The organism is Nostoc sp. ChiQUE02, assembly GCF_034531305.2.
Classification (GTDB): domain Bacteria; phylum Cyanobacteriota; class Cyanobacteriia; order Cyanobacteriales; family Nostocaceae; genus Nostoc.
In genome coordinates this window covers 230,537-345,879 of record NZ_JAVRBN020000002.1, presented here as the reverse complement: position 1 = coordinate 345,879, position 115,343 = coordinate 230,537, and the positions used below count along the sequence as shown (strand labels likewise).

At 42.1% G+C, this 115,343-nt stretch carries 92 protein-coding genes, 3 tRNA genes, 5 pseudogenes and 1 CRISPR repeat array (2 of these 101 running past the window's edge); of the genes and pseudogenes, 53 read left to right on the top strand and 47 right to left on the bottom strand.

Going from position 1 to position 115,343, the window contains the following annotated elements; translation table 11 throughout:
* Positions 1-327 carry the beginning of a triose-phosphate isomerase gene (tpiA, locus tag RM347_RS03690; protein WP_322718154.1) on the bottom strand. The gene continues 405 nt to the left of window position 1, outside the view, so the window shows 327 of its 732 coding nt (coding positions 1-327); the start codon lies at positions 325-327; its stop codon lies beyond the left edge, outside the window.
* A gap of 215 nt (positions 328-542) precedes the next feature.
* Between tpiA and RM347_RS03685 the strand changes: the two genes are divergently transcribed.
* Positions 543-2,024 (top strand): GTP-binding protein, encoded by a 1,482-nt coding sequence (locus tag RM347_RS03685; RefSeq protein ID WP_322718125.1) that lies wholly within the window; start codon positions 543-545, stop codon positions 2,022-2,024.
* 14 nt (positions 2,025-2,038) lie between these two features.
* Here the strand turns inward: RM347_RS03685 and RM347_RS03680 are convergent.
* The 4 genes and pseudogenes from RM347_RS03680 to RM347_RS03665 all read right to left on the bottom strand — a co-directional run.
* Positions 2,039-2,278: pseudogene (locus RM347_RS03680) on the bottom strand (DUF4351 domain-containing protein); the annotation flags it as partial.
* Positions 2,279-2,535: 257 nt separating this feature from the next.
* Positions 2,536-3,123: a hypothetical protein gene (locus RM347_RS03675; protein ID WP_322718124.1), complete on the bottom strand. Its 588-nt coding sequence runs from the start codon at positions 3,121-3,123 to the stop codon at positions 2,536-2,538.
* 39 nt (positions 3,124-3,162) lie between these two features.
* A complete protein-coding gene (locus tag RM347_RS03670; protein ID WP_322718123.1) occupies positions 3,163-3,360 on the bottom strand; it encodes a hypothetical protein in 198 nt (65 codons plus the stop codon).
* A gap of 264 nt (positions 3,361-3,624) precedes the next feature.
* A complete protein-coding gene (locus RM347_RS03665) occupies positions 3,625-5,256 on the bottom strand; it encodes a mechanosensitive ion channel (protein ID WP_322718122.1) in 1,632 nt (543 codons plus the stop codon).
* A gap of 198 nt (positions 5,257-5,454) precedes the next feature.
* On the opposite strand from RM347_RS03665, the gene RM347_RS03660 reads away from it, so the two are divergent.
* Complete coding sequence (locus RM347_RS03660; RefSeq protein WP_322718121.1) at positions 5,455-5,901, top strand: SRPBCC family protein; 447 nt, start codon at positions 5,455-5,457, stop codon at positions 5,899-5,901.
* A gap of 186 nt (positions 5,902-6,087) precedes the next feature.
* Here the strand turns inward: RM347_RS03660 and RM347_RS03655 are convergent, their stop codons facing one another.
* Entirely contained in the window at positions 6,088-6,912 is an 825-nt protein-coding gene (locus RM347_RS03655) for a SirB1 family protein (protein ID WP_322718120.1), read from the bottom strand.
* 680 nt (positions 6,913-7,592) lie between these two features.
* Between RM347_RS03655 and RM347_RS03650 the strand changes: the two are divergent.
* From RM347_RS03650 to RM347_RS03630, 5 genes and pseudogenes are all read left to right on the top strand, one after another.
* Positions 7,593-7,691, top strand: a pseudogene (locus RM347_RS03650) (PEP-CTERM sorting domain-containing protein); the annotation flags it as partial.
* A gap of 356 nt (positions 7,692-8,047) precedes the next feature.
* The gene (gene atpD / locus RM347_RS03645) at positions 8,048-9,496 is read left to right on the top strand and encodes a F0F1 ATP synthase subunit beta (protein ID WP_322718118.1); all 1,449 of its coding nucleotides are present in this window, start codon (positions 8,048-8,050) and stop codon (positions 9,494-9,496) included.
* A 157-nt stretch (positions 9,497-9,653) separates the two neighbouring features.
* Entirely contained in the window at positions 9,654-10,067 is a 414-nt protein-coding gene (gene atpC, locus RM347_RS03640; protein ID WP_322718117.1) for an ATP synthase F1 subunit epsilon, read from the top strand.
* Between the two features lie 152 nt (positions 10,068-10,219).
* Entirely contained in the window at positions 10,220-12,325 is a 2,106-nt protein-coding gene (locus tag RM347_RS03635) for an SPFH domain-containing protein (RefSeq protein WP_322718116.1), read from the top strand.
* A gap of 147 nt (positions 12,326-12,472) precedes the next feature.
* Entirely contained in the window at positions 12,473-14,338 is a 1,866-nt protein-coding gene (locus tag RM347_RS03630) for a serine/threonine-protein kinase (RefSeq protein WP_322718115.1), read from the top strand.
* A gap of 7 nt (positions 14,339-14,345) precedes the next feature.
* On the opposite strand, the gene RM347_RS03625 is transcribed toward RM347_RS03630, so the two are convergent.
* Positions 14,346-14,645, bottom strand: coding sequence for a 30S ribosomal protein PSRP-3 (locus tag RM347_RS03625; RefSeq protein ID WP_012410744.1), 300 nt, complete (start codon positions 14,643-14,645; stop codon positions 14,346-14,348).
* A gap of 136 nt (positions 14,646-14,781) precedes the next feature.
* On the opposite strand from RM347_RS03625, the gene RM347_RS03620 reads away from it, so the two are divergent.
* The 3 genes from RM347_RS03620 to RM347_RS03610 all read left to right on the top strand — a co-directional run bounded on the left by RM347_RS03620 (position 14,782) and on the right by RM347_RS03610 (position 17,570).
* Positions 14,782-15,252 (top strand): DUF29 domain-containing protein, encoded by a 471-nt coding sequence (locus tag RM347_RS03620; RefSeq protein ID WP_322718114.1) that lies wholly within the window; start codon positions 14,782-14,784, stop codon positions 15,250-15,252.
* A 40-nt stretch (positions 15,253-15,292) separates the two neighbouring features.
* Entirely contained in the window at positions 15,293-16,108 is an 816-nt protein-coding gene (locus tag RM347_RS03615; protein WP_322718113.1) for a TIGR01548 family HAD-type hydrolase, read from the top strand.
* A 73-nt stretch (positions 16,109-16,181) separates the two neighbouring features.
* Positions 16,182-17,570, top strand: a complete 1,389-nt coding sequence (locus tag RM347_RS03610; RefSeq protein ID WP_322718112.1) for a cytochrome P450 — start codon at positions 16,182-16,184, stop codon at positions 17,568-17,570.
* A gap of 58 nt (positions 17,571-17,628) precedes the next feature.
* Here the strand turns inward: RM347_RS03610 and RM347_RS03605 are convergent, their stop codons facing one another.
* Positions 17,629-18,432, bottom strand: coding sequence for a tetratricopeptide repeat protein (locus RM347_RS03605; protein WP_322718111.1), 804 nt, complete (start codon positions 18,430-18,432; stop codon positions 17,629-17,631).
* Between the two features lie 138 nt (positions 18,433-18,570).
* Complete coding sequence (gene ruvB, locus RM347_RS03600) at positions 18,571-19,671, bottom strand: Holliday junction branch migration DNA helicase RuvB (RefSeq protein ID WP_322718110.1); 1,101 nt, start codon at positions 19,669-19,671, stop codon at positions 18,571-18,573.
* Positions 19,672-19,839: 168 nt separating this feature from the next.
* On the opposite strand from ruvB, the gene hisF reads away from it, so the two are divergent.
* The 4 genes from hisF to RM347_RS03580 all read left to right on the top strand — a co-directional run bounded on the left by hisF (position 19,840) and on the right by RM347_RS03580 (position 23,389).
* Positions 19,840-20,613: an imidazole glycerol phosphate synthase subunit HisF gene (hisF, locus tag RM347_RS03595; protein ID WP_322718109.1), complete on the top strand. Its 774-nt coding sequence runs from the start codon at positions 19,840-19,842 to the stop codon at positions 20,611-20,613.
* 99 nt (positions 20,614-20,712) lie between these two features.
* A complete protein-coding gene (locus RM347_RS03590; protein WP_100901219.1) occupies positions 20,713-20,907 on the top strand; it encodes a hypothetical protein in 195 nt (64 codons plus the stop codon).
* Between the two features lie 101 nt (positions 20,908-21,008).
* Positions 21,009-21,081, top strand: a tRNA-Ala gene (locus tag RM347_RS03585).
* A 949-nt stretch (positions 21,082-22,030) separates the two neighbouring features.
* A complete protein-coding gene (locus tag RM347_RS03580; protein ID WP_322718108.1) occupies positions 22,031-23,389 on the top strand; it encodes a sensor histidine kinase in 1,359 nt (452 codons plus the stop codon).
* Positions 23,390-23,544: 155 nt separating this feature from the next.
* On the opposite strand, the gene RM347_RS03575 is transcribed toward RM347_RS03580, so the two are convergent.
* From RM347_RS03575 to RM347_RS03565, 3 genes are all read right to left on the bottom strand, one after another.
* Positions 23,545-25,044: a glycosyl hydrolase family 57 gene (locus RM347_RS03575; protein ID WP_322718107.1), complete on the bottom strand. Its 1,500-nt coding sequence runs from the start codon at positions 25,042-25,044 to the stop codon at positions 23,545-23,547.
* Positions 25,045-25,515: 471 nt separating this feature from the next.
* On the bottom strand, positions 25,516-26,388 hold the full coding sequence (locus tag RM347_RS03570; RefSeq protein ID WP_322718106.1) for an SDR family NAD(P)-dependent oxidoreductase: 873 nt from the start codon (positions 26,386-26,388) through the stop codon (positions 25,516-25,518).
* A 966-nt stretch (positions 26,389-27,354) separates the two neighbouring features.
* A complete protein-coding gene (locus tag RM347_RS03565) occupies positions 27,355-29,058 on the bottom strand; it encodes an alpha/beta hydrolase (RefSeq protein ID WP_322718105.1) in 1,704 nt (567 codons plus the stop codon).
* A gap of 506 nt (positions 29,059-29,564) precedes the next feature.
* On the opposite strand from RM347_RS03565, the gene RM347_RS03560 reads away from it, so the two are divergent.
* Entirely contained in the window at positions 29,565-29,759 is a 195-nt protein-coding gene (locus RM347_RS03560) for a hypothetical protein (RefSeq protein WP_322718104.1), read from the top strand.
* 20 nt (positions 29,760-29,779) lie between these two features.
* Here RM347_RS03560 and RM347_RS03555 read toward each other — a convergent pair whose 3' ends face one another.
* The 4 genes from RM347_RS03555 to RM347_RS03540 form a co-directional block, all read right to left on the bottom strand.
* On the bottom strand, positions 29,780-30,694 hold the full coding sequence (locus tag RM347_RS03555; protein ID WP_322718103.1) for an ion channel: 915 nt from the start codon (positions 30,692-30,694) through the stop codon (positions 29,780-29,782).
* Positions 30,695-30,857: 163 nt separating this feature from the next.
* Positions 30,858-31,757 (bottom strand): YsnF/AvaK domain-containing protein, encoded by a 900-nt coding sequence (locus RM347_RS03550; protein WP_322718102.1) that lies wholly within the window; start codon positions 31,755-31,757, stop codon positions 30,858-30,860.
* Between the two features lie 488 nt (positions 31,758-32,245).
* The gene (locus RM347_RS03545) at positions 32,246-33,139 is read right to left on the bottom strand and encodes a DUF2382 domain-containing protein (protein WP_322718101.1); all 894 of its coding nucleotides are present in this window, start codon (positions 33,137-33,139) and stop codon (positions 32,246-32,248) included.
* Between the two features lie 440 nt (positions 33,140-33,579).
* Complete coding sequence (locus tag RM347_RS03540) at positions 33,580-34,422, bottom strand: DUF2382 domain-containing protein (RefSeq protein WP_322718100.1); 843 nt, start codon at positions 34,420-34,422, stop codon at positions 33,580-33,582.
* Positions 34,423-34,896: 474 nt separating this feature from the next.
* Here RM347_RS03540 and RM347_RS03535 point away from each other — a divergent pair, with 474 nt between their 5' ends.
* Together RM347_RS03535 and RM347_RS03530 are read left to right on the top strand one after the other, a co-directional pair.
* Positions 34,897-35,631 carry a DUF1995 family protein gene (locus RM347_RS03535; RefSeq protein ID WP_322718099.1) on the top strand — a complete coding sequence of 245 codons (735 nt, stop codon included), beginning with the start codon at positions 34,897-34,899 and terminating at the stop codon, positions 35,629-35,631.
* A gap of 72 nt (positions 35,632-35,703) precedes the next feature.
* Positions 35,704-36,249 (top strand): histidine phosphatase family protein, encoded by a 546-nt coding sequence (locus RM347_RS03530; RefSeq protein WP_322718098.1) that lies wholly within the window; start codon positions 35,704-35,706, stop codon positions 36,247-36,249.
* Positions 36,250-36,530: 281 nt separating this feature from the next.
* Here the strand turns inward: RM347_RS03530 and RM347_RS03525 are convergent, their stop codons facing one another.
* A complete protein-coding gene (locus RM347_RS03525; protein WP_322718097.1) occupies positions 36,531-39,554 on the bottom strand; it encodes a zinc-dependent metalloprotease in 3,024 nt (1,007 codons plus the stop codon).
* Positions 39,555-40,096: 542 nt separating this feature from the next.
* Between RM347_RS03525 and RM347_RS03520 the strand changes: the two genes are divergently transcribed.
* Positions 40,097-41,836, top strand: a complete 1,740-nt coding sequence (locus RM347_RS03520) for a pentapeptide repeat-containing protein (RefSeq protein ID WP_322718096.1) — start codon at positions 40,097-40,099, stop codon at positions 41,834-41,836.
* Between the two features lie 178 nt (positions 41,837-42,014).
* On the opposite strand, the gene RM347_RS03515 is transcribed toward RM347_RS03520, so the two are convergent.
* Positions 42,015-45,308, bottom strand: a complete 3,294-nt coding sequence (locus RM347_RS03515) for an efflux RND transporter permease subunit (protein ID WP_322718095.1) — start codon at positions 45,306-45,308, stop codon at positions 42,015-42,017.
* Between the two features lie 471 nt (positions 45,309-45,779).
* Positions 45,780-47,432 carry a mechanosensitive ion channel family protein gene (locus RM347_RS03510; RefSeq protein WP_322718094.1) on the bottom strand — a complete coding sequence of 551 codons (1,653 nt, stop codon included), beginning with the start codon at positions 47,430-47,432 and terminating at the stop codon, positions 45,780-45,782.
* 392 nt (positions 47,433-47,824) lie between these two features.
* Between RM347_RS03510 and ahcY the strand changes: the two genes are divergently transcribed.
* On the top strand, positions 47,825-49,102 hold the full coding sequence (ahcY, locus tag RM347_RS03505) for an adenosylhomocysteinase (protein ID WP_322718093.1): 1,278 nt from the start codon (positions 47,825-47,827) through the stop codon (positions 49,100-49,102).
* A 148-nt stretch (positions 49,103-49,250) separates the two neighbouring features.
* The gene (locus tag RM347_RS03500; RefSeq protein WP_322718092.1) at positions 49,251-49,802 is read left to right on the top strand and encodes a hypothetical protein; all 552 of its coding nucleotides are present in this window, start codon (positions 49,251-49,253) and stop codon (positions 49,800-49,802) included.
* A 265-nt stretch (positions 49,803-50,067) separates the two neighbouring features.
* On the opposite strand, the gene RM347_RS03495 is transcribed toward RM347_RS03500, so the two are convergent.
* Together RM347_RS03495 and RM347_RS03490 are read right to left on the bottom strand one after the other, a co-directional pair.
* Positions 50,068-50,490 (bottom strand): HNH endonuclease, encoded by a 423-nt coding sequence (locus RM347_RS03495; RefSeq protein ID WP_322718091.1) that lies wholly within the window; start codon positions 50,488-50,490, stop codon positions 50,068-50,070.
* A gap of 5 nt (positions 50,491-50,495) precedes the next feature.
* Complete coding sequence (locus RM347_RS03490) at positions 50,496-50,813, bottom strand: hypothetical protein (protein ID WP_322718090.1); 318 nt, start codon at positions 50,811-50,813, stop codon at positions 50,496-50,498.
* On the opposite strand from RM347_RS03490, the gene RM347_RS03485 reads away from it, so the two are divergent.
* From RM347_RS03485 to RM347_RS03475, 3 genes are all read left to right on the top strand, one after another.
* Positions 50,802-50,963: an element excision factor XisH family protein gene (locus tag RM347_RS03485; protein ID WP_416211891.1), complete on the top strand. Its 162-nt coding sequence runs from the start codon at positions 50,802-50,804 to the stop codon at positions 50,961-50,963. The genes RM347_RS03490 and RM347_RS03485 overlap by 12 nt on opposite strands.
* A 59-nt stretch (positions 50,964-51,022) precedes the next feature.
* The gene (locus RM347_RS03480) at positions 51,023-51,358 is read left to right on the top strand and encodes a XisI protein (protein ID WP_322718089.1); all 336 of its coding nucleotides are present in this window, start codon (positions 51,023-51,025) and stop codon (positions 51,356-51,358) included.
* Positions 51,359-51,454: 96 nt separating this feature from the next.
* The gene (locus RM347_RS03475; RefSeq protein WP_322718088.1) at positions 51,455-51,694 is read left to right on the top strand and encodes a type II toxin-antitoxin system Phd/YefM family antitoxin; all 240 of its coding nucleotides are present in this window, start codon (positions 51,455-51,457) and stop codon (positions 51,692-51,694) included.
* A 527-nt stretch (positions 51,695-52,221) separates the two neighbouring features.
* Here the strand turns inward: RM347_RS03475 and RM347_RS03470 are convergent.
* The 5 genes from RM347_RS03470 to RM347_RS03450 all read right to left on the bottom strand — a co-directional run bounded on the left by RM347_RS03470 (position 52,222) and on the right by RM347_RS03450 (position 54,163).
* Positions 52,222-52,533, bottom strand: a complete 312-nt coding sequence (locus RM347_RS03470; RefSeq protein WP_322718087.1) for a hypothetical protein — start codon at positions 52,531-52,533, stop codon at positions 52,222-52,224.
* Positions 52,534-52,767: 234 nt separating this feature from the next.
* Positions 52,768-52,841: transfer RNA gene (locus tag RM347_RS03465), tRNA-Pro, on the bottom strand.
* A 50-nt stretch (positions 52,842-52,891) separates the two neighbouring features.
* Positions 52,892-53,257, bottom strand: coding sequence for a DUF1818 family protein (locus RM347_RS03460; RefSeq protein ID WP_322718086.1), 366 nt, complete (start codon positions 53,255-53,257; stop codon positions 52,892-52,894).
* 40 nt (positions 53,258-53,297) lie between these two features.
* Positions 53,298-53,903, bottom strand: a complete 606-nt coding sequence (locus tag RM347_RS03455) for a hypothetical protein (RefSeq protein WP_322718085.1) — start codon at positions 53,901-53,903, stop codon at positions 53,298-53,300.
* 23 nt (positions 53,904-53,926) lie between these two features.
* Complete coding sequence (locus tag RM347_RS03450; protein WP_229550577.1) at positions 53,927-54,163, bottom strand: DNA-directed RNA polymerase subunit omega; 237 nt, start codon at positions 54,161-54,163, stop codon at positions 53,927-53,929.
* A 157-nt stretch (positions 54,164-54,320) separates the two neighbouring features.
* Here RM347_RS03450 and RM347_RS03445 point away from each other — a divergent pair, with 157 nt between their 5' ends.
* Positions 54,321-54,740, top strand: coding sequence for a fasciclin domain-containing protein (locus RM347_RS03445; RefSeq protein WP_322718084.1), 420 nt, complete (start codon positions 54,321-54,323; stop codon positions 54,738-54,740).
* Positions 54,741-54,828: 88 nt separating this feature from the next.
* Here RM347_RS03445 and RM347_RS03440 read toward each other — a convergent pair whose 3' ends face one another.
* The gene (locus RM347_RS03440) at positions 54,829-56,301 is read right to left on the bottom strand and encodes a glycoside hydrolase family 13 protein (protein ID WP_322718083.1); all 1,473 of its coding nucleotides are present in this window, start codon (positions 56,299-56,301) and stop codon (positions 54,829-54,831) included.
* 599 nt (positions 56,302-56,900) lie between these two features.
* Between RM347_RS03440 and RM347_RS03435 the strand changes: the two genes are divergently transcribed.
* Both RM347_RS03435 and RM347_RS03430 read left to right on the top strand, forming a co-directional pair.
* Positions 56,901-58,628, top strand: coding sequence for a S8 family peptidase (locus tag RM347_RS03435; protein WP_322718082.1), 1,728 nt, complete (start codon positions 56,901-56,903; stop codon positions 58,626-58,628).
* A 103-nt stretch (positions 58,629-58,731) separates the two neighbouring features.
* Complete coding sequence (locus RM347_RS03430) at positions 58,732-59,031, top strand: hypothetical protein (protein WP_322718081.1); 300 nt, start codon at positions 58,732-58,734, stop codon at positions 59,029-59,031.
* A gap of 42 nt (positions 59,032-59,073) precedes the next feature.
* On the opposite strand, the gene RM347_RS03425 is transcribed toward RM347_RS03430, so the two are convergent.
* Positions 59,074-59,445: a CU044_2847 family protein gene (locus tag RM347_RS03425; protein WP_322718080.1), complete on the bottom strand. Its 372-nt coding sequence runs from the start codon at positions 59,443-59,445 to the stop codon at positions 59,074-59,076.
* 147 nt (positions 59,446-59,592) lie between these two features.
* On the opposite strand from RM347_RS03425, the gene RM347_RS03420 reads away from it, so the two are divergent.
* From RM347_RS03420 to RM347_RS03400, 5 genes are all read left to right on the top strand, one after another.
* On the top strand, positions 59,593-63,033 hold the full coding sequence (locus tag RM347_RS03420; RefSeq protein WP_322718079.1) for a caspase family protein: 3,441 nt from the start codon (positions 59,593-59,595) through the stop codon (positions 63,031-63,033).
* Positions 63,034-63,284: 251 nt separating this feature from the next.
* Positions 63,285-63,473, top strand: a complete 189-nt coding sequence (locus tag RM347_RS03415) for a hypothetical protein (RefSeq protein ID WP_322718078.1) — start codon at positions 63,285-63,287, stop codon at positions 63,471-63,473.
* A gap of 472 nt (positions 63,474-63,945) precedes the next feature.
* On the top strand, positions 63,946-65,235 hold the full coding sequence (locus RM347_RS03410) for a glucose-1-phosphate adenylyltransferase (protein ID WP_322718077.1): 1,290 nt from the start codon (positions 63,946-63,948) through the stop codon (positions 65,233-65,235).
* Between the two features lie 62 nt (positions 65,236-65,297).
* A complete protein-coding gene (locus RM347_RS03405) occupies positions 65,298-65,828 on the top strand; it encodes an AAA family ATPase (RefSeq protein WP_322718076.1) in 531 nt (176 codons plus the stop codon).
* 120 nt (positions 65,829-65,948) lie between these two features.
* On the top strand, positions 65,949-66,947 hold the full coding sequence (locus RM347_RS03400; RefSeq protein WP_322718075.1) for a DnaJ C-terminal domain-containing protein: 999 nt from the start codon (positions 65,949-65,951) through the stop codon (positions 66,945-66,947).
* A 73-nt stretch (positions 66,948-67,020) separates the two neighbouring features.
* Here RM347_RS03400 and RM347_RS03395 read toward each other — a convergent pair.
* From RM347_RS03395 to RM347_RS03385, 3 genes and pseudogenes are all read right to left on the bottom strand, one after another.
* A pseudogene (locus tag RM347_RS03395) lies at positions 67,021-67,504 on the bottom strand (glutathione S-transferase family protein).
* 106 nt (positions 67,505-67,610) lie between these two features.
* Positions 67,611-68,147 (bottom strand): peroxiredoxin family protein, encoded by a 537-nt coding sequence (locus RM347_RS03390; protein WP_322718074.1) that lies wholly within the window; start codon positions 68,145-68,147, stop codon positions 67,611-67,613.
* Positions 68,148-68,393: 246 nt separating this feature from the next.
* A complete protein-coding gene (locus tag RM347_RS03385; protein ID WP_322718073.1) occupies positions 68,394-69,005 on the bottom strand; it encodes a peroxiredoxin in 612 nt (203 codons plus the stop codon).
* A gap of 131 nt (positions 69,006-69,136) precedes the next feature.
* Here RM347_RS03385 and RM347_RS03380 point away from each other — a divergent pair, with 131 nt between their 5' ends.
* On the top strand, positions 69,137-71,518 hold the full coding sequence (locus tag RM347_RS03380) for an amylo-alpha-1,6-glucosidase (RefSeq protein WP_322718072.1): 2,382 nt from the start codon (positions 69,137-69,139) through the stop codon (positions 71,516-71,518).
* A gap of 52 nt (positions 71,519-71,570) precedes the next feature.
* Here the strand turns inward: RM347_RS03380 and RM347_RS03375 are convergent.
* From RM347_RS03375 to RM347_RS03340, 8 genes are all read right to left on the bottom strand, one after another.
* A tRNA-Met gene (locus RM347_RS03375) sits at positions 71,571-71,644 on the bottom strand.
* Between the two features lie 166 nt (positions 71,645-71,810).
* Positions 71,811-74,111, bottom strand: coding sequence for a peptidoglycan DD-metalloendopeptidase family protein (locus RM347_RS03370; protein ID WP_322718071.1), 2,301 nt, complete (start codon positions 74,109-74,111; stop codon positions 71,811-71,813).
* Positions 74,112-74,902: 791 nt separating this feature from the next.
* Positions 74,903-75,364, bottom strand: a complete 462-nt coding sequence (locus tag RM347_RS03365; protein WP_322718070.1) for a tRNA (cytidine(34)-2'-O)-methyltransferase — start codon at positions 75,362-75,364, stop codon at positions 74,903-74,905.
* Between the two features lie 354 nt (positions 75,365-75,718).
* Positions 75,719-76,858 carry a glutamate--cysteine ligase gene (gshA, locus tag RM347_RS03360; protein WP_322718069.1) on the bottom strand — a complete coding sequence of 380 codons (1,140 nt, stop codon included), beginning with the start codon at positions 76,856-76,858 and terminating at the stop codon, positions 75,719-75,721.
* Between the two features lie 405 nt (positions 76,859-77,263).
* Positions 77,264-79,096, bottom strand: a complete 1,833-nt coding sequence (locus tag RM347_RS03355) for a hypothetical protein (protein ID WP_322718068.1) — start codon at positions 79,094-79,096, stop codon at positions 77,264-77,266.
* Positions 79,074-83,555: a translation initiation factor IF-2 N-terminal domain-containing protein gene (locus RM347_RS03350; RefSeq protein WP_322718067.1), complete on the bottom strand. Its 4,482-nt coding sequence runs from the start codon at positions 83,553-83,555 to the stop codon at positions 79,074-79,076. The genes RM347_RS03355 and RM347_RS03350 overlap by 23 nt, the downstream gene beginning before the upstream one ends.
* Positions 83,556-83,576: 21 nt before the next feature.
* Positions 83,577-83,951, bottom strand: a complete 375-nt coding sequence (locus RM347_RS03345) for a hypothetical protein (protein ID WP_322718066.1) — start codon at positions 83,949-83,951, stop codon at positions 83,577-83,579.
* Positions 83,952-83,981: 30 nt separating this feature from the next.
* On the bottom strand, positions 83,982-84,899 hold the full coding sequence (locus RM347_RS03340; protein WP_322718065.1) for a histone deacetylase family protein: 918 nt from the start codon (positions 84,897-84,899) through the stop codon (positions 83,982-83,984).
* A gap of 105 nt (positions 84,900-85,004) precedes the next feature.
* On the opposite strand from RM347_RS03340, the gene RM347_RS03335 reads away from it, so the two are divergent.
* The gene (locus RM347_RS03335) at positions 85,005-86,030 is read left to right on the top strand and encodes a mechanosensitive ion channel family protein (protein ID WP_322718153.1); all 1,026 of its coding nucleotides are present in this window, start codon (positions 85,005-85,007) and stop codon (positions 86,028-86,030) included.
* Positions 86,031-86,193: 163 nt separating this feature from the next.
* Here RM347_RS03335 and RM347_RS03330 read toward each other — a convergent pair whose 3' ends face one another.
* Entirely contained in the window at positions 86,194-86,973 is a 780-nt protein-coding gene (locus RM347_RS03330) for an MBL fold metallo-hydrolase (RefSeq protein WP_322718064.1), read from the bottom strand.
* A gap of 112 nt (positions 86,974-87,085) precedes the next feature.
* Here RM347_RS03330 and RM347_RS03325 point away from each other — a divergent pair, with 112 nt between their 5' ends.
* The gene (locus tag RM347_RS03325) at positions 87,086-87,523 is read left to right on the top strand and encodes a VOC family protein (RefSeq protein WP_322718063.1); all 438 of its coding nucleotides are present in this window, start codon (positions 87,086-87,088) and stop codon (positions 87,521-87,523) included.
* A gap of 10 nt (positions 87,524-87,533) precedes the next feature.
* Here the strand turns inward: RM347_RS03325 and RM347_RS03320 are convergent, their stop codons facing one another.
* Positions 87,534-89,222 (bottom strand): S-layer homology domain-containing protein, encoded by a 1,689-nt coding sequence (locus tag RM347_RS03320; RefSeq protein WP_322718062.1) that lies wholly within the window; start codon positions 89,220-89,222, stop codon positions 87,534-87,536.
* Positions 89,223-89,417: 195 nt separating this feature from the next.
* On the opposite strand from RM347_RS03320, the gene RM347_RS03315 reads away from it, so the two are divergent.
* Positions 89,418-90,311, top strand: a complete 894-nt coding sequence (locus RM347_RS03315) for an alpha/beta fold hydrolase (RefSeq protein WP_322718061.1) — start codon at positions 89,418-89,420, stop codon at positions 90,309-90,311.
* 147 nt (positions 90,312-90,458) lie between these two features.
* Entirely contained in the window at positions 90,459-91,517 is a 1,059-nt protein-coding gene (locus RM347_RS03310) for a serine/threonine protein kinase (protein ID WP_322718060.1), read from the top strand.
* A gap of 191 nt (positions 91,518-91,708) precedes the next feature.
* On the opposite strand, the gene RM347_RS03305 is transcribed toward RM347_RS03310, so the two are convergent.
* Positions 91,709-92,371, bottom strand: coding sequence for a tetratricopeptide repeat protein (locus RM347_RS03305; protein ID WP_322718059.1), 663 nt, complete (start codon positions 92,369-92,371; stop codon positions 91,709-91,711).
* 331 nt (positions 92,372-92,702) lie between these two features.
* On the opposite strand from RM347_RS03305, the gene uvrA reads away from it, so the two are divergent.
* Positions 92,703-95,591: an excinuclease ABC subunit UvrA gene (uvrA, locus tag RM347_RS03300; protein WP_322718058.1), complete on the top strand. Its 2,889-nt coding sequence runs from the start codon at positions 92,703-92,705 to the stop codon at positions 95,589-95,591.
* Between the two features lie 112 nt (positions 95,592-95,703).
* Here uvrA and RM347_RS03295 read toward each other — a convergent pair whose 3' ends face one another.
* Both RM347_RS03295 and RM347_RS03290 read right to left on the bottom strand, forming a co-directional pair.
* Positions 95,704-95,943: an HNH endonuclease gene (locus tag RM347_RS03295; protein WP_322718057.1), complete on the bottom strand. Its 240-nt coding sequence runs from the start codon at positions 95,941-95,943 to the stop codon at positions 95,704-95,706.
* Between the two features lie 31 nt (positions 95,944-95,974).
* Positions 95,975-96,409 carry a DUF2358 domain-containing protein gene (locus tag RM347_RS03290; protein WP_416211890.1) on the bottom strand — a complete coding sequence of 145 codons (435 nt, stop codon included), beginning with the start codon at positions 96,407-96,409 and terminating at the stop codon, positions 95,975-95,977.
* A gap of 295 nt (positions 96,410-96,704) precedes the next feature.
* Here RM347_RS03290 and RM347_RS03285 point away from each other — a divergent pair.
* From RM347_RS03285 to RM347_RS03260, 6 genes and pseudogenes are all read left to right on the top strand, one after another.
* Positions 96,705-96,935 (top strand): annotated as a pseudogene (locus RM347_RS03285) (ISKra4 family transposase); the annotation flags it as partial.
* Positions 96,936-96,948: 13 nt separating this feature from the next.
* Positions 96,949-97,173 (top strand): hypothetical protein, encoded by a 225-nt coding sequence (locus RM347_RS03280; protein ID WP_322718055.1) that lies wholly within the window; start codon positions 96,949-96,951, stop codon positions 97,171-97,173.
* Between the two features lie 112 nt (positions 97,174-97,285).
* Positions 97,286-97,540 carry a SemiSWEET transporter gene (locus tag RM347_RS03275; protein WP_334774063.1) on the top strand — a complete coding sequence of 85 codons (255 nt, stop codon included), beginning with the start codon at positions 97,286-97,288 and terminating at the stop codon, positions 97,538-97,540.
* A 21-nt stretch (positions 97,541-97,561) separates the two neighbouring features.
* Positions 97,562-99,208 (top strand): B12-binding domain-containing radical SAM protein, encoded by a 1,647-nt coding sequence (locus tag RM347_RS03270; RefSeq protein WP_322718054.1) that lies wholly within the window; start codon positions 97,562-97,564, stop codon positions 99,206-99,208.
* Between the two features lie 11 nt (positions 99,209-99,219).
* On the top strand, positions 99,220-99,408 hold the full coding sequence (locus RM347_RS03265; protein WP_012411100.1) for a CPXCG motif-containing cysteine-rich protein: 189 nt from the start codon (positions 99,220-99,222) through the stop codon (positions 99,406-99,408).
* Positions 99,409-99,427: 19 nt separating this feature from the next.
* Complete coding sequence (locus tag RM347_RS03260) at positions 99,428-99,874, top strand: SRPBCC family protein (protein WP_322718053.1); 447 nt, start codon at positions 99,428-99,430, stop codon at positions 99,872-99,874.
* A gap of 84 nt (positions 99,875-99,958) precedes the next feature.
* Here the strand turns inward: RM347_RS03260 and RM347_RS03255 are convergent, their stop codons facing one another.
* Positions 99,959-100,777, bottom strand: coding sequence for an SDR family NAD(P)-dependent oxidoreductase (locus RM347_RS03255; RefSeq protein WP_322718052.1), 819 nt, complete (start codon positions 100,775-100,777; stop codon positions 99,959-99,961).
* Positions 100,778-101,025: 248 nt separating this feature from the next.
* Between RM347_RS03255 and RM347_RS03250 the strand changes: the two genes are divergently transcribed.
* The 10 genes from RM347_RS03250 (at position 101,026) to cydB (ending at position 113,272) form a co-directional block, all read left to right on the top strand.
* Positions 101,026-101,229, top strand: a complete 204-nt coding sequence (locus RM347_RS03250; RefSeq protein WP_322718051.1) for a high light inducible protein — start codon at positions 101,026-101,028, stop codon at positions 101,227-101,229.
* A gap of 313 nt (positions 101,230-101,542) precedes the next feature.
* Positions 101,543-102,304, top strand: coding sequence for a beta-carotene ketolase CrtW (gene crtW, locus RM347_RS03245; RefSeq protein ID WP_322718050.1), 762 nt, complete (start codon positions 101,543-101,545; stop codon positions 102,302-102,304).
* 87 nt (positions 102,305-102,391) lie between these two features.
* Positions 102,392-103,372 (top strand): 7,8-didemethyl-8-hydroxy-5-deazariboflavin synthase subunit CofG, encoded by a 981-nt coding sequence (cofG, locus tag RM347_RS03240; protein ID WP_322718049.1) that lies wholly within the window; start codon positions 102,392-102,394, stop codon positions 103,370-103,372.
* A gap of 212 nt (positions 103,373-103,584) precedes the next feature.
* On the top strand, positions 103,585-104,913 hold the full coding sequence (locus tag RM347_RS03235) for an AAA family ATPase (RefSeq protein WP_322718048.1): 1,329 nt from the start codon (positions 103,585-103,587) through the stop codon (positions 104,911-104,913).
* A complete protein-coding gene (locus tag RM347_RS03230) occupies positions 104,910-106,037 on the top strand; it encodes a tetratricopeptide repeat protein (RefSeq protein WP_322718047.1) in 1,128 nt (375 codons plus the stop codon). Before RM347_RS03235 ends, RM347_RS03230 begins: the two co-directional genes overlap by 4 nt.
* 9 nt (positions 106,038-106,046) lie before the next feature.
* Positions 106,047-106,370 (top strand): TPR end-of-group domain-containing protein, encoded by a 324-nt coding sequence (locus RM347_RS03225; protein WP_322718151.1) that lies wholly within the window; start codon positions 106,047-106,049, stop codon positions 106,368-106,370.
* A gap of 178 nt (positions 106,371-106,548) precedes the next feature.
* Positions 106,549-108,294, top strand: a complete 1,746-nt coding sequence (gene hflX, locus RM347_RS03220) for a GTPase HflX (RefSeq protein WP_322718150.1) — start codon at positions 106,549-106,551, stop codon at positions 108,292-108,294.
* 744 nt (positions 108,295-109,038) lie between these two features.
* Positions 109,039-110,009: a CRISPR direct-repeat array (repeat unit 37 nt; unit sequence ATTGCAATTAACCAAAATCCCTATTAGGGATTGAAAC).
* A gap of 532 nt (positions 110,010-110,541) precedes the next feature.
* A complete protein-coding gene (locus RM347_RS03215; protein ID WP_322718046.1) occupies positions 110,542-111,987 on the top strand; it encodes a cytochrome ubiquinol oxidase subunit I in 1,446 nt (481 codons plus the stop codon).
* Positions 111,988-112,000: 13 nt separating this feature from the next.
* Positions 112,001-112,234, top strand: coding sequence for a hypothetical protein (locus RM347_RS03210; RefSeq protein WP_428850506.1), 234 nt, complete (start codon positions 112,001-112,003; stop codon positions 112,232-112,234).
* Positions 112,235-112,258: 24 nt separating this feature from the next.
* Positions 112,259-113,272, top strand: coding sequence for a cytochrome d ubiquinol oxidase subunit II (gene cydB / locus RM347_RS03205; RefSeq protein ID WP_322718044.1), 1,014 nt, complete (start codon positions 112,259-112,261; stop codon positions 113,270-113,272).
* Positions 113,273-113,460: 188 nt separating this feature from the next.
* On the opposite strand, the gene dusB is transcribed toward cydB, so the two are convergent.
* Positions 113,461-114,516 (bottom strand): tRNA dihydrouridine synthase DusB, encoded by a 1,056-nt coding sequence (gene dusB / locus RM347_RS03200; RefSeq protein ID WP_322718043.1) that lies wholly within the window; start codon positions 114,514-114,516, stop codon positions 113,461-113,463.
* Between the two features lie 76 nt (positions 114,517-114,592).
* A pseudogene (locus RM347_RS03195) lies at positions 114,593-115,343 on the bottom strand (Rpn family recombination-promoting nuclease/putative transposase) (it continues 71 nt past the right edge of the window).

The following is a 115,343-nucleotide window of genomic DNA, read 5'->3' as shown; positions in this document are numbered from 1 at the left end:
AGTGGCGTCCGTTTCACCAAAGTATTGCCGTCGTTCGCTATGACCGACAATCACAAAGCGCACACCAATTTCTGTCAGCATTGGGCCAGAAATCTCACCCGTATAGGGGCCAAATTCTTCCCAGTGGACATTTTGTGCCCCTAGTTGTATTCGGCTACCATGCAAATACTTTGACAGACTGTTTAAATCAGTGAAGGGAGGACACAATACCACTTCTCGCTCTTCGGGCGTTTCCTCCAGGTAGGGCAGAAATCCTCGTAAAAAGTCTTCGGACTCCGCCTGGGTTTTGAACATTTTCCAGTTACCGGCAATAACGATTTTCCGCACAGGTAATTTAGTCAAGATCCTAACGCGTTATTTTAGATGCATTTTTCAGTTTATGACTTTTTGTTAGCCATTAGTCATTAGTCATTGGTCATTGGTCATTAGTCATTAGAGAAATGCCCAGTCTCCAGTCTCCAATACCCAAACCTCTGTTAAAAATAACTAGGATAAGAGACAGGGCTAATTTAAAAATCCCAAATTTCAAATCTCAAATTGATATGACTTCGACATTGCCCTTGCCTGAACCCGATCAAAGCGATTCCGCTAACACTGACGCAAATTCTCTCAACTGGGAGGAAGAACTCGATAGTGCCATTTTCAGTTTTGAAGACATTCAAACAGAGCTGAATTATAAACAAGCACAAACGGCACTACGAAACTTGGTAGCCAATCTCGACCTCACCCCTCAAGAAAAAACCGGATTGGAGGCGGAAATTGCTGATTTGGAAACCATGCTGGGGAAGTTAGACCGTATGGTGGTGCAGATTGCGGCTTTTGGGATGGTGGGACGTGGGAAGTCTTCGCTACTCAATTCCTTGGTTGGACAAACAGTATTTGAAACTGGACCGCTGCACGGTGTCACTCGTGCTGCACAAAGAGTTAATTGGAGTATTAGTGAGGAAGCGATTGGAGAAACTGAACGTGCTTTGCGAGTCACTCTCCCTGGTGTAGGTCAATCCCAGGTGGAATTAATTGACACTCCTGGGTTAGACGAAGTAGATGGTGCAACCCGTGCCGCATTAGCTGAACAGATTGCCAAACAAGCAGATTTGATTCTGTTTGTGATCTCTGGCGACATGACGAAGCTGGAATACATGGCCCTTTCTCAGTTGCGGGAAGCAGGTAAACCGATCATTTTGGTGTTTAACAAAGTAGACCAGTATCCAGAAGCAGACCGGATGGCAATTTATCATAAAATCCGGGATGAAAGGGTGCGGGAATTACTTACACCTTTAGAAATTGTCATGGCTGCGGCATCGCCATTGGTGAAGACGGCGATTCGTCGCCCTGATGGCACTAGGGGCATACAGTTGCGTACAGGTAATGCTCAAGTCGAGGAACTCAAGCTGAAAATCTTGGAGATTCTGCATCGTGAGGGTAAGGCCTTGGTTGCTCTCAACACCATGCTTTATGCCGATATCGTAAATGAGCAGTTGGTTGAGCGAAAACTGATGATTCGGGAACAGAATGCCAATCAGTTGATTTGGAAGGCTGTGATGACTAAAGCATTAGCGATCGCACTCAATCCCGTAACTGTGGTAGATATTTTGAGTAGTGTGATTATTGATATTGCTCTGATTTTGGGTTTATCTAAACTCTATGGCTTCTCGATGACCGAAGCTGGGGCTGTACAATTACTACAAAAAATCGCCCTGAGTATGGGCGGTATTGGTGCAAGTGAATTATTGGCAAATTTGGGCTTAAGTGGATTAAAAACTTTACTTGGGATCTCTGCAACAGCTACCGCAGGTGCTGCCCTTGGCCCTTATATATCGGTGGCAGTTACGCAAGCGGGAGTAGCTGGTGTTTCTTCTTACGGTATTGGACAAGTTACCAAAGTTTATTTAGCCAACGGGGCGACTTGGGGGCCTGATGGACCGAAAGCAGTGATTAATCGGATTTTGGCAAACCTGGATGAGACTTCAATTCTCAACCGTATTAAAGATGAATTGCTCCATAAGGTAAAACTCAGAAAGTGATGTATAAACTTATTTTAAATGCTTGTATTTTGCTCAAGCCAAGCGACTAAATCAGATACATTATAAAAGTCTAAAAATTCTTCTCCTAATTGTTCCAATTGTTCAGTAGATAAGACTTGAATTTTCTCAAATATTGATGAATTGATTTCTTCAAATCGCCGATTTAACTGACGCTTTAAAAAGCGAAAAGCTTCTTTTTGTTCTCCCTTCTGCAAAATATCCTGATAAATCACTGATTCTTGCATAATATCTTCCCAAAATATGATTCAAAAAGTTAGATTTTTATACTTTTCAACAGTAATTTCGCCTCGATAAAGATCCGAAGCAATTTTATTAAATCAGTTGTGACATTGGCAACAGACGGCGGCATCAGCTAGCCTAGTTTCATCGCAGAATCAACAAGAGCGCTCTCACCAAGTAAGGGATTAGCTTGGTAAAGTCTATGCAGTCCAAGCGAGAAAGTTGCAAATATAATAACAGCAATCATCGTATCAAGTATTAAAGAATAGTCTTATGCTTTGAGGTTTAGCGATTTAATAAAAGATGCCCCATTAGTTTTTAGTTCTTCAGATGATGGGGTTATTATTACAGCCTCAACAGCATAATTATTTTTCATACAAAGCAGACTTCTTTGATAGAATAATTGATTATTGATATTTAACCCTTTTTTCTTAAATTCTTTTTGCAAGTAAGTACTGGGTTTGCCCATTAAAGTAAAGTCTTGGCAGTTATATCCACTTTTATTAACAGAAGACTGAGATACTTGTTTACCCTGAATGAAATTTGTTTTATTAGCAGCTTTAATTAGAAGTTGTAAAACTTTTGGAATTTTCTGCGGGGCTATTTGTTTCGTAAAAGTTGAATGGGTCACTGAATATATAGATTCACTCTTAATAGTTGTCCAATTCCGGTTATTAATTCCTTTTCCTGGAGAAGTAACTTCTTCTAAAATAGTCCCTGGCATTAAGATACTAAAATTTCCTTCTTTAGGTGTTAAAAGTTTTTCTTGGGATGATGCAGGTGTGCAAGCCGATAAAACAAATATCCCGAAACAATTAATTATCCAAAAACGTTTAATAATCTTGATAAGTAAATCCATAAGTGTTATTGTTTAATAATTTTTATTTAGAATGTCAAGCTATTCTCTCAACTCATACGCACTTTGCCATCCCTGTTCTGTAATCTTGTAATTTGTAACGTTTGGCTGACGAATTACATCCAATGCCTTCAACACAGGATCTTGTTTTAAGTTTTCCCATAATAATGGTTTTTCTAACATAAAAGCTGCCAAATCAAATCTGGACTCAAGATTTACTACCAACACGGCACTCTTCACTTCAATAACCCATATCAGTAGGGCTTTTGGGAATTTTGGGAGAATCGATTAAGGTGACTCGGAAAATACAATTAAATTGAGCTTGAAAACTCGGAACTTGAGCTTCAGAACTTGACATTTCGAGTTCTATACTCAAACTCCGAGTTTCTAAGCTCTAACTTTCAACCTTTTAGGCACAATTGTCGATAGATTCTCTACACTGTTATTGATGCTTAGGGCTGCACTTTCCGAAATTTACAGATGAAATTGCGCCTTCATCAACTTTTAGTTTCTACCTTTGAAAGAGTTTAGCCATTCTTGAACTTGCTCTCGTGCAATATCGCGCCCCCCAAGACCAAAGGCTAGGGCAATAGCAACTGCGATCGCACCTAATAAAAGTCCAAAAGCTAAATTCACAATATCACTGGCAACTCCAATCTGTTGTAGAGCCATTGCAGAGACTAAGACAATAATTGCAATCCGCGCCACTTGACCCAAAATCTGTGCTTGGCGATCGCCGGAACTGGTAATGATGTTAAAAGCTAGATTTGCCAGGAATAAACCAATGGCAAATATTACCAATCCAGCCAAAATCCGCCCAAATATGATCACAATACCAGACACTAATGCTGTCAGGGCTGGAATATTCAGGATATTCACCGCCGCCACTGTGGCAAATAGCATGATACCGACTAAGGCAACAATGCCTGCAATTTCCGATGGCGTACGGGTTGGAGTAGGTTCAACTGCTGGTTCTGTTGAAATTACGATTCGTCTGCTGGGTGTTGTCAGACCCAAAATAGTGAAAATGTTATTAAAGCCTAAATTGGTGAGGATACTTGTAACCAAATCCGCTACAAAGCGCCCGACGAAATAGGCAACAATCAAAATTGCTACGGCTGTAAAGATTCCAGGTAGGGCATTGAGTACCTGTTGCAGCATTGCGATCGCAGGTATTGATATCGCATCAATTCGCAAGGCATTGAGCGCTGCGATCGCTACAGGAATCAAAATCAAAACATAGACAATTGTGCCGATAATACTCGATAGAGGTTGCACCCCTGCATTGGAAGATAATCCCAATCGATTACCTAAATGGTCGATACCAGTTGTCGCCAGCAGGTTCGTCACAATCCGCCGTACTACATTAGCGATGAACCAGCCAACTACAGCAATTAAGATTGCCGCTAAAATGTTCGGCAGAATTAGCAGAACTTCTGTAATTAGAGCTTGTACTGGTTGTAGAGCCTGCCTAAGTCCGAGAGTATCTAAAACTGGGGCGAGAAACAGTAAAAATATAAACCAATAGAGAGCATTGCCAATCGTCTCGCTCAGAGACAACTGATTCAGGCTGGGTGCCCTGTCTTCTGGTTCTGGATTCAAACGCTCATCCAGGTTAAATGCCTGTAATGAGCGCACAGTGATAATCTTCACAATGGTCGCCAGAAACCAGGCGGCTCCTAAAAGGATTCCTGCACCAACCAACTTTGGCAAAAAGCCAATAAGTTGATTGAGAAAATTATTCAGGGGTTGAGAGGCTATCTCCAGATCCAATGTCTGTAAAACAGCTACCGCCGTCAACAGGATAACGCTCCAAAACACTAGGCTGGAGAGTAATTTCTCCACTTGGGGAACATCTTGACGACCCGTTACCCCTGCGGCAATGCGGTTATCTATGTTTGTGCGATTGAGGATTCCTCGCGTCACCGCCGCTGCGATCGCCGCAATTAACCAACCTACTAGTAAAATTGCCACTGCCCCTAGTAGACGGGGCGTAAACAAAATCAACTGTTGAACAATACCTTGCACATCAGCAATTCCTTGATTTACTGATGGTTGCACCGGTTGCAGGCTGGGCGATTGTGCCAAAAATTCAACTCCTATCACCTGGGTTATTCCTTGCCAAGTTGTGTTCATGGTTTTCGGGAATTAAGCTTAAGTATTCGCCGCAAACACTGAGTAAGTGTTTTGCCTATCAATTTACCAGTAAAAACATACATATATTGATTGATATCAAGACTAATTTTTGACTTTGTTACTCATTTTTGATTTAATCTACTGCCAGTACTGAATTTTGCGTTACTCTAATTGCAGCAACAGCACCAAAAATGTGGAATGTCCCAAGTTTTGGAACAATCGATTCAAATTAATGCTACAGCTACGGTAGTGGAGCGCTGTATTAGCGATTTAACCCTCATGCACCGTTGGCTTAACCCCGTCCTCCGTTGCGAACCTGTGGGCGACGCTTGGAGCACTGATGTCGGCAGTGAAAGTCGTTTTATCATTCAAATTCCTCTACTGAAACCCACGTTGAATAGCGTAGTTGTGGAACGACAACCGGGTTTGGTAGTCTGGGAATTTCAGGGATTTTTTCAAGGGCGCGATCGCTGGGAATGTCAGCCAACAGAAAAGGGAACGCTTCTATTGAACCGTTTTGAGTTCGATATCCCTAACCCCTTAGTTAGTTGGGGCTTCAACACCTTTGCTGCATCTTGGACAAAAGAAGATATGCAAGCCCAACTGCGCCGCCTTAAACGAGTCGCAGAAGAACAAAAAAATTAGTCATTAGTCATTAGTTAGAAATTATTATTCTCCACCTGCTTCCCCTGCCTCCCCAAGATGAAGTCAAAAGTAAAAAGGCAAAACAGAACTGATGAAGTCTTGAAATTTAATTCTTAATTCTTTTCTTTTTACTTTTTACTTTTACCTTTTGACTTACTAGCCCCTGCTTCCCCTGCTCCCCACTCTCTATCGATCCTTACCCAATTCAGTAAGTAGCCGCCGAATCACAGATGCATCCTCGGCATCAGGAACTTTTGCTAAATATTTTTCTAAGTCGTCTATGGCTTGGGGATAGTAACCGAGTTGATAGTAGATCAAGCCGCGATCGCGCAATTCTAAAGTTAAACCAGGAAACAGCAACAAAATTCGTTCAACTGCTGCTAGCGTTTTTTCTAACTCTTGCTGTTTGAGGTAAATAAATTTTAAATTTGTCAGCATCCGTGCCAAAAATTGCCGATTACTAACTACGGCTAAAAATTCTGGTTGTAGCGTCACAGGTTGCTGATAAAGTTGAGACAGCCGTTCTTTGCAGTCTTGGGCAAATATTATTTCACCACCATTGAAAGCATCGACGAAAATCTCTATATCTGGAATATCCGGACGGATCAGGAAATGTCCTGGCATTCCCACACCCACCATTGGAAAATCAATCCGTCGGGCAACCTCCAGGTAAACCAGCGCTAAGGTAATAGGAATCCCCAATCTGCGATCAATTACATCATTAAAAAAGCTATTGCGCGGGTCGTAATAGTCAATTTTATTACCAGAAAACTTTAAATCTTCGTAGAGATATTGATTAATACTTTGAACTATCCGCAAAGGATATCGTGAATCAGGCAGGCGTTCTTGAAGCTCCCATGCCATTGTATCAAGGGCGTTGAGGTATTCCTCTAAATCTAGGTTGGGATATTCTTCCTGTGCAATGTACAAAGCTGCCTTTGCTAGGTCAATATGCTCGTCAGACTGCTGAATCTCCTGGTAAAAATATTGTCGTGCTGACGAGAAATTCATAAGCTGTTGCTCGCTGGAAGTGTGAGGATGGAGCCGCAGCTACGCCTAACCCAGGCATCGCGGCTTGGCTAAAAGCAGTTTTTTGTATCTATCTTTATCTTATGGATATTCAGAAGTTTTGGAAATCTAGTTTGTAGATAGCTTTATATAGCAATCGGATTTGATTTATAAAAAAATCTAAGTGTGTAGGGTGTGTTACGGAAACCGTAACGCACCATCCGAAGGTTTTGGTGCGTTAGCCTACGGCATAACACACCCTACGTGTATTTCAAAAATAAAATACTAGTCCTATACATTCCCAACTAACTTTTAGCAAATGTGGAATCCAATGGGATAATAATTGGACTTATTATGGTTTCGAGCATAACCCATATACTCCTGAGTCAATTCCGAACCGAATCTATGGGAACTATGACAAGTGGAATGGACCAAGCAGCATTCCATTCTACTTTGCATCACCCGTAATCTTTGATGGTAGTTATTTCGCAAGTGATTCCTCTTTTCCAGTAAGCTTTTCACTCTACAATGGAAGAACACTACAGGCAACATCTGCATCGCTTGCACCTTCTTCTACACCAACTTTTCTGTCTTCGGGTTATACAGGACTGGTTGATGAAGTTCGTGTAAATTGGAACAATGGCTCTACAGTGCTGGATAACGTAACATATCACGCTGCTGCTGTTCCTGAACCAGCTTCTTTGATTGGCTTGCTTGGTTTGGGTGCTTTTGGTGTCACCTCTAAGTTCAAGCGCAAGCAAAAGCAGCAAGTTCACTGCTAATAGAATCCTTAATTTATTAAGCAAAAGCTAGTTATCAAAATCTAGCTTTTTTGCTGTAAGTGCAAAAACATAGGCAATTCAACAGAGTAGCATCTTTCGCTACACCGCATGATAGCTAGGGCGTAGGCGTAGCCCGTCGTAGACATCGCATCTGAAAAATGGGATTAGGGATAAACTGGAGTGTATTCCGTCAATCTGGTCAGGATGGGGACTACAACCCCAGCAGCCAAACTCCTTTTTAAGGAATTACTAAGGGAGTTATGTCCCCGTCCGGTGCTAAAGTGAAAGTTGACATTGCTTATTATTATGTCTTCTACGACCTTATCTGAAATCTAGCTTCACTCATTAGGCGCAGCATGGTCACAACCGCAGAAAAAACAAACATTGGCTACATTACCCAAATCATTGGCCCAGTTGTAGACGTTAAATTTCCCGGCGGGAAATTGCCACAAATCTACAACGCTTTGAAAATCCAAGGCACCAACGAAGCTGGACAGGAAATCAACATCACCGTTGAAGTACAGCAACTGCTGGGCGACAACCAGGTGCGGACTGTTGCGATGAGTTCCACCGAAGGCTTAGTGCGCGGTTTTGAAGTCACCGATACAGGCGCTCCCATCAACGTACCAGTTGGTAAAGCCACTTTGGGTCGGATTTTCAACGTCCTTGGCGAACCTGTGGACAACAGGGGCCCTGTAAATGCTGAGGCAAGTTTACCCATCCACCGCTCTGCTCCCAAATTCACTGACCTGGAAACCAAACCTTCGGTGTTTGAGACCGGGATTAAAGTTGTTGACCTTCTGACTCCCTATCGACGCGGCGGTAAGATTGGTCTGTTCGGCGGTGCTGGTGTTGGTAAGACCGTAATCATGATGGAGTTGATTAACAACATCGCTACCCAGCACGGTGGAGTATCCGTTTTTGCTGGCGTGGGTGAGCGTACCCGTGAAGGCAATGACCTCTACAACGAAATGATTGAATCTGGGGTTATCAACAAAGACAACCTCAACGAATCAAAAATTGCTCTAGTTTACGGTCAAATGAACGAGCCACCCGGAGCGAGAATGCGGGTTGGTCTTTCGGGATTGACAGTCGCAGAGTACTTCCGGGATGTGAACAAGCAGGATGTGCTGCTGTTTATTGATAATATCTTCCGGTTTGTACAAGCAGGTTCGGAAGTGTCCGCGCTACTGGGCCGGATGCCTTCTGCGGTAGGATATCAGCCCACATTGGGAACCGACGTAGGTGAGCTGCAAGAGCGGATTACCTCGACTACCGAGGGTTCAATTACCTCCATTCAGGCAGTATACGTACCTGCGGATGACCTCACCGACCCCGCACCTGCTACCACCTTTGCCCACTTGGACGGAACCACAGTACTGTCTCGCGGTTTGGCAGCTAAGGGAATTTATCCCGCAGTTGACCCCCTTGGTTCAACTTCCACCATGCTTCAGCCCAACATTGTCGGTGACGAACACTACAGTACAGCCCGGGCAGTGCAATCAACTCTGCAACGTTATAAAGAACTCCAAGACATTATCGCCATTCTCGGTCTAGATGAATTGTCTGAAGAAGACCGTCTGATCGTAGCGCGGGCCCGGAAAGTTGAGCGTTTCTTGTCCCAGCCCTTCTTTGTGGCAGAAGTATTCACCGGTTCTCCTGGTAAGTACGTGAAGTTGGAAGACACCATCAAAGGATTCCAAAAGATTCTGTCTGGTGAGTTGGATGATCTGCCAGAACAGGCTTTCTACTTGGTTGGCGATATTAACGAAGCGATCGCCAAAGCTGAAAAAATCAAAGGTTAGTCATTAGTCATTAGTCATTGGTCATTGGTCACTGGTCATTGGTCATTAGTCATTAGTCATTAGCTCAAGTGCTAATGACTAATGGCAATTACAAATGACAAAGGACAAAAGACAAAGGACAAAGGACAACAGACAACAGACAAAGGACAAAGGACAAATGACATTAACCGTTCGTGTAATTTCCCCAGATAAAACAGTATGGGATGCCCCAGCTGAAGAAGTTGTTTTGCCTAGCACTACTGGTCAACTAGGTATCCTAACTGGACACGCACCACTTTTGACCGCCCTGGATACTGGTGTAATGCGAGTCCGCGCCGCTAAAAATCAGAATTGGGAAGCGATCGCTCTTTTGGGTGGCTTTGCCGAAGTCGAAGAAAATGAAGTGACAATTCTGGTTAACGGCGCTGAACGCGGCGACAAAATTAACCTTGAAGAAGCCCGTGCTGCTTACAACCAAGCAGAAGCGCGTCTGAATCAAGTTACAGGAGACGATCGCCAAGCCCAAATCCAGGCAAACCAAGCCTTCAAACGCGCCCGCGCTCGGTTTCAAGCCGCTGGCGGTTTGGTCTAATTTAACTTTCTATTTCAACTTTGTAGGTTGGGCAATTTCCAACCTACAAGATATTTATTAATTTTAAAAAAATTACGCCAAGTTTAAGAAATCGAGGTCAGCCTTGGTGAAGTGTTAACTTAACTAATTAGTTGCCCAAATGGGCACAAATTATGAAAAGCTTTTCATCTTTGCTTGGTACTCGTAAACAAAATAAAGTAGCTCGTTTTGCAGCATCTATCGTAGCAACGTTAGCGCTTACTGGCAGCATTCATTCTGCCAATGCTACTTCTGTAAAAATAACTACTGCAAACGAAATCACTTCGGCATCAGTCCAGCTAAATCAGACTACACCAAATATTGCCCAGTTACAAACTAGCAGGACTCAATATCAAGCTGCTGGAATTGATCCTTTTGTAATGGTTCCCATCCTACTCGTCGGCGGTTTCGTCATATTCGTCCCCCTATTCTTTGGTGGACTTGTAGTTATTGGCGAACGGGAAGTAGGCATTGTAGTGAGGAAATTTACCCTTTCCGGGCGCGGAATCCCAGCCGGAGGACTGATTGCCCTTAACGGCGAAGCCGGTTTACAGGCAGATACTCTGGCTCCTGGTTGGCACTGGGGCTATTGGCCTTGGCAGTATTCTGTAAAGAAAGAGTCAGTAATTGTCGTTCCCCAAGGGGAAATCGCTTTAATTGTGGCGGCTGATGGCGCATCCAATCCACCAGAGCGCATCTTGGGTAAAATCGTCGATTGTGACAATTTCCAAGATGCTCGGAAATTCCTCACCCAGGGTGGCGAAAAAGGGCGGCAAATGGGTTTTCTCACCGCAGGTACGTACCGGATTAACACTGCCCTGTTTAAAGTCATTATGGCATCAAATGCCAGCGCTCATGGCATGGCTCCAGAACAGTTGCGGGTGTACAGTCTGGCATCTGACAAAGTTGGCATCGTCACTACCTTAGATGGTGTACCAATTTCTGCTGGTGAACTCGCAGGTCCCATCATTGACGGACACAACAACTTCCAAAATGGTCAGAAATTTATTAATGGCGGTGGGCGGCGAGGCTTACAAGAGCAAACTTTGCTTTCTGGTTCTTGGAACTTGAATCCTTGGTTTGTCCAGGTTGAGCAAGTGCCCATGACGGAAATTCCCATTGGGTATGTGGGTGTGGTGATTTCTTTCGTGGGCAAGGCACATCAAGATGTCAGCGGCGCAGCCTTCACCCACGGTAACTTGGTCAATCCTGGACATAAAGGTGTGTGGATCGAACCGTTGTATCCTGGCAAGCACCCGATTAATTCCCGGATTATGAAGATGGAACTAGTGCCAACGACCAACATTGTATTAAATTGGTCAGATCGCACCGAACGCCACAGCTATGATGCTCAACTGGCTTCCTTGACAGTGCGATCGCGAGATGGGTTTGCCTTTGATTTGGAAGTAGCACAAATTATCCATGTGGGTGCTTTAGATGCCCCAAAGGTAATTTCTCGCGTTGGTGCAATGCAAAATCTGGTAGATCATGTATTAGAACCGACTATCGGTAATTATTTCCGCAACTCAGCCCAAGACTATACTGTACTAGACTTTCTCACCGCTCGGAGTGAGCGACAAGCTGAGGCTGCTGAGTATATTAAAACAGCATTGCGGGCTTATGACGTGCAAGCGATCGACACCCTGATTGGTGATATTCAGCCACCAGCGTCGTTAATGCAGACACAGACAGACCGGAAAATTGCTGAAGAAGAACGCAAGACTTATGAAGTTCAGCAGATGGCGCAAACCCAACGGCAGCAGCTTGTCCGGGAAACGGCACTGGCTAATATCCAGCAAGAAATGGTGAAATCAGAGCAGAGTGTGCATATTGCTGAACTAAAAGCCCAAGCCCAAATCAAAGAGGCGAACGGTGAAGCTGAGGGGACAAAACTCCGGGCAATTGCTGAGGCTGAAGGTATTCGGGCCACAGGTAACGCCAAAGCTGAAACCTACCGCGCTGGTGTGGAAGCTTTGGGGCCACAAGGTTATACAGCAATGCAACTCATGCAAATTATCGGCGATCGCAATGTCCGCTTGATTCCAGATGTCTTAGTTGGCAGTAACAGCAGCAATAACGGCTTAGTGGATGGGCTACTATCCATGATTTTATGGAATCAAACTGGTAAGGGTGAATTGACACCAACACCTTTGCATCCGCAACCAGTAGTTACTAAAACACAACAAACCGCAGAAAACGGTCTTCCACCTATAGTTGTGAATTTTCCAGCGGATAAGTAACATTAGCAACATCCGGTAGGGGTGCATAGTTGTGCACCCCTACGAGAAAGGCAATTGAAAATGGTTATATTTTACTTTGGGTAGGCAAGATGCCTACCCTGTAATTCTGGCAGGGAAATTTTGCTTTTACAAGAATGTTATCGTTTAATGAAGCAGATTGGTAAAGGGGGATTCTGTAAAACCTTCCTCGCTGTAGATGAAGGTCAGTTTCCGCCAGTTCCTTGTGTCGTTCAAGAATTACCGCCAGAATCTGAAACATCTAAAACTTTTGATCAAAAGGCGCAAAAATTAGAAGATTTAGGAAGGCATCCCCAAATTCCCACTTTATTGGCTTATTTCCAACAGAACGGGCATCTCTATTTAGTGCAGGAGTTTATTGCAGGCACTAATTTAGCTCAGGTGATTGAGGAAGAAGGTGCTTTTGATGAAACTCAGATTTGGCAACTGTTAGAAGATTTGTTGCCAGTGTTTCAGTTTATTAGCGATCGCAACATCATCCACCGTGATATTAAACCTCAAAATATCATCCGTAGATCCCCAATGACCAAGAAGGGGGATTTCGTCATAGTTGATTTTTCCACTGCCAAAATCGTTACAGAAATTGATCGGCTAACATCTGAAACCAGTATCGGCAGTCCAGAATACTCTGCACCAGAACAAGCGAGGGGAAAAGCGGTTTTTGCTAGTGACTTATATAGCTTGGGTGTAACTTGTATTTACTTACTTACCCAGATTCCTCCCTTTGATTTATTTGATATTGCTAACGATTGCTGGGTTTGGCGAGATTATCTTACTAGTGGGATAAACAATCCCTTAGCGCAAATTCTCGACAAGCTGCTGCAAAATTCTGTTAACCGTCGCTTTCAATCAGCTGATGAAGTTATGCAAGCAATGGGTATGGAATGTAAAACTCAAAATTTTAAATTACCAACTCCTCCTTGGCGATGCTTGCATACTCTGAGTGGAGATTCTGGTGTGTTGGCTAGGGTGAATACGATTGCCATCAGTCCTGACGGTTGCACTTTAGCCAGTAGTGGTGATGACAAAAACATCAAATTGTGGGATTTAAATACCAAAAAAGTCTTAGCTAGCTTATCAGGACATTCCCAAGCTGTAAAATCAGTCACCTTCAGTCCAGATGGGAAAATTCTAGCAACTGCTAGCGACGATAAAACTATCAAATTGTGGCAAGTTGAGACATTAGAGGAAATCTGCACCCTCTTGGGACACTCACACACTGTAAAATCAGTTGCTTTCAGTCCAGATGGGCAGATTCTTGCTAGTGGTAGCTGGGATAAAACAATCAAACTCTGGGATGTAAATACTGGCAGAGAAATTTGCACCATAACTGGACACCAATTACAGGTAAATTCAGTGGCATTTAGTCCCCAAGGACAGCTTTTAGCTAGCGCTAGTTATGACAGAACAATTCGCCTGTGGCAGATACCTGCATTAGGAAGAGATAGGGGAGCGGGGAGCAGGCTTGCCGTGAGCGTAGTCGAACGGGAGCAGGGGGATATGAATAGTGCTGAGTTAAAAGACCACTCACAAGGGGCGGAGGACATTCCCCCTTTCCCCCTGCCCCCTGCCCCCTTGCCTCTTGTTCAAAACCGCCCATGCTATAGCTTGTTAAGCACCCTTTCGGGTCATGCATGGGCGGTTTTGACAGTCGCTTTTAGTCCCGATGGGAAAATTTTGGCGACGGGTAGTGATGATAACACTATTAAATTGTGGGAGGTAAACACTGGTCAGCTAATTTGCACACTTGTAGGCCATTCTTGGTCTGTGGTGGCTGTGGCTTTTACTGCCGATGGCAAAACGCTCCTAAGTGCAAGTTGCGATAAAACAGTTAAACTTTGGAGAGTAAGCACAGCAGAAGAGATTGTTACTCTCTCTGGTCATGTAGACTCAGTATCTGCTGTTGCTGTGAGCAAAGTTACACAATTAATTGCAAGTGCCAGCCGGGACAAGACTATCAAACTGTGGCAGCTTGTAGAACAGGACAATAGCTAATGTAATATCAAGCGCTACCTGTGAAGGCAACTTCCGGAAATTTCAACTGAGCTTCTGCCATTGGACGGTTTCTGCCTTCCTCTTGCCAGTAGTTAATCACTTCTGTCGCTTTATTAAGCAACTCGACACGATCTAGGTCAGTAATCCAATGTTTGGACTCTAATTCCTTTTTTAACTCTTCCCAGGCATCATTTCTGGGCCAAAAAAAGTACTTAGTCAAGGGACTTGTGCCTTTGCCTACAATTTGATCGACTGCTAGAGCAACGTTTTCGTCTAACCACAGAATTTTCAAAATAAACTTTGTCAATCACACCTCCGGGAATTTCCGGGCATTACTTAACTAGGATAGCGATCGCTTATTTTAACGCAATACCCTATCAAATGACCAAACAGTGATTGGATTGGGCTAGCATAAGGTGTAGTCGGCGCTAAAAGAGATGCTTATGACTACCCAACTGCCCCAATCTCAAACAACATCTGGTTCAGATTTGTATGAGCAAGACTTTTACCTGTGGATTCAAACCACGGCAGAACTGCTCAAGCAAGGTCGGCTTACAGAACTGGATTTAAAGAATTTGATTGATGAAATTGAAACAATGGGTAGGAGTGAAAAGAAAGCACTAAGAAGCAATTTGGAAGTGGTGCTAATGCACCTCTTGAAGTATAAATATCAAGCCGAGAAGCGCTCTGGTAGTTGGCGAGCAACAATTCGTGAGCATCGCAAATGCCTTAGAGAAGCTGTAGAAGAAAGTCCTAGCCTCAAACCCTATTTATATGAGGTTTTTGGTCTATGTTATGACGATGCTAGACTCTTGGCTGCCGATGAAACTGAATTGCATCTGGCTACCTTCCCCGAACAATCTCCCTTCACGCCAGAGCAAACCCTAAACCCCGATTTTTTACCTGAGTCATGAGCGCATTATGATAATTTAAAACTCTTTTGCTTCCTATCCCATGATTCAACCAACTTCTGCAAAAGCGATCGTTGTTTTCGATATTGATGGCGTTGTGCGCGATGTTGGCGGTTCCTATCGCCGTGCGATCGCAGATACCGTAGAATATTTTACTACCCAAGCATATCGCCCAACCCCACTAGATATTGACCAGTTGAAGTCTGAAGGCGTGTGGAATAACGATTGGGAAGCATCGCAGGAATTAATTTACCGCTACTTTGAAACCCAAAAACAGAGCCGTGAGCAACTGCAACTAGATTACAATGCGATCGTTGCATTTTTTCAATCCCGCTACCGAGGCCCAGATCCAAATAATTTTACTGGGTATATCTGTAATGAACCTTTATTATTACAACCTAGCTATTTAGAGCAACTTACCCAAGCCGGGATTGCTTGGGGATTTTTCAGCGGTGCTACTCGTGGTTCTGCTAACTACATTTTGGAAAAACGCCTGGGTTTGCAATCTCCGGTGTTGATTGCGATGGAGGATGCACCAGGTAAACCTGACCCCACTGGACTTTTCGCCACAGTTCGTGAGTTAGAGAATGGAATCGAACAAAAATTAGCGATCGTGTATGTGGGAGATACGGTAGCAGATATGTATACCGTTGAGAAAGCGCGGGGTCAAGATTCTTCTCGCACTTGGCTTGGTGTAGGCGTTTTACCGCCCCATGTGCAGGAAACAGCAGCGCGTAGTGATGCTTATGGTGAAACACTAATAGCAGCAGGAGCAGCATTAGTTTTGCGTAATGTGCAAGAATTAACCCCAAGGCAGATTCAAGAATTGGTGACTTCATCTGCTGAATCTGTGTTCTAAGATTAATCAAGCTAGGGGTGCATGAATACTAGCTGATAACAATCTTGCTTTAATCATTGGGAGATTAATAAAAATGTCTGCACTTAAACTGCCTAACGGTCCCCAAACTCACCCTTGGGTACAGACGTATCAATGGCTGACTAACCCAGTAAAATATATGGAAGACTGTGCTAAAAGCTATGGTGATATGTTCACTCTCCGAATTGGCCCAGTTTTTACTCCTCAAGTCTTCATTAGTAATCCTCAAGCAATTCAGCAGATTTTTACCACAGATCCAAAACAGTTAGATTCTGGTACAGCAGCAGGTTCAGGAACGCCTTTATTGGGGCCAAATTCTCTACTATCCTTAGAAGGAAAACCTCACCAGCGCCAGCGTAAACTGCTGACACCTCCTCTACATGGGGAAAGAATGCAGGCTTATGGTGATTTAATCTGTGAAATCACCAAGCAAGTAACTAGCGAGTGGCCAGTCGGAGAACGCTTTACAGTCTTGCCATCCATGCAAGAAATCTCCTTTCAGGTGATTTTGAAGGCTGTATTTGGTCTAAAGGACGGACTTCGTTATGAAAAACTCAAAGAAATCCTAATTGCTATCCTGAATCCAAAAAGACCTATTTTGCGGGCAATATTCCTCCTGTTCCCATTATTACGGCAGGATTTAGGACCTCGCAGTCCTTGGGGAAGTTTTCTACGTTTGCGACAGGAAATGGATGATCTGATCTATGCTGAAATTCAAGAGAGGCGATCGCTTGCTGATGAGTCTCGAAGTGATATTCTGTCTTTAATGATGGCGGCTCGTGATGAAGCAGGTGAGCCGATGACAGACTTGGAATTACGTGATGAATTGATGACTTTGTTGATTGCAGGTCATGAAACTACGGCTAGTTCTTTGGCATGGGCGCTGTACTGGATTCATCATCAGCCTGAAGTCCGTGAAAAACTGGTGCAAGAACTAGATAGCCTCGGTGACAACAAAGATGCAAACACCATTTTCCGATTACCTTATTTAAATGCAGTTTGTTCGGAAACAATGCGCCTATATCCAGTGGCGATGTTGGGATTAAATCGATTGGTTAAATCACCTTTAGAAATTGCAGGCTACAAATTTGACCCTGGTACAATATTGGTTCCTTGTATTTATTTGAGCCATCATCGAGAAGATTTATACCCCAATTCCAAGCAGTTTCAGCCAGATCGTTTTCTAGAACGCCAATTTACTCCATCTGAATATTTGCCTTTTGGTGGTGGTAATCGTCGTTGTATTGGCATGGCATTTGCGCTGTTTGAGATGAAACTGGTATTGGCAACTGTACTATCTAGTTGGCAAATGAAACTAGCTGAGACAAAGCCAGTACTGCCGGTTCGGAAAAGCGTCCTGTTAGCACCAGGCGGTGGTGTACCAATGATGGTAACTGGAAAGCGTCAGCAAAATCAGCGAGTTCTTGAGACTAACTTAGTGTAAAAAGTCTCAGAATCAAGTGGGAGCGATTGCTTTGCTTCCCTTTCGATTTACTTGCTAATTACTGGATTTTCAAGAACTTATCCAAAGCTGTAACTAGGCTGGGAGGCCAACGCCGGATATTTTTTACCCAGTCGATATCTTTGTAGCGGCTATCAAGTCCATAAGCTGCTACCCAGTTGCTTTCGGCTTCACCTTGTTCTCCATTTACCCAATATGCAGCTGTGAGGGCTGCACGCACATCAGCAAATTTGGAGTATTTACGGGCGATATTTCGCATTTCGCGGATTGCTTGCTCTTTTTGACCAGTTTCATAAAGAGCCAGGGCATAATTGGCACGGGCGAAGGCAAAATTCGGGGCTATCTCATTAGATTTTTTGTAGTCTGCGATCGCATCTTCCCATTTTCCTAAACCTGTTTTGGCATTACCGCGATTGTTATATGCCATCGCATCATTAGGATCAAGTTCTAAGACATGATTATAATCTGCGATCGCATCGTCCCATTTTCCCATTCCTTCTAACGCCGCCCCCCGATTCAAATATGGATCGGTGACATTTGGCGCTAGTTCTATCGCTTTGTTATAATCTGCCAGCGCCTCTTGTAACTTATTCTGACTCACCCGCGAATTTCCCCGGTTACTCCACGCTCCCGCATTCGTGGGAAATTGCTCAATAATCTTTGTCCAGTAAGTTTCAGCCGTCGCAAAGTCACCTTGATTCGTCGCTGCAAAGGCTTGATTTGCCCACTCATCACCTTGTTTTAACTGTTCTTGAGTAATGGGTGGTTGAGATTGTGCCACGACTGGAGTAGCCCAGCCAAACAGAATTAACAGACTGAGAAAAATACCAATCAACTTAATCATCTAGGTTTACCTAATTTGTCATTTGTCATTTGTCATTTGTCATTTGTCATTTGTCATTGAGCAGAGGAATGGACTTCAAAGACTCATTTACGAGTATCAATGCCCCATGCCCAATGCCCCATGCCCAATTTCCCATAATTACAATAATGACAATTGTTCATTAGGCGGCGTGAATCCCAAATGTTTATATGCAGCCTTAGTCGCCATTCTCCCACGATGAGTCCTAGTTAAATACCCAATTTGCATGAGGTAAGGTTCGTACACCTCTTCAATTGTTTGGGTATCTTCACCCGTCGCTGCTGCCATTGTTTCCAAACCCACTGGCCCACCGTTAAATTGTTCAATGATTACACTCAGCATCTGGCGGTCTGTCCAATCTAAACCGCAAGGATCTACTTGGAATAGTTGCAATGCCTCAGATGCAATGATTTCATTAATCTCGCCAGATATTTTTACCTCCGCATAATCACGTACTCGTTTAAGTAGCCTGTTAGCAATACGTGGCGTTCCGCGTGAACGACGGGCAATTTCAGTGGCACCATCATCTGTAACGGGTGTTTTGAGTAATTGAGCGGTTCGCAGTACAATTTTAGTCAGTTCGTCAACTTCATAAAATCGGAGTTTTTGAATCAAACCGAAGCGATCGCGCAGTGGTGAAGTTAAAGCGCCCACACGAGTTGTAGCCCCTACTAAGGTAAACTTTGACAGCGGCAAACTTCTGATGCGAGCGCTGGAACCCTTACCAATGGTAATATCTAAGCGATAATCTTCCATTGCCGGATAGAGAATTTCCTCCGTCATCCGCGAGAGGCGATGAATTTCATCCACAAATAAAATATCCCCTGGCTTGAGGTTCACCAGTAGCCCGACAATATCTCGTGGACGTTCTAAGGCTGGCGCACTGGTAATTTTGTAATTTACCCCCATTTCCGATGCTAAAATCATTGCCATTGTGGTTTTGCCCAATCCCGGCGGCCCATACAGCAGCAAGTGATCTAACACTTCACCACGAGACTTAGCTGCTTTGATAGCAATATCGAGCACATCCTTTAAATCTTTTTGCCCAATGTAATCGGCAAATCGCTGCGGTCGAATACCTTCTTCCTGCTTATCTTGTTCATCAATAGCAGCTTCAGGTTGCAAAATATTTTCTGTGGATGGTGTCCTCGCCGACTCTCGACGCTGTTTTGGTTCTCCGTTGGGTTCTGGAGGCTGTTTTTTCGAGGAGATTATCGCCATAATTCAGCTATCTACTTTTAAGGGACTGGAGACTGGGGACTGGGGAGCGGGGGGAGAAAGAATAATCAATGCCCCATTCCCCATGCCCGTGAAAATTTTCGTTTGGAAATACCCGCGCCAATTTAAAATTTAAATTCCGGTCAATTACCCAGAAGTACAAAAGTTATTATGTTATCTAAAAGAATCTTACCGTGCTTAGATGTGAAGGCGGGACGGGTTGTAAAAGGAGTTAACTTTGTCAATCTCCAAGATGCAGGCGATCCGGTAGAGCTGGCCAAGGTTTACAACGAAGCCGGTGCAGATGAGTTAGTATTTCTGGATATTACAGCTACTCATGAAGACCGAGCTACAATTTTAGATGTGGTCTACCGCACTGCTGAACAGGTCTTTATTCCATTGACTGTGGGTGGTGGCATTCAATCCTTAGAAAATGTTAAAGCTTTGTTACGAGCGGGCGCAGATAAGGTTAGTATTAATTCTGCGGCAGTGCGGGAACCAGACTTGATTAATCGGGCAAGCGATCGCTTTGGTAATCAGTGCATAGTTGTTGCTATTGATGCCAGACGCAGAAATAACCCGGAGAATCCAGGTTGGGATGTGTATGTGCGGGGTGGCAGGGAAAATACAGGCTTAGATGCTCTACTTTGGGCACAAGAAGTTGAAAAACGGGGGGCCGGAGAACTGCTAGTAACAAGTATGGATGCTGATGGAACCCAAGCCGGGTATGACATTGAGATCACACGGGCAATTGCCAATGCTGTAGAAATTCCAGTTATTGCTTCTGGTGGTGCAGGTAATTGTGAACATATCTACACAGCCCTAACTGAAGGCAAAGCTGAAGCAGCATTACTGGCATCCCTGTTACATTACGGACAATTAAGCGTAGCAGAAATCAAAAATTATTTGCGCGATCGCAACGTGCCAGTAAGAACATTCTCTTGATCCACCATTTATCATTTAATGACATCTATCTTAGGTTAGACACAGTTCCCTAAAAGGGTGTTAATATTATTTTACAAGTATTAACAAATATTAAAAAATATGTTGCTTCCTATTTTACTTTTTGATGTAGCCCTGGTGGCGTGGTCGCTGCACTTAATGGAAAGAGCCTACGAGAGTAAAGAATTTTCTCTCATGTTGGCTGGTACATTGGTTGCTCTGGCTGCTGCTGCCATGTTAGTAGTTTACTTTCTGATGGGGCACTGTATGACCTATTTGTTGCAAGTGTCTTTATGAGTGCTAAGTACTGAGTGCTAGAGGAGATATTTAAAATTTAGTTTCCACAAAAAGCTTGACAAAGCACCAATAATTAAGCCATTATTTATAATGGATTTTAAGGGGTTATAGCGCAGTTGGTAGCGCACCTCAATGGCATTGAGGGGGTCAGCGGTTCGAATCCGCTTAGCTCCATTCTCGTATTCCCTAACTTTTTTCATTCATTGTTGCGACAACAAGCACTAGTTGTCCAAAAAGGTCACTTTATGCTTGTTGTTCTCAAAGGACAACTAATGATTGTCATTGTCGCATAAAAGAGAGGGAAAGGAAGGCAAGGAAAAGCGTAAAAGAAATGATTGCTCGATGACTCGAAGCAAATTTAAGTTAGCATTTGCCTAATTGGCATTGTATGTCTTGCAATACTGTACGGGCTTCTGTGTATCTTAAGTATCCTGGCATACTCATCCGTTCTGAAACGCGGGCTTCAGACGGATATACTCCCTGATTAGGGTGTTGACTTTGATGAAATTTGGTGATTTTCGGTTCATGCTATTTTTGTGAGAGTGAAAAATCTCTCTCCTGTCATTGCGAGCGGAGCGAAGCAATGACTACACAAATTTTGCATGAATTTTTACTCCCTAAAAAGGCATAGAGTCTACAGCCTACTCCCTGATTGTGTAAACTTAGGGCAATTCATCGAACTTCATCGCAAGACTGCTGTACATTTCTCAGAAGAATCGCCTTTCTATCGTTGAGGTATTTGGCAGAGATGGCATGACATAAACTTGGAAAATGGCTAAAAATAGTTATTCTGTCGCATTCCAAACGCTTAGCAACCTCTTCCATTGATGGTGATCGGGAATCATTACTCTCATTGTAGGTGATGCAAGCCTCTAGAATGAGTGTGAATTGCGGCAAGCTTATACTTCCAATTTTGGTTTCCGGCAAAGTTATGCTTCCAATGGCTAAAATATGAATGCGATCGCCTAACGAGAAAATAAGCATCACAGCTTCGCTAACGGCAAAGTTATGGTTCCAGTGGCGGCAAAGTTATCATTCCACTCACAGAAACCGGATTTAGAGGGTGACAGAATGTAAAATATTAACTTATTGTTTACCTGTCTTTGAATAATCAGGGTGTCTAGTGACAGAAGAATTCAGTTATCAAATCTCACCGCCATTTTTGTCTGAGGGTAGCGATGGCGATCTTAATTTAGATTCAACCCTGCAAGAACTACCAATGTACAACTTCCCAGTGGAAATCAACCACACTGCTATGGAAGTGGCTAGTTTTTTGGAAAAATATCCCTTGCTACCAGGAGTAATTTTGGTAGAACAGGGACAGTTCATTGGGATGATTTCGCGGCGGCGACTGCTGGAATTTTTGATTCGCCCATTCGGACAAGAGTTATTTGTTCAGCAACCATTAGCAGTTCTCTACAGCTATGCGCGGACACCGATTTTGCTGGTTGCTGATACAACATCAATTTTAACTACGATGCAACTTAGCTTAAAGCGATCGCCAGAATTATTAGCAGAACCAATTGTAGTACAAACAGAATCTGGTGTTTATAGATTATTAGATGTCCAAGAATTAAATATTATTTCTTGGCAAATTCGGGGAATCGACAATTTAGTACGGTATGAACGCAGCCAAGCCCAAATGATTCAGAATGATAAAATGGCAAATCTGGGGCGTTTGGTAGACGGCGTAGCGCACGAAATTTTAGACCCAGTGGGTTTTATTTGGGGTAACATAACTTATGTTTCAAGCTACAGCCAAGATTTACTCAAGCTGATAGCGGCTTACGAGCAAGAGTTACCATCTGTTTCTCAGGCAATTAATCAGATTAAAGAAGAGATAGAATTTGATTTTTTAGAACAAGATTTGTCGCGATCGCTTGCTAGTATTCGCACGGGAGCAGAAAGATTAAAGAAACTCGTTACTAGCTTGCAAAACTTCTGTCATATCGATGAACTTTATCCCAAGCCAGTAGATTTACATGCCTGTATAGATAGTATTATTTTATTAATTAATAGCCGTCTTCAAGGAGAAATCGAAATCGTCAAATACTACGGTCAATTGCCTCCAGTATATTGCTTTATGGGGCAGTTAAACCAGGTTTTGATGAATATTTTAAGCGAAGTTGTCGATACTTTACTCAATGAGGCAGTGCGACAGCAGTTGCATTTAGAAGAGACAAATACTGTTCAAAAACCCCGAATTGAGATTACCACAGAAGTTATATCACAGGAAGCAAGTAACCAATATGCACCAGATTCTCGCTGGATCTTGATTCGCATTGCCGATAATGGGCCTGGAATGTCTCAAGAATTGCAACAGCAAATTATGGAATCTTTTTCACTTGAAACAAAAAATAGTAAAAATACTGGTTTAGCAGTAAGTTATCGAATTATAACCGTCAGACATGGCGGAAAATTAAATTTCCATTCACAGATTGATATAGGTACAAAATTTGAAATATTGTTACCTCTGGTCTAGCAACATATATTTAGAAACTTGTCCCACATACTAACAAGTTTCTCAAATAAACAATTACTCAAATACTGATTTTGAAATCAGCATGTGCAATATAGCCCCAGCCCCACCCTTAAAAAAGCAGGGCTGTTTCATTCCCTCACCTGAGTTCTTTATTATTAAAATATCGTTTTTAGCAAACTTTCGCCACTTTGATAAATTTCCCGTGCATAGTTAGTCCAAGCGCCTTGTCCCCAATAACGAAAACAACTGGTTTGCAGCAAAAGGTTATGTAGAAGAACGTTACGATATTGAGATTGTCTAGTAATTGGTTCTGCTGAGTCAGTTTGCAGTAATGGATCGATCTTTTGATGAAATAAACTACTTAATTGATACATGGGAGACAAAACATTTTCATATCCTTTTACCCAACTGATATGATTTGTCCACGAGGCTCCATCCAGATGAAAATTAGAGTTTGTTTGCTTTAATTCTTGAATGGCATTCTCTACAGCTTGCGGTTGAATATTATCTGGTGAAACTCTCTCCCAAATCTGATGTTGTCCCACTGGCTGACAAGTTGGATAGTCTTCAGATTTGCATCCCGCTGCTTCGATTAATTCTAAATATTCTGTACCACACACACCAACAACACCTGATTTTCCTCCCCCATTATTTCCCATATCCCACCAAGCTTGTTTAAAAGCGCTAGGAAATTCATTCATCATCACACCGCCATTTTCTCCATCACCAATTTGGCTAACTATTGGTGGTACAAATACATCGCCAATTTGTTGTTTGGATAATGTTTTCGCTTCATAATAAGGCTGCATCTGAGCAACTAATTTCGTATCCGAACCTTGGGTTTTAATTAAGGCTGTGATGCTAATTGTTTCGCCTTGAGAATTACGGGCAATTAGACGATGTGGTAAATGTTTATGAGTGAGAGATTGACCGGTAAGAGTTTCTACAGAATGTTCTTGAACGAGCAACCAGCGATATCCACATTCTTTCAGCGCTTTCACAAATTCAAAGAGAGCATCAGGGTGATTTGGTAGGTGCATTTCTGGAGGCGAAAATCCTTTAACTCGCGCTAGTGCTTCCCAGCCAAAAATTGCTGCAAAGTGATGTTGCCATGCAACGATCTGTAATTTAATATCTGCTATGGGTGTGGAAGGAATAACTGCATGGCTCCACATTGTACCCAGCCATTCTACATAAGGTTGGTAGTTGCGATCGCAAGTGATGCGTTTAAGGTTATCGAGAACATCACCGCGTCCCATTTGCCGCAGTCCCCACAGAAGATTACCTGAGTAATCCAACATCACACGCGGATTGCAACCTTGATTTACAAGTTCGGGGATCAAGTCTTTCATACGACTGTAACAATGAGCAAAAGGATCTGCATTATGGTTATCCCCTTCATGAGGATGTTCAAACATATATTGCAGATTGCTGATGAGTGTACCGCCATTTCCAGCAGGTATAGTTGGCTGGTGCATGTGTAAAGCGATCGCAAACACAGCATTTACATCTTCCAAGCGGATATTCGTTGTTGGTAAAAATACTGCTTGATCGTGGTTAACTACAGAGATAACCTCTGTTTCCCAACCAGAAATATTCGGTAAGCCATCAATGATTTCGGGCAAAGGAGTAAGCGTTGTGGGGAAGGAAAGCATTTCTAGTTGCTCCGAAATAAGTTAAATCTATAAAATTTGCAAGAGTATCTAATAGCACCTGACTCAGCACAGATACAATAAATATCCTGAGCCATAACATTTTTAATTTGGTGATTTTCAGTAACTGCGAACTCAGGCAAGTCTAGTAATCATCGGTGCAGTCTACCCAGATATTCGCATCTTTGGGTTCTATTTATTGATAAAGTTTGTTTACCGTCTAGTAATACGCCAGATTTAGTCAGAAATTTATGAGCAGCGGGGATCAGCAAAATATAGTTAGTCTATGCAGATTGCCGATGTCTAGAGTTAGAAGCTGATTGAGTTGGGTTGGGTAAGAATGGCTGATTGCGGTCAATCTAGTTGATTTGGTTGGGTACTCCCGTTTTTACCTTAAATGTAAAGGCAATTGACCGCAGAAGAGAAGGCGATCGCTTCTCCAAATTTAGAACTTATGTGCAGATACGCAAGAAATCATGTTCTTGACAAGAACATGTCGCCGAAACGATGGATTCTCGTCAAAAAACTCAGTTTCGGCATCAGTTTCTGGAGTTTTTCATTCGGCTGTTGTTTTCTTGGTGCCGCCGGAGTAGCGATTCTTAAAATTAGCTCTAGCAACCAAGGGGCGAGGCGTTGACACAATACAGCTAAATGACTTTGCCATCCGACTAAAATTTCTGGTGCATCCCTTTGCATTCCGGCGACGAATGCTTTAGCCACTTCCTGGGTAGTCATGGGGATCACCCAGCGAAATAATTTTAAGCCACGTACCATGTCTGTGTCTGTGAGGGAAGGCAGTAATGCAATCACTCGGATATTGTATTCAGCTAGTTCCTGGCGCAAGGCTTGGGTAAACCCTAAGATGGCAAACTTGGTAGCTGAGTAAGTCGCCATCGTCGGTGCTGCAACTTTCCCCATCAGACTCGATACATTGACGATTGTCCCTTGTCTTTGGCTGGCCATGCGGCGAGCGATCAGACTGGTGAGGTTATACATTCCTAACAAGTTCACAGAGAGTTCTTCTTGAACTTGAGGCATTTTGGATTGCAAAAACGAATTTTGGTAGGCGACTCCCGCACAATTCACTAGCAGGTGAATCTGTCCGTAATTACGCCACAGTTGGGCAACAGCGATATTTACTTCAATTGTCTGCGTCAAATCTAAGGCCACGATCGCAGTTTCTGTGCCCATCGCCTCGATTTCGTTGGCTACCTCGACTAACTTTTGGCGATCGCGTGCCACCAATATCAGCCGCTTGATGCCTTGTTGCGCTAGTTCGAGGGCGATCGCTCGTCCAATCCCGCGAGAAGCTCCTGTAATTAGAGCAACTTTACCTTGAATCTCCATTGGTTTTATCCTCCAAAATTTAAGTCTTACCAAACTCTTCGTTATTGCCGATAAACTCAAATCTTGAGCTATTCACTTATCGGCACAAGGTAAGACAAATAATCAATCGCAATTGAAATCAAACTGAAACTAAACCTTTACCAACGAGATATTTCTTGGTTAATCTGCAATCCCTCATAATTCTCTATACGAGGCAGAAATTTCTCGTTCTTAACCCGTCAATCCTTAACACACTTGGCTGAATGCATGTAGCTCATAGATTTTACTTCTCCTAGATCCGAGCGCTCATCAGCATCGTTGTCATACACACGTTAGCAATTAAATCAAGGTATTGCAATATTCTTTAATAAGGATTTCTTAATACTTCTTAACGACAAGCATATATATAAAAAAGATTTTATTAAATAAGTTTTTATGAATACCTCAGTACAAATATCTTAATTTCCTGACAAATAGCCTCTGTTTTAGGAAATTGCTATGTCTAATTCATAGCTTAGAAACAAAAAAGACATATAGATTTTGGTTGATGGTTGCAACAGTTAGAGTTTCTAATTAATTCACAGAATTGCAACAGTATATTTACTGTTTTATTAAAAATAAAGGTAGATGATTTTTATTTTTTGAAAATAATAGAATAGGCTAGTTTATTGTCTTAAACTATCTGCCAAAACTTTGGAACAAATGGTAATTTGTTTAGGTTTATCTTTGAGTTAATCAAAGGAATCCTTGAGACTTGCATCTCTATAGCAAACTTTCATCATTCGTGAATAATAAGATCCCCGATTTCTCTAAGAAGTTGGGGATCTAAACTGTAAGTCAACATGATTCCTAATTGATTATTCTGCTTACACAGATCAACTACGTGGATTTACTTAATTAGTAATTATTAACCCACAGTTAAATCGGCTTGCTTGGAGCAAAGATAGACATTGGCGTAAATTATTGTATTTTCCCAACTTCCTAGAACTAAGGAGAAGTAGGAGTAGGTTTAGATTTTGATGGTTTGGCTGACTGGGCAGTTGACCCATTCCAAATTTGATTGAACTGAGCTACCGATAACGACTGTAAAATACTGAGATTAAGCGGCTCTTTACTGATAAATGTGGCGTAGGAAGGCTGCAAATAGGAACGGTATTCAGGGCGGTTAAGTAGATGGGTTTCTAAAAAAGCGACGCTGAGGGCGTTGAGATAGGAATAAACAGCAGTACGATCGGGGCCCAGCAAGGCAGGTGGCACAGGTAAGACATCATTCTCAGAAGTAGGTTCAGCGATCGCAGAAAAGTGGGTAGCGTTTTCAATCAAAGCCAAATACTTATTGGGATCAGAAAGCCAGGTAAAAGGGCGAATTTGCTCAAAGACAGGTGGCGCAAAAATATCTTGACTACCTGCTACCAGCATTACCGGAATTTTAATTTGACTGACTCCGCTCTCACCCAAAATTGAGCTGTCAATCGGGTTAATCGCCATGATTACCTTGATGCGATCGTCTTTGAGTTCGTAATTTAGCGGCGGTAACTCAGTTGCTTGACACTGCAAAATCAACGATAAATTAAAAGATGAATTATTGGGATTACAATCTTGGCGCAGTTGCTCAAAGTTAATCTTTGCTCCTGCGAGAGTCAAAACAGTATAACCACCAAAGGAATGACCGATCGCTCCAACTTGCTGAAAATTGAGTTTTCCTTGGAGGGTAGGATCGGATTTATCTAGCCGTTCGAGTTCATCAAGTAGAAACTTAATATCCAAAGGTCGGTTGATAAATTCTGCTGCTTCTGGCGGCCCTGCCAAACCCGCAAAATATTGCTGAATACGTTGGGCATTACTACCAGGGTGTTCTAGTACAGCAATGGCAAAACCATAGGATGCTAGATGTTCAGCCAGATAGACAAAGGGAGAGCGGTCTGAGGCGACACCATGAGAAATTACAATCAGGGGAAAGGGAGACGACGGAGAGTTCTGAGTTGGGAGTTCTGAGTTTTGAGTTGTAGGTAAATAGATATCTACCGGTAGACGGCGATTGCGAGAAATGTCATTTAGCTCCAAGGTTTTTTTCTGCCAGCGGAATTTTCCTGGCGATCGCAAATCTGGTTGTTTTGAGAAGTCAACGGTTGAATTGGCTGCTTGAGCGATCGCCTCTTTTTGAAGAAAAGCTACAACTTCATCTCTTTTTTTGAGCAATTGTGACAAGTCATCAACTATCTTTAGCCCTTCTGTGAAATTCACCCGCATAGTATTGCTGGGAAATTTACGCAGCAAATTCACAACCGTTAAACCGTCTTGATCGGCAGCAGCCAAAATCAAAGAGGCACGTATGGCATAAAAGCCGTTATTTCGAGACTCAGTCAGGAGTAATTCTCCTAGACGTTGCATTAGCTGCTCGCCTATGGGTGAGTAGGTAACTTGAGATACTAGTGTAGGAGTAACATTGAACCTTTGCTGGAGCAGATCCCGCAGTTGAGTGAGTTGTTGAGGAGTAGCACGACTAGCATAAAAGGAAAGTTCGTCATCGATTTTGCCTTCTTTAGCAAAAGTTTCTAGCGAGTCCACAGATAAAGAGAATTCGCCGAAGGGAGGGTAAAAAAAGCTAATGCGTTCAGCTCCCAATCCGGGAGTAGCAGTCAGAAACGTAGATAGCAAACCTAAACCCAGATATCTCAAAAATTTTTTCATTAGAAAAACCCACTGTCTAACCCTGCCAAACAAGTTTGGACAGAGAGGAAAGCGGGGCGGGATCTATAACCGCTTTCCTGTTTACACAAGCTAAAAGCACAAGAAAGCAAATACTTACATCCATAGTTTCGCATATACGCAATAATCGGCACTCAACTAAATTTCGGTATGCTAAGGGGCACAAATTTTATTGGTGTCAATTTAAGGTTAAATCAACGGTTAGAAACCTCATCTACGCAGGCTTCCTCACCTATCGTGCTTGCGCTGCACTCTGCGTATAGTAAGGGGCTTAAGCCCCTTGTTTCTTTTAGCCCACAGAGGGTGAGCTTTTGTTTGTGTGTCCGTAAACTCTGCGAATTCTATTCGCCCTGGCTTTAAATTGACACCAGCACACAGATGTGATCCCCTACTTATTGTCCTGAACGATCAAAACACATGGGTAGCAAATTTTTCAGCCAAATAGCATCAGTAGGGCGATAATAGATATAGAGATCAAAATATTTTATATGTCCTTCGCCTCCTGCGCCTGTTGTGTTGTCGTCCTCAACCAACAACAAGAGCAAAATATCTCCCACCAAAACCAGTGTCCGGATGTGCCAGTTAACCACAGCAATAACATGGTTAAAAGTTGCACTGTAGTTGAAAATGGCCGGGTGATCGTTAAACCCTTACAACCACCACTTAATCAGACTTCTGAGTAACTTTCACAAATTTCAAACCTTTAATCTAAAGGTAAAACATCGTGGAAGCGGTTGTAATCAATGTAGCGATGTCCATCGGGTGTGTGGTGGAAAATATCGACAAATTGATTGTTCCACAAAATCTCATTAGCACCATAACTATGACGGGCATGGACGACCTGTGCAACCGTTTCATCAATGCCACTCAAAGAGATTATCAACATAGTATTTGTCTGGGTTAACGATTCTGGTGTCATCCCATATAGAGGACTAAACTCATCAATGACATGCATCACTGACCAGCTTAATGTGAAGCTAGGTGTTTGGTTCCTCAGCAGTTTGAGATCGTAGAACCGACGCATGAACTGCCCTTCTAGGGTGACATCGTCGCGCATCAAGTAGACTCGCATCTGCGCCTCCAGAATCATATTGCGACGCTGATTAGCGGTGCGAAATATGAGAGTCGGCATCGCATTGTGAGATGTAATCACTGCTACACGACTAAATAGCACACGAGCTGTAGGTCGAGAGAATCGAGCAAACGCTAGTCCCGTCATTACAGCAATTCCCACCAAACCAATCATTGCTTCAATGGTGACAATAATGTTGGCGTAAGTTGTTTTAGGATACATTGCCCCATAGCCAATGGATGCTAGGGTTTGGACGCTAAAGAAGAAGACATCTAAAAAAGAGCCAGGTCGGGCGTTGGCAATACAATCTCCTCCTATCAAGTAAGCTAGGGCAAATAGAGCATTAATAGTTACATAGAAAGTACAAATCAGGATCAGAAAGCCAGCCCAGGGAATCGTTAGCAGCAAATGGTAGGGATCGCGCCAGTAAGAATGCCATTCACCCATACCCATAATCTCAAATTTTCCATCTCGAACTTGAATCTGAATCGGTGGGATCAGACGCTGTCGTTTCTTCCGTGAAAGTCTCTTTAGTCGAAATTTCATTGCAAGTAGCCAAAAGAACGGCAACTGCTTAGTATTGTAAATTAAGTTGCTTTAGAGACATTCCAGTTATCTGCAAGGGAACGAAAATTTCAACTTTCTTTGCCTAAATCCACAAAAAAATAGGGTAAGCAATGCCTACCCTACTAATTTATCTGCTAGAAACTTATTTTTCTGGCTTTAGTGATTGATCTTTAGAACAGCGGTCAAACCACTCCTGGTATTTTTTCTGGTGTGACTCATCTTCAACAGCAATGGTCACTCGCACCTGCTTACATCCGTGATTTTGCTCTAGTGCGATCGCATTCAACAGTAAACTGGCAGTTTTAGGCGAGCTGAATTCACCACTTACTGTTAAACCGCTGTTAAAACGTGTAAATTCAAGTCTTTCTACTTCGGTCAAGTCAATACCAGAAATTTCCTCTTGTCCTAGATCAATTTCTGCGAGTTGTTTGTGTTCTGGGCTAATTTGCTCCACAATTAGCTTTTCACGCCGGACAGGAACTTGTACCATCCGAGTTTCGATTTGTTTGCGAACAATTACCTCACCAACTTTACGTTTACTGCTTTCAACAACTAGTCGTTCTTCTAGTAAGCGAATAATCTGTTCTTCGGAAACCTCTTCTAAATCTACTGGCTCAAATGAGCTATTTGTAGTTTGATTATTGCCTAGTTGCTCAGTTGAGTTTTCTGACAGAGCGCCTGGTGTTTCTGTTTCTAAATATTCAGGCATATATTCAATTTCTGATTTGTTTAAGTCTATGAAAACAGATTGAGTCGGCTTGTCGATTTTTTTTATTCTCTGGCTCTGTACTTGAAATAAAGAAGGATGCTTATCGACTAACTGCTGACCATATTCTAGAGTCTGTTGATTCGCCTGGTTAGATATAACTAGATTTAGCCGACGATTAGCATCCACAGTTAAATCATGAACTATTCCTACTAGCTGACCTTGCTTATCGAACACAGCAAAATTCTTCACCTTCTGTCTTAAATCTGCCAGTGAGGTGTTAGTGCGATTCTGGTTTGCCTGTCCAATGTTTTTTGCCGTCAGTTGGCCATTCATATGCAAAATTTATGAACTGCTTTCTACTTAGCTAAATTAAATGTATTGATGTCTGAATTCCATTTAGAAAATATTTGCGATGAATGTATTTATCCAATCCATATCTCAATAGGGTTCAGTTAGCGCCAAAAACCTTAAACTACGTAGGTTGGGGAGCCACTGCGCCCTTACGGTTTCCCGACTTGTTCGCGTAGCGTCTCCCCTTGGGAGAAGCAAGTGGCGTTTGAGGAACGTAGACTCAAAGAGGCTTCCCGCAGGGTAACCCAATATTTCCGGGACTTTGTTGGGTTGGGCTTTGCTTAACCCAACCTACAATTTTTCATGAACTGAACCGTATCGATCCATATCTAGAGCAATATTCGCAATCCAAAATCTAAAGTGGTATCAGCTATTGCAAGCACAGGTAAAGCTAAATCAACAGCTTCACCTGCACTGTGTTGTGTCGAATAATGATTAGTCATTAGTTACTAGCTAATGACTATATATAATTAGCGTTCTTCAATTGGAAGATTACCAGAATTCACATCTAACTCTTCACGACGCACAGTTTCTTGAGTTTCAACTGTGTCTTGATCTACCACTTTTCTAACTCTAACTTCTTCACGCAAAAATGCTTCTTTGCGAACTTCAGGAGTTTCTTCGTGGATTTCTAAGCGAGCAACTTCACCTTCACGGAAATCTGCTTCGCGCCCAGAAATGGCAGTACCTGCATCTGCTGGAGTTACACGCTCAATCACCACTCGCTCTCTTTCTACTGGCACTGCAACCCGTGCAGTATCAGTCTCAACATGCTTGCCAATTGTTACTTCTCCAGTTTTTTGGCGTCGTTTACTGGCAATCAGCCGTTCTTCATACAATCTCAGAGTTTGATGATCTTGCTCATCTAACCCGTATAAAGAAGGCTCATGCTCGTAAGTATAGCTATCACGATTGTAAGTAGGCGTAACTGGTTGCTGATAGGTTGCATCTACTGGTGCTGTAGCTTCCAATGGTAATGATGCATCCACAGGTCGGGTATAGTCAGTGGGTCGGCGATATACCCCACGTACCCGTTCTTCATAGTCGTAATCGAGAGCTTGGCGTTCATTGAACTCAGGTAAATCTTCTGCTTGCTCTCTAGTTAAACCAATGGTATAAACGCGATCAACGTTATAGTCGATACGGGCACGACCAATTGGTAGTAATACTTTTTTACCAAAAATCCAAAATCCTAAGTCAACGACTAAATAGCGAAAATGACCTTCTTCATCAACTAAAACATCGCTGACAGTGCCAATTTTTTCATCAGTCCCTTGCGTATAAACCCCAAGCCCCTTAATATCGTGACCTTCAAACGTATCACGGTAGCTAGGCTCAAAATCTTCTAGTTTGTAAAGAACCATTATCTTAACCTCAAAAATTTTCTTCTGATCTCCTAATAACTAAACTAGACATTTATTTATTTGTATACCTCCTTCTGCCGAATGAATTATTTCCAGAGTTAAAAATCAAAAGTTATAGATATTTTTTATTGATGGCATATAAAACAATATGGCTAACTGGAGGCACGAATTTGGGAGCATCTCACTTTTTTTTGTAAAATTATGTTTAGTTTTATCCCATGTAATTTGTCAAATATTTTAAAATTAAATGCTCACCACCACATTTCGCATCTTTACAGAGTTGACCAGAAGGTAAATTTTTGACAGGCTTAAATAACCAACTTCTTAGACAAGTCGGCAATCTTGTTATTGAATAAAAAAAACACAGGCAGAGATAACAATAAACTTTGCCTGCATGATTATTTCAGATAATCCACCAAACAAATTTATTAACCAGCTAATTAAATAGCTTCATGTGTAGTGGTACCATTTTCTTGCACATGTAAATTACCCGCAGTATCAACATCTAACTCTTCTCGACGAATGGTGTCTTGTGCTTCCACAGTGTCCCGTTCTACTACTTTCTTTACTCGGACTTCTTCACGCACAAAGGCTTCTTTATGGATCTCAGGCGTTTCTTCGTACACTTCTATGCGTGCTACTTCGCCTTCTTGGAACTTAAGTTCATTGGGATCTACAACCTTTCCTGTTTCTGTTGGCACAACTCGCTCAATCAGAACTCGTTCTTTTTGAATAGGTACTGTAACGCGTGCAGTTTCTGTTTCAATATGCTTACCAACCGTTACCTCTCCAGTTTTGATGCGGTGTTTGTTGGCAATTAATCGTTCTTCATAGAGTCTAAAAGTTTGATGATATTGCTCATTCAAACCGTATAAATCTGGCTCTTTCTGGTAACTGTATGTATCGCGATCGTAACTCACACCAGTGGTTGAAGAACGAAATACCCTACGGACATTTTCTTCGTAATCACGATCAACGATCGTGTCTTCTTTGTACTCAGGTAAACTTTCTAATTGCTGTCTGCTTAACCCATCAACATAGACACGTCTTGCAGGATAATCAATCCGGGAAAGACCAATTGGTAGTAATATTTTTTTACTAACAAAATCTAAACTTATATTAATGATTAAATAGCGAAAACGACCATCGTCATCAACTAAAACATCAGCAACTGAACCTACTCTCTCTCCTCCCTCAGTATAAACATCCAGTGCTTTAATGTCGTCTCCGCCAAAAGTTTCTCGATAGTTTTGGTCAAAATGTTCAAGTTTGTGAAGAGGCATACGTTGTTCCCAAGTTGTTTATCAAGTTTATTTACTAGTCTAAAAAATATTGTGCTAAGTCCCCTCCTGCTGGCGACTGAGTTCAGTTGAGATATTTTATGATTTATAATTCATACTTGATGAGGTAAACCCTCTTAATCATCAATAGAGATATAACTAAAGTTATAAAAAACAAAACATTGTACTGGTAGAAAATATTTTTTTAACTGGTCGCATAAGGGCGATACCTTCTCTGCAAGAGGTTTTGCCAACAGCAACCCATCTGGTGTAGGTACTGAAATTTACTCGTTGAGGTGATAATTTTTCTTTTTCCCACTTCAGCAAATTTCTTACCCCGGCTGTTGACAAAATCCTTACCTTATTGAATGAAACAGCCCTGCTTTTGAAAGCGGTTGGGCAATCTCCTGTGCGTAAGTCCTAATTAAGAGCCAATACTGAAACAATGGGAGTAGACACTACAGCACCATGTAGATTATGAGTGAACTTCCAAATAGTCTTGAAGATGCGATCGCCCAATCTCGTATAGCTGTCCAAGCTGCCCTTGCAGAAGGCTGTACTCGCATACAAGTTGAGTTCCTTTTTCCAGAACTCAAGTTTATGCCGGTGGCGGAACAATTTTTGCCGCTGTTTACAGAATATGGTTCCCGTTTGAAGATTTTCTTTGCTGACGCTGGGGCTGCGGCCCTCGCCCGCCGCGATTGGGCTGATGCACCATTTCAAATTTTGGATATTGGTACGGGTAGGGCTGCTTCCTTGCAGACAAAAATTCAGCCAGAGGATGAAATTTTCTTATTCATCGCCCCCACATCCGTAGAAGTGCCGCAGTTGGAAAAGCTGTGTGAAGTAATAGGCGATCGCCCTTTAGTCTTGTTAAATCCCCGTTTAGAAGATTCTGGAACCGTGGGCATTGGTTATACAGCAAGAAAAATCCGCGATCGTTTTATCAGTACCATTGAATCCGCCTATTACCTGCGCCCCGTAGACGATCAAAGTGCCCTATATCGCTGCTACCCAGGACAGTGGGAAGTTTGGCTGGAAACTGGTGGCGAATATCAAAGAATTGCCGAATTACCCACAAAACCATCTGGTGATGATTTGGATCTGATTCTTTTAAAAGGACAACCGCAAACAACAACAGAGGGGACACCTGCGAGAAAGCCCAGTGTGTTTAAGAGTTTGCAACGATTTATAAAGGCGTTGAGTAGTTAGGAAAAAGCAGAGGTAGCAGGAGGAAACTTTCTCATCTGCTGCCTCATTTTGAATTTTTTATACATAAACTTGATGCAGAAAACACTGTACATTGTGCGACATTGCCAAGCAGTTGGACAGGAAGCTAATGCGCCTCTTACATCGGAGGGCAATCTCCAAGCGATCGCTCTTGCTGATTTGTTATTCGGTTTTGGGATCGAGCGGCTTATATCCAGTCCATTTGTTAGAGCATCTCAGTCAATTGTTCCACTCGCTGAACTTCTAGGCCTCTCAATCGAGATTGATAATCGACTTATCGAGCGCGTGCTGTGTGCAACACCGCTTGACGATTGGCGTGAGCGATTGGCTGAGTCATTTACCAACCTTGATTTATATCTAGATGGTGGTGAATCAAGTCGTATTGCTATGGCGCGTGGGATAGCTGTAATTGATGAAATATTACCGCAAGAAACAAGCACAATTGCGATCGTCACGCACGGCAATTTAATGGCGCTGATTCTGAAGCATTTTGACGATCGCATTGGTTATGCTGAATGGGAAAAATTAAGGAATCCAGATGTGTATCGCGTACAGTTTCTCAATGGGGCGACAGACATCGAGCGAATAATCTGTGCTTAGAATACATTTCAATCTTGATTTATCATAACTGTTTTCTCAGCCTGTATAAGAATTCTAAATATATTTAGCCAAAAGATGAAAGAAAAGGAGGAGTTAGGACTTTTACTATTAACTCCTCATATCATGTCCAGTTGAACGCTTGTCATTGCGAACGGAGTGAAGCAATCGCAGAGACCTTGTGATTGCTTCTCTTCGAGACACTCCGCGAACGTTCCACTACGTTGCACTCGCAATGACATATCACAAGTAATTTACCGGACATGATATCACTCTTAACTTTTTTAATTACCTTGCAACGGCGCATTCAAGACTTTCTCAATGCGATCGCGTGTTTCTAGTAAATGCGCTTTAGTATATTCATCCTCGGAATTAACATCCTTGAGTCTCTCATCAAGCTGTTTGAGTTTATACCACGCTAGAGTCCGAGCATCTTCTGGAACATATTCTTTCCGCAACACCATACCAGTCAAAATATCCAGGTATTCCCGCTGCAAGCCTCGCCGTAAACTGGCAATCTTCATTGGTTTACCTTTTGGTTTGATTACTTCTGTCCAAATACCTGACTGCAAAGTGTCAAATAACTCCGGTAGAGTCAGTGCATTTTCTGGCTTCGTTTTGAGTTCGATATCCTTGAGACGAGAGAGGCGATCGCCTGAGAGTAAATCCCGCAACACAGAACCCTGCATGAGTAGCACCAAGTCATGAATTGGAAAATCCAAACGACCTATTTGCGGATAACTACCCCAATGTCGCCAACGAGAAGGTGCTAATTTATTCAGTAGTTCTGGTGAAAAACTCAGGGCGTCTTCTGCAAACACATACTTTTGCAGTGTCTCTAAAGCCTGCCGTTGTTCTTCAACAGGTACTGGTTCAAATGGTAATCGGTGTTGGCGGACTTCAGAGGGGTTCTCGGAGGGGAGTTCGCTAGGGTGAATGCGATAGAAAGATTGTCCCCCAATGTATTTTGTGGTGTAATATATCTGCTGGAAATAGTTACCCAATACTGTGCTAAAACGTTCGCTCACATCGCTATAACTATCACCAGCCATTGGGTAACGTTTATCGAGACGTTCCCACATCACCCGCGAATTATTTAACTGCCATTGAGAGTAAAGCAGCACATTACCACTGTTATCCCAAGCATCAGCAGTTGGATCTAGGTCATACACATCTTCATCTGTGGAATAACTTAACTCTGGCTTGTAGGATTGTGCGGCAATTTCCTCTAGAATTGGCTTTTCCGCTAGAGGAGTTGATGTCTGAATTGCTGTGTAGCCGTACTTAATCGCCCATTCATCGTAAATCCCCACCATACTGGGAAAATAATCTCCCTGTTTTGTACCTTGAGGAGCGATATTTGGGGGAATATAGTCCATTACAGAAGTTGTCAGACCTTTAGTTTTGGTAATTTCCGTATTATTCATCTCCTCTGGTGGTAGCAGCGTACTACCACGGAAGTTATGGCGTAAACCAAGAGTATGTCCAACTTCGTGAGCGATGATTAAACGTAAATATTGATTGATATATTCTTTCACCTGGTCTGGAGTGGCGATGGTATCAGGCAGTAGTGACATCGCCAGTGAACCAAAGGCAAACTGGTTAGCTGCTTCCATCCCATAGCATAAATCGTACTCGCCTGCCATTTTCGATAAACGACTCAACAACCCTTGTTTCCCTTGCATCTGCTGGGGCACACCATTGTTTTTGGCATCTAAACCATTGGCACAAAGGAGACGATTTTGCATCAAAGCTGATAAAGTAGTGCGATTTTCTGTTTGGCTGGGTTGGACGATTTTGCGATACTCATTCTTGAGTGCCCGCACAAAGCTGGCATCTACGAGAATGTCTGCATCCAAAATTTCCCCAGTCAATGGGTTGACGCGGGATGGCCCCATTGCAAAATAACCGTCTACTGTATTAATCCAGCGAATCGTGTTGTAACGAATATCTGCTGGATCCCATGTGGCATCATCTGGCATTTGGCGGACTTCAATTGCATCTTTGAATCCCGCTTTGAGAAAAGCTTTGTTCCACATCAGGATGCCTTCTTTCATCGCATCGCGGTACTCTAAAGGCACAGCGTTATCAATCCAGAAGACAATCGGTTTTTTGGGTAGCGAAATTACTGCTTTTGGGTCTTGTTTTTCCAAATGCCAGCGATTGATGTAGCGGACAAAAGAATCGCCGCGCTCGTCTTTGGATAAATCTTGGTAGGCGGTGATGAAATAGCCGATGCGATCGTCAGCAAGGCGCGGTCGATAATCTTGATCGGGTAGTTGAGACAGACTGTAGTGGACGCGCAGGGTAAAACCACGGTTGTCAGCTAGCGACGCAAAGCTTGCCGCTTCGCTATCGCGGTCAGCACCACCAGAGAAATTCAAAACTGACTCAATTTCTAAGTTTTGGGGAAAAGCTTTAGCAGTACCAAAATAAGACTGGTCTGTGCTTCCTGGGACTCCTAAACTTACAGATAATCCCGCTAAGTCTGTGAGTAACAAATCCCCCAAGTCGATCAGAAGAGTTTTGCGTTCTGGATGAATACTTTTCAGGGAAATGGTGTACAGAACAGAGTCACTAAAAGACCGAGCTAGCGATCGCGCTTGCGGATCTCCCTCACGAGTGCGAAAATTGACATTGCGGATGACAAAGTTTAATTTATCATCCACCCGTTGGAAATAAAACAAAAAATCTTGCAGAGGCATACCACTATAAATACCCCGTTCGCCGATGCCCGATTCCAGGGTTGCCGTAGCTAGGTAATTTTTATTTAGTTGCTCTGGCTTAATTTCTAGATAAATTTTATTCTTTTCTTTATTGCGATAAAGGGTGAACAATCCCCCTGATTTTTGGGTGTCTTTGATTACTTCGTCAAACGGCTCTAAATCATCCTTTGCTGGTGTTTTACTAGGACTAGGCTTTGCATTCGGTTTTTCTGGGGGTTTTGCAACTTGTAAAAATGGTTGCTGCCCTATTTTTTTAAGGTCTTTTACTATCCAAAGAAATGGTTGAGGCTGTGCGTGTTTATTTTGATTAACTACCCAAACATGACCTGACGGTAGCCTCTGTTTCTGGGAACTATTGATATTTTTTAGCGATAAGGCTGAGATTTTAGTTGAAGAAGTTTCTATCGTTAACTGATTATTAGATTTCTCTCCACTTCTGGCTGTAACCACACCTTCTACAACCCTATGGTTAACCGACAACTCTGTATCAACTCTGTTAACATCTGGTGACTTAGCGCTAGCCGTTGCTATTCCTAAAAACAAACCATGTAACAAAATCATATAAAAACTTAATCTTTTCATCGCATCCATTCCCCGATAACTATCCCGCAGTTAATTTTTAACTTTTACAAAGCCATGCAGCCTGGCTTCTGCCGATTCTCTTAGCTGCTTTATATTAAGCAGCAAACTTTTGACTTCAATTTTAGTTGCCATTTTTCAACTTTGTTACGTTGTTTTGGTGTAGGATTTTTCCTAATAATTATGTCTTTAACAAAGAGTAAGTATTATTTTTACATCAGACTAGTAAATTCTTGGAAAAAAAGTATAACAAATTAGTAAAAACATGCAAATTACTTGATTTTGGAAAGAATTTTTAAGCTAACACTTTATTTACATCACCAGAAGCAGCTTAAGGCTACTACAGGTGAGCCAGAAGCTGCCTCCCAAGAACGCCATCGGCAAATACACAGTAGCCCGCCATAGATATCGCCAACTGATGATTTTTTTAATATAGTATTTATTTATACTCTTGATTTTGGGCAATGAAAAGCAAACTAGCATATAAAAATTTTTAATTCAGGATTATCAAAAACAGTAATTTAAATGTAACAACGGACACAAAAATGTCAACATATTTATCTCAAGTCTGGCAGCTGCTGAGAAATTATGTCAGAGGTACAAGGTTACAAGAGATGCCAAAGACCACATCACCAGAAACCGAAGCAGTTTTACCTCTAGGAAAAAGTATTAAAGAACCAGACAAAAACGTTAAATTTGCTCAAGACAATTTGCAGGAATATTTATACTCTCCAAGACTGCAAAAAAGCTTAGAAAAATGGACAATACCAAAGAGCGGTTTGACTTTTAATATAGACGATGGGACATCGGGCACTCTACCGTCTGGGTTATCCTTTAGAGTGGGCGATCGCCAGATGCATGAAGAGATTTACGATTTACTGGGCAATGAAGCGCTAAAACCAGAAATAGTCAACCAAGTAATGGAATTGGTTGTCAATGGTAAAAAAATTCGCCCAGAACTGCTTTTCTGGCGGCTAGAAGCTTTTTATCATCGTTGGTGTCAGGGAGAATTTATCGATGGCACACCAGATGATAACCTACCTCAGAAAACAAGATTAAAGTTAGCGGTACAAAATATTGCGATCGGGTTGAGACAGGTAGATATATATACAGGGCTGAACGTACTAATTTTATTGTTAGAGTTACACCGCTACGCCCAAGAGCGAGATGAACTCAAACAAAAAATCACCTTCTATCCATCTGCTCAACCGGACACAGACAATTTTTTCACATCCCAACTGCTGCGGATCATTAACTATAGTGATGTCCTGGAAATTGGCAACTTTAGCAGTATAGTCGGGCAATTCCTCAAAGGCGGTAACTTTCGGAGTGCTTACCTGGGCGATGCCAACCTCACTGGGGCAGACTTTAGCGGTGCTGACCTCAGCCTTGCTTATCTCGGTGATGCCAACTTAACTGGTGCCAACTTCAGCGGTGCCAACCTTAACGGTGCTAACCTCGGCGATGCTAACCTCAGTGGTGCTAACCTCAGTGGTGCCGACCTGAGCAGCACCAACCTCAGTGGTGCTAACCTTAGCTGTGCCAACCTTAGCCGCGCCGACCTCAACCGCGCCGACCTTAGCAGCACCAACCTTAGCCGCGCCGACCTCAGCCGCGCCGACCTCAGCAGCACTAACCTTAGCCATGCTGACCTCAGCAATGCCATCCTTTTCGGTGCGAATCTGAGTGAAGCTAACCTCAGCAGTGTCAGCCTCAGCCATGCCGACCTTTGCCGCGCCGACCTCAGTGGTGCTGATTTGAGTCATGCCATCCTCAATGGTACTAACCTCAGTGACACAATTCTTTTCAGTACCAACCTCAGCGACGCCATCCTTGTTGCCGCAGACCTCAGCTATGCCAAACTTAACGGTGCCAAACTTAACAATGCCAGACTTAACGGTGCAATGTTCTTAGGTGCCGACCTCAGCAGTGTAGACCTGAGTCGCGTAATTCTCAACGAAGCCGACCTCAGTGGCGTGATTCTTAACGACGCCGACCTCAGTGGTGCTGACCTCAGTGACGCTATCCTTTTCGGCACAGACCTCAGCTATGCCAACCTTAACAGTGCTAACCTCAGTGGCAGTAACCTCAGTGGGGCTATTCTCAATGGTGCGGATCTCAGCCATAGCAACCTAAGTTATGCCATATTGGGTGGTGCTGACCTCAGCGATGCCAATCTCCAAGAAATGACCTGGGGTAAAAAGCAGCAGTGGGAAGGTGTACGGGGATTAGAGACAGCAGTTAATGTGCCAGAGGCGTTGAAAGAAGAACTGGGATTAAATTGAGATGAGGGAGGCAGGGAAGGCAGAGGAAGCAGGGAAAGCAGGGGGAGAATTTTGAAAGTTGTTATATTATCCCGCTTTCTCTGCAACGCCGAAATTTTTACTTGTAAGTCTCCCAGTGCTGGCAAGAAGTATTCTCCGGTTGTCCTGCACTTTGTCTAAGGAGACTTAAGGGCAAAAGTCAGGTTATCCCATCCTGCTGAGACCTGAGTTGTGTCTCTGGTTGACTTGAGCTAGCAGGCAAAGGTTCATGTCGAGATCCCGAAGTTCCATTTGGAGAATCTGGAGGGTTTGAACCTCCCGATCGCTTACGAGAAAATATAGCCTGAGCCAAGCTTTTAACCAAAATATACAGAATTGGCACTAAGAACAAACTCAAAAATGTCGAAAGCAACAGCCCCCCAAAGAGCGCTGTTCCTAAAGACCAACGGCTGCTGGCTCCAGCCCCTTCAGAAATCACCAAGGGTAAAAATCCTAACAGCGCTGCAAAGGAAGTCATTAAGATGGGTCGCAAACGTTCTTCCCCTGCTTTCACCGCCGCCCGCGTGTAGCTCATGCCCTGCTCATGCAGCTGATTGGCAAATTCCACGACTAAAATTGCGTTTTTCGCAGCTAGACCAATCAAAGTCACCAAACCCACCTGGCAATAGATATCATCTACTACCTTTGGGAAAAGGCTACCTGCCATGAAAATATTTGAGCGTAGCCAAAGTGCTGTCATCGCTCCCAAAACTGCCAGGGGAACCGTCAGCAAAATAATGATCGGGTCAATGTAGCTTTCATACTGGGCTGACAGCACTAGAAAGACAATAACGATCGCTAAGGCAAAAATCAGACCTGTAGCTCCCCCTGATGTCTTTTCCTGGAGATAAGTCCCTGTCCACTCGTAACCAAATCCCTGAGGTAAGACTTCTGCTGCTACTTCCTCCATCGCTTTAATTGCCTCTCCAGAACTAGAACCGGGAGCAGGAGCGCCTTGTACTTTAATAGACCTGTACAAGTTGTAATGGGAGATGGTTTTCGGCCCCACAAAAGGAGTAACTTTCACCAGACTGCTCAACGGAATCATCGCCCCACTTGCCGAGCGAACATATAGCTTGCCAATATCATCTGGATTAGAGCGGAAAACCCCATCGGCTTGGACATATACTCGATACTGTCGCTGTCCCTGAACAAAGTTATTCACATATTGCGACCCCAAGTAAGTTTGCAATGCCCCAAAGATGTCGTTAATCTCGACGTTGAGAGCTTTGGCTTGGTTGCGGTTTACTTGAATGTCAAATTGGGGGGTGTCTGCGGTGAACTGAGTGAAGACCCGTTGTAAAACAGGTTTTTTATTTGCGGCTGCAATGAACTTTTGAGCAGTCTCAACCAGGGTTTCAATCGGCGCACTTCCAGTTTTGTCTTGAATAATAAACTCAAAACCACCCGTAGTACTTAACCCTCTAACCGGAGGAGCATTCACAGCGATCGCTCTAGCATCTGTAATTGCAGAGAGCTTTTTGTTCAACCTCTGAAGTATGCCATAGACAGATTGAGATTCTTCTGTTCTCTCTTTCCAGGGTTTCAGGTTAGCAAAGGCAATGCCTAAATTAGAAGCATTGCCATCGAAACCAAAGCCACTGATCATAAAACTAGCTCTAACTTCGGGAGCCGATGTTACTTCTTTGGCAACCCGCTCCATCACCGATTCGGTGTATTTCAAAGAAACCCCGTCAGGCCCTTGAACAATGACAAAGAAGTAACCCTGGTCTTCCTCTGGAATAAATCCGGTAGGCACTGCTCTGTACATCAAAACCGTTGCTAGTAAACCAGTGATGAAAACCCCAACCACAATCGGTTTGATATGGGTCAGGTAGCTAACAAACCCGACATATCGGCGTGTGAACCAGGAAAATCCCCGATTAAACTGCGTAAAGAACCAACCCAAAGGGCCCCGTGGAGTGTGAGCGGGGCGCATGAGGATGGCTGCCATACTCGGAGAGAAGGTTAAGGCATTGAAAGTCGAGATACCAATGGAGCAAGCAACAGTTAACGCAAATTGTTTGTAAACAATCCCAGTAGTGCCCGGAATGAATGCAACTGGAATAAATACCGCCATGAGTACAAGTGAAGTGGCAATGATTGCCCCAGTCAACTCTTTCATAGCTTCAACAGCGGCTTCAAAGGGCCTCATGCCCTGCTCTAGTTTGACTGCAACTGCCTCCACCACAATAATGGCATCATCAACGACGATACCGATCGCCAGAACGAAACCAAATAAGGTGAGTGTATTGATTTGAAATCCTAAAACCAAAAGAGCCGCACATGTCCCAACCAGGGAAACGGGGATCGCCACAGTAGGAATGATCGTGGTGCGCCAGTCTTGCAAAAAGACAAAAATTACCAAGACCACCAGGATAATCGCCTCAACCAGAGTGTGTAGAACTTCTTCTAAAGAAATTTCTACAAATGGAGTTGTATCAAATGCCAACTCTGCTTTTAGTCCAGGTGGAAAACTCTTCGCTAGCGTCTTCACCTGTTCTTCAACAGCATGAGCAACGTTCAGGGCATTACTACCCGGAAGTTGATATATCCCCAAACCCACGGCTGCCTTGGGAGCATTTCCTGGGATGGTGAATTTGGCATCAGCGAGATAGCTCTCTGCTCCCAGTTCAACTCGACCAACATCTCTGACCTTAACTAGGGTGCTATTAGTGCCACCTTGACCCACCTTCAGCACCATATCCTCAAATTCAGCCGCATCTTTAAATCGACTGGTTGCCCGTAAAGCAAATTCAAAGCTTTGATTATCTGGTGCTGGTTCCTTACCAATCGCCCCTGCACCCACCTGAATATTTTGTTGTTGCAGGGCAATTGTCACATCTTGAGGAGTTAGTTGATGTTGGGCAAGCTTGTTGGGATCAAGCCAAAGACGCATGGCATATTTGCGTTCCCCAAAAACCCTGGCACTTCCTACACCAGGAAGCCGTTTGATCTGATCGAGAATATACAGGTCGACATAGTTACTGATAAAAATGTTGTCATACTCATTATTTTCTGAGTAAAACCCATAGACGAGAAGGAGACTGCTCGATGCCGTTTCAACGGTGACACCTGTTCGTTGTACAGTATCTGGCAATTGCGGTGAAGCAAGTGCTTGTTTATTTTGAACGTTTACTTGAGCAATATCGCTATTGACATTAGTTGGAAAGGAGACAGTTATATTGCTGGAACCATCATTACCCGTATTAGAAGATATATAAGATACATCTTTAACACCATTAATTTGTCGCTCAATAATGTTTGTAACACTACTTTCTGTTGTTTGAGCATCCGCACCAATGTTGTTGGAGCTAACAGTAATTTGCACCGGGGCGAGGTCTGGTAGCTGAGAAATCGGCAGGATGGGAATACAGATGCTTCCCAGCAGCAAGATAATGAACGTACAGACCGTCGTCAGGACTGGACGTCTGATGAAGGTATTGACAAACATAAATTAGGGAAAAGTTCAAGACAGGTTAGGGATGTAGTAGCTTTTTATTAATATAAGGACTTATTAAGGCTTAGTGTTGGCGATCGCACAAGATTGGGCATTGGGTACTGGATATTGGGCGTTTTTTCCCTGAAGTTGACACCATTGCACAGATATGCAGTCCTACTTTGTGTTGTATCTAAACTGAGAAACCTTTCCAAGAAGGACAGGGAAGGGGAAAACTTTTGTTAGCTGTAAGAGACAGATTCAAAGCCTTTCTCCTAACAGGAGAGAGGTCAATACGGTTCGGATAAGCAGGGCAAGAAAAAGAGTTATTAAACAATAATTCTTTCTCCCCTGCCTCCCTCGGTTACTGAGCGCAGTCAAAGTATGTTTACCTCAACAGATAACTTTCTCTTTTCCGAACCGTATTGGAAGAGAGGTCAGGGTTTGGCCTAAACAACTGAAAAATGCGTTAATGAATCCAAATTTTTAATTAGATTTGCCATTACCCTGAAAATTTAACAACTGCTCATCATTTACCCAAATTGCTTGTTGAGGCACAGAAATGGAAATTCCTGCTTGGTCTAGGGCAACTTTCAGACGGCGGCGAAACTCCCGTGCTACATCCCATTGCTTGAGTGGCTGTGTTTTAATCCATACACGAATAATCAAACCGCGATCGCCAAATTGATCTATTCCCAAAACTTTTGGTGTTTCCAGGATTTGACGCTCCCATTGCGGATCTTTATCCATCTCAAAGCCAATACTTTCGATCAACTTCAAAGCCTTTTCAATATCAGCTTGGTAGGCGATCGGGATTGTTAAATCGGCTCGTGACCAACGACTAGAAAGATTGGCTACAACTTTAATTTCACTATTGGGAATCGTGATCAACCGCCCTTCGGAATCCCGCAGTTGCGTCATCCGCAGATTCAAATTTTCTACTAAGCCTCCCACATCTCCTACATTAATCACATCGCCTAAAGCGTACTGGTCTTCTAGAATGATCAAGAAACCATTAATCGCATCTTTAATTAAGTTTTGCGAGGCCAGAGACACCGCAACACCAACTAAACTGGCACCCGCTAGCAAGGGAACGATATCTATCCCCAAGGACACCAGCGCTAGTAAGAAGCCTACTCCCACGCAGATAGCAGTAGCGATGCTTTTAGTCACGCCAGAAAATGTCGAAACTCGCAGTTGCAGCCGTTCAGAACTTTCTGGAGTCAATAAAGCACCACTGCTGATCAGAGTGGTGGTGAAGCGGTCAATCAGAGCATAGATGAGACGGATTGCTACGTAAGTTCCCAGGAACACAACACCTAATCGCAAAGGAAATTGGGCAGCTGTGAGAATCCCTAGCTGAAATGGTCGTGTGTAGGGAAATAGGCCCAAGATAAAGAAACTTCCACCTCCCCAAATTCCTGTTTGAGTTAGCTGAAACAATCGTCTTTTGACTTCTTGGATATGTCGATGTTGCTGTTGATTCAGTTGTGTTGTAATTGGTTGGGCTGCTGTTGGTGAAATTGGGGAGTTTAGGGGCCCTCTGGGGAGTTGGGAAGCAATGGGGGATACTAAATCCTTTTTGGAGCGCCTTTGCCAGCTATATACCCCCCAACTCATGATAATCATTGCCAGTCCGGTGCCCGCAGCAATTTTACCTTGGTCGATTAAAAATTGAGTTTGTCTTTCTTGCTTTGCTTGTTGCAAGTCTTCTTCTAACGATTCGGCGATTTGATTTGCCGATGTTGACATATCTACCTGTCGCAGTCCAGCATCCTCAGAAGTGATAGTCATCAGATATTGGTCGTTGACATAAATTACTGGTAATGCGTTTACTTTACGAATTTCTACCTTGACTGCTGTTTTTGCTGGTGATTGAAAGTAATTTTGGCTAATTTTCTCCAACTTCTTTTGAATATCTTCTGAACGCTCAGGAAAGTTGGTTCTTGATGCCGCTATCTGAAATAACCGACGACCATCCAAATAAATCCAGCCCGAAACAACTCGATCATTTGAATCATTACTCACACTGCTGGGAGCTGGTAGCTGCGGTAACAAAGGAATCTGGGCTGTGGCTTTTGGCACAGATACAACGGCTATAGCCATTGAACTAGCGATCGCCAAAAATTGAAAGCGCACTCAAACACCTCCTTGAGTAAAATTTACTAGTGACTACTTCTATAACCATCCTCCGCAATTAATTTGAGTAAATGTACCTATCTAAAGTTGAGGTTTTCCCTTTAGATAATGAAACTTTGATGTTTTTTTGGTTGTCTTCTATCTCTAGACAGATGACAATGTACTTAAAATCAGCAAGTAAGGCTGAGAAGAGTCTTACTCTTACCAAAGATAAAACAAAAAGAAAGAACCTGGGGAGGAAGTTGACATTAGGGTAATCAAACGTCAAGCTAGTTTTGAGGACTATTGACTAGTGATTTGCTTTCTTTCAAGCAAAAATCGCAAGTTGTACAATAACCTAGTAGAGTGCGTAAAATTTACGTAACTTTTTTAATTTTTTGAGGTAACTTTTGATGACCGCAACTTCTCCCCGATTAAAGCACGAGGTTAAAGACCTCGGCCTAGCTGCCTTGGGAAGACAGCGCATTGAATGGGCTGGACGCGAAATGCCAGTTTTGCGGCAAATCCGCGATCGCTTTGCTATTGAGAAACCCTTCGCTGGTTTACGCCTTGTAGCTTGCGCCCACATTACAACAGAAACGGCACATTTGGCGATCGCTCTGAAAGCCGGTGGTGCAGATGCTGTTTTAATTGCTAGCAATCCCTTATCAACACAAGATGATGTGGCAGCTAGCCTTGTCGTCGATCATGAAATTCCCGTCTTTGCTCAAAAAGGCGAAGATAACGAAACTTATAACCGCCACGTCCAAATAGCTTTAGATCATCGCCCCAACATTATTGTTGACGACGGTAGCGATGTGGTTGCAACTTTGGTACAACAACGCCAACACCAAATCGCTGATTTGATTGGTAGCACCGAAGAAACCACAACCGGGATCGTGCGGTTACGGGCCATGTTTAGAGAAGGCGTTCTCACCTTCCCCGCAGTCAACGTCAACGACGCCGACACCAAGCATTTCTTTGATAATCGCTATGGTACTGGGCAATCAACCCTAGATGGCATTATCCGCGCCACAAATATTTTGTTGGCTGGTAAAAACATTGTCGTCGTCGGTTATGGCTGGTGTGGTAAAGGTACAGCCCTCCGCGCCCGTGGGATGGGTGCTAACGTCATCGTCACCGAAATCGACCCCATCAAGGCAATTGAAGCCGTAATGGATGGCTTCCGCGTCCTGCCAATGGCTGAAGCTGCACCCCAAGGTGATATTTTTATCACTGTGACTGGTAACAAGCACGTCGTTCGCGGTGAACACTTCGATGTCATGAAAGACGGTGCGATCGTTTGTAACTCCGGTCACTTTGACTTGGAACTTGATTTGAAATACTTGGCTGCACAAGCTAAGGAAATCAAAGAAGTTCGTCCTTTCACTGAAGAGTATAAGTTGAAAAATGGTAAATCAGTTGTCGTTCTTGGACAAGGACGCTTGATTAACCTAGCTGCGGCTGAAGGACACCCCAGCGCAGTTATGGATATGAGTTTTGCAAACCAAGCTTTGGCTTGTGAATTCCTGGTGAAGAATAAGGGTAAGTTGCAACCTGGTTTGCACTCAATTCCTGTTGAAGTCGATCAAGAAATTGCTCGGTTGAAGTTGCAGGCTATTGGTATCACGATTGATAGCCTAACTCCCGATCAAATTGAGTACATCAATTCTTGGACTTCAGGAACTTAATACATTGATTAATTGATTTTTTGAGGGATAGGCGTTTTGCTTATCCCTTTTTTTGTATTTCGCGCGAAGAGGTAAAGGAAGATAGGTAATATTTTTTATCCTATAATTTGCTAATACGATATATTACATCATGCTTAGAAATTTTATTATGAAACAACTTAAGCAAGCAGTTCGGCAAGCCATATCAGAAGGTAATTGGTATTGTGCACTTGCAGGTGCACTAATACTACCAGATATTTGTAGCTCACTAGATAACCCTGAAATTAGGGTGGTTAAAACACGCTATGTAAACTGGTATAACAGTTATATAAAAGAAAAGTATACTGGGATTGGAGGCAGATGGAATGAAGAAAAAGAATATGTAGATGACGAAAACGGAAAATTGGTTTTTCTTAGTGGTGAAGATTGTTATGCTTTACGATGTGCATACTTACATAATGGTCTAGATGAAATTACAGAACAAAAAGCTCAAGAATCACTTAATAAATTTCTATTTGTAACTCCACCAAAAGCAGGTGAGTCATCTAAACACTTAATAATAACTATTACTTCCTATGACAATCGACAAGTTTTACAATTACAAGTAGATATATTTTGCGAAGACATTTGTAGTGGAGTAGACGAATGGGAAGCTAAGGTTGCAACGCAAAAGTATATTCAGGAGAAAGTCGGACAGCTTTTAACAATTTATGAAGGTTAGTCACGAGCAACTAAAAAGCCTAAATGATCGAGCATCAATGCTACTGTTCGTATATCTTATACAGTTGCTCGATTAAATAATTTTTTATAGGTTAATTTATCAATTAATATAAAAATTAATATCTAAGCATAGTAACTTATAATTTTATTTTTTTAGTCCATGTTCGCATAGCATTCCTAAGGAAAGTTAGATTTTATTTGTGTAGCTGGAGTTTTTAATGGCCAGGGTTTATTGTATTATATTAAAGCCAAAAATATAGGCATCATTAATCGTTAGGAGGATGCCAATTTAAACTAATCCAAATTGCTCTAGCTTGTACAATATCTTCATTGTTTAACCTTAAAGCTAAAACCGTTGCCCTTCCACAAGCAGTTATCCCAATAATATGAGTACCACCATTTGCCCACTGGAAATGATCTAACCATCTTTGTTGACGAGGATTAAACAAAGAAACAGATTCATTAGTGACAGGATCATTAGCAGTTATTTTTGCTCCTTTAAATTCATTACAACGATAACAAGAAGCACATAAATTTTCTCGCTCATCGCTTCCCCCCAATGAAGTGGGAAAAATATGATCCATTACTAATGGCATACCTATTAAACGGCTAGATGTGCAGCAATATTCACATCTATATCCAGCTTCATTAATAACTTTTTGACGAATAGATTTAGGGATAGATGACACAGCTATTACTTTATTAGTTGCTCAAAATCTGGAATAGAATAGCCTTTCCATTTTAAAAGTGCATAAGCATAGGCTTTTTTCAGCATTAAATAATCAGCACTCACTCGGAGCGATCGCAACAATAATCTATCTGATTCACTTAATTGATTATTTTGATTTTTTTCTAGAAGTTGTAAATGTAGTTCTTGTTGACTTTCTGGAACTTGACTTTGAGCAATAGTTAATAAATCCCCAATCGTTAATTCTTGCATGGCGATTAATTCCCCTTGTAATTCTAGAGGTGCATAATCAGCAGCAGGAGGAGCATTTGTTTGGTTAGTCATAATTTTTGTAGAAAATGCTTTAGGGCAATATATCAATATATTTTATATTACTATATTCTTACTCGCTTAGAATCTGACCGTCGCTTGTATCTGGCTATTCGTCAAGAAACCCACTTAGAACTATTTCAAGAACCAATTGATAAAATATGATTAGAAAATCAACGCTTTTGTTTACTTCTCTTTGACTCAAAACGAGAGGTGGTACTGCAATGGATACCTTGGATAACTATCGCCAAATAATTAAAAAAATATTAAACGAATACGCCCAACTCCCCTACGCTTACGGAGAACTAGAAAGACAGCTAATTATAGACAAAACCGCCAACCATTACCTACTACTAACACTAGGCTGGGAAAATAATCAATGGGTGCATGGTTGCTTAGTCGATATTGACATTATCAACGGCAAAATCTGGATTCAAAGAGACGGTACAGAATATGGTATGGCCAACGAACTTGTTAACGCTGGTATTCCTAAAAATCAAATTGTTCTCGCCTTCCAACCACCCGATATCAGACAGTATACTGAATTTGCAGTTACTTGATTAAGCCTAAAAACTACTGCTAAAACTGGAATAGTAGTTGCTATAACTTAAAACTATCAACTTGATTTACTAGAAATATTCATACATACACATCTCATGTTAACGGTAACAGTTGATGAAATCCAGCAAAATCTAACTAGCTATCTTCAACAAGTAGCAGCAGGAGAAAGTATTATTATTATGCAAGCAGGTAAACCTATTGCAGAAATTAAACCAGTTTCAGCCACTTCTCAACAAATTAGACCTTATGGCTTATGTGCTGGGGAGTTCATTGTTCCAGATGATTTTGATAGTCCATTACCTGAAGAGATTTTGAATAGCTTTGAAGGGAAATAAAACTCTTATTAGATACCCATATTTTCTTATGGTTTATTAGTGGCGATCAAAAATTACCAATTAATTTACAAAATAGCATTCGTGATTTAAATAACGACGTATATTTAAGTTGCGTTTCAGTTTGAAAAGCAACTGTTAAATATCAGCTAGGTAAATTACCATTACCAGAATCACCTGAAATCTACCTTCCAAAACAGCGTCAGCAGCATCTAATCAGTAGTCTTAACCTATAGGACTCATATTTGATTTTTGAAATATACGTAGGGCGCGTTATGCCTCTGGCTAACGCACCGTCCAAAGGCTTTGGTGCCGTACTCTCGCCGATAACACACTCTACAGATACTTAGATTTTTTCAGAAATCAAATCGGATTCCTATAGATGAAGAAAGTGTTGCTCAACTCTTGACTTTACCATTATTACATCGCGATCCTTTTGATAGAATGTTGATTTTTCAAGTTTTACAACATAATTTAACAATTTTAACTGTAGACCCGGCAATTCGTTCCTACTCGGTCAGTGTTTTATATTAGGGTAATAATTTCTCAAAATCTAGAATAGAATAGCCTTTACATTTTAAAAGTGCATAAGCATAGGCTTTTTTCAACATTAAATAATCAGCACTTACTCGGAGCGATCGCAACAATAATCTATCTGATTCACTTAATTGATTATTTTGATTTTTTTCTAAAAGTTGTAAATGTAGTTCTTGTTGACCTTCTGGAACTTGACTTTGAGCAATAGTTAATAAATCCTCAATTGTTAATTCTTCCATAGCAATTAATTCTCCTTGTAATTCTAGGGGTGCATAATCAACAGCAGGTATCTGGCTATTCGTCAAGAAACCTATTCAGAACTATTTCAAGAACCAATTGGTAAAATATTATTAGAAAATCTGAGTTGAAGTTGGCTTGCGATCGCGCTGGTGTCAGTATGAGTAACTTTGGCGCGATCGCTATTGTTGGAGTGAGTGTGATGTTATATTCTGTGTGGTACGGTCAAGTTTTTCGGGTAAAAAGCCATGAAAAAACCTGCCAATCTTTTAAAAAGACTAGCAGGTATGGCTTATCATCAATCGGAGCGGCGGGATTCGAACCCACGACCTCCACTACCCCAAAGTGGCGCGCTACCAAGCTGCGCTACGCCCCGGTCAGAATTACCATAATATAGCAAAACTCAAGGATAATCAAGGGCCAAATTTAAAAAACCTTAAGCATTCCAGTAGCTTGCAGTAAATCTGGAACAGCAGAAGCATCCCATTTGCCTTCTACACATCGCCCTGTATTCAAGATGAAGCGCAAACTGTAAGCATGAGGATAGCCTTCCACCTCCATCCATAATAAATCGCTTTCCGCTTCACAAGAAATTTTTTCCTCTTCCATCAATTCAGTTGCGAGTTGCTTCATAGTGTCTGCTAGCTGTGCTAGTAGACGGCAGAAATCATTCAACTCAGCTTCGGTTAACTCAATTGCCCAATCATCTGTACCAACTAAACCTTTAAACTCAGATGCATCGGGGTTCCAACCAATACGCCAACCAAATCCAGTTTTGACAACGCGTTCCATAATCAGTGAACATTGATCGGTTATCAGTAATAACTGACTATTACTTAAGTAGTTCGGCCCCTCCCCGTTGGGTTGGCTGTGGGGTAGCTGAATTAGGACTGGGTGCGGTATTGGGGTTAGGGGATAGGGTGTTTTGGGAAGTAGGATTAAATATGTTGACTAAGACTTGTACTAGGGCATCTCGCTGACTGCGGGTAAGACGGGTGATGGCTTTGCGATCGCCTTCTATAGGATTTTCCCGTAATGAATCATTTCCCGGATAGCTAGCATCATACATAATTTCATTCGCACCCAGGTAATCAGCTAAAGTCAGCTTCCAATCGAAACGATAAATTGGGGCCCGCCCTTTGGTATAAATGTGATATCTAATCAGGCGATTTACCAGGGTGTTGTTTTCGGCAACTTTCCCATTTTCTTTGCTGATATACTTATTTTCTCGTGGTAAATCTGGCAATTGCTGATAAACTTGCTGCCAAACATCGCTAGGAGTGATTCTCTGAGCGTATGCAGGTTGGATACTAAATAAACTTATATGTATTGATTTGCCCGCCCCTGAACCCAAAACAATTACACCCACTACCATTAAGGCAGTGAGTGTCTGCCAGGATTTGAGTAGGGGTTGAATGAACGATAAATTTTTGCTCATCCTACCTTCTCTAAAGCCTTTTTTTATAGTTCGCCAATAATTTCTGGCTGAGTCAATTCATCGGACATTTCGATAATTGCCCTTAGCACTGGCTTCATCATCACATCTTCGTTACTTTCAAAGTCTTCATAACGCCGACGTTTAGCACGATTTGCCACCTGAACCGTAATGCGGTAACGATTTGAGGCTGCACTAATCAGATCCTCAGCACGGTGCATAATCTGAGACTGAGTTGTCTCGAACTTAGAACGCTTTAGCATATTCAGTGGTTCTTGGGGTCATTCCCCAGTGTAGCAGTACTGATAAATCTGCCGCTGTGTATTTAATCGCTAGCAACCTCTCTCTTGATAGAGGTTGAGAGTGTTTTAGTCAATATAAGTTACTTATAATATTACCTGACTAAAGTCACACACCCTTATGGCTGACCTTGTGGAAACTGCTGTCAACGCGGGAAACTTCAATACCCTAGTGAAGGCTGCTAAAGCTGCAAATCTCATAGAAACTCTGAAAAATCCTGGTTCTTTCACACTATTTGCACCAACTGATGAAGCTTTTGCCAATCTGCCAGAGGGAACTTTAGATTCGCTGCTACAAGATATCCCCAAGCTCCAGAAAATTGTGGCGTATCATGTCGCTAGTGGGGATGTTAGGTCTGATGACTTGGTACAGATTAAGGAGGCACAGACACTTGAGGGGTCAATTATCGCCATTGAATCTGCCAACGGCAAAATTAAGGTGAATAACGCCAATGTCCTCAAAACAGATATTCTGGCAGACAATGGCGTGATCCATATTATTGATGAGGTATTGATGCCTGCAATGGTAGCAGGAAGGTAATGCATTGGGGATTGGGCATTGGTTAGTAATCAATAGTTCTTCTTCCCCTGCCTCCCCTGCCTCCCATGCCTCCCCTGCTCTCTACTCCCTATTCCCTACTCCCCACTCCCAGAATGCAGCCACTGCGTGGAGGAATAGTTAATGACAACTGCTGAGTTTCTCCTTTACCATTCCACTCAACTTCAGCATTGCCATATAACAGCTTGTTGGGTTGAGTACGCAGACTAGCGATATCTACATTCGCTGTTGCCGAACTTGTGCCAGCGTTGACGGCAATTATCAATTCCTCTGTCTCTAAGGTTCGCGCAAAGATATAAAGTTGTCCTTGAGCATAGAGGACTTGGTAATCACCTGTACGCAATGCTGGGTAAGTGTGGCGAAGGGCAATTAATTGGCGGTGAGTATTGAAAATTTCTTGATTCCAGTTAGTCTCTAAAGGAAAACCACGACGTGAGTCTGGGTCTATTCCTCCAGGTAAGCCAACTTCATCACCATAGTAGATACTGGAGGCACCAGGAAAGGTGAGTAGTAGTAGAGTTGACAATTCTATACTACCTATATCGCCGCCTGCAATGGTCATTAATCGGGCTGTATCGTGACTTGCGAGCAAATTGAGTTGAGTTAGCTGAATTTCCCAAGGGTAAAGTTGCAGTACTTCTTGGATTTTGGTGGCGTACTCGGCAGCAAATAAGGGTGGATAGGGTTGATAGTCGCGGCTTTGGACTTGTTCTAAGACTACGCGATCGCCAGCCGCAAAGGCAATTGTTGGCCCGGCAAATAGATAATTCATTACCCCGTCAAATTGTGTCCCATCCAACCACTCGCGGGAATCTCCCCACACTTCCCCCACAATGTAAGCTTCGGGATTGACTGCTTTGACGCGATCGCGAAATTCCTGCCAAAAACCAGGAGTTTTTATTTCAAATGGTACATCCAACCGCCAACCATCGATGCCGAATTTAATCCAATATTCGGCAATTTCCATAATGTATTCCCGCACTTCTGGATTATCGTGGTTAAATTCTGGTAAGGCGCGATTTCCCGCCCAACCCGCGTAGTTCGCAGGGAATTCCCCATTGTATGGTGAAAGCGGCCAGCCTTCTATTTTGAACCAATTTACCCAAGGCGAATGGGGGCCATTTTCTAAAACGTCGTGGAAGAAGAAAAAGCCACGACTGGAATGGTTAAACACCCCATCCAGAACAACTTTGATATTCCGTTGATGGGCTGCATCTAGCAATTCCTTAAAAGCCTCGTTGCCACCTAACATCGGGTCAACTTGGTAATAATCGTGGGTATGATAGCGGTGATTGCTGGCGGATTGAAAAATGGGTGTAAAGTAAATCGCGTTAATCCCCAAATCCTGGATGTAATCTAAACCCTCCATGATGCCCCATAAGTCGCCGCCTTTATAACCTTGGAGTGTTGGCATCGCATCCCAATCTTCCCAACGGGCTTCGTGCAACAGCCGTTTGCGCGGCTTTTTGCTTCTGGCAAAGCGGTCTGGGAAAATTTGGTAGAAAACAGCGTGCTTCACCCAGTCTGGTGTTTGAATTTGCATGAATAACTCTTTGTGCCTTCAGAAGCGATCGTTGCAAATATTAGCTTCTTTATGGCTCTTACTTATGATAGAGAATCTGTCATTTGCCAGTACTCATTAGCGATTTAGTCTGTCTCTTGCTACTTTATACGCAAATGTTATCAGTTTTAACTATTTTGACTATAATTTGTTTGAGTATTTAATATTTATTAAATTTATCTTTTTTATTTATTACTTAATTATTCTTAATTTTATTTTTTTCACTTTGTCCGTAATGATTTATGCAGACAATGGATTAGTTTAATAGCTTCATAGAATTTCCCAGTGACCCCAGTCTTGGGTAATTCTGAGATGCGGCTGCTCAAAGATGTCTCACGAGCCACAGGAAATCACGATGAGGGAGACATAATTCCAGAATATGAGTTATGAATTAGCAATTGTCTTAGGAATAAATTACCGCCTCCTAAGCTTATTTGATGTTATCTCTAAAAAAATAGATAACTATAGTCGCATCAAATAATCAAGGCGAAAAACTAGATAGTCTGGGTGAATGCCAGAGCGACTTATCCTGCTAAAATCACTGCTTTGTTGACAGCCAATAAATTTAATTTGAGGTAAAAATGAGACACGAAAAACTTTCTCCCGGACTACTTTTGGCATTTCAAGACTATCAAAATGAAGGAGATCAAGCTTTAGTTACACACAAGCGATCGCTTGGTATTATTGCCCACAAAAGCCCAGTCAAGCCTACTAAGAGCGTCGTTTTTATCTACTGCGATCCTGATGCAGACTTGAGTTATTTATCACAATATAATATTGAAGTCAATCAAAACTCAGGGAGTGTGCGGACGGCTTTTTTACCGTTAGATAGCTTAGATGTCTTATCTGAAGAAGATGTTATCCAACGCATCAAGCCATCACGCAAACTTCATTTGAGGATGGACTCTGCACTGGGAAAAGTCAAACTGCCAGAGTTCAAGAACCAAACTGGACTGACTGGTAAAGGAGTAATCATTGGCATTATAGACAGTGGCATTGATCCGAAACACCCCGCTTTTGCTGGACGAATTTTACACATTTGGGATCAAACACTGCCAGGCCCAGGAGTAACGGAGGGTGGCTATGGGGCAGAATTTACGGGAGCGCAACTAACAATTTCTCAAGATACTGGCGGTCATGGTACTCACGTTGCTGGAATTGCCGCCGGTGACGATGCTACCTATGGTGGTGTCGCACCAGAAGCGGAATTAGTTGTCGTCAGGTCAGATTTACAGGATGCCCACATTGCTGATGGTGTCCGTTACATTTTCCGAGTTGCTAGAGAGTTGGGACGCCCAGCAGTGGTAAATCTCAGCTTAGGTGGACACGCTGATGCCCATGATGGTAGCGATTCCCTATCCAAAGTCATTGACGCCGAAACTGGGCCTGGAAGAATTGTTTGCTGTGCTGCTGGTAACGAAGGAAACGCTAACATTCATGGACAAGCGACGATACCCAGTGGACGCACCCGTGGTATGCGCTTTAATGTTCCTTTGAATCAAGTAGGTATAGTTTGGTTGAACGGTTGGTATGCCAAAGACAGCGAATTGGAAGTATCTGTGCGGAGTCCTAACGGTTTTGTCACCCCCTTCCAAAAAATAATTACTGACGGTAATGCCGCACAAGATTATCAGTTACCAGATGCACGGGTGCAATTAGCGACACCAGGGCCAGACCAAGCTAACAGCGACCATAATTTCTTTGTGCAAATACGCGGTATTGCGCCCTCGCAAGTCATGGGAGGTATTTGGCAGCTGCGAGTCCGCAATGCTTCATCAACTGACACACGTTTGGATGTGTGGACATTAGATGACAGTTCCTCAGTGTTTTTCACAGGTAAAAGTGTGAAGGATGCAGTAAAAATTGGTTCACCAGGGGCCGCCAGCAGTGCAATTACAGTTGCCGCCTATACTACTAAAATCAAATACACAGATATTGATAACCAAGTGCGAGAAATGGGCTTAGAATTGCATACTATTTCGGAATTCAGTAGTGAAGGGCCACTACGGAATGATGGACACAAGCCAGATGTAGCAGCACCAGGGGCAATGATTGTTTCCACGCTTTCCGCTGATGCCAGTTTTGACCGCTCATCGATGATTAATTCCAAGTTTGTGGTACAGGCTGGTACGAGTATGGCAACACCCTTTGTTAGTGGGTTAGTGGCACTGCTGTTGCAGCGCGATCCCAAACTCGATCCGGCTGCTGTGAAAGACTTGCTACGTAAAAATAGTGCAATTCCCAAAAAACCCGCAGGCACATTTGATGAGAAATGGGGTTATGGAGTGATTAACGCCTTAAATCTGTAATTAGACTGAATTATTTCTGTACAAAGGTAGTCTACAACAACCTATAAATTTGATAAGTTAGGGTGGACAGAGATTGTCTACCCTTTTTACCAAGGAGTTACTGATGAATTATCAGAAACTAGATGCCGCTCTTGCTACAGCGCTGAATGATGTTCAAGATTCAGAAGAAACTAGTTTGGCGGTTTTCATCCATACTGAACCAGTTTTAAATTCTGCTGCAACTGCTGTTTTAGAAAGTTTAGGCGTCAGTGGTGTTAGCAATGGCAAAGATATTTTCACGGCAACACTGTCAGCAAATGCCATTTCCCAGTTGTCAGAGCAACCTTGGGTGAAGTTTTTGAAGCGATCGCAGCAATTACGTTTGGTTAATAGGAGAATAAATACACCGAAGTTGGGTGTTTAATGGGCATTGCTTACCCTACAATGTGTGGATAATTTTTTGCAGTTACTGTAAATCGGGTTTTTGTTTTTCTGGAAACTTACACTTCACCTCAATTTCCAGATTACTTTCAGCAGAGCCTTCAGTAATGTAAGGAATACCTGCTTTACCACCCAACTTAATACCAAATTTAAGTCTTACCTCCTCAATCTCAGCAGCATTGAAGTCTTTAAAAGCACTAAGAGCATAGATAGTATAAGAGCGAATCATTTGACGAGCTTGTTGCATCCGAGCGATCGCATCTGTTCGGACATCCTTGTATTCTATGCCATCATCGTCCTCCTCAATTTCCGAACTTATTTCGGTAGCTGTGACGTTAATCTCAATCTGCTCAATTTCCCCGTCTGCTTGGAAAAATAGTTGCTGCACTTCTGACATAAGCTACCTCGATTAAAGTTTTGTAACGTATCTGAATAAATTTCAGCTTGCTTGCAGAAAACTAACAGATGGTATTGTTTCTAGTAACACAGCCATTGATTGTGTCTGTCAAGATTATCCCGCATTTACCAACTCAAGGTGTGTTCAATGGCACGATACGCGCTTGTTATTGGCATCGCCGAGTATGTCAGCCCATCATTATCGCGTTTGTCGAAGACTACAAATGATGCTGAGGCGATCGCGCAACTCCTAGAGCAATATGGTGATTTCCAGTCTGTGCAAAGACTACCACAGCGCTGGAATAAAGATAAAAACGGCTATGAAATGGCAGCGCAAAAAGTTACTGGCGCTCAACTTGGGCAAGATTTGAGAACTTTTTTACTAGAGCAAGCTGCTAATAATGAAGCGCTGATTTATTTTAGCGGGCACGGTTTTACTATTTCCGACAATTTAGGACAACAAAAAGGATATTTGGCAAGTTCCGATTGTCAGATTGAATTTAAAGAAAACGAAAATGTTGAACAAAAATATGGTATTCCCCTGGATAGCCTTAACGACTTAATTCGAGATTCGCAATTGAGTAGTTTAGTGATGCTACTCGATTGCTGTCATAGCGGCTATTTTCTTGAGAGACAGTTAATAGAAAGAACTCTTAACGCTTTCAGTACACAAAAAGATTATTACTTAATTACAGCGTGTAGGAGCTTTGAACGTGCTGGAGTGATTAAGAGTGAAGAATATAGTATTTTCACAGGTGTAGTTGTTAAGGGATTAGCAATAGAAAATGCAGGTAATAGTAGGCGAATTAGTGGCGATCGCTTGTTTGATTTTGTCAGCAATGAACTGAAAGGTTCAGTACAGGAGCCGATTCGCATGGGTTGGGGACGTTCCATTAATTTAGTAACTTATCCCCAATCAGATATTCCCACAGCAGAAAAAGTTGCTTTCAATCAGGAAAATCCTTATCGAGGACTTTATGCTTTTGAATCAGAGCAAGCACAATATTTTTGTGGACGAGATGAAGCAGTTCGTACCCTGATTTCGCGGCTAGCAGAGAGTCGATTTTTGGCTGTAATTGGCTATTCAGGTAGTGGGAAATCTTCTTTAGTAAAAGCAGGTTTGTTACCGCAATTGAAAGGCGATCGCCTCCCTGGAAGCAGTCAATGGGAAATCGCATCTTTTACACCAGGTGAGCATCCTTTAGGGAAATTAGTTGATATTTTAACTCGACAACAGCAGCAAAATAAACCGCATCTATTATTTATCGATCAATTTGAAGAAATATTTACCCTTTGTCAAGACGATGAGGAACGCAAAGCTTTTATCCGCTTAGTAGCACAGGAAGTAAAAAAGGCTGAAGGAGAAACGCGGATAATTTTGACAATTCGCGGTGATTTTTTAAATCGTTGTGCTGACTATTTAGAAATTATTACTCTCATCAATAGCATTCCTCCCACATCATTTATCGTCACACCAATGTCTTTTGCTGAGTTAGAAGAAGCAATAGAAAAACCAGCAAAATTACATGGTGTCACGTTTGAGCATGGTTTAGTTTCGCAAATTTCCGCCGATGTCGTCAACCGTCCGGGTGCATTACCCATACTGCAATATGCGCTCAAAGAGTTGTGGCGAGTTTGCATTGAAGAACCTGAATCGCCAGAACCGCTTTTAACTCGTAAAGGTTATGAAGAAATTGGCGGAGTTAAAGGAGCTTTAGATAAACGAGCGACAATTTTGTATGAAAGTTTAACAACTGTAGATCAAACCTTTGCGCGTCGATTGTTTATGGAATTGGTGCAGTTAGGTAAAACTGGAGAAGTAACGCGGCGGCGTGCTAGCTGGGAGAGATTAAAAGTAGTTGCAGATTCTCCACAACAATTGCAAAGGGTTGTAGGATTACTGGCAGGTTCTCAACAACGCTTAATTATCACCGATGAAAAGACAGTTGAAGTTGCTCATGAAGCACTTTTATCTGAGTGGAAATTATTAAATACTTGGATTGCTGAAAATCTGGAGAATATTCGTCTCAGTCGTTCTTTAGAGGAAGATTGCCAGGAATGGCAACAAAGGTTTAATAAATCAGATGAAGCACTATTGACAGGTGCAAAATTGGCTGTAATTTCTGAATGGGTGAATAAGACTCAGCCAAGACTTACGCCACTAGAAGCAGAATTTTTGCATAAGAGTTTGGACAGACGCGATCGCCAAAATCAGGCAGAATTAGAGCAAGCAAAAAAACTTCAACACCAAGCAGAAGCCAAAGCCAGAGCGGAATCACAAAGAACTAGATTTGCGATCGCTTCTGCAACACTTGTAGCCTTATGTAGTGGACTAGGATTTTTTGTATGGCAACTTGGAATCCAAAATAGATATAAGGATTATCTCATTTCTGTATCGGTTATTTCAACACCTAAGCTACTTTTTGATAGTGAAAGCCAGATGGAAGCGATGATAGCAAGTGTACAAGCACTCAAGCTGTTGCAAAATGTAGGTGGAGGAAACGTTAATACTCTCAATCCACTTAAATCAGTAATTGATCAAGTGAAAGAGCGCAATCGCTTAGAGGGACATACAAAAAGCGTTAACGGTATAAGTTATAGTCCTAAAGATCCATTGATTGTTTCTGCAAGTTCAGACAAAACTTTAAAGCTTTGGAAACTTGATGGTACTCCAGTGCAAACTTCTCAGCCTATGACACATGATGATGAAGTCTATACTGTGAATTTTAGTCCTAATGGTGAGTATATAGCCTCTGCAAGTAAGGATAAAACAGTCAAGCTTTGGAAGAAAGATGGTACTTATATTACTACTCTCACAGGACACGAGCAAGGAGTCACATCTGTAAATTTTAGTCCTGATAGTAATACTGTTATCTCTGCTAGTCAAGATAGAACAATAAGACTTTGGAACATAGTAAATGTTTCTCTAAAGAAAGCGATACAACCCACCATCATTAAAGGACATAACGGTACAGTCTGGTATGCAGAATTTAGTCCTAATGGTCAGCTAATCGCCTCTGCTGCTGATAATGGAATCGAGATTTGGAATAAAAATGGTACTTTGATTACTAATCTTAAAGGGAAAGGACATACTGCGACAGTAAGATATGTGACTTTTGGGCGTGATAATAAAACTATTATTTCTACAAGCGAAGATAGAACTATTAGAATTTGGAAGTTGCAAACTGACCCCAAAAAAATCCAACCAAAACTTTTTACTGATAAAGGAGAGAAATCTTACATCGGAAAGTTCAGTCCAAATTATAAATTTATTGCTACTACAAATCCAAATGGAACAATAAACATCTGGCAAACTAACAATGGTAATAAAATAGCTACTCTAGGACGGCATAAAGACGAAATTTTTGATTTAAGCTTTAGTCGTGATAGCAAAGAGATTGCTACTGTTAGTGGTGATAAAACTATCAAGATATGGAGTTTAGATTTTCTTGAAAAAAATGGAAATAACAATAAAAATAGCAATTCTGATTTAATCAAGAGAGGTTGTACTTGGATTGCTGATTATTTAAATAATAATCAAAATGCTCATAAGCAATATCAAGATATCAAACAAATATGTCATAAATAATATTAATATTTTTAAATTTACTAAGATAAAACTTTAGCTTATAATAATTGGTAAGAGAATGTTTTAAAAGTCCTGGAAGGTATAGTTTTGCAGTAATAACTTAGGTTAAGTCTGACGAAAAATCAAGGCTTCAGTCATGTAATGAGATACTTTGCAGTGCTCAATCTGAGAGCAAAAGACCCTTTTAAAACATCCTCTACCGATTACAACTCACCAATACCACAGTAATTAACTCTAAGGAGAAATTAAAAGTGAATAAAGATAAATTGCTCAACGATACAACCTCTGTAAAAAGTCAATTTGTTCCAATAAAACTAGCCAATGTCAGCCCCCACTCCGATGGCAGCACTACACATAGCCCTAAAAGTGGCAATCCTCCTAAGGAAGATCAATTGGATGAGAAAGGTAAACATGATGAAGGGAAAAGGGGGAAAGATTAAAGGGTAAAGGAAACCCCATATTTAAAAACAGGGGTTTCAAGTATGGACGCTGATGTTTATCGCATTGTGTGCCTCAAAAATCTTCTTTTAACTTCAATGCATATTTAATAACAGGGGCTTTGTACCATCTGGGGAAAAGTTCTTTCTTCTTCCTTTACCCCTTTCACCCTTTTTTGTAAATAGACAAATATAAGCAAAAGTTGGAAAGCGATCGCTAGAGGTTCAATTAATTTAAGGTTCAGTGTAATAACCTTTGAAAAGTGACAGTTTGTCAGAGCAGTCTAGCGATCGCCTCCCCATTCCTCATACCAATTAATACAAATGTTCTATTTATCTCCTTATCAGCCTCACTATCCATCACCAACCACATTCTGTAAAATTCATCCCTGAGAATATTTGCTCCCCCCTTACCTGTGGTGGCAGACAGTCCTAAACTGAAGATGAGAGTTGAAAGGCAGTCGGGAGAAATTTTGTGAAAAAAGTATTATCAATCATTCTTGGTGGTGGCGCGGGTACGCGTCTTTATCCCTTAACCAAACTCCGTGCTAAACCAGCAGTACCAGTAGCGGGGAAGTACCGCTTAATCGATATCCCTGTCAGTAACTGCATAAATTCCGAAATATTCAAAATCTACGTCCTGACACAATTCAACTCAGCTTCTCTGAATCGCCATATCGCCCGTACATACAACTTTACTGGCTTCAATGAAGGCTTTGTGGAAGTGCTAGCCGCACAGCAAACACCAGAAAACCCTAACTGGTTCCAAGGTACAGCAGATGCTGTACGTCAGTACTTGTGGTTAATGGAAGAATGGGATGTAGAAGAATATCTAATTCTCTCAGGCGATCACCTCTACCGCATGGATTATCGCGAGTTTATCCAACGCCATAGGGAAACGGGGGCTGATATTACTCTCTCAGTCATCCCCATCGATGAGCGCCGCGCCTCAGATTTTGGCTTGATGAAAATTGACGATTCTGGTAGAGTAATCGATTTTAGCGAAAAACCCAAAGGTGAAGCATTAATCCAAATGCGCGTTGATACAAGCGTACTGGGATTATCAAAAGAACAAGCCCAGCAACAGCCTTACATTGCCTCAATGGGGATTTATGTCTTTAAAAAAGAGGTTTTGTTCAAGTTGTTGAGAGAAGGTATAGAAAGGACTGATTTCGGCAAAGAAATTATTCCTGATGCCTCTAAAGATTACAACGTTCAAGCCTACTTATTTGATGACTACTGGGAAGATATTGGAACAATCGAGGCATTTTATCATGCCAATTTAGCACTGACTCAGCAGCCCCAGCCACCTTTTAGTTTCTACGATGAAAAGGCACCAATTTATACTCGCGCTCGTTACTTGCCTCCGACTAAACTTTTAGATTGCCAGATCACAGAATCAATTATTGGCGAAGGTTGTATTTTGAAAAATTGCCGGATTCAACATTCAGTGTTGGGAGTGCGATCGCGGATTGAATCTGGCTGCGTTATCGAAGAATCTTTGCTCATGGGTGCAGATTTTTACCAACCTTCTGTGGAACGCCAATGTAGCTTAGTAGAAAATGATGTTCCCGTAGGTATCGGTACAGACACGCTGATTCGTGGTGCAATCATCGATAAAAATGCCCGTATCGGTCACGATGTCAAAATTATTAATAAAGATAACGTGCAAGAAGCTGAACGCGAAGGTCAAGGTTTCTATATCCGTAGTGGCATCGTTGTCGTGCTGAAAAATGCTGTAATTCCTGATGGAACAATCATTTAGTGATTAGTCATTAGTCATTAGTCATTGGTTAATAGTTAGAAGTAACAAATAACAAAGGACAAATGACTAAACTCATCTTACTGATTGGTCTTCCTGCTAGCGGTAAGTCAACTTTGGCAAAACAATTATTAGCAGAATGCCCCCAGATGCAGCTGATTTCTACGGATGCCATTCGGGGGCAATTGTTTGGTTCCCAAGCCATTCAGGGGCCGTGGCTGCTGATTTGGCGCGAAATCGAGCGGCAATTTCAGCAAGCAATGTCTGACAACCGACAAGGTGTGTACACTATTCATACAGCTATTTTCGATGCCACTAACGCCCAGCGCCGCCATCGTCGTGAAGTCATTGCTTTAGCCCGTGATTTGGGTTTTACCCACATTCAGGCAATTTGGGTGGATACACCAGTTTGGCTATGTTTAGCACGTAATAAAAGGCGATCGCGCCAGGTTCCAGAAGAAATTATTTTGCGGATGCACCGTCAACTCCGAGATGCTCCCCCAAGCCTGGAAGAAGGACTAGACAACCTGATCCGCTTATCAGAAAAATCGGAGTACGGAAATTGCGATCGCCCAGTAAGCGAGAACCACACTTGATTTTCTATATTCTTTGTTAATTTAAAATCAGATTGTTTTGCTTGGCACTATACCTGGCAAACTAAAAATCTCTGAATCTTAAAAAAAAACATAACGGGAATTTCTATAGGAGGCTGGTAGATGGCTGCAACCGACTTCAAAGACTATTACGCAATTTTGGGAGTTAGTAAGACTGCCAGTCCGGAGGAAATTAAACAAGCCTTTCGTAAACTAGCCCGCAAATATCACCCTGATGTGAATCCAGGCAACAAACAGGCAGAGGCACGCTTCAAAGAAGTTAGTGAAGCCTACGAAGTTGTGTCAGATGCAGATAAGCGTAAAAAATACGACCAATTTGGTCAATATTGGAAACAAGCTGGTGAAGGTTTCCCATCCGGCGGTGTTGGAGCCGATATGGGTAACTTTGACTTCAGTCAATACGGCAATTTTGATGAGTTCATTAATGAGTTGCTAGGACGCTTTGGTGGTGCTACCCCTCGTGGTGGTGGGCGGCAAAATTACTCTTACCGCACTTCGACTGGTGCGCCAAGTGGTTTTAGTGGCTTTAACGATTTTGGGTTTCAAGATGCAGGTGCGGGTACTAGCCAGGATAGTGAAGCTGTAATTACCCTAACGTTTGCTGAAGCATTTAATGGTGTACAAAAGCGCTTCAGTTTAGGTAACGAAACAATTGATGTTCGTATCCCATCTGGGGCTAAACCTGGTACTCGCCTGCGCGTGCGAGGCAAAGGTCAAATTAACCCCATGACTCAACAACGGGGGGATTTATACTTAAAAGTCGAACTTCAGCCGCACTCGTTCTTCCAAATGGAAGGCGATAATCTGATTTGCGAAGTGGCAATCACGCCAGATGAAGCTACCTTAGGAGCGTCTATTGACGTACCCACTCCCGATGGTTCAGTTAATGTCAAGCTACCAGCGGGAGTGCGTTCTGGTCAATCGCTGCGTTTACGTGGCAAAGGTTGGCCTCTAGGTAAGAGTGGACGCGGCGATCAGTTGGTGAAGGTGGCGATCGTGCCACCAAAAGACCTCAGCCAACAAGAGCGGGAATATTATGAAAAAATCCGGGCTATACGTACTTATAATCCCCGTAGTCATTTGAATCAAGTCAGGCTGTAAATATTTTGGATTGTAGAGACGTATTTGGTAAAGCAGCACGAAGTGCTGTTTTGCGTCTCTACTGCTGATGAATTCACGCTGGATTCTGCTGCGCCATTCTCGCCGCCATGACAGACTTAAAAGCTTCTATTGCTTTCGGTGTAGGCTCGGTAGTTTGCCACGATGGACGTACAATTAAGCAATCGCACCAAGCATTTAATTTTGGATAGTCATTCAAAGATATGCCTACCGTTGGTGGTTGCTGGCAAAAGCTCATTCACAGTTACCAGTTGTACCATGCGTGCGATCGCTAAATCCTTGGCATCTTTAGGCAACATCGCAGGTGTAGGATATTTTGCCTCTAAATAGTCCAAAATTGCTAAAGATTCTACTACATTAAAGCCATCATCTACCAAGGCTGGAATGTGGTGGAAAGTGCTAATTGCCAAAAACTCTGGTTTAAACTGCTCCCCATCCAGTGTTATTTCTACCAATTCAAACTCAAGTCCTTTTTCCAGTAGAGTAATCCAGACGCGGCGAGAATTGGGAGATATCGGCGCATGATAAAGTGTCAGCATTAGAAAACTTCACAGCTTTAAAGGTTGTTTGATGAAAATTATTGATTATTGTAGAGACGGCGATTCATCGCGTCTCTTGCCTTAACCGAACAATATTGCCTTAGACTCAATTAAATTGTTCTAACAATGTCTCAACACTGGCGTTATGCTCCAAAAAAGAAAATAAATGCCAGTAGCGGAGTTTTCCTTCTTTATCTAATACAAACTGTCCTGGCAAAGGCGCTCCCAGTGCTTGTCCTACTTGATAGGTACGAAACACTCGACAACTAGGATCGCTCAATAACGGCATTTTTAAACCTAAATCCCTCACAACAATTTGACTCTGCCGTTCATCAGTACTAGTAATCATCAAAACTTCTATACCGCGATTTTTGAATTGCTCATAGTTTTCATTCAAAGCTTTGATGTGAGGAAAACAAAAAGGGCAATATTGCTTTTCGGTAAAGATGCGAGTCAAGGCGAGTAATACTGGTTGCTTGCCTTTATAATCAGACAATTTTACTAAAGTTCCGTTGGTAATATCTGGCAATTGAAAGTCTGGTGTTCCCACTCCCAATCTAAGTTTATTGCTAGCTGGAACTGGTAAAAAGTTGCGAAAGAATCGCTCATTTAATAAGCCACTAAAATCAGTTGAAGTAAGCATAATACCATTTTGGATTTTGGATTGTCAAAGAGTTATTGGTAATCGCTTTTTGGCGCTTCATCTGTCACAATCATTGTTAAAACTGGGATATTTTTAACCTTGATTATTTAAATACCATTTTATAAAAAACCACAGATATATACGGAGCTTGACATTGTTTAATGTTTATCTCTGTTTATCTGTGGTTTTCATTGATTTTGCTGTCAACTCCAACAGGATGGATTAGAGTTTGCTAGCTAGCGAAATTTAGACAGCAGAGAAGTAGACTTTTGACTTCACTGGGTCAGGATTCATTGTCTTGTCACCAGGTTGCCAACCAGCTGGGCAAACTTCGTCGGGGTGAGACTGAACATACTGAATTGCTTGTAATGTCCGCAGGGTTTCATCAACGCTGCGACCAAAAGCTAGATTGTTAATGGTGGCGTGCTGTATGATACCATCTTTATCGATGATGAACAGACCACGCAAGGCAATACCTGCTGCTGGGTCAAGAACGTTGTAAGCGGCGCTAATCTCTTTCTTGATGTCGGAGACTAGAGGATAATTTAGGTCGCCGACGCCACCAGACTTACGATCTGTTTGAATCCAAGCGAGGTGGGAGAATTCACTGTCAACAGAAGCCCCAAGGACTTCAGTATTGATTTTCTTGAATTCTTCGTAGCGATCGCTAAATGCTGTGATTTCAGTAGGACAAACAAAGGTAAAGTCTAGTGGGTAGAAAAACAGGACGACATACTTACCGCGATAATCGGAAAGTTTGATTGTCTGAAATTCCTGATCTACCACAGCCGTTGCTGTGAAATCGGGAGCTTGTTGACCAACGCGGAGGCTTCCTTCGGTTCCGTAAGTAAGGGACATTAACCTAATTCTCCTTTATCGGTTTAGTAGCGTTGGAATTCGGGTCAAGTAAAACTCACCCATCCACGCTCTCACAGTTTAATTACGATCTGTTACGACTATATCATACTCATAACGATTTTGAGTAGCAAATGCTTGATTTAGATACAAGAGAATGGTTACTTACCAATGGCTTGGGAAGTTTTGCCAGCGGTACAGTTTCTGATGTCCGTACGCGCACCTATCATGGTTGGCTGTTTGCGGCTACAAACCCACCTTCTGGGCGGACTCTGCTGTTTTCGCACCTAGAAGCTAGCTTGGAAGTATTAGGGAGCGTTGTGGCACTGGGGACAAATGTTTGGGGTAACGGTCAGATTGAGCCGACAGGCTACGAACTGCTACGCTGCTTTGATATTAACCCAGTTCCAAAATGGATTTGGGGCCAAGATAACTGGCAGTTAACTAGACAACTGGTGATGCCCTATGGTTTGGTAGGGACTGAGAACTGGGGGAGCAGGGAGCAGGGAGCAAGGGAGAGTTTTCCCCTCAGCCCCCCGCACCCCACCCCGATGCCTCTTTTCAATGCCCATTGCCCCATGCCCAATGCCCCTGCACAATTTTGCCATCGGATTTTAATCCAGTATTGTTACGAGGGAAGTCATACAGCAATTTTACGATTGCGACTGTTGATAGCAGAACGTGACTTTCACCATCAGCAGAGTGCTAGTCAAGAATTAAAGTTCTCACAATTGCTAAGGCAACAGCAAGTCTGCCTACAAGCAATTAATTCTGGTCATTTCGGCATACCTTGGCACTTGCGCTGGACACAAGGAAATTATCAACCAGATGCAGTTTGGTATTGGCATTATGGATTGTCTGAGGAGACGAAACGCGGATTAGGTGACAAGGAAGACCTCTACAGTCCTGGTTACTTGATAGTCACACTCCAACCAGGAGATACAGTAACTCTAGAAGCACGAGTAGGTTTTCCCGACCCGGTATCAGATATTCTCACCACTAAAACCTTTGCAGAAGCCATTGAGGCAGAGCAAAAACGGCTCTCACAGATTTTTGGATGGAGTCAAGGAGGGGCTGGGGACTGGGGAACTCGGGGCCCCCTCTGGGGATTAGGGGTAATGGGGACTGGGGAAGAAGCAAGGGAGCAGGGAGCAGGGAGCAAAGGAGAAGAGTTTCCCCCTCTGCCCCCGGCACCCCGCCCCCCTGCTTCTTTTCAATACCCAATGCCCAATACAACTCTTGGAGAGGCTGCGCCAACGGCTTACCTCGGCTTCGGCTCCATCGAGCGAAGTCGAGATGCTCGGCACGAGCCGCTCAGTACAAGTGCCCAATGCCCAATGTCCAGTGCCCACCCCCTACTCTGGCAACAACTACTCAAAGCAAGCGATCAGTTTCTTGTCTATAGAGCCTCAATTGCAGGCCCCACGGTTATTGCTGGTTATCACTGGTTTAATGACTGGGGACGCGACACATTAATCGCCTTACCGGGGTTAGCACTAGTTCCACAGCGCTTTGACCTGGCAAAAGGAGTATTGCGAACTTTTGGGCATTATTGTCACCACGGTTTGATTCCTAATGCATTTCCTGATGTCAATGGCGAACCAATTTATAACAGTATTGATGCGGCGTTGTGGTGGATTGAAACTTTAGGACTTTATTTGGAAGCTACCCAAGACTGGGAATTTTTGGCAGAGCAATTCCCTCTAGTACAGCAAATCTACAAAGCATTTATCGGCGGTACACATTTTAATATCCAGGTTGATGCTACTGATGGGCTAGTTAGTTGGGATGCTCGTGGTGTAGCCCTCACCTGGATGGATGTGATAATTGGATCGCATCCCGTCACTCTCCGTCACGGTAAGCCAGTGGAAATCAATGCGTTGTGGTATTCCGCTTTATGTTGGCTGAGTCAATGGGCAAAGCGCTTGAGCCTGCTTGAGTATGGTGAGCCAGTACGTCTCACTAAGCAAGCACAGCGTTATGCTCAACAAGCACAACACGTGAAAACCTCGCTGCAAAAGTTCTGGAATCCTCAGCTAGGTTATCTGTACGATACTATTGAGCCGGACGATCGCCGGAATTTTCAAATTCGTCCCAATGCCGTTTTGGCGCTGTCGCTGCACCATTGTGGATTTTCTGAACAGCAAGGGTGTCAGATATTAGATTTGGCAACTGCCAGCTTGCTCACCCCCTATGGTCTTCGCAGTCTCGATCCAGGGGATCCAGAATATAAAGGGAAATATGAGGGCAACCAAGAGCAACGCGATCGCGCCTATCACCAAGGTACTGTTTGGCCTTGGCTAATTGGGCCATATATTCGGGCTTGGCAACGTTTTTATCCACAACAATCGCTGCCTTTTGATTGGCAACCCCTGCTCAATCACTTCCTGTTTGACGCTGGTCTTGGTTCTATTTCTGAGATTTTTGATGGCGATTCACCTCATACACCCAGAGGTGCGATCGCTCAAGCTTGGTCAGTTGCCGAAGTAATCCGCCACTATAGCGGTAAGGACTAGGAAAAATCCATCATAATACCTAATGCATATCTCCTAGTATCTGTTTTTTTAATGGCTCAGGTCGGAGTTGAACCAACGACCCCAGGCTTATGAGTCCCGTGCTCTAACCAACTGAGCTACTGAGCCAAATTTATTCAAATCATTAATTAATATAGCATACAAATTTCCTCAAGACTAGCCCCTTTTGCAATTTTGTTAGATTTTCCATCCCTGTTCAGGTCATAGAAAGCAAAAGAGGGAGATAAACTCCCTCAACTAACAAGGCAATAATTTAGTTAAAGACAGCCAAGAATTACAGGCGAGCCGGTAACATAGCTATTGGGTTAACAGCACCCTTGCCTGATGGATGGATTTCAAAGTGGGTGTGTGGGCCAGTACTGTGACCAGTGCTACCCATTAAAGCAATTGTTTCTCCTTGATTCACCTGCTGACCAGGTTGCACCAGAATCTTGCTGTTATGAGCATAGCGAGTCGTGCTGCCATCAGGATGGCGGATTTCGACAAGGTTGCCGTAGCCACCGTTGTTCCAACCAGCTTTTTCTATCGTACCCTCAGCTGAGGCGACAACTGGTGTGCCAGTGGAGTTAGCAACGTCAATTCCTTTGTGCATTCTACCCCAGCGCCAGCCATAACCAGAGGTGAGGGTGCCTTTTGCTGGCCATGTGTAAGCTAAGGTTGAGGAAGATGGAGGAGGTGTAAGTTCGTCAATGGGTCTGGGCAGATATTGATCCACTGCTGCCAAAGGCGGTACTATTTGTGGAGAAACTGTGGTTCCCCGCATCTTTCCTAAGGAGTCAGAGGCATTTACTCTTCCAGGAGGCGTTGCAACCTTTATGACCGATGGAGTGCGAGCGGGAGTCCACTGACTAGCAGAACCTAGATTAGGCAAAAACTCTGGGTTTACTGCCTCACTAGGGCGTACAGAAGCACTAAATTGGGTCTTAATTGGTTGAACGCTATAGTTAGACCGAATCGGTGTAGGAACTGGAATTGGGATCGCCACACTATTCGTTCGAGCAGCAGAGTTAGGTACAGGGAAATTATTGGGAATAGAAATAGGAGTGAGCATCGCAGCATTATTTGTTTCGGTAGCTGCTGCTGGCACAACTAAGTTACCAGACTGTTGAGCGCGATATTTCTGCTGTAATCTCTGGATTTCCGCTTGTAAGCCCCGCAAGCGGTCATTATTGTTACTGTTTACCCTTGCTACCCTATTTACTGGTGTTTTAGGCTGTTGCATTTCGGCAAAAGCTTGTGGCACTGGAATGTCACCACCGACGCCATAAGAACTAGCTGTGGGGGGGGCTGTTTCTAAATCGGTCGTACTATTTGCCTGAACGTGAACAGTTACCGGTGTAGGGACGGCAACGCTACTGTTGTCGGCAATAGTTGGTGATTGTGAACTAGGTAGATACGAGTTGGCACTACCAATATTCACAGGGGAAGTAGCAACATGAGGAGTTTTGCTGGACTCTACAAAAGTGGGCGTGGGCTTAGTGGCTACCGTTGCCTCAACTTGAACAGCAGGAATAACTAGTTTTTGACTAATTTGCAGTTCATTTGGATTATTGAGGTTATTTGCCTTAACTAGTTCTGATACTGAAGTGTTGTATCTGCTGGCGATCGCTGCTAGTGTATCTCCAGGCTTAACTTCGTAGGCGGTTCGAGTCGAGGACGCAATAACTGTTGGTACTGCTGGTACTGGTACAATTGCAGTCGTCTGTGTCTTCTGTTTTAACTTCGATATCAAGTTCGCTTTGCTTGCATCGCCAGAAGTATCCGATTGGGCTAATACAGTCTTCTCAACCACAGTTGTCGGCTGTGCCAAGTCTATATCAGCTTGTGATAAATTTTTGGTCTCCCCAGACCGCAACTCCGCCAGACTCTTTCTTAAACGGTTCGATTTTTCTTGTAAGCGATTTAGTGCAAACTCTTGTTGCGCCTTAAGTTGTGCATTTATTTCACTGTTGGCTGCGCCAGATGTTGCCACTATTTGTGGCTGGGCAGTTAGTGATGCATTTGTACTACCAACACCATCAGCACTATAGTCAGACAGATTGTTGACTGTTGGGAAACTAGTTTCGGCTAAGGTATTGTTCAATCCCTGCGCCACTTGGGGCTTCAGGTTAGTGGAATTTTTATAAACCGCTGTTGCTTGGGAAAACGTTTCTGATGTAGGAACTTGCAAAGACATTCCACTTGCCGCAACTTGCCATTTAGCTTCAAGCCCAGGCACTTGTGAGACTGCCGTTGGTTCCACGATCACAGGATTTTCCGGCACGCTCGCTGATGAGACTGCTTGGGACTCCAGCTTTGTGGAGGCAAATTTCACCTCAGTGTCAGGAACAGCAGGAATCGCTGAGGTTGCCTTTTGGCTGCCTACTGGCACCGCTGCTTGGGCTTGATCGCTTTGTCGAGTCACCAAAAGGCTGGTTGCTCCCATAGAGATTGCCAAGCCGATCATGGCGGCTTTTGTCCGCACCCGGCGGTTAACTTTTGGATTCATCACATTTAGCAGTTCTACCGGGGCATCATCGCTGCTGGGGTTATTGTTCAACACAGCTTTTACTCTCTTTTTCAATGCTCGTTTCAAAGACGACCTCCTATGATCACTAGCGCTTAACTGACCTCGATTTTTCAGTTGGATACTAGTCAATGATTTAGATCACAACGAACGATAGATCAAGATCACATTCACCAGAGATGCTTACGCAAGATTAACCTGCTTCTCTGATTTAGACAAGTTCACACGTGTGAGCAAAACTTAAAATTTGCTGTGTTTACTTGTCCGAACCACTCCTAACACCACTTAGGACGTTTTACTCTTTACCATTGTCCGCGCTTGTCTTGCGTCAATCGCGGGGACTGGACAAACTATTTGCCAAGTCCATAGTCGCTGCTGAGAATTAAATTGCGGCGACTTCTGGAAAAGTGATGCCCCCTGCTGTAGATATCTTCAAGATATTTCTACCCAATCCGTCTTCTCAACACGAGACTTTACGTTGATTATTCCCTAAAAAACAACCGTATTAACTATCAGCTACTTTTGGGCTGCTTTCTGGCATTCATTGAGCCACAATAGCTCAAATATCCAATATGACTGGGTTTTAGCGTTTTTGTTCCCCCATTTAGGATGTTTCAGATTCATCAAAATCTATCATTCAAATTTGGCAATATCCCAAGTTTTATATACAAATTTCTTATAACAACCTTCCTATGCTTGTAAGTATCTTCCACTACATTTTGCTGATAAACTCATTTAAAGGTATATTCTTTTACATATTATTGCAGGAACCAAGAAAATTTTTGCCGCCAAAAATAAATTGTCTAATAGGTTTCTGGATATTTGCTAAGTAAATATACTTACAGCAATCAAGTAGATCGCTATTGTAAATAGCCTAACTGACGACGGGTTTCAAATAAGCCAATTGCTACACTCACTGACAAATTCAAGCTGCGAACCCCTGGTTGGCTCATGGGAATATACAGAGTAGCATCGCAATCTGACAGAATTTCTGGTGGTAAGCCTGTGGTTTCACTACCAAACAGCAGCCAATCATCAGCTTGAAACTGAAAGCTTATATAGTTACAATTTCCACCAACTGTATAACCCAACCATCTGCCTCCGCGCTCCTGATGTACGGTTTTAAAGGCTTGTAGCGATTCGTGATAGTGTAGTTTGACATAAGGCCAGTAATCCAAGCCAGCTCTTTTGAGGTAGCGATCGCTAATTTCAAATCCCAAAGGCCCTACCAAATGCAACTCTGTACCCGTAGCGGCACAAGTACGAGCAATATTTCCTGTATTAGGAGGGATTTGCGGGTTAACTAAAACTACCTGAGGCATTATCCGTATAATTTACGTATTGTATAAAACAATTTATTGTCAATGTTAAATCTACCAAAAGGTAGAGGTGATTCATAGGTTTTGTTAATAATAATCAAGCATCGTCCATCGATTAGATTTTTAAAACGAAGCGTAAACCCTCCCAGAGCAATGACTGAGAGGATATTTGGCTAAGATTAGTAAATATTAAGTTTTATGTGTAAATAGTAAGTGCTTGTGTCTTTTAGGGTTGGTAATGTCTCCAAGAAAATCTACCATTTGTCTGAAGACGGGAGTGGGGAGTGAGCAGTAGGAAGCTGAGGGAGCAGGGGAAGCAGGGGGAGAAAGAATAACTAATGCCCCTTGCCTTTTGAGTTAAGCCAGCAGAGACGAACACAATTTGTCTTCGAGTTCGATTTCGCGCTCTTGGGTGGCGACAATAGCCTGAGTGATGACGCGCTGGCTTTCAAAACCGACTGTGTGTAATTGCAACCACTGTTGAGCTTCATTACCTTCGCGGAGGATTTTGTGCAATGGGGAAAGGAAACAGCTAAAGCCTTGTTGTTTAGCGATCGCCCAAACATCTTGGTACATTTGAGCAATCCAATCTCTCGCTACAATGCTTCTACCATCTTGCCAATGCCTCAAATGAGCATCGAGACTACCAGCAGAAGCAGCAGCTTCATTGTTAGCAGTCAGGGTAACAAGTTCTTCACCAGAGAAGGTACTTTGGGTTAACGGATCGATGCTGGGATTTTCGATTACTTGTAACAAACGCGCTTCTAATAAGGCAGTAATGGCTAGCAAGGCAATCGGATCTGTGACTAAATCGCAAATTCGTAATTCTAGGCGATTTAGGTCATAGGGACGGCGATCGCCATTTGGTCGCACTGATGCCCACAAATGCCGCACGTTTTGCATAGTTCCTGCAACAAGTTGATCTTCCACCCACTGAATATGATCGGCGTGGCTGGCAAATAAAGGCACATGGCTAGGCGTTTGCGGGAAGACGCCCCAACGGGTGGAGTGATAGCCAGTAGCTTTGCCATCCAGGAAAGGAGATGAGGCGCTGAGGGCAAGAAATAGAGGTGCTTCCATACGGATCACTCGACACGCCCGCATTAATACTTCTGGGTCGCTGATGCCTATATTGATGTGTACACTGGCGGTGACTACTTTCGTGCCGTAGGTGTTCTCAATGTAGTCATGATAGGGGTTTGCTGGATCGGAACGTAGAAAGCGATCGCCCCCACCCAAAGATAAAGTACTTCCCGGTATCAAGGTGTAATCGCCTAAGCGATTGAGGTAGTTTCGCAACTCCCGCCGGGGACGCAGCAAGGCACACAATAAATTTTCGTAATTATGGGATGGTTGGGTTATGTATTCGACGTTGCGGCTATCTGGCTCCCGCATAAATCCATCCAAATCCGCAACAATTTTGTCGGAGAGACCGACGATTTCACCTTGAGGCGTGCCAGTGTACATCTCAATCTCAAAGCCTTTTAATAAGACCACCTTGTTCTCCTCGGCTCTCTCTACCTATAAATTGTATCGAATAAGACGAATCTGTGGATCTATCTTTCAGGCAATCAAAGGTTAAGAATCATTTAATTGCCAACTCATGCGAAAGCAGGACGACAGATTTCTGGGCTGTCCTTCGGAAAATTGTTATTACTTAAGTATGAAAAATATCCTAATTATGATTTACGCACTGTAGAAATAGACATTATGTATGTAAAAGCAGTCATTTCAGACAGTTAGCATCGACCAAACACACATTGTCTACGGTGTTTTTTATTAGACATCGTGTGCTAATTAAAAAGAGAAATAGCTATAGCTATAGATATTCGTTTTGCGTGCATACCACTAGGGGATTAATATTACATTAAAGCAGCAAATAAGAGGCTATTAATAGCACATTTATCTATATTGCAATATAAAATTATCCGGCAAATCACCCTCTTGAACAATATTGAGACGGAGAAACTGCGCCCAGACTTCATCACTAAGTAAGTTTAAAGCAGTTTTAGGATTGTTAGTAGCGATCGCGCCTATAACTTTACGCCACCCCTGTTGCAATAGGTCGATAAAAGCCTCTTCAATAGAAATCTGACTCAGCAAGGAAAGTGCCGTTTTAAAAATTGCTGAGTCAGCTTGTATATTCTTCGACCTTAACCCTTGAAGTACTACATTCAACCACACAGGTAGAAGTTCCAGCCAATTGTTTTTCTCTATCTCTTTGAGTGCAATGTCTTCCATACCTAGTGCACCCCATACACATAAAGACTCTATGGCAAGTTTAGAATCGCGGTTTTCTAAAGCATTTCCCCATAATTTTTGAGCCTGATTTTGGAAGCGATTAGCGAGAAATTCATAAGCTTCCTGAACTTGATTTGGAATTGTAACTTTATAAACTGACTCACCTCGTGGTAGGTAATCGCCGCGATAAGATAGCCAGTTATGAGATCCGCAAAGATAGATTTTTTGGTCAACTATTACTTCTTTGATATGGGAATCTTCCAACCAAAAAACCTGTACAGATGGTAAATCATCAGGTGTTTTTATCGCTCGAAGTTTTTTCTCTAATTCTGGTGGAATTACTTTATCTTCATCTTCTAATTGTCGCGCAATTCCATGTCCAATTAAAATCCAAACTCCGCGATTAGCTAATTTCTGTAACAGGGTTAGAAATTTTTCATTTACAACAGCCTGATTCACCCACGGAGAATAGATTATAACTTGACTTTTAGCTGAATTTAAAACCTCTGAAAAAACTTGGCTAATTTGTCCATCCCGTAACTGTACGGCTTCAGCTAGCGCTTTATATTTATCTACTTTATCACTGGCTTTTGTGGAAGTTTCTAACGCCTTTTTGCGAATATTTTCGAGTCTAGTCTCTATTTCACTATTTTTCTGCCTGAGAATGGTTTCACGTTCAAAATTGATGGTTTCAGTTGACAATTTACATAATGCTTGCAAAGATATTTTACCTTTAGCATGTAGCACTTCTAACCAATTTGATGCTGACTCTAAAATTTGCTTTCCATTTCTTATTTGGATGCTCAACTTATCTTCAAGGGCATCAAAGATAATGAAAAGTGATATCTTTCTCCAAAATTTTTGAGTCGAAGCTAGCACTTTATAAGAAGTGACGATTTTTCCCTCTTCTGGTACATGAAGTGCTAAACCTGAAGCTTGAATACTTTTTTGTATTTCCTCAAGCGGTAAGGAAGCAATATCATTAATTGTATGATCAATAGTTATAAAGTCTGCCAAATCAGGCAAATTTATCACCATCTCATTTAAGGATTCAGATTGAAAAGTTATCTTGTCGCTTAAAGGGTCTGTAATAGCATTAATTTGTATAGGATATGGCGGCTGCGGTACAGACCCTTTTTCGTAAAATGAGCGACCTTCAGGAGTGACTGTTAGTGGCGATGTTGTTGATAGAGTTTGTAACGTCCTAAGAGTTGAAGTAGTACTTCGGATAAATACAGAATCTAATCCAAGTACAGATGCTAATTCGTCCTCTGTTGGTGGAGGTTGAAATTCAATAGCAGCGCGGATAATAAATTCTTCAAGTACGTTAAACTGGCGAGGTTCCTTGATATTTAGTTCTATAGGAGTTTGACGCAAGCTATAGCGGAATTGATGCGCTGCTAAAACTGAAAAACTAGGAGTTTGCGCTTCAATTTCGTGTACCAAGTTCTTGAGATTGTCATCAATCGTTTTAGCAGAAGAGGCGAGAAACATCAACGAAACCTCCATGAAGGCTTACAATATTTGAAACTTCAGAATACATACTTCCGACTTTACCTGATTGATGGGTAAATAAATTATGACAACCTACAATTATCAGGAGTTCTTGAGCGCGAGAAAATGCAACATTTACCCGTTCTGGCTTTTTAGCAAATCCCACATCTCCTTTGCTATTGTTGCGAACCATACTCACAATTACAACAGGTCGTTCCATACCTTGAAATCGGTCTACTGTACCAGTACGAATTTCTAATGAAGGGAAAAGTTCAGATTGCAAGCGTTCATCAATTTTTCTTAATTGAGCGCCATAAAATGTAATTACGGCAATTTCTTTTTTGGGTTCACCATTAGTAACTTTAGAAGCCCAAGTAGTCTCGAACTGCTGACACAGAAGTTCAATCGCATCAATTTCAGGAGTATTAAAGTAAGAAGTTCCGTTACGTTGCTCTAAAAACTGATTCTCTATAGGCGTTTTTACCCAAAGAAGATGCTGAGATTCTTGGATAATTTTGCCTGCTAGATGATGTGCGCGTTTTGTATCCGGCTCCAAAATACCAGATTCTAGTTTACCGTCGTAAAATTGATTGATTGCTCCCATAATAAATGGGTGCATTCGATACTGTGTAGTTAGCATTTGTTTGATGCTTTCATCGGCAGATTCAAACTGACTTTTAAATAGGGATTCTTCTAAGAATTGTAGTTCGTCTCGTGTATTACCAATTGTTTGAGCAACTTCTTCTAAAGTGCTAGTATCAAGCATGGGTGGTAATTGCCGATGATCGCCTACCATGACTAACTTTTTACCTTTCAAAGCTGGGATTAGTAACTCTGGTGGAGTACACTTACTAACCTCATCAATAATCACGACATCAAAGGATTTGAATTCTTCAGAAAAACCTCTACTTGCAGCTTGAACACAGGTGATACCGACGACGTTGGCATTATCTAAATATATACGCCTTAAATCGTCGCGATCGCCTTCGGTTGGTCGTCTTAATTTACCAATCCAATCTTGTACAAAATTCTGATATTTGTTGAGATAATTTTCTTCTTTTTCGAGTTCCTTCTGCCAAGATTCAAACTGAATGTTGACACCGCGCAATAACTCTATATTAAACAAGTCAGCAGCAGAATTTTCTGGCTTAAACTTATCCGGGATTCTTTGCCATTCTGCCAACCACCAATTTCTTTCTTGTATTAAACTATCTGATGGCTGTGGTTGTAATTTATCTTCTATTTCGCGTAAGCTAATTTGTAATTTTTGAAGCTGCTGTAGAGAAATTTCAGTTTCTTCTTGTAGATTTGATAAATGCTCGTGTAGAGAATTTTTAATCATCTCCAACACCGCAAAAGGTTCTAAGGATGAAATTAAGGTTTCAAGCTGACTAATGGAAGTTACCCAATAATTCACTTGATTTGAGAATTCTTGTGGATGCTCCCAAATATTTGATTGTGTCGCAAGATATTTCTCAGTTAAAGTGTGTAATTGAGTAAGTATATTTTGTTGATTAAGTTCTTGCAAGATATTAATAACTCTGCCAAGTTGCAGATTAGCCTCTTGTTGGGCTTTTTCTACCTCAGCTTGAGTAATGGATATTTGCTGTTGGCTAATTTCATTTTTCTGAAGTTCATTTAATTGTCTTTGTAAATACTGAAGCTGTTGTTCAGTTTCGGTTTTGACTTTTAAAACGCATTGGCGTGCATTTACAAGAATAGTATCTAACAATTCTTGGGTAAGTCGGGTGAGAGTAGAATCGATGTTATTCCATTCCCATGATGCGCCATAAGTCCGTTGCATTCTAATTAAGAAAACCTGGGTATTTTCGACCAGTAATTTTCGCTGTTTGGGGTTGAGTAGCTGATAATTACTAAACTGTTGATAGGTTTCTTGCCATTGGGTGCGATCGCTCTTTAATAGCACCATTGGAATCTGACTAAAATTTTGTTGTAGAAAATAGCTAAAATTATGCTGTTTACCTTGCCTATCACTAAAACCCCCGTCTATTTCATAAGCGATCGCCTTTGTCAATAGCTCCCATTCTGGTAGATTGATTTTATATATTTTTGGTACTATTGGTAATTTTAATGTGTTAGCAAACATCAACAAACCTAGTGGTAGGTCTACTAAATTATCTGTTAGTGGTAAACCTGATTGCTGACAGTCTTTCAAAGTTTGATACAGATGAGAAGGTGCTGTAGATTTCCATTCCTTAACTGCTGAGATAATATAATCAATTTCCCGTTTACGGTTTTCCCATATCTGGATTGTTTGCTGTAGGTTTTGCAGCTTGGTAAGATATTGCTGATAATCTGGTTGTACTTGATTTAACAATGCAAAATTCTGTTTTACAACCTCCACTGATGCTGCAACTTCTAAGATGGCTTTACTAGCCTCTTGAGCATGAGTAAAACCAGATTTAAATTCAGAAATTTCTGTTGCTACAGTTTCACGCAGCCAAACCGCTAAACCAAAAGCGCCAAGCGCCGGACGCACCAAGCCAAGTTCGTCAGTATATTTTATGGCTTGACGAACATTTGCTAAAAACTCTTCTACTAAACTGTTACCTTCCGTATAGGGCTTAAGAAGTGGCAAAAAATCTGTAACTTCTGGAGCTTCCCATTTGATATTTGGTGCAGTATTTAGTATGTTTTCCAGACCTGCAATTATGGATTCAACTCCGTTCTGTTTTTCTACAATTTCGTTGTAAGATTTTTCTTGAGTTTTAAAGTTTAACTCTAGTTTTACCTTGTTTTTATTGAATTTAATTTGTTGCTGATGAAATTCTTCCTCTGCTTGGAAGTAGGCTGTGAATTTTTGTGATGATGCCAGTAATTGACTGAAAGCTTTGATATTTTCAAGGCGTTGCGTAAGATTGTTTTCACAGTCATTCGCTGTATTTTCTAACCATCTACCAATCACTTGGTCTTCTAGAAATGGCTGTCCTTCTTCTCCAACTTTCTCGGCTCTCCCCTTTCGTACAGCCCGAATCACTGGGTTGTGAACTAATCGACTCAATGCGTTATCTACTGCTAAATTGGCTTGAGATGCAATTAGAGTACGTCCACCACGAAGGGCAATTTGATAGCAAATCTCAGCAATTACGGTAGTTTTACCAGTACCTGGTGGCCCTTGGATAAGAACAAGATCCTTCGCGGCAAGTACCTTTTCTACTGCTGCTTTCTGACCAGGATTAGCAGAAGATAACAATAAATCTTGTGGTTGAAGTTCGATAGTTGTTTTGATTTGTCTAGCTTGAGAAGCATCAAATAAAAAGTTGCCCAAATAGGGATTTTGAGTGTAACCATTATTCAAATCATCTAAAGCTTTTTTCTTGCGCTGAATCTGCTGAATATCACCAACTGCCTCAAAACACAAAAATCCGGTAGCTGGTAATTTATAGCGCTCTGATGCCATGAATTCAGCTAAGTCGCGTTCTAATCTGAGGCTGATAATACAACGGTTCGGATCAACTTCCTCAACAGTCCCTAATTGGCGACCGCTAATCCAATTTTTGCCGACAGGAGCAGTTTCAAAAAGCTTTAAATCTTCGTTTTTTGTGCGTCTTGCTCGTTCCCAAAAGTTTTCCACATCGAGGGAATTTTGATAAAAGCCGTCAAGGGTGGCTGAGGTTACATCAATTTCAAAACTGATTCGCCTTTTGAAGTTATAGTTATGACTTACGTAACGCACACAAAATTGACGTGCTTTAGCAATTTTTTCCTCAATTTGCAAAAACGCTTTCCAAGCTTTCAGCTGATCTTCTGTAGGTGCATTTTCGCCACAAACTGGCGCGGCTGCGATGCGTTTCAGTGTTGCGGGCGGAATGTCGAGATGATGCTGATGATTAGCCAGTAAACGCAAACGACAAGGTATAGCATAGCTGTCGGCCTGTCCACGTGAGGGTTGTAACAACTGAGCCGACAGTATTTTTATACCGTCACGTCCATCTTTTGGTACAGCTGCTCTAAATCCTAATGTTTTTCTGAGCTTCTCAAGTCTTGCAGGCAATGGAAAATCATCGGAGTCTGTCGCTATTGTCAAATCCCAAATTTCCTCTCTTGCTTCTTTCCCTGCACCCTTGCGACGCACATAAAATAGAGAAGGCTTTTTCCCGACACATTCATACATTAACTCATTGGCGCGATCGCGCCGCTCCCTAAAATCGGAGTATGATTTCAAGGCAGCCTCACCTTCAAGATGGCGGATAAAACTATCAATTGCTGAAGCTATAAACGTATAGCCCCAATCTTCAGAGGTTGTTTTAGTAGTTTTCGAGGATTTTGCTGTTAGTTTATTTACCGCTGACCGAATGCGTTCTACATCGGGTTCGGAGATTGTACTGGTATGGCTTTTGACTACAATTTTGAGCTTTTCACAAATTAATAATAGCTTCTTGCTATCTAAATTTAATTCTTTTGCTAGTTCGTAGACTCTGAGTTTGCCGTTGTTCATCCACTATTTACCTTGTCCGTATTAGCCCAACTGTCTTGAACGTTTTACGGATTTAAAAATGCTTTTTGTAATCGCAAAAAGCATGATTATTATGACACCGTAAAACAAGGCATCTAATAAAAATGCCCCAAAATTTATACTGGAAAAATCTTCAACCCCGATTGTCCCCCAGCCACCTGTAGGTGAGCTACCAACCTCGCCGTCATGCACTATTGGGAATGGGAACCCAGCCGTTAAAGAATCACCACCCATACACGCATTTGGAGGACATGGTTCACTTGAGCAGAGTTGTTCACAACCTGGAGGATTCTGATACCACAGCGATAAAATAGTTAACGGAATTCCTAACAATCTACTTAATATTATTACTGTTATTGCTTTTCCCAATTTTCTCATCTAAGGGACTTCCAAAGAATAGAGGCTGTATCAAAGTTTATACTGTTGATAAACTTCACTAGCGGCGCGATGCAGTAGGGAATGCCGCCAAACTAAAGATTTCATATCATCAGCATAACCGCCGCCAATGACGCAGGCGACGGGATAACCGCTACTCATACAAGTACTTAAAACCTGCATTTCGCGGCGAAAAATGCCAGCATCTGTTAAGGCTAATTTTCCCAAGCGATCGCCTATATGAGGATCAACACCAGCATCATAAAATACTAAGTCTGGCTTGACTTTAGACAACAAATCTGCTAAATAATTCGCCAAGGTTTGTAAATAAGCGTCATCTTCCATTCCTACCGGCAAAGGAACATCCAAATCGCTATTTTGTTTTGTACCGGGGAAATTGACTTCGCAGTGCATGGAGAAAGTAAAAACGCTGTCGTCATCTTGGAAAATAAAAGCGGTGCCGTCTCCTTGATGAACATCCAAATCGACAATCAGGATTTTTTGGACAAGTCCGAATTTTTGTAAAACGCGACAAGCGATCGCTAAATCGTTGAAAATACAAAAACCAGACCCATAACTGGGAAAGGCGTGATGAGTTCCACCAGCCGTATTACAAGCTAAACCATGACTTAATGCCAGTTTTGCAGTGAGTATCGTACCACCTACCGCTACACAAGTACGATTCACTAACGCTGGACTCCAAGGCAAACCAATGCGTCGCTGTACTTTGGGGTCTAGGGTTCCTTCGCAATAAGCTTGAACATAGCTTGGAGTATGGACTAACTCCATCAATTCTGGCGGCGGACGTTCGGGGGTATGAAATTGTTCTTGATTAGCCACACCATCAGCTAACAGCAATTCGTAGAGTTGTCGGAACTTAGACATCGGGAAACGATGTCCTTCAGGCAGGGGAGCAATGTAATCTGGGTGGTAAATAATTGGCAAGTCCATAATCCAGAAAATCTCAAGCAGCTAATCCGGCAAATAAACAAGGTAAAATTTAGCCATAATCACAGCAACAATGCTGTTATCCTAAATCTAAAACTTAAAATTTATATGATGGAATGGATTCCGCCGATAGTGTTTATTCTAGCTGGCTTACTGGCTGGAATAATTGGTGAAAAAGTTATCTTTAAAAAGCTCGAAATCTTCATTACTAATAAACGAATTGCCGGAAGTAAAATTATATTTCACTCTCTGCACCGGATGACTTTTATTTGGTTTGTCATTTGCGGTTTTTTTTGGGCAATTCTGAGCGCACCTCTGAAACCGGATATTGCCATCGTACTACAAAAAATTCTAACGATCGCACTGCTGTATTCAGTAACCCTAGTTTTAGCAAGATTGAGTGCTGGTTTTGTTAATTTATTTATTCGCAGGGCAGAAGGTGTCCCTACATCACTAATTTCTAACCTTGCTAAAATTACTGTTTTAGTTTTGGGAACATTAATCATCTTGCAAACAGTGGGTGTTCAGATAACACCAATAATCACGACTTTAGGGATTGGTGGTCTGGCAGTTGGTTTGGCACTTCAAGATACCTTAGCAAATTTGTTTTCTGGCTTTTATTTAATTATTTCTAAGCAAGTTAGAACCGGAGACTATGTAAAATTAGATGCTGGTCATGAGGGATATGTTATAGATATTTCTTGGCGTAATACAACAATTAAAGAAATTTCCAATAATATAGTCATTGTTCCTAATTCTAAGTTGTCTTCTGCAATTTTCACAAACTATCATTTACCTGCAAAGGAAATTACTTTAACAATGGATGTTGGCGTAAGTTATGATAGCGATTTGGAACAAGTTGAAACAGTAACTGTAGAAGTAGCCAAAGAAGTTATGCAAGAAATTGCACCGGAATTAAAAGAAAATGAACCATATATCAGATTTCATACTTTTAATGATTTTAGTATAGATTTTACGCTTTATATGCGCGTAAGTGAATACTTTGATCAGCGTATGGGTAAACATCTATTTGTCAAAAAATTACACAAACGCTATCAGCAAGCAGGAATTCAAATTCCTTTTCCGATTAGAGAAGTATATATGCAAGATAATTCAGCTATGGAACAAAATTAGCCCTGGCGACTAGAAGTCGCGGCTACACAGGCAAAACCCGCCTGCGCGGGTTAGCAACCTTTGATTTTGCGTTAGTCCGCGGAGGCGGACTTCTCTGCGAGACGCTACGCGAACGTTTGTATAGCCGCGATTTATAATCGCCTGGTGCAAGATGTGAGCTAACTTAGATTGCTAATGCTCGTTTTTCTAATGGTAGTTCAAAGCGATCGCCTGGTTTCGGCTCAAGTACCCGCGTCGCAAGATTGTTTTTCTCAAGTAACGAGCGAAATTCTTCAGCACTTCCTTTAGTTTGAATGAATTTCATCAGCAATCCTTCAAACGCCACATCTCCACCAGCCGCAGTAGGTATTATTACTTGAGGCTGTAATGATTTTACTACTTCTAAAGCACTATTTTGTCCTTTAATAATCGGCCCAAGCAAAGGTAGCGTCATATCAATAAACGGTGTAATCACTAGATCAATAGGTGCAGCTTGCTTAACTTCTGGAGAATGATACCCGTGAGGCTCGTAGTATACAGTTAAACCACTCTCCAACTCTTTGAGGAGATAACTATTTTCTACCAGAGTGGGGCCAATTGGAGAGCCTGGAAAAGCCTTGATTTCTACTTGATTATTTAAAGTGAAAGTTTCACCATGAGCCAGAGTTGTTACTTGGGTGTAACCTAACTCCTGTACTACCTTGGCTGCATTGGGAGAAGCTACGACCTTGATGTTGTGATCCAGCAGCTTGAGCGTTGGTGGGTGAGTATGGTCTTCTAAACCCTGAGACAGCAGGATCAGATCAATATTATCTGGGATTGGGCGATTTTGCGATCGCGAACCTTTAAACAACCAATCCAAGTTGCTGAAAATTAACGAACCAACCAGCCAAGGGTCAATTAGTATTCGTTTTCCGCCGATTTCCAGTAACCAAGAGTTGCTGTCGAACCAAGTTAAAAACATAAATTTTGTGAAGATAACGCCTACCTTCATTATCAATGGTGTCACCTTTCTTAGTAAGCACTGAGGCTAACACTTACATTCGTCTGGTCAAGTCTACACACGGAGTTCTTTTATGTCTTATCTTGGTTTTACTCACATTGCACTTGCAGTCAGTGATGTTGATGCAAGTATCTCATTTTATGCAAAGTATGCCCAGATGACAGTCGTGCATCGTCGCACCGATCAAACGATTCAAGTAGATGTTGCTTGGATTAGTGACTTGACCAGACCTTTTGTAATTGTCCTAATTAAAGCAGCTAAAGTAGAAGGCGCACTGTCACCACAATCCCATCTTGGGGTAGCTTATCAGAATCGTGGGGAAATCAATCGCCTGTGCAATGAGGCACGCGCTGAGGGAATACTGCTGGATGGGCCAAATGACTGGGGCCATCCGGTTGGTTACTGGGCTTTTATTCGAGACCCAGATGGTCATACACTAGAAATTTCCTATGGTCAGGAAATTAGTTTTACAGTTAAGCAAGCTAGAGACGCGATTAATCGCGTCTCTTAAAAAAATAGTCTTACTTTTTACCAGGAGTACGTCCACCTTCATCGTTACTACCACCGTGAGGATGAGAATTGCCTGGGTCACATCCCTCAGAACCATTACCAATTCCTTGGTTACAGTGGCGACGTGGTTTTACACCCTCTATCGAAGTTTCAGTCTGCTCCTCCACTGCAACTTGTTGTTGTTGTTGTCCAACGACATACTGCGAGGAAATGCTTGCTACCTCTCCGGTGCTAGATAGAGCTTGGTATAGCAAAGCAGACACTTCAGACCTGGTTGCTACCCGTTCAACATTTAGCAAGTTCACATTGGGATAGTTGACGACTATACCGCGTTGTGTCAAAGCAGCAATCAGGCTGCGATATTCACTACGAATATTAGTTGCATCGCTGTAAACAGATAAGATTGTATCCGTGGAACCACTGCCTTTATAATTTAATCCTCGCGCTAATGCTACCAGAATGTCAAGGCGAGAAAGGCTTTGGCTGGGGTTAAAATCTTTGCCAATAACAGCATTTAAAAAGCCCATTTGATAAACTTCGCTGATGGCATTGTAAGCCCAATATTGAGTTGAGACATCCTTAAATGCGATCGCTTGGCGAATTTTCCCCTTGGCAAACGCTTTCCGCAGCATTGCCGCAAATTGGGCACGAGTTACTGGTGCATCCGGGCGGAAAGTCCCATCAGGAAAACCTTCGAGAATTTCCATTGAGGCCAATTCGGCAATAAAATCTTTAGCCCAATAGTCTGTGGAAACATCAGAAAACCCAACCTGGAGAGCGCGAGACATCCCGACTTGACGATAATTCATCAGCATTTGGCTGACATCATAGCTAGAGTTATCGCTGACTTCAATCACCTGCACCAAGCTGCCAGGAGTAGCTTGCAAAGCCTCTGCCAAGTCAGAACTAAATACGCTCACGAACGACTGACGTACTAAAGCATATTCACCCTGAGTGAAAGAGAGGGGATAAACGCTAGTACCTGGAATTGTTGATAAACCTTCTACTTGGAACTGACTACCTTGGAAGGTTTGGGAACTGCTGAGGAAACTAACACGCTGGTCGCTGACTTGGGTGAAGTAGTCGTAGGTGGTGGTACCTGCGTCAATAGTGCCGTTTTGGTCAGCATCAACACCATAAACAGTGCGAACAACTTGGTATTCTGTAGGTTTGGCTGACAAAACCAGGTTAACTGTGGTGTTTGCCGACAAACATTCAAATTCGCTATAGCCAATAAAGCGGTTTTGAACATCATACAATCGCACGACGATGCGATCGCTAGCTTTTAACCCCTTAGCAAATTTTGCTTTTTGCTTAATCTTGTATTTGTAATCACCCAAAAAGCGCTCTTTTAAATAGCCCTTGCCACCTTTACTCTTGACAGAAATGCGAGCAATCACCTCTGACAAGTTCCCGGATGGTTCCCAAATGGCAAGGCTAAAACCTGTTTTTTTGCCTTTTGCAGAAACACTACTACTGCGGCTTTCTGTGGTGATAGTTTGCCGCTCAATAGTAGTACGACTCCTGGTTTCTACTTTTTTATCGGCTAAAAGTTGTTGACCTGTGGAATTATCAGATATTTGGGCGACGGTGGTAGAGAACCCTGAAGTTGCATAGGCAGAAGCTATTGGCGAAAATATTGCCACAGAGATTGCAGCCAGAACAAACTTGCTCATTTGAGCAAAGTAACTTTGATTCATGTATTTCATCTCACACTACCATTCGTCTAAAAAGTCACAGGGGTATTTGGTATCCCTTGACTTATTAATCCCTTGGGGTGGATGAAACTAACATTTAATCTGTGCTGACTGACGCAGCAATTCTATTCGCCAAGTTCAGGATATGAGGTCAGAGAACATTAATATATTTGAAGAAACACTTTATGAATCTTATTAATGACTGTAACTACACAGCAGCTTGCAACCCAAGACGCTTTTGAAAAATTCTTTTGGACTTGGCAGGGTTACAAAATTCAGTACACTGTCATGGGTACAGGACGACCTTTGGTACTTGTTCACGGCTTCGGTGCTTCCATTGGACACTGGCGCAAGAATATCCCAGTTTTAGCTAATGCTGGCTATCAAGTATTTGCCATAGACCTTTTAGGTTTTGGCGGTTCTGATAAAGCGCTCATTGATTACAGCGTGGAAGTTTGGGTGGAACTGCTGAAAGATTTCTGCACAGCACATATACACGAACCTGCTGTATTTATTGGCAACTCCATCGGCGCACTTTTGAGCTTAATAGTACTGGTAGAACATCCAGAAATTTCTGCTGGTGGTATTTTGATTAACTCTGCGGGTGGTTTGAGTCATCGTCCCCACGAATTGAACCCGCCGCTACGGATTGTGATGGCAGCTTTTAATCGGTTTGTGCGATCGCCAATTACAGGTAAATTTGTCTATAACCGCATCCGTCAAAAAGCCCAAATTCGCCGTACCCTCTACCAAGTTTACCGCGATCGCCAAGCCGTTACCGATGAATTAGTCGATTTACTTTATACTCCCTCTTGCGACCCAGGAGCGCAACAAGTCTTCGCCTCCATTCTCACAGCCCCTCCTGGCCCAAGTCCAGAGGAACTTTTGCCCAAAGTCGAACGTCCCCTATTAGTAATTTGGGGTGCTGATGATCCCTGGACACCAATTACCGGGGCCAAGATTTACGAAAAGGCGCGTGAGAATGGCAAAGAAATCAAAATTGTTCCCATTCCCAATGCCGGTCATTGTCCCCACGATGAGGTTCCAGATGTTGTTAATGTCCAGATTGTCGATTGGCTAGCACAAAGTTAGCTATTTCGTGCCAAGACGCAAATGCAAAGACACTTTCAGTCGATGCGCCTTGGGCCATACAGGGCAGAAATGGGGCTAACAATCTGGGTGAGTGGATCTTAATTTTTCTAATTGCACCTTGACAGAATCAAACTCGTATGGTGTGTAATGGAGCTTGATGTGCGTAATGGATATAAAGGGTCAATTCCCTTAAATCACCATCCAGATTTTTCTAAACAAGGCTATCAACTTATCAGCGAACTAGGACGCAACCGAGAAGCAGGACGCATTACTTACCTAGCTAATGTCCTCAACTCTAAGCAACAGGTGGTGATTAAAGAGTTTTGTTTTGCTCGTGCGGATGCTGATTTGTCAGGTGTGAAAGCTTATGAGCGCGAAATCGAAATTCTGCAGCAACTCAATCATTCTCGCATCCCTCGCTATATAGATTCTTTTGAAATACCAGGGGCTTTTTATCTAGTGCAGGAACATAAAAATGCCCCATCTTTAGCCTTAACAAGCAGCTTTTATCCAGAAGAAATAAAGCAAATTGCTTTGTCAATTTTAGAAATTTTGGTTTATCTACAAAAGCAAATTCCGCCAATTATTCATCGGGATATCAAACCAGAAAATATTTTGGTTGATGAGCAACTAAATGCTTATCTGGTTGATTTTGGTTTAGCTAGAATACAGGGTGCAAAAGTCGCTCTTAGCACCTTTGTAGCAGGAACCCCAGGTTTTATGCCACCAGAGGAACAGTTTGGTCATTCTCTGACTGAGGCATCAGATTTATATAGTTTAGGAGCAACACTGATTTGCTTACTTACTAATACCCCTTCTGTTGAGATTGGGAAATTAATTGATGATAACTATCGCTTTAATTTCCAGCAATTAGTTCCTCAAATCAGTCCACGTTTTCGGTCGTGGTTAATGAAAATGGTGGAACGCAACCGGAAACGTCGCTATGCTAATGCGGCTATTGCTTTAAAAGCACTTGGGCCAATTGAGGTTGTTAGTAGTGCCACTAGGATAGATAATTTAATCAGGACAATCAAACCTAAAAAACGAGCTACAGTGCTGGGACTAGCCGCTATTGTTACACTGGTTGCGATGGGGGCAACTTTGATGAGTTGTCAGCCTGGTAATACGGTTAGGCAATTGCTGGAAGCTACAGAATGTCAAAGTTTTGATTTAAGCTCAAGTTGCCAAGAAAAAACCGGAGATTAAGATCAATTAGGTCGTATTCGGCTAAGGATTACAACGGTTTCCGATTGAATAAACTACACCTGTAGAGGCACAATATATTGTGCCCCTACAATTATGTGTATTTCACGCTTGTGAAAATTGCTGTCATTTTTATGGCTATCAAAGATTCGCTAACGGAGTTATAAGACTACACGCCTTATAGCCTATTTGGGTTAATAATTTAATTGTGATAAATTATTTCTTACTTTCTCCAGTATCTCTTGATATAGAGGATCTTGAAGACCACTTCCGAAAGACCCACTTAAATATTGTTGTAAAAGGTTTTCTGCTGTTTTGTAATCTTTCCTAGCACTTTCTTTATTCCCTAAATCCTTGTAAAGATTACCTCTTAATAAGTACTCGTCAACATTGGAACTACTATCACCAATTAATTGAGTCAAATCTGAAATCTCTTTCTGTTTTTCGCCTAATTTTTCATAAGCCCTAGCCCTATTCCAGTATGCAGGACTACTAAAACCAAGCCTACCTGTATTTTGCCTAATTACTTCGGTATAGTCTACTACTGCGGCTTTGTAATTTCCAAGTGCATGGTAAGCATTGGCACGATGATAGTAGGGTTCTTCAGCTTTAGGATTTAGCCTAATTGCTTGCGTGAAAGAAGAAACTGCGGCGAGTGAGTCTTTTTGGCAATCTTCTTGAAAGTGTCCCATGCCTATGAAGTCGTCTATTGTATTAAGATGTGGTGGCATAGGAGTTTGGCAGTCAGTAGAGGCATTAGAAGCTGGTATTTGTGCAAGTAATGGTAGCGAAAAACCTAGCAGCACAATAGATGATGCATAAGCTAATAAAGAAGGTATAGAGAAAACAAATTTCATAATTTATATAATCCAGAAAGATTTTTAGTTAACGTAGAACTAGTGTTCACAGGTTGCACCTTTCACTAGGGAAGCCGCATCATCTCAATAAAAACATTATATTGTCAAAAATAATTAAAGTAAGCTTATAAGATGCCTTATAGCCTTGGCTAACGCACCATCCCAATAAACAAGCCTAAAGCTTGGGCAATCTATTCTATAGGTAAGGATGTCTGCGGCATGAATCTGGAGGAATAACTATCTATAACAGTACGATTGTTCTACTATAAACTGATTAAAGATAGTATTATTAAGGACTGTTTCATAGGAAACTCCCTCTTCGCCGCCCAATATGTCAGACCAACAGCTAGCAGCATCCTTGAATGGACATCTTCCGTACCCCAGCCACAACAGCCAGAATACCATTCGGATTCGGGGTGCTAGGCAGCATAATCTGAAAAATATTGACTTGGAATTGCCACGCGATCGCCTAATCGTATTCACTGGCGTTTCTGGCTCTGGTAAGTCTTCCCTAGCCTTTGATACCATTTTCGCTGAAGGGCAACGTCGCTACGTGGAATCCCTCAGCGCCTACGCAAGGCAATTTCTAGGACAACTAGATAAGCCGGATGTGGAAGCAATTGAAGGCTTAAGTCCAGCAATTTCCATAGACCAAAAGTCAACTTCTCATAACCCCCGTTCTACTGTCGGTACGGTGACAGAGATTTACGACTATTTGCGACTGTTGTTTGGTCGGGCTGGTGAACCCCATTGTCCGATATGCGATCGCTGTATTGCACCCCAGACAATCGATGAGATGTGCGATCGCATCATGGAATTACCAGAACGCACCCGCTTTCAAATTCTTGCACCCGTTGTCAGGGGGAAGAAAGGCACACACCGTAAGCTTTTGTCAAGTCTGGCTTCTCAAGGTTTTGTCCGCGTGCGGATCAATGGCGAGATCCGCGAGCTGTCAGATTCCATTGAATTGGATAAAAATTTTACCCACACCATCGAAGTGGTAATTGACCGCTTGGTAAAAAAAGATGGTATCCAGGAGCGTTTGGTTGATTCCCTGTCTACGTGTCTCAAGCAATCGGGTGGTATTGCAGCCATTCTTGTGAGTCTGCTTGGTGACGACGGACAAGAAAAAGAAGAAGAATTAGTATTTTCGGAAAATTTTGCCTGTCCAGAACATGGGGCGGTAATGGAGGAACTATCGCCGCGATTGTTCTCCTTTAACTCGCCTTATGGTGCTTGTCCGCACTGTCATGGCATCGGGACTTTAAGGAGATTTGCGCCAGACTTGATCGTACCCGATTGGGAAGCGCCAGTTTATGCTGCGATCGCGCCTTGGTCAGAAAAAGATAATTCTTATTACTTGGAATTACTCTATAGTGTGGGACAGATTTATGGCTTTGAGTTACAGACAAATTGGAGCAAGCTAACAGAAGAACAACAGCAAATTGTTCTCTATGGAGAGAAAGATGAACGAGCCGCAGAGGCAGGGAGGAAGCAGAGTTTTAAAGGTGCTATTCCAATTTTGCAACGGCAGTATGAGGGTGGTTCGGAATTAGTTAAACAAAAATTAGAGCAGTATTTAATCGATCAACCGTGTGAAGTTTGTAAGGGAAAACGGTTAAAACCGGAAGCCTTGGCGGTGAAGTTGGGACAATATGGAATTTTAGAATTAACTAGCGTATCAATTCGGGATTGTCGAGAGAGAATTGAGCAATTCAAGTTGAGCGATCGCCAGTTACAAATTGCTGATTTAGTCCTGAGAGAAATCAAAGCCAGATTGCAATTTTTGTTGGATGTAGGTTTAGATTACCTCACCCTTGACCGTCCCGCCATGACCCTTTCCGGTGGCGAAGCCCAACGGATTCGTCTAGCAACGCAAATTGGTTCGGGTTTAACAGGAGTTCTCTACGTTTTAGATGAACCAAGTATTGGTTTGCATCAACGAGATAATGGCAGGTTGCTCAAAACCTTAACGAAATTGCGCGATTTGGGTAATACATTAATTGTCGTTGAACACGATGAAGAAACAATTCGTGCAGCTAACCATATAGTTGATATCGGACCTGGTGCAGGAATTCACGGCGGAAATATTATTGCCCAAGGTAATTTTCAGGCGTTATTAGCAGCAGAAGATTCTTTGACGGGTGCATATTTATCAGGAAGGCGAGTAATTACGACACCAGCAGAACGCCGAGAAGGAAATGGGCGCAGTTTGGGAATTAAAAATGCCCATCGCAACAATTTACAAAATATAGATGTAGACATTCCATTAGGTAAACTTGTCTCCATCACTGGTGTGTCTGGTTCTGGCAAATCTACACTGATTAACGAATTACTATATCCATCTCTGCAACACCATTTAACTAAGAAAGTTCCCTTACCCAGACATTTGGATAAAATTCAGGGATTAAACGCGATTGATAAAGCGATCGTTATCGATCAATCCCCAATTGGACGCACACCACGTTCTAACCCTGCAACTTACACAGGAATTTTCGATGCCATTCGGGATGTTTTTTCCCAAACAGTAGAAGCGAAAGCTAGGGGTTACAAACCTGGACAATTTTCCTTCAACGTTAAAGGTGGACGTTGCGAAGCTTGTAGCGGACAGGGTGTGAATGTTATTGAAATGAACTTTCTCCCTGATGTTTACGTGCAATGCGAAATTTGTAAAGGTGCAAGATACAACCGCGAAACTTTGCAGGTGAAGTATAAAGATAAGTCGATTTCTGATGTTCTGAGAATGACAGTTGAGGAAAGTTTAGACTTTTTCCAGAATATCCCCAAAGCGATCGCGCGTTTGCAAACTTTATTTGATGTTGGCTTGGGTTATGTCCAACTAGGACAACCTGCGACTACCTTATCTGGTGGTGAAGCGCAACGGGTAAAATTGGCAACAGAACTATCTCGACGCGCCACAGGTAAGACACTTTATTTAATCGATGAACCGACAACAGGGTTATCTTTTTACGATGTCCACAAATTGTTAGATGTGTTGCAACGTTTGGTAGATAAAGGTAATTCAATATTAGTAATTGAACACAATTTAGATGTGATTCGTTGTTCTGACTGGGTGATAGATTTGGGGCCAGAAGGTGGCGACAAAGGGGGAGAATTGATTGCTGTGGGTACACCAGAGGAAGTTGCAAAAAATCCCAGGTCTTATACTGGGCAATATTTGCAGCAGGTGTTAAAACAGTATCCGGCGGTGAAGAAGTAGCACGGTGCTTTAGTGAAAGATAAAGCATCTGACAAAGCTTGTTGAGAATGCCAAGTTTAGGCTTTACCGTAAAGCACCATCAATCTAGACTTTATGTCTGGTTTAAAAATATTTAATTTTTGAATGTTGTATTGCAGTATGGATGAGTCAACTGTGCATTATCTAAAGAACCTAAGCCACCATCTGCTTTTCTTGTTTTGTGGTCAATAGATATAGAATGATTGTGGAGATAGCCACCACAAATTTTACATCGTTGAACTTTAGGTAAAGCATCTCTGATGAAAGCTGCCGCTTTTGTCTCCCGTGAAAAATTTTTACCTTGGATTTCACTGGTATTAGCTCTAGTTTTCATCTTTTCGAGGTTGTTTTGGGAAAACAGCTAATTAGCCATCTCCCCCCTTTTGCCAAAACTGCTTTAAAATCTCCCCAGGTTTTCGATCCCATGTGTCAATATGTTCGTATATCAAATTATCTTGATTGAGTTTATACGTTGAATAGCCATTAAAAAGCAAACCAGCTTTCCAAGGAACGCGCAACACTCCCCGCACCGTCCAATTTGCTAGAATCGTATCTTCGGCTGACTGATAAACCTCATGTACATCAAAGTAAATTTGGGTAAAAAATAGCCGAGCATGAAATCGCAATGTCCAAAATATAATCCGATAGTTAAATTTGTATTTGAATGTATTTACCGGGTCTTTAAAATAGATATCCTGTGTATAAATGTGATATGAAATATCTTTTTCAAAAAGTGTTGGTAAATCCTCTTTTAAAGTTTTAATTACCTGTTCCATCGATAATTGAGATTCCACGCGCATTTTTCCTTAAAAAATCTTTTTTAACAACCGTCGCCAAATTGAAGATGTAGGGAGGATCCCACTTATACAAAAATACCAAAGGAAAGTCTAGTATAAGGACTACGGAAGACGAATTTGGGCTAAACCTATGACCCCCGAAGAAAAACAACGTTTACAAGCCGCTGCAAAAGAGATCGCGTCAATCCTGTATAAAAATACATCACCAGAGGCATTAGAGACTCTCAAAGGGATCGAAAAAACAGTACGATGCCTACGGTTTTTGCTAGCCTACGCTTTCTTCGCTGATTTAGGCAAGAAACAGGCGAAGAATTTTTGTGCTTATTTGAACAAGCATCGGAGCCGAATTGTCAATTATGCTTACTATCAAGCAAAACAGCTTTGCTCTGTTGGTTCTGGGGCAGTGGAGTCTGCTATTAAACAGATCGGTATGAGGTTGAAACTTTCTGGTTCTCAGTGGCATCCATTCAATGTTCCCTCCATACTACAATTACGTTGTGCCTATCTCAATGGTCAACTCGCTATTTGATATTTTTTCAAAAATGGGATGCTCCCGGCATCAATATTCGGATGGTTATTATTGGTTTCAAGAAGCAATCAAACGTGAGGCAGATCCTAGAGATATAGATTCTGAAATCAAGCGAGTAGTGAAAAATGCTAAGGATGAAAACAAGCGTCGGCAAGTAATAACCTACCTACTAAACAAAGATCCACAGCGGTATGGTCGGGCGAAGTCTTATATGAAAAATTTAAAGAATAAAATTTGAATCAGAAAATAAAATTACATCAGAAAATCAAAAGAGGAACTAAGTAAAATTTAATGTAATGCAAGTGTTACTCTAGCGTTACACTACAAATGAATCGATATGGTTGCATCGCATGGATTTTTTAACAATTTTAGGATTAGCTGCCGCCACAATAACCACAATCTCTTTTTTGCCACAAATGTTTAAAACTTGGCAAACAAAATCAGCAAAAGATGTTTCTTTGATTACGCTGATTACATTCATAAGTGGTATTTTTTTATGGCTAATCTATGGAATTTATTTACAATCCTTGCCAATTATTCTTGCTAACGCCGTGACATTGGTTTTTAACTTCATTATTCTATGGCTTAAAATTAAATATAGATAAACTTGCCTCTAAGAAACACCTGTGACATCATCTGTCTTTGACTCTGAACGTATTCTATTTACGCCCACCACCCCAGACACTAACGCTATCCCCATAATCTTTGCCTTTCCCAACGAGTACAGCGTAGGTATCACTAGCCTTGGCTATCAAGTGGTTTGGGCAACCTTAGCAATGCATGATGATGTGCAGGTGAGTCGCCTGTTTACAGATACTTACGAACAACTCCCCAGAACCCCAGAAATTGTAGGATTTTCGATTTCCTGGGAACTGGATTATGTGAATATTTTAAATCTGCTGGAATCTTTAGAAATTCCCATTCTGGCAACTTCTCGCGATGATTCACATCCGATAATTTTTGGTGGTGGGCCCGTTCTCACAGCTAATCCCGAACCTTTTGCAGATTTTTTTGATGTCATTTTGCTGGGGGATGGCGAAATCCTGTTAGGGAATTTTATTGAGGCTTACAAAGAAGTAAGAAATGCCTCAAGACAAACTCAACTAAAAAGACTTGCACAAATTCCAGGAATTTATGTCCCCAGTTTGTATGAGGTGGAATATCACACTAAAGATGGTGAAGTAAAGTCCATTAAACCGATTTCTCCCGAAATTCCCGCAGTGGTGCAAAAGCAAACTTACAGAGGTAATACACTATCAGCATCGACTGTAGTCACCGAAAAAGCCGCATGGGAAAATATTTACATGGTGGAAGTGGTGAGAAGTTGTCCAGAAATGTGCCGCTTTTGTTTGGCGAGTTATCTCACACTACCTTTTAGAACAGCCAGTCTGGAAGATTCATTAATTCCAGCGATCGCAAAAGGTTTAGAAGTCACAAATCGGCTAGGATTATTGGGGGCTTCTGTTACACAGCATCCAGAATTTGAGACTTTGCTAGATTATATTAGTCAGCCAAAGTATGATGATGTTCGTCTCAGTATTGCCTCAGTGCGAACCAATACTGTAACAGTGCAGTTAGCAGAAACTTTGACGAAACGAGACACGCGATCGCTTACCATTGCAGTGGAGAGTGGTTCCGAAAAAATCCGGCAAATCATCAACAAAAAGCTGCATAATGACGAAATTATCCAAGCGGCGGTAAATGCCAAAGCTGGTGGATTAAAAAGCTTGAAACTCTACGGAATGGCAGGAATTCCCGGTGAGGAACCAGAGGATTTAGAGCAAACCGTGGCGATGATGCGTAATATCAAAAAAGCTGCGCCGGGATTGCGGTTAACATATGGATGCAGCACCTTTGTACCCAAAGCACACACACCATTTCAATGGTTTGGGGTAAATCGCCGAGCCGAAAAGCGGTTGCAGTTTTTGCAAAAACAGCTAAAACCACAGGGAATAGAATTTCGCCCAGAAAGCTATAATTGGTCGATTATACAAGCTTTGTTATCGAGAGGCGATCGCAGACTTTCCCAACTCCTGCAACTTACTCGTGACTTTGGCGACTCCTTGGGTAGCTACAAACGTGCTTTCAAGCAACTCAAAGGACAAATCCCCGACTTAGATTTCTACGTCCACGCCGAATGGTCAACAGAACAAGTATTACCCTGGAGCCACTTGCAAGGACCTCTGCCACAGTCTACACTACTAAAGCATTTGGCTGATGCTAAGAGTTATATTAATCCATCCCCAAAAGAATTACAGCCATTGAATTCCTAGCTGAAAACTTGATGCAAAACACAGCTGAGTATTACTGCGCCTATTGCGGCGAACCGAACTTAACTTTTATTGATTTGAGTGCTGGAGGACAGCAATCTTACGTTGAAGATTGTCAAGTTTGTTGTAACCCAAATATTTTGTATGTGCGGGTTGATGAAGATACCCTAGATATCGAAATTGATACTGAATCTGAAAGCTGAATTTTAGGTTTTTCTTTCCATGCTGCACTTTAAACATTCCTCAATCATTAATGCCTCACCAGAAGTAGTTTGGAAATTTCACGAAAGGCCAGATATTTTGCAACTCTTGAATCCACCTTGGCAGCCAGTCCAAGTGGTTCGTCGTGAAGGAGGGCTAAACGTGGGCGCTATCACCGAATTTCGCTTGTTTCTTGGCCCATTACCCTTAACTTGGTTAGCCCGTCATACCGAATGTGAAAAATATCGCCTGTTTACCGACGAACAGATATCTGGCCCCTTTGAATCTTGGGTACATCGACATGAATTTGAACCGGAAAATGGCAAAACCAGATTAACTGACACTATTTCCTTCTCTATGCCTGGTGGAGGAGCTGTTGAATTTGTCAGTGGTTGGCTAGTGCAAGCGCAATTAGAAGCAATGTTTCGCTACCGCCACTATGTAACTAAACGGGAGTGCGAGTCCTGATAAGCTAATGGCCATTCCTGTTTCCGAATGATTTACTTTTAGTTTTAGTAAGCGACTCCAGCCCTTTAACCTATCTGGCAAAAATTAATTATCCTGATTCTTCAAGCCTTGTCGGGAAACCCATTTTATTAAACCAGGAAACAACCGATACAAAACCTGGGAGAAATTCGCCGAACCAACCATTACTTCCGACTTCTTATTCTTGACTGCATCCCAAATAGCATTTGCCACATCTTCAGGCTTTTCAACTATAGGATTTTTCAACACATTTTCGAGTTGTTCACGCCGCCTTTGAGCCTCTTGCTCATCCTTACCCCGGAAAACTGCTCGTTCCATCAAACTACTATTAATCAAATTCGGATAAATGCCACAAACATGAATACCTTTTGGTTGCAATTCTGCTTGTAGCGCTTCTGTTAAACCTGTTACACTAAACTTACTAGTACAGTAGGGAACCAAGTAAGCAGTAGGTACTTTACCACCGATGGAACTTAAATTAACAATGGTTCCACTTCCTCTCTGGAGAAAATGAGGTAAAAGGGCATTAATTGTATGGATATATCCCCATAAATTAGTATCTATAATTTGATGCCAATCACTCAGAGAAAACTGCTCTACTGGTCCCGATGCGAAGATGCCTGCATTGTTTATTAACACATCTATATAACCATAATGCCCCAATGCCTTTTGCACCAATGTATGTACCTGAGAGGCGTCAGTGACATCGCAAGTAACAGTCAATGGTGCTGCACAACCAAGGCTTTGCACTTCCTGCGCTACAGCTTCCAAATGGTTAGTATGACGAGCTGCAATTACAAGATTATATTTTTGCCGAGAAAATAAAAGAGCAGTTGCTTTACCAATACCTTCAGAAGCACCTGTAATCAGTACCGTAGGAGCCATACTATAAAATTTTTAAAATATCATTATTTGCTCTTTCTTAGTTTCGGCAATAACACCCAGGAAACCTTCTAACTTTCGTTAGATTTTTTTGATAACTTAAATACTATTTCGCTAATTTCAAAGTATTTCCTGACAATCTAAATCTCATCCTTTAGACTTGTTTACACTTTAGTACTACAGACAGATAGCTCTAATTTATTAGTTAAATAGGATGAGAAAGATAATTTAATTCTTCAGGAAAATCAACAATGACACTTTACCCAAGTGATGTAACAGAAAACGCATACAATGGCAAGGATCGTAATGCCTTAGAGTTGGGATTTACTCCTCAGTCGGAACTTTGGAACGGTCGTTTAGCTATAGTTGGTCTTGTCGCTTACCTAATTTGGGATCTTAACGGCTACAGTGTAATGCAAGAAGTACTCGACTTCATACCCTACTCTTACCGCTAATTATGTTACTATCCTTTTCGCCAGCTTCGGCTGTTTAGAAAGTAATACATGGAAAAGTCTAGTTTCTATAATTACCAAGCCAAATAGTGTTATTACATATATTCTCGAACCTCTCAACCGAAAATATTTGTTGGTATCCGCTTCTATGTGTAATAATAGTTAAAGTATCTTAATATTTAGAAACATTTTAAAGTATTGGCACTGTCCAATGCGAAATGCTGATCACTAAAAGAGTTTTCTGGCTGGTGGTTAGTATTTTTTGTGGTGACTATATTTTAGGAATTTTCACCTGAATACTAGGCGGAGTAAAAGCGTGATTCAATTAGAACAACCACCCAGTCATCAAACAAAACTTACCCCAGTAGTGAAAAGTAAATCTCAGTTTAAAGGACTTTTCATTGCTATTGTCATTGTTAGCGCATGGGTTGTTAGCCTGAGTTTATTACTTTCTCTTGACGTCTCCAAGTTAAAATTTTGGATGTTATTGCCTGTTATCCTATGGCAAACTTTTTTATACACGGGATTATTTATTACATCTCATGACGCTATGCATGGCGTAGTGTTTCCCCAAAATACCAAGATTAATCATTTTTTTGGAACATTAACTCTATCTCTTTATGGCCTTTTACCCTATAAAAAACTATTGAAAAAACATTGGATGCATCACCACAATCCAGCAAGTCAACTAGACCCAGATTTTCATAATGGGAAACACAAAAATTTCTTTGCTTGGTATTTTCATTTTATGAAAGGTTACTGGAGTTGGGGACAAATCATTGCTCTGACTCTTATCTATCACTTTGCTAATCACATCCTTCATATACCCCATGCTAATCTAACAAGCTTTTGGGTGATTCCCTCGCTTTTAAGTTCATTCCAATTATTTTATTTTGGTACTTTTCTACCCCATAGTGAACCCATAGGAGGTTATATTCAGCCTCATTGTTCTCAAACGATTAGCCGTCCAATTTGGTGGTCATTTCTCACGTGCTATCATTTTGGCTACCACGAAGAACATCACGAGTATCCTCATGTTCCTTGGTGGCAGTTACCAGAAATTTACAAAGCAAAATAGTTCTTGTTTATTTAAATCTCATGGCAACAAGAGTCACACGGTAATCTATATAGTTTGAGCAAGGCATTCTTTTAGATTATCCTGCTTATGCCAATTAATAATTCTCGTCTTGTCACCTATAGCCCTGCTTATACAATCGTTCCCACTTACGAGTGCTTTAATCGATGTAGTTACTGCAACTTTCGCAGTGAACCGGGTAAAAGTACCTGGATGAGTCTTTCAGATGCAGAGAGTATTTTAAAATCACTTAAAAGCGAAAAAGTTTGTGAAATCCTCATACTCAGCGGTGAAGTGCATCCCCATTCGTCAAGGCGTCAGGCGTGGTTTGAGCGGATTTATGATTTGTGTGAATTAGCGCTTTCAATGGGGTTTTTACCTCACACAAACGCGGGGCCATTAAGTTTTGAGGAGATGGAAAAACTCAAGCGTGTGAATGTTTCGATGGGGCTGATGTTGGAACAGTTAACGCCAACATTGTTAAATAGTGTACATCGGCACGCACCGAGTAAATTACCAGAAGTTCGTTTACAACAATTGCAATGGGCGGGAGAGTTGCAGATTCCCTTTACAACGGGGTTACTGTTGGGAATTGGGGAAAGTGTAGATGATTGGTGGGAAACATTAACAGCTATATCTCAACTACATCAACGTTATCACCATATTCAAGAAGTTATCCTGCAACCTCATAGTCCAGGATATCAGCAAACCTTTGATGCACCACCTTTTGACCCTCATCAGTTACCAGAAGTAATTGCTAAAGCACGTCAGATTTTACCGCCAGATATTACTATTCAAATTCCGCCCAATTTAGTTAAAGATGACCGATGGTTACTGGCTTGTATCGAAGCTGGTGCGCGAGATTTGGGTGGAATTGGGCCAAAAGATGAAGTAAATCCCGATTATCCTCATGTTCAGGAACAGGCATTGAGAGAAATTTTACAACCTGCGGGGTGGGAATTGGTGCCGCGTTTACCGATTTATCCGCAATTTGATAGTTGGTTGTCGGGAGAATTACAAACAGAGGTGAAGCGCTGGCGCAAGACTCTAAACCCAGTTTCTTTTTCATAAGAATAGGAAAGTAAAAATTTTCCCATCTCGTAGTAGTTTTTTTGCTGACGAGTATTTGAGGTGCGTTCATCCACCTTTGAACTCCATTAATGAGCCTTTGAACTCCGTTAATGAGCCTTTGAACTCCATTAATGAGTCTTTGAACTGGATTCATCTACCTTAATTCTGTATGATCTCGATTATTATGAGCATCATTGCTATATTTTTTACCTATGGTTAATAGTACTGACTTACTCGCAAACCTCTACAACGCCTTTAACCCCTTTGAACCCTTACCCGCAGGCGATCCAAAATATGTAGATTGTCAGGATGTACGGGGAGATGCGGATATTTTGCAAGAATTGGGAAATCGGATGCAATTGGCAAATACAAATACTTGCCAATTGTATTCTGGTCATCGGGGTGCAGGGAAGTCTACAGAATTACTCAGGTTAAAGAAGTATTTAGAAAATCGGAAATTTTATGTAGTCTATTTTGCAGCTGATGAAGAGGATATCGATTCTGAAGATGCCCAATATACAGATATTCTCCTCGCCTGTACCCGCCGTTTGCTCAAAGATTTAAAAGGAATTGCTAGTCCTCGTCCCATACTCGATTGGTTGAAAGATCGTTGGGTAGATTTAAAAGATTTGGCGCTGACTCCCATAGAATTTGAGAAGATGGCTGTAGAAGTGCAGCTTGCTCAATTCGCCAAGTTGACCGCAAATTTAAGAGCTGTTCCTGAATTACGCCAAAAGATTCGTCAAAAAATTGATCCTCACACCGTAACTTTAATTCAGGTGTTAAATGAGTTTCTGGTGGATGCAAAACAGCACTTACCCAATAGCTACAATAAACTGGCCGTAATTGTCGATAATTTAGATCGGATGGTGTTAGTTAAAGACGGCGATGGCCGCACCAACTATGAGGAAGTCTTTTTAGACCGCAGCGAACAACTCCAAGCTTTAGATTGCCATTTGATTTACACTGTCCCCATTTCAATGGTGTATTCTACCAGGGCAACAGACCTCAGAGATATCTACGGCGACCCCCAAATTTTGCCGATGATTATGGTCAACACTCTCAAGGGGGAAGTTTACCAGCCAGGACTCAAGAAAGTTAAGGAAGTAATTAACAAGCGAGTCCGGCAAATTGCCCCCGAACTATCACTAGAGAAGGAAATTTTTGACAGTCCCCAAACTTTAGACAGACTTTGTTTAATGAGTGGAGGTCATGTGAGGAATTTGCTATTGTTAACTCAAGATGCCATTGGACGCAGTGAGGAATTACCTGTTTCAGAAAAGGCGGTGCGACGAGCAATTACTCAAGCCAGAGATACTTATCGCCGCGCTGTGGAAAATCATCAATGGCGTCTGTTAGCGGAAGTGTCTTGTTCTAAGCGGATTATTAATGATGACTTATATCGGAGTTTGATGTATAACCGTTGTCTTTTAGAATACCGCTATTTGGATGATGATGGAGAGATGCAGCGTTGGTATGATATTCATCCACTGATTCAAGGAATTCCAGAATTTAAAGAAGCCGTAGCGAAACTTTCATGAACCCAAATTTAAGCGATTGGGATGATGATTTATCCCCAGAACCAGAAGAAGCTTATCAAGACTTGCTTCGCGCACTGAAGCGTAAATCAGGATTTGGTTTGTTTTTTGTCCAATGTACACCTGTGGAAGCAGACAAGTTGATTGTCAAACTTCCCCAGGACATTCCGCAGAAAAAGATTGCAGTTTTGCGGTTGGTTGAGGCGATTGATAATTTATATCAGCCAGTGACAGAGTTTATTAAAGACAAGCAAGTTGATATTTTATTAATTAAGGGTTTGGAATATTCTTTATATAAGTATGAAAAAAGAAGTTTTGGTGAAATTACTGAAGGAAAATTTAGCAATTTAACCAGTGTTCCGCATATTTTAAATCATTTAAACCAACAGCGAGAACGCTTTAGAGATGACTTTCCCATTAGCTTTGTTTTTCTTTTGCGTTCATTTTCGATAAACTATTTTATTCACCGCGCCCCAGATTTTTTTGATTGGCGTTCTGGCGTGTTTGAATTACCGACAACGCCAGAATTAGTAGAACAAGAATCAAATCGTCTTTTGTTGGAAGGAGACTATGAAGAATATTTGCAACTCAATACTGAACAAAAGATAGAGAAAATTTTGGAAATTCAGGAACTTCTTAGTGAAACATATCAAAAATTAATTCGTAGGTCTAATTTATTATTTAAAATGGGAAATTTGTTAGTTGCTGTTAACGAGTATGAAGGATCTCTCACATCCTACGACCAAGCACTGAAAATTCAACCTGATTATCATTATGCTTGGAATGGTAAAGGTAATGCGTTAGCGAATTTGGGGCGCAATATAGAAGCGATCGCATCGTATGATCAAGCGCTGAAAATTATACGAGATTACCACCAAGCTTGGTATAACCGGGGCAATGCGCTAGGTAAATTAGGACGCAATGAAGAAGCGGTTTCATCCTACGACCAAGCACTGGAAATTCAACCAGAATTACACCAAGCTTGGTACAATAGGGGTATTGTGCTACGAAAATTAGAACGTTTTGAAGAAGCGATCGCATCCTACGACCAAGCACTGAAAATTAGACCAGATGATTATTTGGCTTGGAACCTTCGGGCTATAACACGATGGAATTTAAAAAGCTAAGAAGATGCGATCGCATCCTATAACCAAGCACTTAAATTTAAGCTAGATTACCACAAAGCTTGGTACAATCGGGGCATTGCGCTACGCAAATTAGGACGTAATGAAGAAGCGATTGCATCCTACGACCAAGCAGTGAAAATCAAACCAGATTATCACGAAGCTTGGTACAGTAAAGCTTGCTATTATGCTCTCCAAGATAATATTGAACAGGCACTAGAAAACCTACAAAAAGCAATTAATCTGAATCCTGACGAATATCGAAAGATCGCAAAAACGGACTCAGATTTTGATGCTATCCGGGAAAATGAGCGCTTTCAAGCTTTAATTGAATAACCGAAATTAATAGCGATCGCTCAGGTGCAGACAAGCACCAGCAAAATAGCCTCAAATAAATACCCACGGTGAACTAATTCACAATGCATCCCTCAAAGGAGAGAGATAGGAGCCTAAACCCTGTTGTAAAATAGACATATAAGGATTCGGGGGGCCATTTAACTGGTCATAAACGCCTATAGAAACTATTTTTGGAAATCTCCAAGGTCTGAAGTCCAGCCAGCTGAAGCAACTACAGCGGCTGTATCACCAGCGCATACCAGGCGATCGCATCACCACGCCTGAGTTTTCCCAGCGTCTGGCAGCAATTAGCACAGAAGTCAATCAGCCTGTGTGCGCCTACATCAACCGTCGCGGACAAGTGATTCGCGTCGGGGTAGGCACACCGCGCCAAACGCAAATACCACCGATGGAATTGCCCCGTTACGGTGCAGAACGACTCAGTGGTATTCGTTGTATCGCTACCCATCTCAAGCCAGAACCGCCAAATGAGGCGGCGCTCACGGCGATGGCACTGCAACGTTTAGATGCCCTAGTTGTCCTAAATATTACTGGAACCGGATTTACACGGCGGGGAGGCGGTGCGACTGGCTATGTCAAAGAAGCTTATCTAGCTCATCTGACACCCCAAGAGTCTCGCACCCTGATTACTAGTCCTGCTGCTCCCAAGATAGGGGAAAGCCAAATCCAATCTCCAAGTTGGAATATATCGCCACCTCTGGACTTGGACGATCTGGCAGACCAGGATTTAGTAGACTTGGTAGAAAATTTGGAAGCGGAATTCCAGCGGGAATTTATCGCCCAGGAAGTAGATGCTGACCACGATCGCGTGCTGATTGTGGGGCTGATGACCAGTGAGATGACTCCCCTACAATTCCAAGACACCCTATTAGAATTGGCACGTTTAGTTGATACTGCTGGGGGAGATGTATTACAGACATTACAACAAAAGCGATCGCGCGTTCATCCCCAGACAGTAGTTGGCGAAGGTAAGGTGCAAGAAATTGCCCTAACTGCTCAAACACTAGGAGTCAATCTCGTCGTCTTCGACCGCGACCTCTCACCCTCCCAAGTCCGCAACTTAGAAATGCAAATTGGTATCCGGGTAGTTGACCGCACCGAAGTAATTTTGGATATTTTTGCCCAACGCGCTCAATCTCGTGCCGGTAAATTGCAAGTAGAACTAGCACAGCTAGAATATATGCAACCGCGACTGGCTGGTAGAGGTCGCACCATGTCCCGATTGGGTGGTGGTATTGGGACTCGTGGCCCTGGTGAAACCAAACTGGAAACTGAACGCCGTGCAATTGGGCAGCGTATTTCCCGACTGCAAAAAGAAGTAACTCAGTTACAGGCCCATCGTTCGCGGTTACGGCAACGAAGACAGCATCGAGAAGTTCCTTCAGTAGCTTTAGTTGGATATACCAACGCTGGCAAGTCCACTTTGCTGAATGCTCTCACGAATGCAGAAGTTTATACAGCCGACCAGTTATTTGCCACTCTCGATCCCACCACGCGCCGCCTGGTGATTCCTTATGGCGAAACCAATGAACATCAGGAGATTCTGATTACAGATACAGTAGGGTTTATACACGAACTGCCTGCATCGTTAATGGACGCCTTCCGCGCCACCTTAGAGGAAGTCACAGAAGCCGATGCCCTACTGCACTTGGTGGATTTGTCTCACCCCGCTTGGTTGCGTCATATTCGCTCAGTCAGAGAAATCTTGGCGCAAATGCCAATAACTCCTGGCCCGGCACTAGTGATTTTTAACAAGATTGATCAAGCCAATAGTGAGACATTGGCTTTAGCTAGAGAAGAATTTCCCCTCGCGGTATTTATTTCTGCGAGTCAGCGCTTGGGATTAGAAACCCTACGCCAGCGCCTTGCCAAACTGATTGAATACGCCGTTGACTCTCAGTAAATACCGAAATAAATTTTTAACTTCTAGTTTAAAATGCCGTAGTTACTATTAACTACGGCATTTTCTATTGAAAATAACAGATATTTCTGCTTTGCTCTTTGCTAAAGCTTTATCGAGTTATGTGGAATTTGCTGAATGACAATGTTGCAAAATACGTGCTACAACAATTGATTAATGGTATTTTCCTCTTTGGAACTAATACAGTAATTACATTTTTTATTTTGTGAATAAAGTCTAATATAGGACTCATATTTGATTTTTGAAATATACGTAGGGTGCGTTATGCCTCTGGCTAACGCACCGTCCGAAGGCTTTGGTGCCGTACTCTCGCCGATAACACACCCTACAGATACTTAGATTTTTTCAGAAATCAAATCGGATTCCTATATACAACCTTGTAATGTATTGATTTAACTATTTGCCCTAAGTTACTCACGCTCGTTTGGTACTCCAAATCAGTGTATGGAGGATTTCAGTAGAGGTAGTTCTCGGCAATCAGGCTAATTTTCTTGCCAAATGCGCCGATGGGTAGGTGTACAAAATCAGAAGGGGCAAAAAATGGCTGCACGCTCTTCTATACAAGACTTTGAGGGCAATGGAACTTTAAAACGATCTACGCACCTTACTGGGACTGGTTTTCAGCGATTTCCATCTGGTGTTATGACTATTCCCTGTGTTATGATTCAGTGGTTGACGCAACTGCACCTTGAAAACCAAATACAGCAAAGCTTTCAGACGCCAGCGATTGCAATTAACCAAAATCCCTATTAGGGATTGAAACCAGCACAAGTCTACTCTTATAAGCCTTTCCCTTACTTCCTGTAATTGCAATTAACCAAAATCCCTATTAGGGATTGAAACCAGCACAAGTGGTGGATTAGGTGGAATTATACATTGCAATTAACCAAAATCCCTATTAGGGATTGAAACGGGTCTTACCACGCTTATAAGTAACACTGATTAACATTGCAATTAACCAAAATCCCTATTAGGGATTGAAACTTTTCAATCGAGCATATAGCAGTAAAATGTTAGATTGCAATTAACCAAAATCCCTATTAGGGATTGAAACCAGAGGCGATCGACGGCAAGCACATTTTTATAATTGGATTGCAATTAACCAAAATCCCTATTAGGGATTGAAACGTCAGTGACTGCACAGCCAACTACAACAAGTGCAATTGCAATTAACCAAAATCCCTATTAGGGATTGAAACTGAAAGTCTCTGAATGCTTGCAATGTGTCTAAAAATTGCAATTAACCAAAATCCCTATTAGGGATTGAAACTTCGCGTTGTGTCCCGCGTTATTGGGACTATTGATTGCAATTAACCAAAATCCCTATTAGGGATTGAAACTATCACAATATCAGAGATAATATTCAGCGAAATTGCAATTAACCAAAATCCCTATTAGGGATTGAAACTACGTGAGTTCAAAATTCCCATATACGGAGACATCACAAATTGCAATTAACCAAAATCCCTATTAGGGATTGAAACCCGAAAAATTTGCGGCGTGTCGATTGACTTCCATTGCAATTAACCAAAATCCCTATTAGGGATTGAAACACCTCTGTGGCAAACCCGCCACTAAACCATTAGAATTGCAATTAACCAAAATCCCTATTAGGGATTGAAACTTAAGATTAAGCGATCGCGAAAACGAAGTATTTCAGATTGCAATTAACCAAAATCCCTATTAGGGATTGAAACGCATCGGGAAAGCAAGAGCCAGGGCCATTAGCAATTGCAGTTATACAAACCAAATCCATCTGCGCGGACTAAAAAAATAAACAAGTAAGACCCTTGTTATAACCCGCATGGTGCACCAAGCAAGTGCGATAGGTAGATTTTGCCCGTGTAGACGAGGTTTTTAACTTATGAAAGTGGGAGATATAAAACTTAGCCAATATCTCTTTTTGTGCTAACTTTGACCTCTTGTCTTTTGACATCTATTACTAATTCACTGACAATTTATAAAAGCTTCCCTATCTATAGAGGGATGCTTTTCTATATAAGAAGGTTTAATAAAGAGAAAATATACGGAAATTTGCTTTCATTTGATTATGATTAATCAAGCTTTTGGAAGTAGCGATCGCTAGAATATTTTCCCCGATCTATTGATAATCTATGTTTAATTAAAAAAGAAACTTGAATAGTATAGAATCTCCACCTAAAAATTTTGGACTGTTGAATTTGGACTCAAATAAAAAATTAGAGGGAGTTTCAATAGAGGAATACAAGTATGGAATTTTTATCCAATTCAGTTGTGTTATCACGGATGCAATTTGCACTGACTGCGATATTCCATATACTTTGGCCCGTCTTGACTACAGGGATGGGAATTTATCTGGTTATCATTGAGGGACTATGGCTAAAGACTCGTAATCCAGACTACTACCTCCATGCTCGCTTTTGGTCTAAGTTATACATCCTGAACTTTGGGATTGGTGTAGCAACGGGTATCCCAATGGAATTTCAGTTTGGCACTAATTGGGCACCTTTCTCGGAAGCGGTAGGCAACTTTTTTGGCAGCGTCATCGGTTTTGAAGCCTCTTGGGCATTCATGCTGGAAGCTGCTTTTTTAGGGATTATGTTATTTGGTTGGGAACGCGTTAATCCCACCATTCACTATCTCTCAACAATTTTAGTTGCCGTTGGCGCAAACCTATCAACCCTGTGGATTTTGACAGCAAATTCCTGGATGCAAACTCCTTCGGGTGGAGAAATGGTCAATGGTAAATTTGTTGTTCACGATTATTTTCAAGCAATTTTAAATCCCTTCATGGTCAACAGTGTGCTGCATATGTTCTTTGCCACACTGGAGACTTCGCTGTTTGTTATTGGTGGAATTAGTGCTTGGTACATTCTCAAGGAACGTCATCCAGCTTTCTTTTCGTACTCTTTGAAGATTGCTTTAGCCGCTGCTGTTGCAGTTGCTCCATTACAAATATACATTGGGCATTTGAGCGGCGAACAAGTCTATCACTACCAACCCACAAAACTCGCAGCAATGGAAGCACAGTGGGAATCTTCACCAGCGGGACAGCCTGCGGATTGGAGTCTTGTGGCTATACCCAACGAAAAGGCGCAAAAAAATGACTGGGAAATCACTGTTCCCAATGCGCTGGGATACATTCTGGAATTCAAAAAGAATCTTTCTGAACCAGTACGTGGCTTAAAGGAATGGAAACCAGAAGATCGTCCTCACATGGTGGGTTTGATTTACTACGCTTTCCGCGTCATGATTGCCATTGGCTTTTTCTTAGCCGGATTAGTGCTATTGACTACTCTGCAATGGTTACGCGGTAAACTCTCACCAGAAAATATTACTCAACAGCGTTGGTTGATGCGGGCTTGGATGTTTGCAGCTCCTCTAGGATACATCGCCGTAGAGTCAGGCTGGATTGTCCGCTGTGTAGGAAGACAGCCCTGGACACTATACGGGCAAATCCGCACGGTTGATGCTGCTTCTCGTCTACCCGCTAGTAATGTCTTAGTTTCACTAACTGGCTTTGCTACAGTTTACAGCTTTTTATTTATTGCAGTTTTGTACTTTGGCAGCCGCATTATCCAGAGAGGCCCAAATCTCGACTTACCAGTACCAGGTGTAGAAATTACTAAACCCGCAGTAGATACAACCCCTGGAGAGTTTGTTCCAGATGAACGCCCTGTGGAAGCACAACAGTGAGTTTATTTTGAAAATGGAGAGTGGAAAAGGTGGGGAGGTGAGGGAGATAAGGAAGTTTGAGCCTTTGAGGCTGACAGTTGAGCCTTTGAGGCTGACAGTTGAGCCTTTGAGGCTGACAGTTGAGCCTTTGAGGTCGAAAGTTGAGCCTTTGAGGTCGAAAGTTGAACCTTTGAGGCTGACAGTTGAGCCTTTGAGGCTGACAGTTGAGCCTTTGAGGTCGAAAGTTGAGCCTTTGACCAATGTCTAATACCCAAATTCATTAGGAAATTTTATGGAGACGCTCAACTATCTTCTGCCCCAAGTATGGTTTGTGATTTTAGCTCTCTTTTTATTCCTCTACGTCATGCTAGATGGATTTGACTTAGGGGTGGGGATATTATCTCTTACCTCCTCTGATGATGAACGCCGGGGCATTTTGATGACTAGCTTGAGCAACATTTGGGATGCTAATGAAACTTGGCTAGTTCTCATGGCTGGAGGTCTATTTGGTGCATTTCCCCTAGCGTATGGCACGATTTTAAATGCTTTATATATCCCAATTTTTCTAATGGTGTTTGGGTTTATCTTTCGTGGCGTAGCATTTGAGTTTCGTGAACAAGCAAACCGCAAATTATTTTGGAATTTCGCCTTTGGGGCGGGGAGTTTTAGTGCCGCACTTGGTCAAGGATTCGCTCTTGGTGCTGTGCTGAAGGGTATTAATGTTGATGAGGCGGGGCACTTTATTGGTACAACTTGGGATTGGTTGAGCCTTCCATCGGTGCTGGTGGCTTTGACATTGATTCAAGGATATGTACTGATTGGCTCAACCTATCTTATTTGGAAAACTACAGGGGAATTGCAGGAAACTCATTATAAAACTGCCAAAATTGCTGCTTGGACAACCTTAATTGGCGCGATTTTTATCACGATTACGACACCAATAATTTATGAAAATGCTAGGTTGCGCTTGTTTCAGCAGCCTCTAGTTTATATCTTTGCCATCATTCCCGTGTTGGGAGTGTGGTTAATTTGGCAACTCATTAGAAGTCTTGACCGGAAAGAAGAAAGAGCACCTTTTGTTTGGACGATTCTGCTGTTTGCGTTGTCGTTTATTGGCTTAGGATTGATTGTGTTCCCCTACATTATTCCCAATAAAATCACTATCTATGAAGCATCTGCCGATCCCAGTTCGTTGGTAATTATGCTCATCTTTATTGGCTTTCTCATCCCGGTGATGCTGTTCTATAACCTTTACCAGTACATTGTTTTCCGAGGTAAGGTGACTGGCGGTCACTATGGGGAATAAAGATGGAGTATAGCATTTAATTAATTCCTAGCGAATTAAATTTGGCAATACTCTGCGTACCTTGGGTTCCTCAGTATTTAAAAACGCTACGATGTTATGCAAAACTGTACTAAGCAGAAATATCCAAGCGATCGCCTCACTTTTAACAACCAGCAATATCACCCAAAGCTAGTGGTAAAATCAATTGTTTAAAGCATCACCAAACTACCTTGCGCTTCTTCCTCTAGTTCATAACCATTAGCCAATTTTTCAATTGCTTGGTCAATCATTGCCAAACCCTGATCTACTTTTTCAACTAAACTTAGCTGTCCTCGGAGTTCGGCAGCACCTACGAAACCTTTAGCATACCAAGTCATGTGCTTACGGGCTTGACGCACACCGCGATCGCCTTTATATTCCCACAAGGCTTGTAAATGATCTCTTGCACATTCCAAACGCTGAATCGGAGTAGGTGCCGGTAATATCTCCCCAGTTTTCAGGAAGCGATCGATTTCTCCCACCAAAAACGGATAACCCAAAGTTCCACGGGAACACATGACGCCATCAGCGCCAGTTTGTTCTAAACATTTCACAGCTGCTTCAACGGAGAAAATGTCTCCATTCCCAATCACTGGGATAGAAAGCACTTCTTTTACACGGGCAATCCATTCCCAACGGGCATTGCCATTGTACCCTTGGGCACGGGTGCGTCCATGTACTGTGATCATTTTCGCCCCTGCATCTTCCATCCGCTTGGCAAAGTCGAGAATAGTAATTTCGTTGTCATTCCAACCAATACGGGTTTTTACTGTCACAGGTACATCAACAGCTTTTACCACTTCTCGCACAATTGCTTCTGCCACTTCCGGTTGCCGTAACAACGAAGAACCACCACCATTTTTAGTGATTTTATTTACCGGACAACCCATATTAATATCAACAGTGTCAGCACCTTCTGCAACTGCCTTGATTGCTGCTTCCGCTAGGAAATCTGGACGACAATCAAATAGTTGAATGCTAATTGGACGTTCATTGGGGTCTACCTCCATGATTTTGGGTAACTGCTTGACATAATGTAACCCTGTAGCATTCACCATTTCGGTATACATCATCGAATCTGGGGCATAGCGACGCACAAGACGGCGAAACACCATATCCGTCACTCCAGATAGAGGCGACTGGAGAACCCGACTTTTTACCTCAAACGATCCAATTTTGAGGGGTTGGGAGAGTCTAGCTTGGAGAATGGGAGAGAGCGAAATCATACAAGAAAATAAAAATTATGGGAACTGAAAATAGCAGAAATATTTAGGGGTATCTGTGATAAACGATAATTCTAGGTTACGTATCTTGACTTGGAGGCTGTTTTTGCATTTCTTGCTGAATCTCTTCTAGACTCAAATCTAACTCTTTCGCTGTTTCTTCAAAACTCAATCCCAATCTCAACAACAAAGGTATCATTCTAAACTTTTCTTCACGCGCTCCTTCTTGCTTGCCTTCTTGTTTGCCTTCTTGTTTGCCTTCTTGATAAACTCGTGTTTGTTTCAAATCACTTAACCCAAACATACCTTCAATCTCCTCTCGACTCATCGCCGGAAACTTGTAACTAATATTGTCTCTATCAATTCTAGTAACTGCCGCCGTTGTGGTTCGATGTTAATTTCTTGCTGGCTTGAAGTCTATTAACTGCCTAGCAGATGTAATTGCTGTATCCTCTTCATCAACCACTAATTTCATCGTAGCAATTCCAACTGGCAATGATGCAGTTTCACCTAATTCATTAAGATAAATACGACTGATGCGCTGACTGGTGAAAAATTCACTGTAATTTTTGATATCTGCTGTATCTAAACTGCGATTGGGATAGATAACTACTCCTCGCCAAGAATTTTTAGGTTTATTTTGGCGTAAATATAAATAAATTTCTGAAAATAAGCGGGAATAAATTTCTGTGTCGGTTTGAAACTGGACTTCAACAAAGTAAATCGGATTTTCTTCCCCTTGTGTTGGCAGAAAAACACCATCTATGCGGAATGCTGTTTGCTTGATTTCAATTGAGGAGAATTTATAACCCTCTGCCGTTTGGGGTGGA

What these genes read in the sequence shown, in the direction of transcription:
- RM347_RS03445 (WP_322718084.1), top strand. Translation starts at nt 54,321, where the DNA reads ATGGCTGACCTTGTGGAAACTGCTGTCAACGCGGGAAACTTCAATACC.
- RM347_RS03545 (WP_322718101.1), bottom strand. Translation starts at nt 33,139, where the DNA reads ATGGTTCTTTACAAACTAGAAGATTTTGAGCCTAGCTACCGTGATACG.
- RM347_RS03660 (WP_322718121.1), top strand. Translation starts at nt 5,455, where the DNA reads ATGTCCCAAGTTTTGGAACAATCGATTCAAATTAATGCTACAGCTACG.
- RM347_RS03555 (WP_322718103.1), bottom strand. Translation starts at nt 30,694, where the DNA reads ATGAAATTTCGACTAAAGAGACTTTCACGGAAGAAACGACAGCGTCTG.
- RM347_RS03570 (WP_322718106.1), bottom strand. Translation starts at nt 26,388, where the DNA reads ATGGAGATTCAAGGTAAAGTTGCTCTAATTACAGGAGCTTCTCGCGGG.
- RM347_RS03475 (WP_322718088.1), top strand. Translation starts at nt 51,455, where the DNA reads ATGTTAACGGTAACAGTTGATGAAATCCAGCAAAATCTAACTAGCTAT.
- RM347_RS03350 (WP_322718067.1), bottom strand. Translation starts at nt 83,555, where the DNA reads ATGAACAACGGCAAACTCAGAGTCTACGAACTAGCAAAAGAATTAAAT.
- RM347_RS03380 (WP_322718072.1), top strand. Translation starts at nt 69,137, where the DNA reads ATGCTTGATTTAGATACAAGAGAATGGTTACTTACCAATGGCTTGGGA.
- RM347_RS03435 (WP_322718082.1), top strand. Translation starts at nt 56,901, where the DNA reads ATGAGACACGAAAAACTTTCTCCCGGACTACTTTTGGCATTTCAAGAC.
- RM347_RS03420 (WP_322718079.1), top strand. Translation starts at nt 59,593, where the DNA reads ATGGCACGATACGCGCTTGTTATTGGCATCGCCGAGTATGTCAGCCCA.
- RM347_RS03675 (WP_322718124.1), bottom strand. Translation starts at nt 3,123, where the DNA reads ATGGATTTACTTATCAAGATTATTAAACGTTTTTGGATAATTAATTGT.
- RM347_RS03655 (WP_322718120.1), bottom strand. Translation starts at nt 6,912, where the DNA reads ATGAATTTCTCGTCAGCACGACAATATTTTTACCAGGAGATTCAGCAG.
- RM347_RS03520 (WP_322718096.1), top strand. Translation starts at nt 40,097, where the DNA reads ATGTCAACATATTTATCTCAAGTCTGGCAGCTGCTGAGAAATTATGTC.
- RM347_RS03210 (WP_428850506.1), top strand. Translation starts at nt 112,001, where the DNA reads ATGGAGAGTGGAAAAGGTGGGGAGGTGAGGGAGATAAGGAAGTTTGAG.
- cydB (WP_322718044.1), top strand. Translation starts at nt 112,259, where the DNA reads ATGGAGACGCTCAACTATCTTCTGCCCCAAGTATGGTTTGTGATTTTA.
- RM347_RS03275 (WP_334774063.1), top strand. Translation starts at nt 97,286, where the DNA reads ATGGATTTTTTAACAATTTTAGGATTAGCTGCCGCCACAATAACCACA.
- RM347_RS03490 (WP_322718090.1), bottom strand. Translation starts at nt 50,813, where the DNA reads ATGACTAACCAAACAAATGCTCCTCCTGCTGCTGATTATGCACCTCTA.
- RM347_RS03565 (WP_322718105.1), bottom strand. Translation starts at nt 29,058, where the DNA reads ATGAAAAAATTTTTGAGATATCTGGGTTTAGGTTTGCTATCTACGTTT.
- RM347_RS03385 (WP_322718073.1), bottom strand. Translation starts at nt 69,005, where the DNA reads ATGTCCCTTACTTACGGAACCGAAGGAAGCCTCCGCGTTGGTCAACAA.
- RM347_RS03530 (WP_322718098.1), top strand. Translation starts at nt 35,704, where the DNA reads ATGCAGAAAACACTGTACATTGTGCGACATTGCCAAGCAGTTGGACAG.
- RM347_RS03525 (WP_322718097.1), bottom strand. Translation starts at nt 39,554, where the DNA reads ATGAAAAGATTAAGTTTTTATATGATTTTGTTACATGGTTTGTTTTTA.
- RM347_RS03535 (WP_322718099.1), top strand. Translation starts at nt 34,897, where the DNA reads ATGAGTGAACTTCCAAATAGTCTTGAAGATGCGATCGCCCAATCTCGT.
- atpC (WP_322718117.1), top strand. Translation starts at nt 9,654, where the DNA reads ATGACATTAACCGTTCGTGTAATTTCCCCAGATAAAACAGTATGGGAT.
- RM347_RS03310 (WP_322718060.1), top strand. Translation starts at nt 90,459, where the DNA reads ATGGAGCTTGATGTGCGTAATGGATATAAAGGGTCAATTCCCTTAAAT.
- RM347_RS03325 (WP_322718063.1), top strand. Translation starts at nt 87,086, where the DNA reads ATGTCTTATCTTGGTTTTACTCACATTGCACTTGCAGTCAGTGATGTT.
- RM347_RS03265 (WP_012411100.1), top strand. Translation starts at nt 99,220, where the DNA reads ATGCAAAACACAGCTGAGTATTACTGCGCCTATTGCGGCGAACCGAAC.
- ahcY (WP_322718093.1), top strand. Translation starts at nt 47,825, where the DNA reads ATGACCGCAACTTCTCCCCGATTAAAGCACGAGGTTAAAGACCTCGGC.
- RM347_RS03440 (WP_322718083.1), bottom strand. Translation starts at nt 56,301, where the DNA reads ATGCAAATTCAAACACCAGACTGGGTGAAGCACGCTGTTTTCTACCAA.
- RM347_RS03250 (WP_322718051.1), top strand. Translation starts at nt 101,026, where the DNA reads ATGACACTTTACCCAAGTGATGTAACAGAAAACGCATACAATGGCAAG.
- RM347_RS03460 (WP_322718086.1), bottom strand. Translation starts at nt 53,257, where the DNA reads ATGGAACGCGTTGTCAAAACTGGATTTGGTTGGCGTATTGGTTGGAAC.
- RM347_RS03305 (WP_322718059.1), bottom strand. Translation starts at nt 92,371, where the DNA reads ATGAAATTTGTTTTCTCTATACCTTCTTTATTAGCTTATGCATCATCT.
- uvrA (WP_322718058.1), top strand. Translation starts at nt 92,703, where the DNA reads ATGTCAGACCAACAGCTAGCAGCATCCTTGAATGGACATCTTCCGTAC.
- RM347_RS03330 (WP_322718064.1), bottom strand. Translation starts at nt 86,973, where the DNA reads ATGTTTTTAACTTGGTTCGACAGCAACTCTTGGTTACTGGAAATCGGC.
- RM347_RS03620 (WP_322718114.1), top strand. Translation starts at nt 14,782, where the DNA reads ATGACTACCCAACTGCCCCAATCTCAAACAACATCTGGTTCAGATTTG.
- hisF (WP_322718109.1), top strand. Translation starts at nt 19,840, where the DNA reads ATGTTATCTAAAAGAATCTTACCGTGCTTAGATGTGAAGGCGGGACGG.
- RM347_RS03355 (WP_322718068.1), bottom strand. Translation starts at nt 79,096, where the DNA reads ATGTTTCTCGCCTCTTCTGCTAAAACGATTGATGACAATCTCAAGAAC.
- RM347_RS03260 (WP_322718053.1), top strand. Translation starts at nt 99,428, where the DNA reads ATGCTGCACTTTAAACATTCCTCAATCATTAATGCCTCACCAGAAGTA.
- RM347_RS03255 (WP_322718052.1), bottom strand. Translation starts at nt 100,777, where the DNA reads ATGGCTCCTACGGTACTGATTACAGGTGCTTCTGAAGGTATTGGTAAA.
- ruvB (WP_322718110.1), bottom strand. Translation starts at nt 19,671, where the DNA reads ATGGCGATAATCTCCTCGAAAAAACAGCCTCCAGAACCCAACGGAGAA.
- RM347_RS03610 (WP_322718112.1), top strand. Translation starts at nt 16,182, where the DNA reads ATGTCTGCACTTAAACTGCCTAACGGTCCCCAAACTCACCCTTGGGTA.
- RM347_RS03290 (WP_416211890.1), bottom strand. Translation starts at nt 96,409, where the DNA reads ATGCGCGTGGAATCTCAATTATCGATGGAACAGGTAATTAAAACTTTA.
- RM347_RS03560 (WP_322718104.1), top strand. Translation starts at nt 29,565, where the DNA reads ATGTCCTTCGCCTCCTGCGCCTGTTGTGTTGTCGTCCTCAACCAACAA.
- RM347_RS03315 (WP_322718061.1), top strand. Translation starts at nt 89,418, where the DNA reads ATGACTGTAACTACACAGCAGCTTGCAACCCAAGACGCTTTTGAAAAA.
- RM347_RS03540 (WP_322718100.1), bottom strand. Translation starts at nt 34,422, where the DNA reads ATGCCTCTTCACAAACTTGAACATTTTGACCAAAACTATCGAGAAACT.
- RM347_RS03340 (WP_322718065.1), bottom strand. Translation starts at nt 84,899, where the DNA reads ATGGACTTGCCAATTATTTACCACCCAGATTACATTGCTCCCCTGCCT.
- RM347_RS03215 (WP_322718046.1), top strand. Translation starts at nt 110,542, where the DNA reads ATGGAATTTTTATCCAATTCAGTTGTGTTATCACGGATGCAATTTGCA.
- RM347_RS03365 (WP_322718070.1), bottom strand. Translation starts at nt 75,364, where the DNA reads ATGCCTCAGGTAGTTTTAGTTAACCCGCAAATCCCTCCTAATACAGGA.
- RM347_RS03665 (WP_322718122.1), bottom strand. Translation starts at nt 5,256, where the DNA reads ATGAACACAACTTGGCAAGGAATAACCCAGGTGATAGGAGTTGAATTT.
- RM347_RS03455 (WP_322718085.1), bottom strand. Translation starts at nt 53,903, where the DNA reads ATGAGCAAAAATTTATCGTTCATTCAACCCCTACTCAAATCCTGGCAG.
- RM347_RS03425 (WP_322718080.1), bottom strand. Translation starts at nt 59,445, where the DNA reads ATGTCAGAAGTGCAGCAACTATTTTTCCAAGCAGACGGGGAAATTGAG.
- RM347_RS03575 (WP_322718107.1), bottom strand. Translation starts at nt 25,044, where the DNA reads ATGCTTTCCTTCCCCACAACGCTTACTCCTTTGCCCGAAATCATTGAT.
- RM347_RS03390 (WP_322718074.1), bottom strand. Translation starts at nt 68,147, where the DNA reads ATGCTTACTTCAACTGATTTTAGTGGCTTATTAAATGAGCGATTCTTT.
- RM347_RS03635 (WP_322718116.1), top strand. Translation starts at nt 10,220, where the DNA reads ATGAAAAGCTTTTCATCTTTGCTTGGTACTCGTAAACAAAATAAAGTA.
- RM347_RS03320 (WP_322718062.1), bottom strand. Translation starts at nt 89,222, where the DNA reads ATGAATCAAAGTTACTTTGCTCAAATGAGCAAGTTTGTTCTGGCTGCA.
- RM347_RS03230 (WP_322718047.1), top strand. Translation starts at nt 104,910, where the DNA reads ATGAACCCAAATTTAAGCGATTGGGATGATGATTTATCCCCAGAACCA.
- RM347_RS03280 (WP_322718055.1), top strand. Translation starts at nt 96,949, where the DNA reads ATGGGATGCTCCCGGCATCAATATTCGGATGGTTATTATTGGTTTCAA.
- RM347_RS03400 (WP_322718075.1), top strand. Translation starts at nt 65,949, where the DNA reads ATGGCTGCAACCGACTTCAAAGACTATTACGCAATTTTGGGAGTTAGT.
- RM347_RS03685 (WP_322718125.1), top strand. Translation starts at nt 543, where the DNA reads ATGACTTCGACATTGCCCTTGCCTGAACCCGATCAAAGCGATTCCGCT.
- RM347_RS03550 (WP_322718102.1), bottom strand. Translation starts at nt 31,757, where the DNA reads ATGAATGGCCAACTGACGGCAAAAAACATTGGACAGGCAAACCAGAAT.
- cofG (WP_322718049.1), top strand. Translation starts at nt 102,392, where the DNA reads ATGCCAATTAATAATTCTCGTCTTGTCACCTATAGCCCTGCTTATACA.
- RM347_RS03450 (WP_229550577.1), bottom strand. Translation starts at nt 54,163, where the DNA reads ATGCTAAAGCGTTCTAAGTTCGAGACAACTCAGTCTCAGATTATGCAC.
- RM347_RS03430 (WP_322718081.1), top strand. Translation starts at nt 58,732, where the DNA reads ATGAATTATCAGAAACTAGATGCCGCTCTTGCTACAGCGCTGAATGAT.
- RM347_RS03405 (WP_322718076.1), top strand. Translation starts at nt 65,298, where the DNA reads ATGACTAAACTCATCTTACTGATTGGTCTTCCTGCTAGCGGTAAGTCA.
- RM347_RS03590 (WP_100901219.1), top strand. Translation starts at nt 20,713, where the DNA reads ATGTTGCTTCCTATTTTACTTTTTGATGTAGCCCTGGTGGCGTGGTCG.
- RM347_RS03480 (WP_322718089.1), top strand. Translation starts at nt 51,023, where the DNA reads ATGGATACCTTGGATAACTATCGCCAAATAATTAAAAAAATATTAAAC.
- RM347_RS03235 (WP_322718048.1), top strand. Translation starts at nt 103,585, where the DNA reads ATGGTTAATAGTACTGACTTACTCGCAAACCTCTACAACGCCTTTAAC.
- RM347_RS03295 (WP_322718057.1), bottom strand. Translation starts at nt 95,943, where the DNA reads ATGAAAACTAGAGCTAATACCAGTGAAATCCAAGGTAAAAATTTTTCA.
- RM347_RS03630 (WP_322718115.1), top strand. Translation starts at nt 12,473, where the DNA reads ATGAAGCAGATTGGTAAAGGGGGATTCTGTAAAACCTTCCTCGCTGTA.
- atpD (WP_322718118.1), top strand. Translation starts at nt 8,048, where the DNA reads ATGGTCACAACCGCAGAAAAAACAAACATTGGCTACATTACCCAAATC.
- RM347_RS03345 (WP_322718066.1), bottom strand. Translation starts at nt 83,951, where the DNA reads ATGAGAAAATTGGGAAAAGCAATAACAGTAATAATATTAAGTAGATTG.
- dusB (WP_322718043.1), bottom strand. Translation starts at nt 114,516, where the DNA reads ATGATTTCGCTCTCTCCCATTCTCCAAGCTAGACTCTCCCAACCCCTC.
- RM347_RS03500 (WP_322718092.1), top strand. Translation starts at nt 49,251, where the DNA reads ATGAAACAACTTAAGCAAGCAGTTCGGCAAGCCATATCAGAAGGTAAT.
- RM347_RS03515 (WP_322718095.1), bottom strand. Translation starts at nt 45,308, where the DNA reads ATGTTTGTCAATACCTTCATCAGACGTCCAGTCCTGACGACGGTCTGT.
- RM347_RS03335 (WP_322718153.1), top strand. Translation starts at nt 85,005, where the DNA reads ATGATGGAATGGATTCCGCCGATAGTGTTTATTCTAGCTGGCTTACTG.
- RM347_RS03605 (WP_322718111.1), bottom strand. Translation starts at nt 18,432, where the DNA reads ATGATTAAGTTGATTGGTATTTTTCTCAGTCTGTTAATTCTGTTTGGC.
- RM347_RS03615 (WP_322718113.1), top strand. Translation starts at nt 15,293, where the DNA reads ATGATTCAACCAACTTCTGCAAAAGCGATCGTTGTTTTCGATATTGAT.